Genomic DNA, 113,311 nt, shown 5'->3' with positions numbered 1-113,311 from the left:
TGGTCACCTTGACCACACCCCGGGACGAAACGGAAGTCCCGCCGGCACCCGACCCCCTGCCGCCCGCCGAAGACGACGAGGGCGGCGACGACCTGAACGTCCGCCTGACGGTGGGCAACCTGACACCGCTCGACGGCGTCGGGTCCGTCGGGCCCAGCAGTTCGCTCGAAGAAGCGATCACCACCATGCTCCTCAACGACTACTCGCAGCTCGCCGTGCTGAGCGGCCCGCGCAACCCCCGCGGCGCCGTGACGTGGCGCTCGATCGCCCAGGCGATGCACCGGAAACCCGGCGCGGCCGTCGCCGACGCGATCGTCCGCGCCGAAGTCGTCGCCTACGACCGCGACCTCTTCGACGTCCTGCCCACCCTCCAGCAGCGCGAGTTCGTCCTCGTCACGGACGAAAGCAAGGCCGTGAAGGGCATCGTCACGACCGCGGACGTCGCCCGGCGCTACGGCGAGATGGCCACCCCGTTCTTCCAGCTGGGCGAGCTGGACCAGACGCTCCGCTGGATCCTGCGGTGCTCGCTGGACATCCCGACCGTCCAGCCGCTGTGCGGCCGGGCGATCGCGGAGTTCGACCAGCTGGGCTTCGGCGACTACCAGCGGATCCTGGAGAACAAGGAGATCTGGGACCGGCTCGGCTGGCCGCTGGACCGGCAGAAGTTCGTCGACCGCCTCGACGAGATCCGGCGCATCCGCAACAGCGTGATGCACTTCCACCCGGATCCGGTCTCCGAAGACGCGGTCGAAAAGCTGCGGAACTTCACCATGCTGCTGCACCGGTACCGCGCCCCGGCGTAGCCGCTCAGCCGAGCCGCCGCCGGAGGGTGGCGAGGGCGGCGTCGAGCCCGGGCGAGGACTGCTCGAGCTCGAAGTCCGCGTCCAGCATCAGCAGGTTGAGCGCGAGCGCGCCCGGTGACTCGCCCGTCGCGTGCACGCGGCAGTGTTCGTCGTCCACCAGCTCGACGGGCACGGTCGGCGGCAGCCTGGCCGTGATCTGAGCGGCCGGTGCGTGAACCAGGACAACGGCGCGGTGGCGGCCGAAGACGGCGTCGATGCCGTGCACCACGTCGGCCACGGAAGGCGCCTCGCGCGGGACGAACCTCGCGCCTTCCGGGCGCTGGACTGTCATCCGGTCGAGCCGGAACTGCCGCCAGCCGTCGCGGGCCGGGTCGAAGGCGACGAGGTACCACCGCCGTCCCACCTGGACGACGCGGTGCGGCTCCACCTCGCGCCGGGACTCCGTGTCGTCCCGCGTCCGGTAGCCGAACCGGATCCGGCGGTGGTCGCGGCAGGCGCCGGCGAGGAAGATCAGCAGGTCGGGGTCGACGCCACCGGAAGCTCGCGCAGTCTCCGTGTACCGGCGCATGGCCGAGACCCGCCCCCGCAGCCGCCGCGGCAAGACCTGTTCGAGCTTCACCAGGGCGGTCCCCGCGGCTTCGCCCAGCGAAGCACTGCCGGTGGCCGTCCGCAGCGCGATGACGATGGCCACGGCTTCGTCGTCGTCGAGCTGCAGCGGCGGCATGGACGTCCCGGCACTCAGCCGGTAGCCGCCGGCGACCCCGGAAATCGCCTCGACGGGATAGCCGAGGTCACGCAGCTTCCGGATGTCGTAGCGCACGGTCCGGGGACTGACTTCGAGCAGCTCGACGAGTTCCGCGCCGGTCCACGACGGGCGGGTCTGCAGCAGGGTCAGCAACGCCAGCAGGCGAGCGGTCGGGTTCGGCATGGCTCCACACTGCGCCGGATCAAGGCAAGGATGTTGCCGCAATAGCCTGCACCATCGACAGCATGACCACCCACACCAAGACCGTCCTCGTCACCGGCGCCACCGGCACCGTCGGCCGCCACCTGGTCGGCGAACTGCTCGCCGGCGGGCACCACGTGCGAGCGCTGACCCGCTCCCCCGAAGCGGCCGGCCTGCCCTCGGAGGTCGAACTGGTCGCGGGTGACCTGGCCGCCGCGCCGCCGGAGGGCCTGTTCGACGGCGTCGACAGCGCCTTCGTCTTCCCGGCCCCGGGGGTGGCCGGCTTCATCAAGGCAGCCGATGTGCACCTGGTGCTGCTCTCCTCGCTGGCCGCCGCCCTCGAGCACGAGCGCGACCACGGGTCGGCCAGCCAGGTGCACCACAGCGCGATCGAGGACGCCGTCCGCGACAGCGGGGCGGACTGGACGATCCTGCGGCCCGGCACCTTCGCCGGCAACCTGCTGCCCTGGGCCCAGCCGATCCGGTTCACCGGTGGCGTTCGCGGGCCGTACCCGACGTCCGCGCAAGCCCCGATCCACGAGGCCGACATCGCCGCCGTCGCCGCGGTGGTGCTGACCGAGCCGGGCCACGCCGGCCGGCACTACCCGATGACCGGCCCGCAGGCGCTGACCAGGATCGAGCAGCTCGCCGCGATCGGCACGGCCATCGGCCGGGAGCTGCACTTCACCGAGACCACGCCGGACGAGTTCCGCACCGAAATGCGCTCCTACGGCGTCGGCGACGACATCATCTCGATGCTGCTGCGCCACTGGTCGGACACGGTCGAGACGCCCGACGTCGTGCGGCCGACCGTATCTCAGCTGACCGGCCGGCCCGCCCGCACGCTCGCGGAATGGGCGCGTGACCACGCGGCGGACTTCGCGTGATCACCGCATCCGCGGGTCCTGCGACGGATCGGCGTACATCGGCGGGCAGCCGTGTTCGACGGCTTCGGGCCGCAGTTCGTAGTGCCACGGTTCGTTGCGGTAGACCTGGCACAGCCCGTACCGGGCGCCGTGCTCGGCCAGCCACTTCCGGGCCGCCGGCGGGCCGACGTCGACCGCCTGTCCCCGCACGTGCGCCGACCGGTCCGGGGTCGTCACCCAGCGGGCCGCGGCCGCTTCCGAGCCGTGCTTCGCGATCCCCTGACGCCGGAGCTGCTCCTGGTACGCCCAGGAACGCCAGCCGCCGTTGACGACGAACGCCACGCCGTCGGCCGCGGCACCCGCCGCGGCCCGGCGCAGGGCGTCGAGCAGCTCGGGCTCGAGGTTGGCCACGGCCGGGGATTCGTCGTCGAAGACCGGCAGACCGGCCGGGACGGCGCCGTGTCCCCGGCCGAGGGACGTGCGTTGACTGGAGGTCATGGCCCTCAGTCAAGGCAGCGCGGTGTTGCCGGCACGTACGCGGTTTCCGATATGCGCCCGATAGGCGCCCGCTCGTAGCATCGGGAGGGTGCGTGTCTTGATCGTCGAGGACGAGCCCTACCTGGCCGACGCCATCCGCGATGGCCTCCGGCTGGAGGCCATCGCGGCGGACACCGCCGGCGACGGCGACACCGCACTGGAACTGCTGAGCGTCAACACCTACGACATCGCCGTCCTGGACCGCGACATCCCCGGCCCGTCCGGTGACGAGGTCGCCCGGCACATCGTCGCTTCCGGCAGCGGGATGCCGATCCTCATGCTCACCGCCGCCGACCGGCTCGACGACAAGGCCACCGGGTTCGGCCTCGGCGCCGACGACTACCTCACGAAGCCGTTCGAACTCCGGGAACTCGTGCTCCGGCTCCGGGCCCTCGACCGGCGGCGCGCGCACAACCGGCCGCCGGTGCACGAACTCGCCGGCCTGCGCCTGGATCCGTTCCGCCGCGAGGTCTACCGCGACGGCCGGTACGTGGCCCTGACGCGGAAGCAGTTCGCCGTGCTCGAAGTCCTCGTCGCGGCCGGAGGCGGGGTGATCAGCGCCGAAGAACTGCTGGAGCGGGCGTGGGACGAGAACGCGGACCCGTTCACCAACGCCGTGCGCATCACGGTTTCCGTGCTGCGCAAGCGGCTCGGCGAACCGGGGATCATCGCGACCGTCCCCGGCGTCGGCTACCGCATCGAAACCGGGGGCGAAGACCGTGCCTAGGGAACCGGGGTTGAGCGCCCGCCTCAAACTCACCCTCAGCTACGCCGGCTTCGTCATGCTCGCGGGCATCCTGCTGCTCGTGGCCGTGCTGGCCTTCTACCTGTACTTCCTGCCGAACGGCTGGATCACCACCGAGGGCAACTTCTGGATCAACCGCGCGGTCCTGGTCCGCGCCTTCGTCCCGTTCATGGCCGCCGTGATCGTCTTCCTGCTGGTGTTCGGGTTCCTGGGCGGGTGGGTCCTGGCCGGCCGGATGCTCGCCCCGCTGACCCGCATCACCGACGCCACCCGCGTCGCCGCGACCGGCTCGCTGTCCCACCGCATCCGGCTGCCCGGCCGCACCGACGAGTTCCGCGAACTCGCCGACGCCTTCGACACCATGCTCGCGCGGCTCGAGGCGCACGTCACCGAGCAGCGGCGGTTCGCCGCCAACGCGTCCCACGAACTGCGCACCCCGCTGGCGATCACGCAGAGCCTCCTCGACGTCGCCCGCAACGACCCCGAGCGCACCACCGGCGAACTCGACGAACGCCTCCGCGTCGTCAACACCCGGGCGATCGAACTCACCGAAGCCCTGCTCCTGCTCAGCCGCACCGAGCAGCGGGCCTTCAGCCGCGACCGCGTCGACCTGTCCCTGGTCGCGGAGGAAGCCGCCGAAACGCTCCTGCTCCTCGCCGAGAAGCGGGGAGTCACCGTCGAGACGTCCGGCGAGGCCGCGCCCACCTTCGGCTCGCCGGCGCTCCTGCTGCAGCTGACGACGAACCTGGTGCACAACGCGATCGTCCACAACCTGCCCGAGCAGGGCGCGGTGTGGGTGACGACCGGCATCGAACCCGGGACCGTGGTGCTCACCGTCGAGAACACCGGTGAACACCTCCCGCAGCCCCTGGTCGCCACCCTCGCCGAGCCCTTCCAGCGCGGTACCGAGCGCATCCGCACCGACCAGGCGGGGGTGGGCCTGGGCCTGGCCATCGTCAAGAGCATCACCCAGGCCCACGACGGGACGCTCAGCCTGACCCCGCGTCCGGCGGGCGGCCTCCGCGTCACCGTCCGGCTGCCCATCTCACTCGGCTACGCGACGGGGAAGTCGAAGTACGTGTCCGGGTAGGGCTCGTCCTTCAGGCCGTAGTGCCACCATTCGCGCTCGTACGCGGCGAACCCGCAATCCTCCATGATGGACCGGAGGTGGCGGCGGTTCCCCGCTTCGAGGGGCGAAATCCCCCGTGCGTCGTGGTGCGAGATCGCGTCCATCAGATCGTGGCCACCGCCCATGGCCGCCAGCTCACCGGTGACGAGGTGGTAGAGGGTCAGGTCGACGGTGCTGCCCCGGCTGTGCCCCGATTTGGCCGCCACGTACCCCTTGGCGAACATCGTGGCCCGGTCGATGTTCGGGTAGTGCCAGAGCTTCGTGCGGCCGTCCTCCGGCTCGTCCACCCAGCGCAGGAAGTGGTCGACAGCGCGTTGCGGGCGGTAGCCGTCCCACAGCAGCAGCCCGAAGCCGAGCGACGCGGCCTTCTCCTGCGCTTCCGCCAGGGCGGCGCACAAGGTCCTCGTGCCGACTATCCGGTTGGCGAGGTAGCCGTCCACCGGCTTGCCGGTGAAGTTGTCCCAGGTGGCGTACTTGGCGTCCCAGCGGATGCCGGGCACCAGCTCGTCCACGAAGGCGAAGTCGTCGTTCACCGGACTGTCCCGGCCACGATCCGGTCGATCAGGTCCGGCAGCGGCAAGCCGGCGGCCGCCATCATCCTCGGGTAGCGGCTGTACGACGTCAGCCCGGGCAAGGTGTTGACCTCGTTGAGGACCACCGTGCCGTCGTCGGTGAGGAACATGTCGACCCGGGCCAGTCCCCCGCAGCCCAGCGCGCGGTAGATGGCTTTCGCCGTGTCCTGGACGCGTGCGCGGGTCTCGGCCGGGATGTCGGCGGGCACGATGAACGTCGAGTTCTCGGAGCCGCTTTCGGGGGTTTCTTCCTGGTGGATCCGGAAGAAGCCGTGGGTGAGGGCGACCCGGTCGACCTCGCCGGCGAACAGCTCCGGGCCGCTGCCCAAGATCGCGCACCCGACCTCGCTCCCGGCGACGGCCTCTTCGATCAGCACCTTCGAGTCGTACCGCGCGGCGGTCTCGATCGCGGCGGCCAGCTCTTCTTGGCCGGACACCTTGCTGACGCCGAACGACGAGCCCGAACGAGCCGGCTTCACGAAGACGGGATAGGTGAGTCCCTCGACTTCCTGGCCCGCCCGCACGATCCGGAAGTTCGGCGTGGCGATGCCCGCGTTCGCGGCGACGACGTAAGCGAGCGATTTGTCGATGCACAGCGCGGAACTCGGGACGTCGCAGCCCGCGTAAGGAATCCCGGAAAGCTCCAGCAGACCCTGCACCACGCCGTCTTCGCCGAACTTGCCGTGCAGCACGGGCAGCACGACGTCCAAGCCGATCGTCTCGTACTTCCCGTCGTCGAGGACCAGCAGGCCGGGCACACTCCGGTCCGGCGACAGGACGACCGTCCTCCCGGTTTCCCAGCCCGTTTCCGGGCCGTCACAAAGTTTCCAGGCGCCGTCCTTCGTGATCCCGATCCAGAACGGTTCGTACTTGCCGGTGTCGAGGTGCCGCGCGACCTCTTGCGCGGACTTCACGGAGACGGGGTGTTCCTCGGAGACGCCCCCGAAGAGGATCCCGGCCTTGAGCCTATTCATGCCGCTTCCCGCTTTCGAAGTTCAGGCAGTTGACGATGGAGTTTTCGACGGTGTCGCCGAGCGCGTGGTCGGTGTAGTAGGCGGTGTGCGGAGTGATCAGCACAGTGGGCAGTTTTTGCAGCCGCACCAGCAGTTCGCTCCGGACGGGCCCACCCCGGCAGTCGGCGTAGAAGACGCCCTCTTCCCCTTCGAGGACATCGAGCGCGGCCCCGCCCAGCCTGCCGTTTTCCAGCGCCGCGACGAGCGCCTCGGTATCGAGAAGGGGCCCGCGCCCGGTGTTGACGACGAACGCCCCGGCCTTCATCAGCTCGAACCGCCGTCGATCCAGCAGGTGGTACGTGCCGGCGTCGAGTGGAGTGTGGAGCGTGACGATGTCGCTCGACCGCAGCAGTTCGTCAAGCTCGGCGTAGTCGATCCCGCCCCGAGGGCGGCTGTCGTAGGCGACCACGCGGGAACCGAAGCCCCGCAACCGATCGACGACCGCGGTCCCGATCCGCCCGGTCCCGATCACCCCGACGGTGAGGTCACGCAGCTCTTTCCCGCGCACGTCGTTCAACCGGTAGTCGTGCTCATCGGCCCGGCGGAGGACGGACTTGGCGTCCCGCACGAGCATCAACATCAGCATCAGCGTGTAGTCGGCCACGCTGTCCGGCGAATAGGCGACGTTCCCGACGGAAATGCCGACGCGCTCGGCGTATCCGACATCGATGTGGTCGTAGCCGACGCTCCGGGTGGAGACGTACGCAACGCCGACCTGGCTGAGCGCAAGAAGAGTCGCATTCGTGACCGGAGTCTTGTGACCGACGCTGACGCACCGGTTGCCGGACGCGAGTCCGGCGTTGACCTCGGACACGGGAGCGTCCGTGATGGTCGGCGTCACGCCGAAGCGCGGCGCCAGCTCCCGGAACAGCACGGCCTCGTCGGGTTCACACCCGTAGATCGTCATCCCGGGTGCCGGTTCGCTCATGCCGTTCAGTCAAGGGAACGCGGCGTTGCCGGCACGTATGCGCTTTTCGATACACCGAGAATAAGTTACTCACGGGTAACCCGCGTCTACCTCTTTTCGCGCTGCTCTTGTGCAGCCGCGAGAAGGGCGCCGAGAGCGCGCTGGGAGGCCCGGAGCTGCCCGATCGCCTCGTCGATCCGGGCGTGTTCTCGCTGGAGGTGCGTGACCATGTCCGGGCAAGGTTCGGGAACGAGCTGTCCGCCGTCGGTGTGCACGCAGGGCAGGATCTGCCCGATGACGGTGGTGGGCAGTCCCGCGGCGAGCAGAGCGCGGATGCGCACGACCGTGACGATGTCGGGCTCGCTGTACTCGCGGTAGCCGTTCGCCCGCCGCGCCGGCCGGAGCAGGCCCTGCTCCTCGTAGTAGCGCAGCAGCCGTTCGTTCACCCCGGTTCTCCGGGCCAAAGCGCCGATCCGCATGTTCCCCCTTGACCTTCTCACCGATGTGAGACTTTAGCCTTTTGTCATCGGTGACGGAGGAAGACGAAGGAGCCAGCGATGCCAGGCGTGGTGATCATCGGAGCGGGACCAGGCCTCGGCCTCTCGGTGGCCCGCAGATTCGCACGGGAAGGACTGCCCGTCGCCATGGTGGCCCGGTCCGGGGAGAAGCTGAAGACCCTGGCCGACGCCCTGACTCCGACCGGAGTCCCGGTGATCACGCTGACGGCGGACAGCACCGACGAGACAGCGCTGCGAACCGCACTAGACACGGCAACGGCAAAGTTCGGCCTACCGCAGGCCGTGGTGTACAACGCGGCAATCATCCAGCCGGACCGCCCCGGCGAGCTGTCCGTGGCGGCGCACCAGCAGGCCTGGGCGGTCAACGTGCTGGGAGCGATCACGGCCGCGGCACACATCGCCCCGGCAATGTCCCAGCGCGGCAGCGGTTCGTTCCTCATCACCGGCGGAATGCCCGACCCGAACCCCGAGTACGTGAGCCTCTCCCTGGGCAAGGCGGGAGTACGAGCCCTGGTGACATTGCTAGACAAGCAGTACGGACCAGCCGGCGTCCACATCGCATCGGTCACCGTGAATGGCCCGATCGCCCCAGGCACAGCGTTCGACCCCGAAGACATCGCGGAGCACTACTGGCACCTGCACGCCCAACAGCGCCACGAGTGGAGCCAGGAACTAGTGCACCCCTGACCGGGACCCACGCGGACGCAAAAAGGCCCGCACCCTCCGCGGGCACGGGCCACCAAAGCGTGGAGCTGAGGGGAATCGAACCCCTGACCTTCTCGATGCGAACGAGACGCGCTACCAACTGCGCTACAGCCCCTTGGTTGTGCTCGTAGAGCTTAGCAGTGCCCCACGAGCACCCCGTGCAGGGGGGTCACTCCCCGACGGCGCGGCGGTACGGGCCGGTTCCGGGCTCGTCGAGCTCCTCGAACGCCGGGTCCTCGTCGTCGAGGTCGACGACGACCGCGCTGCGGCGGACGCGGGATGTCGGGGATGGGCGGCGCTCGACGACCTGGCGGCGGGCCGGCTCGACGACGTCCACGTCCTCGGTTTCCGCGTGGTCTTCTTCCGCCGACGAAGCCGACGTCGAAGTCGAAGGAACCGCCGATGTCGAGGGACGCCGGGGCGCACGGGTGCTGTTGAAGCGGGCGAGCCGGCGCTGCCGGATCTCCTCCTCGATGCGCACCTGGCGGCGCAGGTACACGAGGTACCCGACGAGCACGACGTCGATCGCGCCGTGGCCCCACCAGGCCAGCGGGAAGACGACGCCGGCGACGACCCCGCTGATCACCGCGATCACGAGCAGGGCGACGACGATGCGCTGCCGGAAGCCGTACTTGGCGCGGGCCGCGATCTCGGCGGCCTCGGGGTCGAAGCCGCCGCGGCCGGGCCGGTAGCCGGACCGGTCGGACCGGTCACGCTCGGCCCGCGAGCCCCGGGCCGGCTGCGGGAGCGGCTCGGGTTCGGGGTCCGGTTCCTCGAAGTCGTCTTCGAGTTCGAGTTCGGCCTCCAGTTCCGCGAGGTCGTCCTCCACCGAAGGCCGGGACTTCCCGGGATCGGACATGGCGAATTCCTCCCGGTCTTCGTTGCGTCCACTGCGTACGACCCTGGCCGCGAGCGCCGAGTCGGCCGTTCTCGCGACCTGCTGCCGCCGACGCGCGACCATGGGCACGAGTACGACGAGCCATGCCGCGGCGAGCGCGACGATGATCACGGAGCTGGGCATCTCCCGTCACCTCCCCCGATCCTTCCACCACGAATCACGTTAGTCACAGGAGTAACAGATCGGACGGAGACTCGCCGGTTTGGATCTCGGAAAAGCCTCACCGGATTAGGTGAAACTCACAGCATGTGGTAACGCGGCTACTGACCCAGGTGGGTAATCACGTTCAGGCGTAGTCGGCGCGGCCCGTCGCGACCAGCCGCGACACCAGCCCCGGCCCGGTTTCCTCGCGCGTCACGGCGTAGCAATAGTGGTCCCGCCAGCCGCCCGCGACGTCGAGATAACGCTCGAACAGGCCCTCCCGCCGGTAGCCCGCCTTGGTGAGAACCCGCAGGCTGGCGGCGTTTTCCGGCCGCACGGTGGCCTCCAGCCGGTGCAGCCCGGCCGGCCCGAAGGCGTGGTCGGTGACGAGCGCGACGGCGGCCGTCGCCACTCCGCCGCGGACCACCTCGGACGACACCCAGTAGCCGATCCAGGCCGACCGCAGCGACGCCCGGATGACGTTACCCACAGTGATCTGCCCCGCCAGGCGACCGTCCAGGGTGATGGTGAACGGGAGGCACTGACCACGCCGAGCGAGCGAACGCAGCGCGGCCCACTGCGACGGCCACGACCAGAAGGCGTTGCGTTCCGGCCACGGGCCGACGCCGGTGGGCTCCCACATTTCGAGGTGCGCGCGGTCCCGGAGCCGGATCCGGCTCCACTCACCGGCGTCGCGCAGCCGGACCGGCCGGATCGCGACCTCGCCCGCGGGCACCCGCAGCGGGCCCAGCCGCGCCGGCCAGCCCGGGTGCCGGCTTTCGACCGGATAGGACACGCCCGACACGGAGTTCATCAGGCCCGTTGCGCCAGGAAGGTCACCTGCACCTGCTCGCCGGCGGGGACTTCGGTCGCCTCTTCCGGCACGTTGATCAGGCAGTTCGCCTCGGCCAGCGACGCGAGCAGGTGCGCCCCGGACTGGCCGAGCGGCTGGACCAGGTACTCGCCGTTGGCCTCGTCGCGCAGCAGCTGGCCGCGGAGGAACCCGCGCCGGCCGGCGGTCGAGGTGATCGGCGACAGCAGCCGCGCGCCGACGATCCGCCGGTGCGGGTTCCGGGTTCCGCGCGCCGCCCGGATCAGCGGCCGCACCAGCACCTCGAACACCACCAGCGCGCTCATCGGGTTGCCCGGGATGAGGAAGGTCGGCACCGAGTCGGGGCCGAGCCTGCCGAACCCCTGGACCGAGCCGGGGTGCATCGCCACCCGCGTCATGTCGATCCGGCCGAGGTCGGACAGCGCGGCGTGGACCTCGTCGCCGGTGGCGCCCCCGGCGCCGCCCGCGACCACGACGATCTCCGACATCAGCAGCCGGCCCTCGACGACCTCCCGCAGCCGCTTCGGCTCGCTCGGCACGATGCCGACCCGGCTGACCTCGGCACCCGCGTCCCGGGCGGCCGCGGACAGGGCGTAGGAGTTGACGTCGTAGACCTGCCCGACCGACGGCGTCCGGTCGACGTCGACCAGCTCGTCGCCGACGGACACGATCGACACCCGCGGCCGCGGGTAGACGAGGACCTTCGCCCGGCCGACCGCGGCCAGCAGGCCCACCTGGGCCGAGCCGATGGTGTCGCCACGGCGCACCGCGACGTCCCCGATCTGGACGTCCTCGCCGGCCCGCCGCACGTACCCCGCCGACGGCACCGAGCGGTGCACCGTGACCTTGGCCTGGTGCCCGTCGGTGTAGGCGAGCGGCACGACGGCGTCGGCCAGCGTCGGCAGCGGCGCGCCGGTGTCGACGCGGACGGCCTGGCCGGGCTGGAGCCGGCGCGGCTGGCGCGAGCCCGCCGCGATCTCCCCGACGACCGGCAGCTGCACCGGCTCCTGCCCGGCGTTGCGCACGTCGACGCTGCGCACCGCGTACCCGTCGATCGCGGCTTGGTCGAACCCGGGCAGCGCGTGCTCGGCGACCACTTCCTCGGCGCAGAGCAGCCCCTGGGCCTCGGAGATCGCCACGCGCACCGGCTGGGGCCGGACGGCGGCGTCCAAGGTCATCGAGATCTGCGCGTCGACCGAGCGCAGCTCGGCCTCGTCCCCGGCCGCCTCCGGCCGTGCCGCGTCGAGGGATTCCGTCATGGGCGCTCTGTCCCGATCCGTTCCGTCAGCCACGCCCGTAAAGATGGACCGTACTCGGGCGTTTCAAGCGCGAAATCGACCGCGGCGCGCAGGAAACCACCCGGATTCCCCAGGTCGTGGCGTCCGCCGCGGTGGACGACGACGTGCACCGGGTGTCCCTCGCTGATCAGCAGCGCGACCGCGTCGGTCAGCTGCAGCTCGCCGCCGCTGCCCGGGGTGATCCGCTTGAGCGCGTCGAAGATCGCCCGGTCGAGCAGGTACCGCCCGGCCGCGGCGTAGGTCGACGGCGCGTCCTCCGGCTTCGGCTTCTCGACCATCCCGTGCACCTGCTTGACGTCCGCGTCGTCGGTGTCGGTGACGTCGAAGACGCCGTACGGCGAGATCTCGGCCTTCGGGATGTCGAACGCGCAGAGCACGCTGCCGCCGTACTGGGCGCGGACCGCGCCCATCCGCTCGAGCACGCCGGTGGGCAGCACCAGGTCGTCCGGGAGCAGCACGGCGACGGCCTCGTCGTCCGGGCGCAGGTTCGGCTCGGCCTGCGCGACGGCGTGGCCGAGGCCGAGGGCCTGCTCCTGGATGGCGGTTTCGACGGCGAGGAGATCGGTGCCCCGGCGCACCTTGGCGAGCAGTTCGGTCTTGCCCTTGGCCTCGAGGTTCTGCTCGAGCTCGGGCTGTTTTTCGAAGTACCGGACAACGGCGTCCTTGCCCGGCGAGGTCACGATGACCAGGCGTTCCGCGCCGGCGGCGGCGGCCTCGGCCGCGACCAGCTCGATGCCCGGGGTGTCCACCACCGGCAGGAGCTCCTTGGGCACGGCCTTCGTCGCCGGGAGGAACCGTGTCCCCAGGCCGGCGGCAGGCACGATGGCGGTTCTGAACGTCTGGGTGGTTGCGGCGCCCGTCATGGGCGCAGAGCCTAACGTGAGGTCATGCACGCGCTGGGCAATGAGCACCTGAGCAAGGCGGAGTGGCGTGACCGGGTGACGCGCGCCCGGGCGGGACAGGCAGCCGATTCCCACGCCCGGGAGGCGTCGGCGCTGGTCAACGCGGTGGCGAAGGTCACAGCGAACACCGTCTGCGCGTACCTGCCGTTCGGTACCGAGCCGGGTACGACGGCGTTCGTCGACGCGCTGGTGACCGGCGGTGCGCGGGTGCTGCTGCCCGTCATCCTCTCGCGGACGGATCCGCTCGACTGGGCCGAGTACACGGGCGAGGCCCACCTGGTGCCCAGCCGGTTCCGCGGCATCCGCGAGCCGGGCGGGAAACGCCTGGGTACCGGGGCCGTCGGGGCCGCGGAGCTGGTGCTGGTCCCCGCGCTGGCCGTGGATCGCCGGGGCGTCCGGCTCGGGCGCGGGGCGGGCCACTACGACCGCTCGCTGGGGTTCGCCGCGCCCGGCGCTACGCTGCTGGCCGTCGTCCGGGACGAAGAGCTCGTCGAACGACTGCCCGGCGAGCCGCACGACGTGCGGATGACCGGGGCCTTGACGCCCGGTCGAGGCGTGGTCGAACTGCCGGTGTGAGCAACCTGGAATTGCTTTCGGGGAATGTTTTCCCGCACAATCGGGTTGGCACTCTGGTCGGATGAGTGCCAGCAAAGGAGCCGTCAGTGCCTACGTACCAGTACGCCTGCAAAGAATGCGACCACCGGTTCGAAGCCGTGCAGTCGTTCTCGGACCCCAGCCTGACCGTCTGCCCGCAGTGCTCCGGGGCGCTGCGCAAGGTCTTCAGCTCGGTCGGCGTCGTCTTCAAGGGGAGCGGGTTCTACCGCACGGACTCGCGTGACTCGAGCAAGTCGAGCACCTCGGCCACCCCGCCGAAGACCGAGACCAAGACGGAGACCAAGAAGGAGTCGAAGCCGGACACGAGCTCGGCATCCTCCTCCTCGACCACGACGAAGACGGCCGCCGCGGCCTCCTGACCGCGCTGGTTGTCCACAACACCCCGGTTGTCCACAGATGCCGGACGTGGCCCTTCCGGCGGCCCGTCCGGCTTCCCTAACGTCGATCTCGTGCAGCACACCGCCGCACCCGATCCGGCCGAGGGGGCCCCGTGGACATCCTGCCGAAGCTCCGCCCACTACATCTGACCCGGCCACAGAGCCGGCGGACGCGGCTCATCCGCCGCTGGCTCGCCATCGGCTTGTTCGTGGTGGGCGCGGTGTTGCTGATCCACCCCGGCTCCGCGCGAGGCGCACCGACCGTCCTCGCGGCACACGACCTTCCTTCCGGCGCGACCCTGCGGGCCGGCGATGTCCGGCTGGCCGATCTCTCCGACGAAGCACGTCCGATGGGCGTGTTGAGCACCCTCGACGCCGTCGACGGGCGCCTGCTGGCGGGCGCCGTCCGGGCCGGTGAACCGCTGACCGACGTCCGGCTGGCGTCGGCCCCCGCCCCGGGTGATCCCGGCACGGCGACCGTGCCGGTCCGGCTGGCCGACGTGGCCGTCGCCGCACTGCTCCGGCCCGGCCAGCGCGTCGACGTCGTCGCCGCGCCGGAGCCGGCCGCGCCCGCCTCCGTGCTGGCCGGTGGGGCGACGGTCGTGACGGTCGGGCACCAGGAGCCGGCCACGCCCAAGGGGCCGCTGGTCCTGCTCCGGCTGCCGGAAGCAGCCGCGACGAGGGTGGCGGCGATTTCACTGGAGCGTCCGGTAACGGTTACTCTCCGCTAGCCCACGCCCGCCGAGACGGGCGCGGGCGTCCCCGTTCCGGTTCGTGAGGAGAGCAAGGTGCTCAAAGGTTTCAAGGACTTCCTGATGCGCGGCAACGTCGTCGACCTCGCCGTGGCGGTGGTCATCGGCTCGGCGTTCACGGCGATCGTCACGGCGTTCACCAACGGCCTGATCAAGCCGCTGATCAGCACGATCGGCGGCACGGACGCCGCCAACGGTCTCGGGTACCAGATCTTCGACAACAACAAAGCCACGTTCCTGGACTTCGGCGGCGTGATCAACGCGGCGATCAACTTCGTGCTGGTCGCGGCGGTGGTCTACTTCGTGATCGTGATGCCGGTCAAGAAGGTGCAGGAGCGCCGCAAGCGCGGCCAGGAGCCGGGCCCGTCGGAGCCGACGGACGTGGAGCTGCTGATCGAGATCCGCGACCTGCTGCGCGCCCAGCAGACCCAGCGCGGCACCGACCGCGACTGACGAGGTCAGCGGTCGTGGTGCGGTGGCCGGTTCTCCCGGTACCAGTCGTCCGGGAGACCGGTGCGCCGCCCGGGATCGCGCTCGTCGGAGGTCGTCTCGGGCAGGACGTCCCCGAAGATCTCATCAACCCGGCGGCGCTGCTCGCTGCTGGTCTTGAGATCGCGTTCCTGGCCTGCCATACCCCCAGTGTCCCACGACGCGGTGTTTGACAACTCCAGAGCGAACCTCGACAGCGGCGGCGCGCTTCTCAGGCCCGGCGGTGCGCCCGCACTTCGTCCCGCCACGCGCGGATCTGCTCCTCGTCGTGCAGCAATCCGGCGCCGGGCCCGTGCGTGAGGTCGATGCCCCCGAGCAGCTCGAGCGCCCACAGCTGGTCTGGGGCGAGATCGACCTTGCCCGCGAGGTCGCCGCTGAGCCACCGCGCGGCCCAGCGATCGGCCGCGTCGCGGGTGACCCGTCCGGCCAGGACATCGTCGAACCAGCCCTCGATCTCGCCGAGGTCCGGACGCGCTCGCCCGCCACCGACGACAGCGCGATCACCGTGCCGTGGCCCTGGGCCTTGAGATTCTCCGACACCGCGACCCCGACCGACACCGCCGCGGTGTGTTCACCGTGGCCGACTCGACGGCCTTCGCGTGGTCCTGTCCGGCCCGGTCACACCTCTTCGAGGCCCGAAAGTTCGTCGATCACGTGCGGAACGAGCGAGGTCAGCGTCGCCATCCCGTCGCGGACCGCGGACCGCGACCCGGCCAGGTTGACCACGAGCGTGCTGCCCGACACCCCGGCGAGCCCGCGCGAGATCCCGGCGTCGACGGCGCCGGCGGCCAGCCCGGACGCGCGGATGGCCTCGCTGATGCCCGGGATGGGCCGGTCGAGCACGCCGGCGGTGGCGTCCGGAGTCCGGTCACGCGGCAGCACACCGGTGCCGCCGACGGTGATCACCAGGTCGGCGCCGCCGATCACGGCGGTGTTGAGCGCGTTGCGGATACCCGCGGTCTCGGCCTCCACGACCACGACACCGTCGACGATGAAGCCCGCTTCTTCGAGCAGCTCCGTGACCAGCGGGCCAGTGGTGTCCTCGTGCTCGCCGTGCGCCACGCGATCGTCCACGATGACCACGAGGGCCCGGCCCAGCCGTTGTGCACTCCGTTCCATGGCGCCCACCGTAGCCGGTTTCGGCGACCGGCCGCCGGGAGGTGCCGGGTGAGTTCTGACGATTCGGTGACGTGACGCCGCAGGCTCCGGCGAGCCCCGGCGAAGGCCCCTAGCGTGGCCGGGGTGCGCGTACTGGTCACCGGCGGAGCCGGGTTCATCGGGTCTCACATCGCCGACCTCCTGGCCGACGGCGGTGACGAGGTCGTGGTGCTGGACAACCTCCTCCCCACGGCCCACGGCTCCGGCTCCCCGCCGCCGTACACGGGCAGGCACCGGTTCCTGCGCGGCGACGTCACCGACACCGAAATCGTCGCGGAGCTGCTGGACGGCGTCGACGCGGTCTGCCACCAGGCGGCGGTGGTGGGCCACGGGATCGACCCGTCGGACGCACCGTCGTACGCCCTGCACAACGACTACGGCACGGCGGTGCTGCTGGCCGGAATGCACGCGGCCGGCATCCGGAAGCTGGTGTTGGCCTCGTCGATGGTCGTCTACGGCGAAGGCCGCTACGCCTGCCCGGACCACGGCGTGGTGGCGCCTTCGCCACGCCGCCGGTCCGATGTGGACGCCGGCCGGTTCGAGCCACGCTGCCCGTCGTGCGAAGCGGAGCTGAGCTGGCAGCTGGTGCCCGAGGACGCACCGCTGAACCCCCGCAGCACGTACGCGGCGACGAAGCTGGCCCAGGAACACCTGGCCGGCGCCTGGGCCCGCCAGACGGGCGGCACGGTGTGGGCGATGCGCTACCACAACGTGTACGGCCCCCGGATGCCCCAGAACACGCCATACGCGGGAGTCGCGTCCCTCTTCCGCTCGTCCTTGGCCCGCGGCGAGGCGCCCCGGGTGCTGGAGGACGGCGGCCAGCAGCGCGACTTCATCCACGTCCACGACGTGGCGAGGGCCAACGTCCTGGCCCTGCACACGGACGGCCCGGCAGCCGAAACAACTCCGCTCAACATCTGCTCCGGCACCCCGCACACGGTGGGCGACCTGGCCACGGAGCTGGCCCGCGCCAGCGGAGGCCCGGCCCCGGAGGTGATCGGCGGCGCCCGCCCGGCCGACGTCCGCCACGTCGTCGCGGACCCGGCCCGCGCCCGCGAGCTGCTGGGATTCACGGCGGAAATCGGCTTCACCAAGGGCATCGCGGACTTCGCGACGGCGGAGCTGCGTGACCCGGTCTGACTTCAGCCGGTGAACGCCTGCAAGACGGTCAGGCTGTCTTCGTAGACGTGATACCGGGTGATCACCCCGCGCTCGACGGTGAGATGGAGAGCAGAGCGGGCGGTGTAGGGCCGGCCGGTGGCCTGCACCGTCTGGCGGATGTCACCGAGCACCACGGCATCGCGGCCGTCGACCAGGATCCGCGGTGTCACTCCGCCCCGCTCCCCAAGGAAGGCGGCGAGCGTACGGAAGTGGTCGGCGATCCGGTCCGGATTCCCCTCGGCCAAGCGGCCGAGGAACTCGACCACGGCAGCACGGGTGCTCGCTTCCGCACCGGTGAACTGGTAATCGCGCCGGATCCGGCCGCGTACGCACCGGCGATCCGGTCCGTGAAGGCGTCGTGTCCCCGGTGCTCGGCGGCTTCGGTGTACTCCACACCGTCCTCGGCCCACAGCTCGGCGACGGCCCGGCGCCTCGCGGCGGGTCCGGTTCGTTCCACACCGCCGTACGATCTGCCGGGACGTGGACTCCCTCGGCGCCGCGGGCGTGCCGGTGTACGGCGAGAGGGGTCACGAGGGCGGCTACCGGCTCCTCGACGGCTACCGGACCCGGCTGACCGGGCTCACCGCGGACGAGGCCGAGGCTTCGTTCCTGACCGGCCGCTCCAAACCTGACGTCCATCGCCGAGGCCACCTGGAACCAGCACGCCCTGGAGATCCGCTACCTGCGCTGGGCGGAGCCGCACGAGATCAGCCGGGTCGTGCCGCCCCACGGCCTGGTCCTGAAGGCCGGCAACTGGTACCTCGTGGCGCGCGGCGACGGGCGGTTCCGCACCTACCGGATCTCCCGGATCGTCGACGTGGCCGTCCTGCTCTGTGCGTTTGATCGCGCCGAAGGATTCGACCTGGCCGGCCATTGGGAGAGCTACCTCGCGCACTTCGACCGGCGGCGGCACGACGGCCGGGCCGGACGAAGGCTGGACCGAGGTCGAAATCCCCATCGAATCGGTCGAAGCGGCCGTGCCCGAACTCCTGAAGCTCGGCGCGGCCATCGAAGTCCTCGGCCCCGAGGAACGCCGGACGGCGGTCGTCCGGACCCTGCGCGCGATGAACCACACCGACGGCGTCTAGGGCATCGCGAGCGGCAGGCGCACCTCGAACCGGCACCCCGGCCCGTGGTTGTGCACCCCGATCCGCCCGCGGTGCGCCTCGACCAGCCCCTTGGCGATGGCCAGGCCGAGGCCGCCCCCGCTGGTCGTCCCGCCGCGCTCGGGCGTCCGCGCCTGCGTCCCGCGGAAAGCCACGTCGAAGACCCGGGTGATCTCGTCGTCCGGGATGCCACCGCAGGAGTCGTCCACGGCGAGCAGGGCCTCGTCGCCGTCGACGCCGATCTGCACCGCCACCGTCCCGTCGGGCGGGGTGTGCCGGATCGCGTTGGACACCAGGTTCCGCACGATCCGGGCCAGTTCCGGGTCGCTGCCGGTCACCACCGGCCAGGTCGACGCCTTGGCGAGGACCCGGACCCGCTTCCGGTGGGCCACCGGCGCCTGGGCGGCCACGGCGTCGCTCACGACGTCCCGCAGCGGCACCGCGGACATCGTCAGCTCCAAGGCCCCTGCGGTGATCCGCGAAAGCTCGAACAGGTCGCCGACCATCGCGGACAGCCGCCGGGTTTCGCCGCTGATCCGCTGGGCGTAGTCGGCGACCTCGTCGCGTTCGGACACCACGCCGTCGGCCAGTGCCTCGGCCATCGCCTGGATCCCGGCCAGCGGGCTGCGCAGGTCGTGGCTGATCCAGGCCACCAGTTCGCGCCGCGACGCCTCGGCGGCGCGTTCGCGCTCGCGTGCCTCGCGTTCCCACACGCTGCGGCGTGCGATGGCCCGGCCGAGGATGATCGCGGCGGGCACGGTGACCAGCCCGACGAGCAGGCAGACCAGGAGCATCGTGGTCAGCGCCGGGGTGAACATGAACCCGCTGATCCCCAGGACGCCGACCAGCGTGGCGAGCACCGGGATCAGCACCAGCACCGTGAGCGTGGTGGCCAGCGAACCGCGGCGCAGGACGTACAGCGCCACGCCGCCCAGCGCCGCGACCGGCAGCGAGAACATCAACGCGAACGGCAGGATGTGCCAGAGGTGCGTCAGCATCTCCGGCAAGGGCTCGCCCGAACCGATCATGGCTGCTCCCGGTCGTAGCGGTAGCCGACACCCCACACGGTCGCCACCCGGGTCGGCTTGGCCGGGTCGCGCTCGATCTTCTCGCGCAACCGTCGCACGTGGACGGTCACAGTGGACTGATCGCCGAAGTCCCAGCTCCACACCTTTTCGAGCAGGTCCGCGCGCGAGTACGCGACGCCGGGGTGGGCGAGGAAGAACGCCAGCAGGTCGAACTCCCGGGTGGTCAGCGGCAGTTCACGGCCGCGGAGGGTCGCGGTGCGTGCGTTCATCTGCAGACGCAGGTCGCCGTCCACCAGCTCGGCGGCGGCCGGCTCCGGGCGCGGCATCCGGGCCCGGCGCAGCACCGAGGCCACGCGGAGGGCGAGTTCCTTGGGGCTGAACGGTTTCGTCACGTAATCGTCGGCGCCGAGCTGGAGGCCGGCGATGCGGTTCTCCTCCTCGCCGAGGGCGGTGAGCATGACGATCGGCACCTGGCTGACCTGGCGCAGCCGCTTGCACACCTCCAGGCCGTTGATCCCCGGCATCATGACGTCGAGCACGACCAGGTCGGGCTCGTGGGCGGCGAACTTCGCCAGCCCCTCGGCGCCGTTGCCGGCCATGTCGACGGTGAACCCGGCCACCTCGAGGTAGCGGCGGACGACGTCGCGGACCGTCTCGTCGTCGTCGACCACGAGCACGCGTCCGGCCTGATCGCTCATCACGTCTCCCTCACCAGCCCGTCAGCAGCAGGTGGTTGACCGCCAGTGCCGTCGCCGCCTGTGCGGCCAGCCACCACCGGCGGCCGGGTCGCGGCAGCAGCGCCGTCAACGGCAGCAACCACACCCCGAACGGTAGCCAGATCCGTTCGGTCTCGGCTTTCGACAGGCCCGAGACGTCGGCGAAGAGGACGGCGGCCAAGGCGGCGAGGCCGAGCAGCAGGACCGGATCGGTGAGCAAAGCCCGGCGCGAAGCCCCGAAACCTCGCCGGACGGCGGCCACCACGGCGGGGCCGAGCGCGACGGTCACCGCGGCGAGGTCGGCCCACACCCAGTACGAGTAGGGCCGGACCAGCGCCACCCCCTGGTAGTAGCGCTCGACGACCAGGTGATAGCCGTCGAGCCACCAGAACCCCGCCCAAGCGAACACGCCGACGACGGCAAGGGCCGCGACGATCGCCAGTGCCGCCGCCCGCCACTGCCGGCCGAGGACGGCGACGGCCAAGGCGAGCAGGCCGAGCAGCACCAGGCCGTACGACAGGAAGATCCCGAAGCCGAGCAGCACCCCGGCGGCCAGTCCGGCCGGAGCGGCGTACCGGCGGCCGTGGGTGAACCCCGTCGCGGACAGCGCGAGCAGCGCCAGCCCGGTGGCGGTCACCCCGGCGAAGAGGCCGTCCGCCGAGACGCCGATCCACACCGCGCCCGGGGTGAGGACGGCGAACGGCAGCACCGCGCGGGCCGCCTCGGGCCGGCCGAGCAGGGCGACCGTGGCCGGCACAGCCACCGCGACCAGGCTGCCCACAAGGACCACAGCCGTGGCCGCCCACGCGCCGCCGTGCAGGCCGAGCCGGTCCAGCCAGACGAAGACGAGCGTCGCGCCCGGCGGGTGGCCGGACACGTGCGTCGTCCAGGATTCGGGCCGGAAGTCGAGAATGCGGGAGGAGAACTCGCGCAGCATCCGCGGGATGTCGGTGATCCCCGGGACTTCGTGGAGGTACTCCTGGGGAATGGTCAGGTGCCCGGCGAACCCGCGCGACCAGCCGTCGACCATGGTCAGCGAGAAGATCCACGTGAGCGAGGCGAGGTAGCCGGCGGCGAGCGCGCGACGCCACGGGAGGCGGGCGGCCAGCGCCGGGCCGTGGAGCACCACCGCGACCGCGACGAGCACGGCGAACACCGAGCCCGGGCCGACGTGCGGCAGCCAGTCGGCGAACAGCGGCGGCGCGGACACGAAGATGATCACGCCGGAGTGCGGCCGGTTGTAGTAGAGGCCGACAGCGGTGGCCGCGCCGACGAGCACCACCGCCGCGGCGACGGCAAGGAGGTCGGCGCGGCGGCCGGAGACCGGGGCTTCGGGTTCGCGGGCAGGCGGCTCGGCGAGCCGGGCTGCCGAGGTCGGCTCACTCATCGTCGCCCACCCTAGGGTCACCGCGGGTGATCCGCGCCCGGGAAACCGGAGCCGTAACGACGCGGTAAGAACTCGTCCGATGTCATGATTCGGTAAGCCCCGCAAGGGTTCTGCGACGTTTCGGACGGCCTTACGGTCGGCGCCGTGACTGACTTGGAAGTGGACGTCGTCCTCCCTTGCCTCGACGAAGCGGGCGCCCTCCCCGCCGTACTGGCCGGCCTCCCACCGGGCTACCGCGCGATCGTGGTCGACAACGGCTCGGCCGACGGCTCGCCGGAAGTGGCGGCCTCGCTCGGCGCGAAGGTCATCCACGAGCCGCGCCGGGGCTACGGCGCGGCCGTGCACGCGGGGCTCGAAGCCGCCACCGCGGACATCGTGTGCTTCGCCGACGCCGACGGGTCCCTGGACCTCGCCGACCTGCCGCGCCTGGTGACCGCGATCGAACGCGGCGCGGACCTGGCCGTCGGACGCCGGGTGCCGACCGGTCCCGGGGTGTGGCCGTGGCACGCGAGGGTGGGCAACGTCGTGCTGGCGACGCTGTTGCGCAGCCGCGGGCTGCCGGTGCGGGACATCGCGCCCCTGCGTGCCGCGGACCGGCTCGCCCTGCTCCGGCTGGACGTCACCGACCGCGCGTTCGGCTATCCCCTGGAGCTGCTGATCAAGGCCCAGCGCGCCGGGTGGCGGGTCAGCGAGTTCGACGTCCGCTACGGGGAGCGTGCCAAAGGGACGAAGTCGAAGGTGTCCGGGTCGGTGCGAGGCACGTTGCGCGCGGTCCGCGACTTCGGGCGGGTGCTGGCGCGATGACCCGTCCGTTCATCCTGCTGGTGGTGGCCAAGGCGCCCGTCCCGGGGCTGGCCAAGACCCGGCTGTGCCCGCCGGCCACCCCGGCTCAGGCGGCCGAGATCGCCGCGGCCGCGTTGCTCGACACGCTCGACGCCGTCTGCGCGGTGCCCGGCGCCGAGCCCGTCGTCGCGATGACCGGTGACCTCGGCGCGGCCGCCCGGCCCATCGAAATCGGCATGGCGCTCCGCTACGTCACCACGATCCCGCAGCGTGGCCACGATTTCGGCGCCCGGCTGGCGAACGCCCACGCGGACGCCGCCCAGGTGCACGCCGGCCTGCCGGTGCTCCAGATCGGCATGGACACCCCGCAGGTCACGCCGGAGTCGCTCGCCGCGGCCGCCGCACCGGTCCTGCACGGCGGTCACGACTCGATGCTCGGGCCGGCCGCGGACGGCGGCTGGTGGGCGCTGGGCCTCGCCGAGCCGCGGCACGCGCAAGCCCTCAAGGACGTCCCGATGTCCCGCGAAGACACCGGGGAGCGCACCCTGCGCGCCCTCACCGCGTGCGGGCTGCGGCCGCGGCGCGGCGCCCTGCTGTCCGATGTGGACACGATGACGGACGCCCGGTCGGTGGCGGCGGCGTGCCCGGGCGGCCGGTTCGCCCGCGCCGTCGCGGCGGTCGGCGGACGGGCGGTGGCGTGATGACGGCCCCGGTGAGCACCGGCCACGAGTTCGACCATGGCCTGCTCGGCCACCAGTGCTGGCTCGAGCTGGCCAGCGGCGAGCGGATCGAGCTGGCGGTGGAACGCTGGGCGGAACCGTCCGAGGGCGACGACGTCCTGCTCGACGCGTGCTCCGGCCCCACGATCGACCTCGGGTGCGGGCCCGGCCGGCTCACCGCGGCGCTGGCCGGGCGCGGAGTCGTCGCGCTGGGCGTGGACAGCTCTCGCACGGCCGTCAGGCTGACCCGGCGCCGCGGTGGGAGTGCGTTGCAGCGCAACCTCTTCGACCGCCTGCCCGGCGAAGGGCGGTGGCGGCACGCCCTGCTCGCGGACGGCAACATCGGCATCGGCGGCGACCCGGCCGCGCTGCTGCGGCGCACGGCGCGGCTGGTCGCCCCGGGCGGCGACATCCTCGTCGAGCTGGAGCCACCCGGCCGAGGCCTGCGGCACGAGCGGGTCCGGCTCCGGCCCGGCCACGCCGACGTCGCCTGGTTCACCTGGGCCTGGGTCGGGGTCGATGCGATCGCCGAGGTCGCCGTGCGCGCCGGGTTGCGCGTCGACTGGACCACCCGGCACGGGCACCGCTGGTTCGCGCGATTGGAGCGGCCGTGAAGCTCCCGATTCCCGCAGAAGAGCAGTTCCAGGCGCCGGCGCACCACGAACGCGTGACGTCGAGAATCGGCCTGGCGCTCGCGATCACGTTCACGACGTGCTTCGTGACGGGACTGATCAGCCACCTGATCCAGCACCCGCCGGGATGGTTCTCCTGGCCCAGCCGCCCGATCGGGCTCTACCGCGTCACCCAGGGGCTGCACGTGATCTCCGGCGTGGCGTCGATCCCGTTGCTGCTGGCGAAACTGTGGAGTGTCTACCCGAAGCTGTTCGGCCGGCCGCTCGTCCGCTCGCTGCCGCACGCGCTGGAGCGGCTGTCGATCCTGGTGCTGTCCGGTGCGGCGTTCTTCGAGCTGACGACCGGGCTGCTGAACGTCGCGCAGAACTACCCGTGGGGCTTCTACTTCCCCCAGGTGCACTACGCGGTCGCGTGGCTGGCGATCGGCTCGATCCTGGTGCACGTCGCGGTGAAACTGCCGATCATCCGCCGCGCCCTGAGCCGGACCACCACCGCGGCAGAGGCTCCCGCCGAGGCGTCGGCCGAGGGGCTGTCCCGGCGGGGTTTCCTGGTGACCACCGGGCTGGCGACCGGGGTGGCGGTCGTGGCCACCGCGGGCGCGACGGTCCCGTTCCTGCGCGGCGTCTCCGCCCTGTCCTGGAGGTCCGGCAAGGGCACGCAGGACCTCCCGGTGAACCGCACGGCGGCGGCCGCCGGTGTCACGTGGTCGCCGACCTGGCGGCTCTCGGTGGTGACCGCGCGCGGCACGATGAAGTTCTCGCTCGACGAGCTGCGCGCCCTCCCGCAAACGACGGCGGAGCTCCCGATCGCGTGTGTGGAGGGCTGGAGCCAGTCGGCCACCTGGCGCGGGATCTCCCTGCCCACGCTCCTGAAAGCCGCCGGCGCGGCACCGGGCACGGCGGTCCGGGTGTCCTCTTCGGAGCGTGGCGGGCTGTACGGCGTCAGCGTGCTCCCGGGCGAGCACACGGCCGACGAGCTGACGTTGCTGGCCTTGGAGCTGAACGGCGAGGTCCTCGCCCCCGACCACGGCTTCCCCTGCCGGATCATCGCCCCGAACCGCCCCGGCGTGCTGCAGACGAAGTGGGTCACGAAGCTGGAGGCGCTGTGAAAACCGCCCGAGTGCTCCTCGCGTTGCCGGGCCTCGCGGCCCTGGCGTGGGGTGTCATGCTGTTCGCGGAGTACGCGCTGCCCCTGCGTCCGGACGTCTTCGGGACGGTCGGCTGGATCATCGGCGGCCCGATCCTCAACGACGCGGTCATCGCCCCGCTGACGGCCCTGTTCGGCATCGCCCTGTCCCGCGTCCTGCCGCACCCGTGGAAGACCCCGGTGGTGGCCGGCACGGTCATCACCGGGGTCTTGGCGATCCTGGCGTTCCCGCTGTTCTGGCGCCCGTACGGAACCGCACCAATGCCCGGCCTCCACGACACGAACCCGGCCCCCGCCCTGGCCCTAACACTGGCAACGGTCTGGCTGGCCGTGCTCCTGACCGCCCTCCGCCACCGTCTCGTCCCCCGCCCCACCCGTGTCGCCCCACCAATCACGCGTGATGCCTCCCCAATCACGCGAGATACCCCTCCAGGCACGCAAGACGCCCCTCCCGACACGCCAACCGACCCCCCAGGCACGCCAACCGACCCTCCAGGGACACCAGCCGACCCTCCAGGCACGCCGGCCGACCGTCCCGGTCCCTGACCAGTCAGGTCCAGGTCAGGGCACAAATGCGGCCACGCGCGACCGGCATCGAGTGCCTGGTCGCGCGTGGCCTTGTGGGTCCGGCCCCGAAGCCGGGGGTCGAGCCGAAGTTGGTCTCGGCCGCGCCAGGGCGGCCGAGCGTCTGAACCGGGTCAGTTGGGCTGGACGGGCTGCCCGCCGAACGTCACCTCGACCGTGCGGCCGTCGGCGAGCGTGAACGTCGCCTTCTCGTCCGGGGCCCGGGTGCGGACCGCCGCGACCAGCGTGTCGGCCGAGTCGATCGGCCGTTCGTCGATCTTGGTGACGACGTCGCCCGCCTTCAGGCCGGCCTTCTCCGCCGGGCTGCCGGGCTTGATGGCACCGAGCTCGGCGCCGCCCTGCGGGGCGTCCTTGACCTCCGCGCCGATGTAGGTCTGCACCGCCTGGCCGGTCTTGATGATCGTGTCCGCGGTGCGGCGGGCCTGGTCGATCGGGATGGCGAAGCCGATGCCGACGTTGCCACCCTCGGACGCGCCCTGGCCCTGGCCACCGGACGCCGACTGCGGGCTGTAGATCGCGGAGTTGATGCCGATGACCTGGCCGGACATGTTCGCCAGCGGCCCACCCGAGTTGCCCGGGTTGATCGCCGCGTCGGTCTGGACCGCGTCCATCACCGTGGTCTGGTCGCCGCTGCTGCCGCCCGCGCGCACCGGCCGGTGCAGCGAGCTGACGATGCCCGAGGTGACCGTGCCGGCCAGCTCGAACGGCGAGCCGATGGCCACCACCGACTGGCCGACCCGCAGGTCGTCGGAGCGGCCGAGCTCGACCGGGGTCAGGTTGCCGACGCCGGTGACCTTGACAACCGCGATGTCGGTCGTCGGGTCGCGGCCGACGACCTTGGCGGCGGCCTTCTTGCCGTCCTGGAACACCGCCTGGATCTGCCCGCCGTTCGCGGCGACCTCGACGACGTGGTTGTTCGTCAGGATGAAGCCGTCGGTGCTGATCACGAACCCGGAGCCTTCGCCGGCCCCCTGCTGGCCGCTGACCTGCAGCTCGACGACGCTCGGCGACAGCTTCTGCGCGACGGCCTCGACCGAGCCGGCGGGCGCGTTGCCCGTCTGCTGGGCCGGCTTCGGCGCGTTGAGCGCGTTGCCGGACGGGCCGGACGACCCGGCGGTGAAGTACCCGACCGTCCCGCCCGCGATGCCACCGACCAGCAGCGCGACCAGCGCGACGCCGGCGAGCAGCTTCCCGCCGGACCGCTTGGGCTGCGGCGCGGCCACGGGGTAGCCGGACGTGCCGGGCTGCCCGTACGGGTTCGGCGGCGGATAGACGCTCTGCTGGGTCGGGCCGGACGGCATCTGCGCACCCTGGGCGGACCACGGGTTCGAGGCCTGCCCGCCGTACGCCGGATCGGCCCCGGTCACCGCGTGGTAGGACGGCTCGGAGTACTGCGGCGCACCGCCGGACTCGGGCTGGGCCTGCTCACCGTACGGGTGCCCCGCCCAACCGCCCTGGGCCGGCTGCTGGCCGGTCTCGGGGTGCCGCGGGTTCGCGGGGTCGTGCGCGCTGGGGTCGTTCTCGGTCATGTCCTCACCTTGCGCGATGGTCCTGAGAGGTTCCTGAGCCGAACCTGTGCATCGGAGATGAGTATGCCCGGATCAGCCCGCCGCGCGGAGCCGTTCCGCGATCTGCTCCGGCGTCGCGTCGTTGATCCACACCGCCATGCCCGACTCGGACCCCGCCAGGTACTTCAGCTTGTCCTTCGCGCGCAGCACGGAGAACAGCTCCAGGTGCAGCCAGCCGAGCTCCCGGTCGCGGTGCACCGGCGCCTGGTGCCACGCCGCGATGTACGGCAGCGGCCGGTCGTACAGCGCGTCGCAGCGGCGCAGCACGTCGAGGTAGACGTTCGCGAAGTCGTCGCGCTCGGCATCGGTCAGCGCAGGGATGTCCGGGACCTGCCGGTGCGGCACGATCTGCACCTGGACCGGCCAGCGGGCCGCCGGCGGCACGAACGCCGTCCAGTGCTCGCCGGAGGTCACCACGCGCGCACCGGACTTGCGTTCGGCGGCGAGCACGTCCCCGAGCACCGGACGGCCGTGTTCGGCCTGGTAGGCGCGGGCGACGTCGAGCATCCGCTCGGTCTTCGGGGTGACGAACGGGTAGCCGTAGATCTGCCCGTGCGGGTGCGACAGCGTGACGCCGATTTCTTCGCCGCGGTTCTCGAACGGGAAGACCTGCTCGACGCCGGGCACCGCGGACAACCCGGTCGTGCGGTCCGCCCACGCGTCCACCACGGCCCGCACCTGCTCGGCACTCAGCTGCGCGAAGGATCCATCGTGGTTGCTCGTGAAGCAGACGACCTCGCAGCGGCCGCGGCCGGGCCGCACCGGCACCAGCCCGAAACCATCCACAGTGGACGGCTCGCCGACGACGTCCTCGGCGAAGGACGGGAACCGGTTCTCGAAGACGACCACGTCGTAGTCGCTTTCGGGGATCTCGCTCGGTTTGCCGGGCTTGCTCGGGCACAGCGGGCAGAGGTCCGCCGGCGGCTTGTAGGTCCGCGTCTGCCGGTGCGCCGCCATCGCGACCCACTCGCCGGTCAGCGGGTCCAGCCGGATCTCCGACGCGGCCGAAACCGGCGGCAGGTCACGGGTGTCCTCGGCGACGCGGTCGGGCGCGCCGGGCTGGTCGAAGTAGATGATCTCCCGGCCGTCGGCCAGGTGTCGTACGGTGCGCTTCACGCTTCTTGGGCCTCGTCCGTCTCCGCCGTCTCGGCGATCATGAGTTCTCCCGCCCGTTCGGCGAGAATTTCCTTGGCCTCGTCGGAAATTCCGTCATCGGTGACGACGACGTCGGCCTCGTCCAGGTCGGCGATCGTCGAGATCCCGACGGTGCCCCACTTCGTGTGGTCGGCGAGCACGACCAGCTTGCGCCCGGCCTCGACCAGCGCGCGGTCGGTCTCGCTCTCGGTGAGGTTCGGGGTCGTGAACCCCGGGCCGTCGAACATCCCGTGCACACCGAGGAAGACGGCGTCCAGGTGCAGCGACCGCAGGCTGTGCACGGCGACCGGCCCGACCAGCGCGTCCGACGGCGTCCGCACCCCGCCGGTGAGCACGACCGTGCGATCCGGCTGCGTCGACCCGCGGAGCACGTCGGCGACCTGGATCGAGTTGGTCACGATGGTGAGCCCGGGGATGTTGTCGAGCGCTCGCGCCAGCGTCCATGTGGTGGTGCCGGCGGAGATGCCGATCGCGGTGCCGGGCCGGATCAGCGTCGCGGCGAGTTCGGCGATGGCTTCCTTCTGCGCCCGCTGGCGCACGGACTTGGCCTCGAAGCCGGGTTCGTCGGTGCTCTTGCCGACGACCGAAGTGGCGCCGCCGTAAACTTTTTCGACGAGTCCGCGGCCGGCGAGGACGTCGAGGTCGCGACGCACCGTCATGTCGGACACGCCCAGCCTGGTAACGAGGTCGCTCACGCGGACCGCACCGGTCCGGCGGGCCTCTTCCAGGATCACCGCCTGTCGCTGACGCGCCAGCACCGTTTACTCCATCCCGTCCAGCCAATTACACAAAATCCTACACGACTAAACACAGGATTCGCAGACCCGGCGAGGGTGAACTTCGAAACACCAGGTCATGACGTGGGCACGAACGGACGTCCCGGGTACCAGCCGAACAACGCGTAGCGCGAACAGGCAACAGCAGACCGGCGCCGGTCTCAGCCGGGCGCCCCCGGCAGCCGGATCGTCATCAACGCGCCGCCTTCGGGCGCCTGCGAGGCGTACACCGCTCCACCGTGCCGCTCGGCCGCGTGCTTCACGATCGCCAGCCCCAGGCCCGAACCCGGCAGCGTCCGGGCCTCCGACGACCGGTAGAAGCGGTCGAACACCTTGGGCAGGTCCTCTTCGGCGATGCCCGGCCCGGCGTCCGCGACCTCGACCACGGCGGTGCCGTCGCCGAGCGGGTACAGCCGCACCCAGACCGTCGCATCGGGCGGCGAGAACTTGACCGCGTTGTCGAGCAGGTTCAGCACCGCGCGTTCGAGCGAGCTGTTGTCGCCGGTGAGCACCCACGGCTGCAGCGAGACGTCGAAGTTGATCTCGCCCGCGCGCCGCCGTGCCCGGTCGAGCGCCCGCTCGACGACCTCCAGCAGCTCGACGCGCTCGAAGCGCTCGCGCGGCTCGTCCTGGCGCGCGAGCTCGACCAGGTCGCCGATGAGCTGCGTCAGCTCGTCGAGCTGGCCGCTGATGTCCGCGATGATGTCGACGCGGTCCTCGTTCCGCAGCGGCGGCGCGCCCGGTTTGCTCGCGGCGAGCAGCAGCTCGAGGTTGGTGCGCAGCGACGTCAACGGCGTCCGGAGCTCGTGCCCCGCGTCCGCGACCAGCTGGCGCTGGCGTTCCTGCGAGTCCGCGACCGTGCCGAGCATGGTGTTGAAGGTCTGGGTGAGCCGCGCGAGCTCGTCGTCGCCGCTGACCGGGATGGGCCGCAGGTCGCCGGTCTTGGCGACGCGCTCGGCGGCCGACGTCAGCCGGTCGACCGGGCGCAGGCCGGTGCGCGCCACCGCGGTGCCCGCCGCGGCGGCGACCAGGATGCCGGCGCCGCCGATCAGGAACAGCACCAGCGCGAGCTCGTTCAGCGTGCGCTTGGTCGGGCCCATCGACTGGGCCAGCACGATGGCCTCGCCGTGCCCGGTCGGCAGGGCGACCACGCGGCTGTCGGAGCGGAAGTCCGTCCGCAGCGACTCCGCCGAGTCGCCGTTCGCGACGGCCAGCTCGTCCGGCCCGAACGGCGGCGGCGAGCTCGACAGCGGGTAGGTCATCACGGCGTGCTGGACGTCGGGCGCCGCGTTGAGCTGCCCGATCTGCAGGTCGGCGCTGGCCAGGAACGCGCCGGGCACCTGCCGCAGCTCGGTCTGCACCTGCGGCGAGTTGGCCGCCGCCTGCGCGCGCGCCAGCAAGCTGTCGTCGAGCTGCTGGTAGAGGTTGCTCCGCACGACCATGTAGGCGCCGATCGACACCAGCGCGACAGCGCCCGCGACGCAGGCGGCCGCGAGCAGCGTCACCCGGCCGCGCAGCGAGAACCGGCGGGCGCCCCAGCGCGTGCCGCGGGGATCGCCCGGTTCGGTCACGGCGGGGTTTCCCTCAGGACGTACCCCACTCCCCGCACCGTGTGGATCAGCCTCGGCTCCCCCTCGGCCTCCGTCTTGCGGCGCAAGTAGCCGACGTAGACCTCCAGCGCGTTGCCCGACGTCGGGAAGTCGTAACCCCATACTTCCTCCAGGATCCGGCCACGCGTGAGGACGTGCTTCGGGTAGGAAAGGAACAGTTCCAGCAGGGCGAATTCGGTCCGGGTCAGGCTGATCTCGCGGTCACCGCGGCGGACCTCCCGCGTGCCGGGGTCCAGCGTCAGGTCCGCGAAGGCCAGGGACTCCGAGGCCTGGCCGTTCTGGCCTTCCGGGACGGCGCGGCGCAGCAGCGCCCGCAGCCGGGCGAGCAGCTCCTCGAGCGCGAAGGGCTTCGGCAGGTAGTCGTCGGCGCCGGCGTCCAGGCCGGACACCCGGTCGGAGACGGTGTCGCGCGCGGTGAGCACCAGGATCGGCAGGTCGTCACCGGTGCTGCGCAGGCGGCGGGCGACCTCGAGGCCGTCGAGCCGGGGCATCATGACGTCCAGCACCATCGCGTCCGGCCGGTCGGCGATGATCGCCTCCAGGGCCTGCGCACCGTCACTGGCCAGCTGGACCTGGTAGCCGTTGAACTCCAGGGACCGCCGGAGCGACTCACGGACGGCGCGGTCGTCGTCCACCACAAGGATGCGCATGGCGCTAGTTTTACGCAGCGTGCTGAGACCCGCCTAAGAACACACGCAGAACTCACAAAGGATTTCTCACTCCGGACCGCGCGCGACCGGCGCGTTCCAGTGCCGCCAGAGCGCGACCATCCTGATGGAAACCACGACAGCGGCCGCGACGACGGTCACGAGCCCTTCCGGAAGTCGCAGAGAGTGACCGAAGGCGACGAGCGCCGAGCCGGCGAGCGCGGCCACGGCGTAGATCTCCTTCCGCAGGACGAGCGGGATTTCCCGGAGCAGCAGATCGCGCACGGCCCCGCCGCCGATGCCGGTCGTCATCCCGATCAGACACGCGGCGTAGACGGTGGCGCCGGCGTTGAGCGCGATGGTCGTCCCGGCGGTGGCGAAGACGCCGAGCCCGAGCGCGTCCGCCAGCAGAACGCCGCGCCGCAGCCGCGCGACCTGCGGGTGGAAGACGAAGACGACCAGGGCGGTCCCGGCGCAGACGGCGAGGTAGGGCCAGTTCCGCAGTGTCGTGGGCGGGTGGATGCCGAGCAGGACGTCCCGGATGACGCCGCCGCCGAGCGCGGTGGTGAGCCCGACCACGACGACGCCGAAGACATCGAGCCGCGCCCGCACCGCGGCGAGCGCCCCGGACGCGGCGAAGGCGACGAGCCCGACGAACTCCAGCGCCGTGAGCAGCATCTACTGGTCGAGCAGCCCGCCGCGGTAGGCCAGCAGCGCGGCCTGCACCCGGTTGGCCGCGCCGATCTTGGAGAGCACGGCGGAGACGTACCCCTTGACGGTGGCTTCGGAGAGGTGCAGCCGCCCGCCGATCTCGGCGTTGGACAGGCCCTGCCCGATCAGCGCGACGACTTCACGCTCCCGTTCGGACAGCGAGGCGAGCAGCTTCCGGGCGGGCTGAGCAGCGCGTTGTTCATCCCGGTGCGACTGAACCATCCGAGCGGCCACACCCGGATCCAGCACGGCCCCACCCCGGCTCAGATCCCGCACGGCCCGCAACAGCGCGGCGGGGTCGATGTCCTTGAGCAGGAAGCCGTTGGCCCCGAGCCGCAGCGCGAGGCTGACGTATTCGTCGATGTCGAAGGTGGTCAGCATGGCCACGGTGGGCGGATCGGGGAGGGCGAGGATGGCCCGGAGAGCGCGAATGCCGTCGTCAGGGGCCCGCATCTTGATGTCGAGCAGGGCCACATCGGGGTGATACCGCCGGGCAACTTCCACGGCGGATCTGCCGTCGCTCGCCTCGCCCACGATCTCGATGTCCTGGGCCCCGGACATCATCGCGCGCAACCCCGAGCGCACCAGTTCCTCGTCGTCGGCGAACATGAGCTTGATCAACGAAGCCCTCCGCAACAGCCAGTAGGAGGCGGCTCCCCGCGTCCCGTTAACGAAGGTTACCTACTGTTGTTCAGCAGTTCGAAACCAGACACGACCAGGTGAGGCACTGGTCCGTCCAGGTCAGGTGCGGTGGGCGGTGCGCCAGGGTGTATCTCCGGGTTCCCGAGAGCCGGAGAACCACTCACCTGGGTGACGACGTCCGTCGGGTTGCTCCATCCGTGCCCCTGCTGCTGCGGGTCCCTTCGGCAAGCTAAGCTGACCCGGTAGTAGCAGGCCCTCGTAGCTCAGGGGATAGAGCACCGCTCTCCTAAAGCGGGTGTCGCAGGTTCGAATCCTGCCGGGGGCACCTCTGACGATCAACGTGGACAGTGGCGGTCAGCTCGCTGAGACCTTTCCGACGGACATGGTCGACAGGAACCGGCTGGGTGCGCCGTGCCAGAAGATCACCAGCTCATCGCGGGCACGGGTCGCTGCGACGAACAGCAGTGCCCGATCCAGCTGGATCGGACGCCGGAACCGGATCGGATCCTCGGCACGCATCCGGTCGAGGCTCGATCGGGGAATCAGCCCGTCCGATGCTCCCGCGATGATGATTGGCTGGAACTCGAGCCCTTTGAACCGGTGCATGGTGCCGATCGAGAAACCGCCGGCGCCCTTCGGACCATCCGGAGTGAGTTCGACCGTCGGCAGCCCTGCCTCGGCGAGCATCCCGGGCACCCGGGCGACGAGGTCCTTCGTCGGGACACACACTGCAAGCCCTTTGGGGCCGCCCTGCTCGGCCCACTCGACCGCTTGGCCGACCACCGCCTCGAGCTCTGCAGTCTGGCTCGTGAAGCCTTGGAAGGTCGGCTTGGGCCCTCTCAGCACCGAGCGGTATCCCTCGAGCCCATCGACTCCGCCGTCGAGGTCGTCGTAGGTCCGACCGTGCATCACCGCCATCGCCGCCGCGAGAATTTGCCTGCTGGTCCGGTAGTTCAGCGTCAGCTTGGCCGACCGGCCGCGGATGTTTGATGCCGAGGCTTCCCAGACTCACCACATTGTCGTAGATCCTCTGGTGCGTGCCCCCGGCACAGAAAATGTCGTTGCGGTCGTCCGGGACCATCGCACGCAGCATTTCCAGTGCGCGCCATGGAGGTCCTGCGCCTCGTCGACGACGATGTGGCGGTAACGGAAACCCGAACCGGAATTTTCGCCGGCCCCGACCCGGGCCGCCCGCTCGGCTTCTCAACGCGCGGCATAGGCCGCCATTGCGTTGTGCGTGGTCCAGTTCCGGTCGTTAAGGCGCTTGCGGAACCGCTCGGTCAGCTGCCAGATTGTCCTGCGGTCGGCCCGGGTGAGCCTGCGGCCACGGCCGGCTCGTCTGGCTTGCGCGTACTTGGCGAAGGAAATGAGCGCCTGCCCCAAGATATCTATCCGTCGAGACCACGCAGACGCTTGAGCATCTCAGCCACGTCCGCGGCCAGTTCACTGTCGGTCCCCAAGGCGCTCAACACGTCGTGCTCCAACTCATGCAGGTCCGAGCGAACGCTCTTGAGGTGGCCGGCACCCATCCGCAGCCCGATGATCGTACGACGGATCTTGAGGACATCCTCGACGTATTCCGGTCCGAGCTTTCGATAGCCGGGCAGAATCAATTCCAGCTCGGTCAGCGCCCCCGCAGTAAGTCCCAGTGCAACCTGGCAGTACGCCGCCTGCAGACGGCATTGCAGAGACTGCTCGCCGTCCGGGCCGGTGGACCGGGCATACGCCGCTGCGAGAGCCGTAAAATCCACCAGCGCGCGACGGAGATCGCCACCCAGGAATAAGGCGACGGCCTTGGCTGTCCACAGTTCCAGAACGGCCGTGTTGTTCTTGCCGAGCGATGAAGCCGCAAGCGCCACCAAATCGCCTGCGATGTCTGCGGCCTGAGTGAAGCGCTCCGCATCGATGAGGTCGTATGCGCGTTCCTGCGCTGCATACACCTCCTCTACCGTGACGCCGGACCGCCCGGCTGAGACCTGTCCCGCCAGGCCGGGCACCTCGGTCGAGAGGGCTGGCCGCGGCCGCAAACCGACTGGACGTCGGTAAGGTCGGGTTGGATCCGGCATCGCCCCCGGCGCCGGATCCGGATCATCCACCTGCGATTCCAACGCCGGCATGAACGGCACCAACCGGTCGTAGACGGCCCAGGCGTCGGCTGGACGGTCTGATGGACGCTTCGCCAGCAGGTCGAGTACAAGTTGCTCAAGTTCGGCCGGAATGTCGGGTTTGATCTCGCGCAATGGGGTCGGCTGGTTCTCGAGATGCTGGTACATCAGCGCGATCTCGTCGTCCGCTTGGAAGACACGCTCGCCGGCGAGCAGTTCGTGCGCCAGGCAACCAAGTGCGTAGAGGTCGCTCAGCGGAGTGATCGGCGAGTTCTGGATCTGCTCCGGGGACATATAGGGCTTTGTGCCGATAATCCGGCCAGTGGACGTCAGCTTGGTGACGTCGTCACGCAGCAGTGCCGCGACTCCGAAGTCCAACACCTTCACGTGGCCGTCCCACGAAATCATCACGTTGCCCGGTTTGAGGTCCCGGTGAACCACTGGCACCGCGTGCGCGTAGGACAGGACCGCGCAGATCTGCGCGACGATCGACGTTGCCCACGACACCGGCAATGCCCCGCGTTCGGCGAGCACGTCAGTAAGAGAAACGCCGTGAATCAGCTGCATCACCAGGTACAGGCGTTCGACATTCTCGTCGAACGCGGCGTCGTATATCGCGGGCACCCCCGGGTGCTCGATCTTCGCGGTAACCCGAGCTTCGCGCCGGAACCTCGCGATCAGTTCGCCGCGATCGTCATCCGTGTCAGCAACGCCTGGCCTGATGAGCTTGACCGCGATGTCGCGGTCAAGGACGGTGTCGTAGCCACGCCAGACCTGGCCCATCCCGCCGGAGCTGATCGGCGCGGTCAGCTCGTAGCGCCCAGCGATGATCTGCGGTGCAGCGGCCACGTCCTCCCCCAGATCGGCACCCGACAGTGTGCGTCACTGTCGTGTCACTGTCCAGGGACACCGCCTGCCGCCCTATTCTCGTTCGTCGTCCCTCCGCAGCGCATTGGCCAGTTCGACGAGCGAGCCCTCGCGACCAAGATGCCAGCATTTCGGCCCTTGGACCGCCACCGGCGCTTCGTCCCACCCGGCCTCCTGCCAGATGTGCATTACCAGCCCGGATGGCGAGTATCGCTGGCCATCACCCGCCCAGAGCAGCGGCTTGCGACGGTCAGTCACCCACGTCGCAAGGCTGCGACGTGAGTCCTGCACCAGCCAGCCTCCGATTGCTGCCTGCTCACGTTCGGTGGACGGTACGAAATGCAGTGTTTCCCCTTGATCGATGCGATTCGCATCGATCAAAACGCTCACCGCGGTGCGCGCACGCCCCTTGGCCGGCCGCGGCGCCGGGTGGTACTCGGCACCGATCTCCGGTGCCGGTTCCCCGGAGTCGAGACGCGCATGCACCCGCTTCGCCAGCTCAAGAAAACGCTCGTGCTTGGCAAACGTGCTCGTGACGAACGAGGCGGCACCGTAGGCGCTGTCCACTTCGTGAATCAGCCATCGTATGGCCGCCACGACCAGTTCGTCCAGGTTCGCCGGAATCCTCCAGTCGGAGTCGGCATCCTCGATGCCCTCCGCGTCGATCGCCTGAAAGACCAGATGGGTGAGCATGAGGTCGCCGTGGTCGACAATCGTCGACGCGCGCCCCTCCAGCTTCTTTCCTTCTCGGCGGAGAACACTGTTGATCTCGCGGAAGAGCTGCACCGAGTGCCAGATCAAGCCCGCCGACGGCTGATTGCCGAACAGGCTCGGATACGCGCCGCCCCGGTCGACCTCCCAGAGGAGGTCCCGGTCTCGTTTGGCTCGAAAGACGAACTCCGGATTCCGGTGCGCGCACGCCAACGCGATCGCCGCGGTGACGACCGAACATCCCGCGTCCGGCGCGGGATCGATGTCCCCTCGTTTGAAGACATAGGTCTTGTCCAGCGACAGTGCGAAATCTTCCCGGATCGCCATCTGGACCTCGTCGAGCGCGATGAAGTCCCTGCGCTCCATGTGATTCTGGGTGTTGGTGCTCCGGGTTACGACTCCACCGAACACCGCATCGTCTGCCGGCACCTGGATGACCCGGACGCTCACGTCGGCGTCCTGCACGGCTTCTGGCGCTTTGCGGAAGGCCTCATGGATCGCGGTCACCGTTTGTGCCCCGTTGACCACGCTGACACCGCTCAAGTGGAGGTCCACCGGCAGGTTCGGACGCCGGCCGGACGGATAGCTGGTTTGGATCTCCGAGCAGAGCACCGTGATGCCGTTGTTCCGCGACCAGAAGCTCATGGGGTCGTTCACCAGGGTGTCGACCATGGCTTGGTTGACGGTGGTGAGTCCGAGCGACTTCCGTACGTTCTGCTCGAACAAGCGGTCACCGAACTCGGCGAACCACTGTGCCACTCCGTCCGCGGCGACGCTGCCTTGATAGGCATCCGCCGGAAGATCCCGGTGGATCCACTGCGACATGTTGATCTTGAGCGAGATAGGGATCTCCGATAGGTCGTCCCTGACCTGCTGGTGAAAGTCGGCGCTGCTCAGGACCTTGTAGTGAAGGTAGCGGCCGTGGCCGTTGAACTCCGTGCACGCGTCCTCGAAAACCTGCGTGACTTCGGGCGCGAGCCGACCATCACCCATGACCGCTTGCACCAAGGTGACCCTCAGGTGCGGTTCGGCCAGCACTGCTCGGAGCTTCTCTGCCATCGCCTGGAACCGCGCGTTGAAGCGTTCGAACCGGCGGTCCTCGATCTGCCGGAAGCCTGCCACCATCTTGTGGGCGGCGGCGGTGTCGATGCCCGCTGTACCTCGTTCACTCCACTTGGCCTGGACCAGGAATACTTCGGAAGTTCCATCAGCCAACGCGACGGCGTCGATGCCCTGGTCGTGGCGGCCGTCGATCACGGTCTCCGCGGCTACTTGGCTGCTACAGCCGGTCAGCTTACGAACGGCCAGTGCGGCCAGTGATCGGGACAGGAGCTGCTTCTCCACCTCGTCGGGTCGCGAGGTCTCGACGTTCGAGAGATCGATCAGCTCCGAGAATTCTCGCAGCAATGCCTGGCGAACCTGACGAACCTGGTTCGGCGACTGGGTTTTGGCCGGTTGGTTGTTCACTACGCTCCCCTGCGTCACGAGTGGCCGGGATCGGTCAGGCGGTCGTGTCGGACAAGCCGTGGCGACGGCGGATCATCCGATACGCCGCCTTGCGCGCCTCACGTGTGAGGCGACCCTGGAATTCTTTATCGGAGAAGTACTTCTCGGTGAACTTGGTGTCGGCCTCGGCGCGCTCGACCATGATGTCGTTGAACCGCTGGTTGAACGGCATCTCGAAGTCGCCTTCGTTGCGGCTGGCGACAGCAGCCTGCTCCAGGTCGGGATCGCCGGCAGCTGCAACGATCCGCTCCTCGTACATCAGCCGGTCGGCATCGCTGAGCCCCAGGCCGTAGCGGTCGTTGAACTCCTCGATGAGCTCCGACAGCAGAGCCTTTCGCGGATCCTTCGGCAGTGCGGCAGCACCATCGTCGAAGCCGGGCAACATCTGCTCGCCTTCGGGCTCGAGGCTCACGTCATGCTCGCCGGTCTTGCTGACGCGCAGATGGGTGAGGTCGACCGCACCGACGTCCATCGCCGGATCCGCCCGCGACATCAACTGGGACAGCAGGTGCTTGGCGAACAGGTACAGCATTTCGAGCTCGTCGTCGGTGTACTGCATGACCTGCGTAAGGAACCCGTACTTCCGGACGTAGTCAGCCAGGTCGGACCGGAACAGCTCGGCGGCGTCGCGATCTTCGTGGTGCAGTTTGGCAAATCGATCTCGGGCCGGATCGGTCAGCCGGACGAGCGCAGCGTGCTTTTTCTCCCAGCCTCGCAGGCGGCTCTGTCCATTCGCGGCCGGCTGCGCCTCGGCGTAGGCATCATAGAAGGACTGGATCTCCGACGGGACCAGAAGCTGATGATCCATCAGCACGCGCTGCTTCTCGTAGAGCAGGTTCGGGTCGGCCGGGGTCGTCACGGCTTCTTCGTAGTAGGGCTTGAATTCCCGCTGGATGTCCTCGGCCTCGTTGGCGAAGTCGAGGACGAACAGGTCTTCCTGGCTCTTGAGCGGATGCGTGCGATTCAGCCGCGAGAGCGTCTGGACCGCCGCGACTCCCGCCAAGGGCTTCTCCACGTACATCGTGGTGAGCAGGGGCTGGTCGAATCCAGTCTGGTATTTGTCAGCCACGACCAGGATGCGGTATTCCTTCCGCTCCGGCGCTCCACCAGGCTTACCGCGCGATGCGGCGTGTGGGTCGTCGGCGCGGGTGTAGGCGAATGCATCCGGCAACTGGCTTTCCGGGAACCCATTGATGTTGGCCTCGGTGACCTCGGCGCCGTTGTGGGCAAGGCTGCCGGAGAACGCCACGAGCAGCCCCGGATTGGGAAGGCTGAGGTCATCGAATGCCTTGTGCAGTGCGGTGAACATGCGCAGCGCGCTCTCCCTGGACCGGCTCACGACCATCGCCTTGGACCGGCCGCCGAGCTGCCTGCGTGTGCTCTTGTGGAAGTGACGAGCGATGATCTCCGCGTGTGCCTCCATCGTGGCGGGATTGAGGTACACCAACCGGGCGATTTCAGCCCCGGCTTTGTCCGGGTTGACTTCGATGTTCTCGGCACCCTCCTTGGCTACCTTCCAGTAGGTCTTGAAGGTGGTGTAGTTGCGCAGCACGTCGAGGATGAATTTCTCATCGATGGCCTGGCGCATCGAGTAGATGTGGAACGCACGCTTGTCACCGCTGACAGGATCGTCGATGCCGAACAACTGGAGCGTCTTGGTCTTCGGCGTGGCGGTGAAAGCGAAGTAGGACAGGTTGGGGTGCCGTCCTTCGACCATCGCAGAGGAGGTCAGCGGGTCGGTGTCGTCTCCGGCCTCCTCGGCGCCCAGGCCACGCAGCACTTTCTTCAGCTTGCTGACCGAATCACCGGACTGGCCGGAATGTGCCTCGTCTACGATGACCGCGATGCGCTTGCCAGAGAGCCCGGACACGCCTTCGAGGACATGCGGGAAGGTCTGCACCGTCACGATGATGATCTTCGAGGCGGTGTTGGCGAGGGCTTCGGCAACCTCGGCAGACTTCGAGCCGCTAGTACCGGTGATCCGCTGCACGACGCCGGGCGTGTGATCAAACTGGTAGATCGTGTCCTGGAGCTGCTTGTCCAGCACGGACCGATCGGTGACGACAACGATCTTGTGGAAGACCGCCTGGTTCGCCTCGATCCGGCCCGTCTGCACGGCGGCGCTGTCGAGCGCACCGGGTTCGGCCGAACCGTGCAGCGTGGACAGCCGGTGCGCGAGCCAGCCGATGGTGTTGGACTTGCCGGACCCCGCCGAGTGCATGATCAGGTAGTTGTGGCCGGAACCGTACCGAGCGGCGTGCTCGGTGAGGCTGCGCACAGCGTGCCACTGGTGATAGCGCGGGAAGATGAGCGGCCGGTCGTGCACGCTCGTGCGTCCCTTGGCGGCCTGAACATGCAGGAACCGCTTGAGGAGGTCGATCCAGTTGTCCTTCTGCCAGACCTGCTCCCACAGATAAGCCGTCCGGTAGCCGGACCCGTCGGCGGACGCGGGTGGGTTGCCCGCGCCACCCACATTGCCGGGACCACCGGTGCCCTGGTTGAACGGGAGGAAGAGGGTCTGCTCGCCACGGAGGCGCGTGGTGAGGAAGACCATATCGGTGTCGACGGCGAAATGAACGAGGGCTCGCTTCGCGAACAGCAGTTCCTTGGGGTCTCGCGTGGTGCGGTACTGAGTCATGGCGTCGTCGACGGTCGAGCCGGTGAGCGGGTTCTTCAGCTCAGCCGTGGCGACCGGGAGACCGTTGACGAACAGTACGAGGTCCAGTTCGTGCCTGCTTGTCGCTGAGTAGCGCAACTGCTGGGTAACGGAGAGCCGATTCCGGCGGTACTCGTCGAGCGCGCCTTCGGCAACAGTGTGGGCCGGGCGGAAGTAAGCGAGCTTGATACGGACGCCGCGATCCTTGACGCCCGCGCGCAGCACATCGAGAGTGCCGCGCTGGTCGATCTGCTTGGCGACGAGCCGAAGGAACTCCTTTTCGGCGACCGCAGGGTTGCCGCCGGCAAACTGTTCCAGCGTCTTCCAGGCGTCGGGCTGGGTGGCTTCGACGAACGGCACCAGCTGGCTCGGGTCGAGGCCGAGGTCGGGGAGGTAGGCGTCTTTGTCTCCGGGGCGCCAGCCTGAGGTGACCAGCGCTTCGACGATGGTGTCCTCGAACGGCTCCTCGGTGTGGGCGCGAGCCATCAGACATCCGCCCCTCTCGCGGTGGTGACGTCGAATTGACCCGTCACTGCGGCGGTGATCAAGGCTTGACGACGTTCAGCAAGAAGAGCCGAACGCTTCACGATTCGATCCCCCATCGATGTTGATGCTCGAAAAGTATCATCAAGCCTTCGAGTTATATCTACCTGCTCAGACGGCGACGGGACAGGAACCATGAAGTCAACCACGTGAGAAACATTAATTTGCTCTTGCGCTGCACCGTATCGAACAGAGTCGACATAAGCTTTTCCCAGCAGACTATTGAAATATGCAGCAAGATAAGACGGAAGTAGCGACTTTCCCTTCTTCAGGACAATAATTGAAGCACAGTTTGCTCCATCAAGATCACCAGTGATTACCGCAGCCCTGCCCGGGTAACCAGCCCGAACGACAACGACATCACCTTCCTCGAGGCGCGACCTCCACAGTTTCCTGCTATCAAGGTCGGAGATCCTTCGAACATCCCTCACGTCAATCTTTCCAGCAAGAATGTTCGCCCCATGCAGGAAAGGCACACCTTCCTCCGAAAAGTACGATGACGGGTCGACAACCACCCCCACTCCGACTCTTGGAACCAGGCGCCTTAGCTTCACCACCGGCCACCGACTCGGAAGACTTCCCAGCATCGGATGATCGACTCGGCAACCGGCTACGTCAGAGCCAGAAAGGGCCGCATAAAGCTCCGACTCTTGGCGTTCTTTGAGCAGCTTCGCATAGTTGTGATCCGCAGCAATTAGAGCGTCTATACGCTTTACTTCACGATCGATGAAGTCAACGATTCTTCGCTGCTCCACCAAAGGCGGGAGGGGAATTCGGATGGATTCGAGATCTGGCATGTATATGGTCAAGTGCGTGGAGCCATAGGCAAGCCTGGCCCACTCTTCCTTCATTGCACGCAAGACCATAAGGAGGTAACGAGAGTCCAGCTTCTCCCCCGACTTCCAGGTTACAAACGCCTGCGTTGTAGCCATCGGACGTCCGATTCGAACACTGTAACCAATGGATGCCGTACGCGAAAGCATTACCGTGTCTTCTGGATGCAACACGGCCGCACTTTTTGCCATCCCGAGCCGACTTATTTTCTGTTCAGTTTCCAGCAGTGGCGCAAACGAATCTGCCCGCTTGGTAACATCTGGAGTTGTCACCCAAGGAATTGTGCAGTCTTCCCAGTACTCCGCCTTATTTCTATCTGGCGTGTGACCGGTACCCATGTCAGCAACGTAGCGAAGAGGAACGACTTGCCAATGACTCGGAATAGCAGGCGCCCAGCCGAGACGGCTATCGCGGATTTCACTCACTTCACCACCTCGCTCAGAAGACCTCGAATTTCCATCTCAATTGCTTCTAGCTCGGCGTCGATCTCCACAAGCGAGCGGGGCGGCTTGTACACGTAGAAGTATCGGGTGAACGGGATCTCGTAACCCACCTTGGTCTTCGCGTGGTCAATCCAGGCGTCAGGCACGTGCGGTAAGACGTCGCGCTCCAAGTAGGCGTCGATATCCTCGTACAACGGAACGTTCTCGAAGCCACGCAGCTCCGAGTCAGGCTCCAGCTCACCCTTCTTGTACTGCACCTCACCCTCAGGATCACGTACCGACACCGCCGACCACACGGCCTTGTCTACAGCGGCCGGCAACTTGCCCACCCCAGCCAGCGCAGACCGCAGCACGGCGGCGAACTCCGCCTTCTTGAACGACGGCTCCTCACCAACCAGCGTCTTCAACGCGCCCAGCAGAGCATCGCGCCCCTCGTACTTCGCCGTCGTCTTGCCGCTCTTCAGGGCCTCTTCCAGCTCGACGAGAGCATCCTCAGTCACCTCGAAACGAAGCTTCAAGGGCCGTTCGACGGTGATGCGATGGTAGCCGAACTCCTCGTTGGCGAAGACCTTCACCTTTCCGTGCAACTCGTGCTCAGGGTCCGCAGCCACACTGAGTGCCTCGCCGTACAGGCGCTGGATCTCGTCGATCTGCTCTTCGGTAATTAGTTTCCGCTTGTCGCCCAGGGACTTTCGCATTTTGGCCCAGTAGTCCCGCGCGTCCAGCAGGACGACCTTGCCGCGGTGCTCGGGCGCCTTGCGGTTGGTCAGAATCCAGAAGTACGTCGAGATACCGGTGTTGTAGAACAACTGGTCCGGCAAGGCGACGATGCTTTCGAGCCAGTCGTTCTCCAGGATCCACTGCCGGATCTTCGACTCGCCCGACTCCGCCGCCCCAGTGAACAGCGGTGAGCCGTTGAAGACGATTGCGATACGGCTGCCGCCCTCGCTGACGGGGCGCATCTTCGCAATCATGTGCTGCAGGAACAGGAGCGAGCCGTCGTTGATCCTCGGCAGACCAGCACCGAAGCGTCCGCGCATCCCGAGGTCCTCGTGCTCGTCCTCGATCTGCTGCTTCGCCTTCTTCCACTCCACGCCGAACGGCGGATTCGACAACATGTAGTCGAATCGCTGGTATTCATGGTGGTCATAGGTGAACGAGTTGCCCAGCTTGATGTTGTCCGGCTCCTGATTCTTGATCATCAGGTCGGACCGGCAGATCGCCCAGGACTCCGGATTCAGCTCCTGACCGAAGGAGTACACCTTCGCGTCGGAGTTGTGCTTGAGGATGAAATCTTCGGCGGCGGTGAGCATGCCCCCTGTCCCGCAAGCCGGGTCGTACACCAGCCGTGCGGCGCCAGGAACCTTCAGATCTTCCAAATCCGGCGCGATGAGCAACCCGGTCATCAGTTCGATGACCTCACGAGGAGTGAAGTGCTCACCAGCTGTCTCGTTCGACGCCTCGGCGAACTTCCGGATCAGCTCCTCGAAGACGTAGCCCATCTCGTGGTTGCCCACCGTCTCGGGACGCAAGTCGAAATCCGCGAACTCAGAAACCACCAGATGCAGGAGCTTCGCCTCATGAAGGTAGGTCACCTGCTCGGCGAACTTGAACTTCTCGAACACCTCCTTGGCGTTGTCCGAGAAGCCGTTCACGTAGCTCATCAGGTTCTTCACCGCGTCGTCCGGTGCGGCGGCTACCGAGACAAGCCTGTGCTTGGTCATGTTGAAGAAGCGCCTCTCCGTCACCTTCGTCAAGAACGGCGAGGGATCGATGCCCTTGTCGACCCACTTCTTCTTCTCCTTGAGCACCGCATCGCGCGTCGGCTCCAGCACGCACTCCAGCCGGCGCAGCACTGTGAACGGCAAGATCACCTTGCCGTAATCAGCTCGCTTGTAGTCGCCGCGCAGCAGGTCGGCCACCTGCCAGATCAAGCCCGCCAGGTTCTTCGGCGTCGTGTCGGTCACCAGGATCCTCTCGAAGGTTCTGTCCAGTCAATCAAGTCGGCGATCGCCGCTGTTACGCGGCGTGGTCAAATCGGCATCGAACGCTCCCGCAGCCAGTCCGTCGCCGAGCCCTCGCGCCAACAGCCGACCGAGGTCGTTGACCCGGGCCAGGGACGTTTCAAAATCGGCGATCCGACGGAACGCCTCGCCGTAACGCCGCTGGACGTCGATCGGGGGTAAGGGCACTCGAAGGCGCTTCACGTCGATCCGCGTTTGTGCTGACGACGTCGTCGATTGCCGTACAACGATGTGCTCGTTCTCCCTCCGACTCAGCACACCCGCCAGGAACCATGGATCGAGCATGTCCGCATTCGGCCGTAGCGCCTGGACCGTCGTGTCCAACTGCGCACCCACCTGCTCAGCGGTCGCCACGCGGGCGAGAAGCTGCCCGGCGATCTGGGGGACGAGCACATCGCCCGCTCGTACCTCGCTGCCGTTGGTCGTGGTCACCCCACTCGGCGGCCTGCCCTTGGCGACATCGTGACTGGTCACAGCCTTCCGGTCGGCCGACGAACCACCGGCGGGTGGTGCCGTCCGATGCAGGGTCAGGTCGCCGTTCTGCATCAGCTGTTTCACCGGTACGAGGTGAGCGTCCCCGATCGGCGACGCACCCCCAACCACCAGCGGCGGGAGCTTGGCAAGCAGTCCCCCGAGTTCCGCATCCAGGGTCTCGTAGGCGGTCAGCAGGTCGGCGGAATCGCGGTACGGGACGTCAGGCAGCGGAAGATACCGCTGCGGTGTCAAGTCCGTCGCGTCGTCAAGCAGGTCGATCACCGATACCACGGCACGCACCCCCGGCTCGGCAGGTACAGACGCCGGATCCTCGCGAAACGCGTGCCAAGCGGCGACTGCGACCTCACGCATGGTGTCCGACTTCGGCGACGTGTCGACGAACAGCACACACTGCGCGCTACGCGCTCCATCGAGTGGCCGTCGAAGGACCCACAGATGCAACGCGATCGATGTGTGTGGAAGGAGCTTCGGCGGAAGAGCGACCACGGCTTGGAGCGCGCCCCGGCGAAGCAGCTCGGCGCGGATCCGGCGGCCGGCCGGACGCTGGGCAGCCGCGGGCGGCATTAGGAGGACCGCGTACCCGCCTGGCTTCAGGTGCGCGAGCGCGTGCTGCACCCACGCCAGCTCAGGCTCTGTCCTCGGTGGTACCCCGCCGAACTCCCAGCGCGAATCGTAAAGCAGGCGATCATGCCCCCAGTTCTGTAACCCGAACGGCGGGTTCGCCAGGACGACATCCACTCGCCTCCCAGGGAAGGCATCGGACAGCAGCGAGTCGCCAAGCCGCACCACAGACCGTCCGTCGACCCCGGGCGCAACCCGACGGGTGAACAGCTGCCTCAGCTGAGTGATCCTCACCGCTGCCGGATCGATGTCCTGCGCAAAGCAATCGACGCAGGTGCCGGCCGCAAGCGCTGACCCGAGCAAGGTCCCCATGCCGCAAGTGAAGTCGAGCACCGACGTGGCGGGGCCGGCCAGCTCGACCATGAGATCGGCGAGGCTCGGCGGCGTGGTGAAATTCGACGCCGCGCCTCGCGCAGCCACGTACTGAGTGAAGAGAAACTCGAACACTTCACGCGGTCCGTGCTCCTCCGCAAGTTCGGCGACGGCCGTCAGGACTTCGTGCTGTCGCGGCGACCATTCGTCGGGGAAGCCAGCACTCAGCAGTTCCGCTGCCGACTTGTCGATGCTGGCCAGAGCCTCGGCGAGTCCCGAGGGCGTGGGGAGCCGCTCGTTGCTGTTACCCGAAGCGATCAGGAGAGCGCCGGCTAGGCACAGCATTTCGGCCAGCTCGAGGCCGTCCGACGACGAATGGAGCCGGCGCCACACCAGCTCGCGAGGGGACAATTCGGCGAGCTTGCCCTGCACGCGGAGCCAGTCCTCGACCTCGGCAAGCCCGAAGAGCGGACTGGTGGCGCTCCCACCGACAGGTTGGGGAAAGTCGAGGTGCCGCCGACGCCAGTTGCTGACCGCGGCGCGACCCACTCCGGCAAGCTTGGCGATGCCGGTGGCGGACACGGTGCTCGTACCGTCCATGAACATCCCTTCGACCTCTGTGAACCATACATCGGCCTCTTCCGCCGTGTGCAAGGTTGCCGAAACTTTTTTTGTTGACTATGTTCACGCAATAGCTCGACGGGCGGATCCCACGGACTCACCGGCTCGAGAAAGCGCACGTCAGCGCCTTCGCTAGGAGATTTTGTGCCGAAGTAGCGGCCCAGCGGAGTAAGGACTTCCGCGGCTCTGCCCTGGCCTCGACGGGGAAGCCTCCCGCACCGTGCGCCGTCATTGCTGCCCTCGCGCCGTGCAGGACACCGACTCCGCGCTGCGCCGCATCGCTCGCCGGTTCGATCCTCCGGCCGAAGGTGAGGAGGCCAGTCGGGGCGTCACCGAACTGAATTCGGCGCCCGCCTCGTCGCCACGAGGCCGGCCACCCGCACGGCACCCTGTATATCGCCGGGATGCGCGATGGAGTCGAGCCGATCCCGGTGGACCAGTACCGCGGCACCGGATCGATCTGGAAGTACTGACATCCGCTGGGTTCAGCGGTAGCGCTTCTTGCATCGACCCGGCCGTCTCCAGCAGGACGAGGAACCGCTCGGTCATGCTGAGCCAAGGTTCCCGGTCATCGACTTCGCTGAGGTCCAGTTCATCGCTGCCGACCAGCACGCGCTCGCCGTAGCAGGGGTGATCAGATGCCTGCCTGGTCGAGGCGTTCGATGAGGCTGGGTTTGCGCGCGTGTGTTTGCCGCACTGCGTTGACGCGGGAGGCGAACATGTCGTCGCGGTCCTCGCGTTCGGCGAGCGCTTGGAGATCGGTGAGCAAAGTGACGGCGACGTCGTAGTCGGCCGGCTTGCGGGTGGCGATCAGCGCGTCGACACGCGACCACGCGGCGTCTCCTTCCTCGGCAAGCCTGTCGAGTCGTCGCTCGCGAGCCCGGGACCGGGCTTGTTCCCGGTGTGCCTCTTCGTCGGCACGCTGGAGGGCCAGGCGACGCTCGCGGTCGGCCCGCCGGCGCGCCGTGGCGTCGAGCAGGTCGGCCACGGTCCGGCGGGCCGGGCGGGGGCTGGCCGGAGCAGTGTCATCGCGGTAGCGGCGCAGCAGCTCCATCCGCACCCGCCCGGCCTCTCCCAGCACGTCCCGGGCCAGGAGCCGGTCCTTTTCGGCGGCAGGCAGACGGTTCACCCAGCCGGCGAGATCATCGGGATTTTCGGTGGTGTCCTCCAGCGGCGGAGACGCCTCGGCCACTGTGGCGAGGAGGTCGTCGTCGACGCGCAGGAAGTCCGCGAGCGCTCGCTGCGACGCAGTGAGAGTGCCCAACCCGGCCGGAACCGGCGGTTCGAGATCGTCGTCGGCGTCGCGGTCGAAAACGTCCTCGTCGCGCTCCCAAGCGCCGTAGGCCGCCAGCCAGGCGAGGTAGAGCGGCCGGAGGTCACCCGCGGCGAGTTCCGCGCGAACTCCGACGATCCCCGATAGCAAGCTCTCGGGGTCGTAGTCGAAGTCGAACTCACCGACGTCGTCCTCGCTCGTGAAGTCGAGCACGACGAACTCGCCCGTGACCCAGGCGCTCGCCGCGTGGCCGACGCAGTAGTCCTCGACGACGTCCGGGTCAAGCAGATCACGGGGCAGGCGGAACATCACGTGGTGGGTGCCCCAGTTCGCGACGTACAGATGCGCGTCGTAGTACCGCTCCATCAGACGGCGCGGGTCACCCTTGAAGTCACCCCAGTGGTACTCGTTCACGAAGCTGGTGGCGCTGATCCTCGCCCGAGTGGACAGGGACCTGACCTCGGCTTGCTCGCCGTCGTCCAGTGGCCGGTCGATCGCCAGGAACTCGTAGTACTGATATTCGCTCACGGCTCGTCCAGTTCGTCGGCGCCGGTGAACGGCTTCGCCCGGAAACTCGAATCGTCGCCCAAGTGGAAGAACAGATGTCCCTCGATCGTGTCATCGTCGACCAGCACCGCCCAGCCGCGGCCGCTCACCTGGTCGCCCTCGTCGACGCCTTGCCAGGAGAACTCGACACCGGGCAGGCCGCCCCGCTCGACCGTGCGGCAGTCCAGCCAGCCTTCGACAGCGATGAAGCCGAGCCGACCTGTACCGTCACGGGCGAATTCGATGAAACCCGGCTCGACCAGGTCGATCGCGTCACGATCCCAGCCGCTCATGCTGATGATGCGCCACCGGCCGAGCAGCCCGGCCGGGGGTTTCCGGACATTGCGTGCCACGAGGCGGCAGAGTAGCGACCGCGGCTAGCATCGCCGACGAGCCCCCACACGACCCGAGAGCCAATGGATTTCGACGACCTTGACTTCCTGCGCCGCAACGACCCGGCGTGGCGCTTGCTGCGCGCCGACAACGCGCCTCTGGTGCTCGGGTTCCTCCGCAAGGTCTTCGTCGACGACAACGTCCGGTCGATCTCAGCCACCGAGCTGGCCGGCCGTCTCGACGACGAGCTGTACGCGCTCAACGAGCGGCTCGGCGAAGGCACGTTCCCCAAGACGGCCAAGGCCTACCTGGACGACTGGGCCGCACCGGCGAACGGGTGGTTGCGCAAGTACTACCCGACCGGTTCCGACGAGGTGCACTTCGACGCGACTCCGGCCGTGGAGAAGGCGCTGACCTGGGTCGATTCGCTCCAAGCGCGCTCCTTCGTCGGTACCGAGTCACGCCTGAACACGATCTTCGAGCTGCTGCGCCAGATGGCCTTCGGGGCGGAGACCGATCCGGACGTCCGGCTGGCGGAGCTGCGTCGGCGGCGCGCCGAGGTCGATGCCGAAATCAACCGGGTGGCAGGCGGTGACTTCACCGTCCTCGACGGCTCGGCTCAACGGGACCGTTATCAGCAGTTCGCCGCGACCGCACGGGAACTGCTGGCCGACTTCCGCGAGGTCGAGGCCAACTTCCGCGGGCTCGACCGGGAGCTTCGGGCACGCATCGCCGGCTGGGAGGGCAGCAAGGGGCAACTGCTCGACGAAGTTGTCGGCAACCGGACCACCATCGCCGACTCGGACCAGGGGCGCAGTTTTCAGGCGTTCTACGACTTCCTCCTTTCGCACGAGCGGCAGACCGAGCTCACCGAACTGCTCGAGAAGGTGCAGTCGCTGGACGCCGTCGGCGAACCCGACCCGCGCATGCGGCACATCCACTACGACTGGCTCGACGCGGCGGAACGCACCCAGGCGACCGTGCGGCTGCTGTCGGAACAGCTTCGGCGGTTCCTCGACGACCAGGTGTGGCTGGAGAACCGCCGGGTGATGGACATCCTGCGCAGTATCGAGTCGTCCGCGCTCAAGCTCCGCGAGCACCCCGCGCCGGACCTCACCTGCGAACTCGACGGTACGGCCCCGGTCATCGCGTTGCCGATGGAACGTCCGCTCTACACCCCGAAGGAGAAGGTTCCGCTGGACAGCGCCGACATCGCCGCGGCCGACGAGGACCTCGACGCCTCCGCGCTCTTCGAACAGGTGTACGTCGACCGTGAGCGACTGTGCGGCATCGTGCGCGGGGAGCTGCGCGAACGAGCCCAGGTCGGGCTGGGTGACGTTCTGCGGAGGCGACCGCTCGAACAGGGGATGGCCGAGCTGGTCGGCTACCTCTCCCTGAGCGATCCGATCTTCCAGGTCGTCTTCGACGAGACGACCCGTGAACAGGTGCGCTGGACCGACGACACCGGGGTGGATCGGGTCGCGACCATACCGAGGGTGACGTACACCCGCACCTCGAGCAGCGACGGTTCTGTCGGTGGGCGCCTTTAGCATGGGCGGCGTGTCCACATCGTTGCGCCGGGACGAGCTCGACCTGCCACTGGTCATCACGCACCTCATGAAGGGGGTGGTCTACGCGGACAGCCACGAAAAAGCGTGGCGCCACCTGCTGCCGCTGCAAGCCCAGGTGCGTGACTACGTCGGTGTGATGGGCCTGACCGTCATCATCGACGAAGCGGAGGGCTACGCCTTCTTGCGCTCGAAGCCGGCCGACGAGGAGGAAGACGGGAAACTACCGCGACTGATCCCGCGGCGCGCGCTGTCCTTCCACGTGAGCCTCCTGCTGGCCCTGCTGAGGAAGAAACTCGCGGAGTTCGACGCGTCCGGCGCCGACACGCGACTGATCCTCACGCGGGAGCAGCTCGTCGAGATGGTGCGGATGTTCCTGCCCGAGAGCAGCAACGAGGCACGTCTGGTGGACCAGATCGACGCCCAGCTCACCAAGATCGTCGAGCTCGGTTTCCTGCGCCGGATCACCGGCCAGGAGGCCGCGTACGAGGTGCGGCGCATTCTCAAGGCGTTCGTGGACGGGCAGTGGCTGGCCGAGTTCGACCAGCGGCTCGCCGAGTACGCCGGGCAACTCGGCGGCAGAGGGGATCAAGACTGATGGGCGGCCTCTTCAGCGCGGCCGGACTCGACACCGAGGCGGCCGAGCTCGCCGGTTACCGGCTGGAGCGCCTCGAGGTCTACAACTGGGGCACGTTCGACCAACGGGTGTGGACGTTCCACCCCGCGGGACGCAACAGCCTGCTGACCGGCGACATCGGCTCGGGCAAGTCCACCATCGTCGACGCGATCACCACGTTGCTCCTGCCCGCCCATCGCATCTCCTACAACAAGGCGGCAGGGGCCGAGGCGAAGGAGCGGCACCTCCGCTCGTACGTCCTCGGCTACTACAAGTCCGAGCGCAACGAAGCGACCGGCGCCTCGCGACCGGTCGGACTGCGAGACCGCCGGTCGTTCTCAGTCATCCTCGGTTCGTTCACCAACCGCGGCTACGACTCGACGGTGACCTTGGCCCAGGTGTTCTGGTTTCGCGACGCGTCCGTCGGTCAGCCGGACCGGTTCTACGCCACCGCCGACCGGGACTTGACGATCGCGGGCGACTTCGCCGACTTCAGCGGGGACATCGCGGTGCTCAAGCGAAGGCTGCGCAAGCAAGAAGTCCGCGTCCACGACCACTTTCCCGCCTACAGCAAGGACTTCTGCCGACGGCTCGGCATCGACTCCGAGCAGGCGATGGAACTTTTCCACCAGACCGTTTCGATGAAGTCGGTCGGCAACCTGAACGATTTCGTCCGCTCCCACATGCTGGAGCCGTTCGACGCCGCCGGCTGGACCAATCGGCTGGTCGAACACTTCGAAGACCTGTCGAAGGCACACGAAGCGGTCCTCAAGGCACGTACCCAGCTCACCTTGCTGGAACCGCTGCTCGCCGAGTGTGACGCTTACGACGAGCTCGACGCGCGGATCACGGCCGGCAAGGCCGCGCGCGAAGCCCTGCGGTTCTACTGCGCGGATCGCAAGGCGGCCTTGCTCGGTGACCGGCTGACCGCGCTCGGCGGTCAGATCAGTGCACAGCAGAATGCTCTCGCGGGCGCGGAGATCGAACTGGACCGGCTGCGCCGGAAGGAGCGGGACCTCGAGATCCAGCGCGCCGGCCGCGGTGGCGACCGGATCAGCCAGCTCGAAGCCGAGATCGCCGCCGAGGAGAAGGAACGCGACCGGCGGAAGGAACAGGACAATCGCTATCGAACGCTCCTGACCGCAGCCGGCCTGCCCGCGGTCGCCGACCCTGCGCAGTTCACCGCTCGGCAGCGTGCCGTTGCCGAAATGCAGGGTTCTCTCGACCAGGAACAGGCCGATCTGCAGAACCAGCTCACGGACCTCACCGTCGAACGCCGCGATCTCGATGCGGAAGCCGCGGAGCTCAACACGGAGCTGCTGAGCTTGCGGGAGCGGCGCAGCAACATTCCCAAACGCAGCCTGGACGTGCGGGAGGCACTGTGCGCCGCACTGCGGGTCGACTCCGCCGAGCTGCCCTTCGCCGGCGAGCTCATCCAGGTGCGCGCGGACTGCGCCGCTTGGGAAGGCGCCGCCGAGCGCCTGCTGCACAGCTTCGGGTTGTCGATGCTGGTCTCGAGCGAGCACTACGACGCCGTTTCCGAGTGGATCAATGACCGGCACCTCGGTATCAAGCTCGTCTACTACCGGGTGCCCGAACGGCTGGGACAGATTCCGCCTCCGCAGTTGTCGGAGCGATCTTTGTTCGCCAAGCTGCAGATCAAGGACTCGCCGTTTTCGACGTGGCTGGATCGTGAGCTGACGCACCGCGCCGACTACGAGTGCGTGGACACCATGACCGACTTCCGGCGGGCGGCGAAGGCCGTTACCCGGGCCGGGCAGGTCAAGGGTGCTCGCGGCAGGCACGAGAAGGACGACGCCCGCCGGATCGACGACCGCCGTCACTACGTGCTGGGCTGGGACAACCAGGCCAAAATCGACGCGCTGCTCGACCAGGCGAACCGTCTTCAGCTTCAGCTGCGTGGCCTGGACGGCCGGACGCAGAAGGTCAAAACCGAGCTGAGCGCCAAAGGTAAACTCGCCACCACGCTGACCATGCTGGAGCAGTTCAACGGGTTCACCGAGATCGACTGGCAGGCGTCGGTGAACCGCATTGCCGAACTCGCCGGCGAAAAGACCCGCCTGGAACAGCAGTCGGACGAGCTGAAACGGCTGACCGCCGAACTGGAAGCCGCCGGCAGGCAGATCAAGGCGGCAGAAGAGGCCAAGGGGGCGGCCCAGACGGAGCTCGGAAATCTTGGTGGCCAGCGCAAAGCCGCGGAGAAGCAGCTACGCGACACGAGGACCACGTTGGACGAGCCGGCGGCCGCGACCGCGACCGCGTCGTTTCCCCTCGTCGCCCAACGCGTCGGTTCCAGAAGCCTGGTCACTCCGGAAGACTGCGATACGTGCCGCGTCGAGGTGAACGACGAGATCACCACGGAGATCGATCGGCTCACCGGCAGGCAGAACAAGGTCGCGGCCCGGGTCGTCGGAAAGATGAGCGACTTCCGCAAGGCGTACCCGCTGGAGACCGAGGAGTTCGACAACTCGATTCAGTCCGCGGGCGAATACCGCGCGCTGCACGACCGGATCGCGTCCGACGACCTGCCCCGGTTCGAGGCCGAGTTCAAGACCTACCTCAACACCAACACCATCCGCGACATCGCGGGATTCCATTCGCAGCTGACCAAGCAGGCCGAGCTGATCAAGCAGCGGATCGAGACCATCAACGACTCGCTTGTCGACATCGACTACAACCCCGGCCGGTTTATCCGGCTCGAGCCGCATCCCACGGTGAATGTCGAAATCCGTGACTTCCGGAAGGATCTTCGGGAGTGCACCAGCGGATCGCTCGGCGGCGACGACTCGAACCAGTACTCCGAGCAGAAGTTCCTCCAGGTGAAGTCGCTGATCGAACGGTTCCGTGGGCGCGAAGGGCAAACCGAACCGGACCGGCAATGGACCCGCCGGGTCACCGACGTGCGCAACTGGTTCACCTTCTCCGCATCCGAACGATGGCGTGCGGATGACACCGAGCACGAGAACTACACCGACTCGGGCGGTAAGTCCGGCGGTCAGAAAGAGAAACTCGCCTACACGATCCTCGCTGCCTCGCTGGCCTACCAGTTCAAGCTCGACTGGGGAGTAAGCAAGTCGAAGACGTTCCGGTTCGTCGTCATCGACGAGGCGTTCGGCCGCGGTTCCGACGAGTCGACCCGCTTCGCGCTCGGCCTGTTCCGGCGGCTCGGGCTGCAACTGCTGATCGTGACACCGTTGCAGAAGATCCACGTCATCGAACCGTTCGTCGCTGCGGTCGGGTTCGTGGACAACAAGACCGGCGACAGCTCGCGGTTGCAGACCCTGACCATCGAGGAATACCAGCAACGCCAGCTCGCGCACGCTCTCGGCACCGTATCCGATCAGGGCGTGTGATGCAGTGTCGACCGGCTGGACCACACCCGATGACGTGCGCGGCAAACTGCGGCGACGATGGGATCGCGGCGAGTTCCTGACCCAGCTCGCCACCGGAAACCGATGGGAACCGCTGGCGATCGGGTTGCGGGGTCCGAGCGCACAGGACACCGCTGTGCACCTCGACCGCGCACGCGCTTGGGCCGAGCAGTGGCAGCGGCTCCGGCATCTTCGTATCGAGACGAGAACGGTCGGCGGCCGGGTCGCCGGAACGAACGAGATCCCCGGCCGGGTCTGGGTCGACTCCTACGAACAGCTGTGGGCTTTTCTCGGAGTGCAGCCGGATGTGCGTACGTTCACCACCCTGCTGGAAGCGACGCGGTCGCGGGCGCCGGTCGTCGTCGACTGGATGTCCGCCAAACCCATGGAAGTACTCAAGCACCGGGATGAGTGGCCCCGGCTGGTCGACACCGCGTTGTGGATCGAGGCTTACGCGCGTCCTGACATGTACGTCCGGCAGATCGACGTGCCGGGCGTCGACACAAAGTTCATCGAGCGGTTCCGCACCATTCTGGCGGCGCTACTGGACTGTCTGCTCCCGGAACACCGCATCGACCGCACCTGCCCGCCATCGGATTTCGCCGGCCGGTACCTTTTCCGTAAGAAGCCCGCGTACGTCCGGTTCCGCCGCTTGTCCGCCGGTCACGGATTCAGCGAGCTGGCCGTGCGGGTGCCCGAACTGGCCGCGGCACCGCCCGCGGAACGCACGGTGTTCGTCGTGGAGAACGAAATCACCTACCTGGCGTTCCCACCCGTCGAGAACGCGATCGTGATCTTCGGCGAGGGATATGCGGCTTCCCGGCTTCAGCCGCTCGAGTGGCTGGCCGGCAAGAATCTCGTCTACTGGGGTGACATCGACACCCACGGGTTCGCGATCTTGAACCGGGTGCGTCGCTCGTTCGAAGGCACCCGGTCCATGCTCATGGATCGGGCCACACTCCTTGCCCATGAGGGACAATGGGTTGGCGAGGCCAGTCCCACCAGCGAACACCTCGAAGCGCTCGTGCCGAATGAGGCAAGTCTCTACACCGACCTCGTGGAAGATGTGCTGGGCAGATCCGTGCGGCTGGAGCAGGAACGCATCTCGTACGCAGCCGTCCAAGACGCCTCTCTTCGTTACACTGAGTAACTTGAAGCCAGAGATTCCCGGCCAGGTACCGGCAAGCTCCTCATCCGTGCATCGACGGCAGCATTTCAAGCAAGCTGTCGGACGGCAGCCCCATCCCGATAGTCACTCCATGCGATCAACGAGACACTGGAATCATACCGTGTTCGATGTTCTCGCTTGACCGAACACCGAACACCGTAGACAATCGGGACCATGCCCCTCGATCGGCGCCGGGCCGTCGATGCCGTGATCGCTGCGCTCACCGCAGTAGGCATTACGGCTGCGACGTCGGCGGAGGACCTTGCCGCCCCCCTCGCGGCCAAGGTCAATGGCGTGCGTTTGGACATCGACGTCGAAGTTGCCTCGACGGTGACGCCGGAGTCGCTGGTGAACCAGCTTCGTCGACATTCCTGCACGAGTCCTCAAGCGGCCCCGGTTCACCTGCTCGCCGCCGATCGGATCGTGGCGGCCGCCCGCGAAGTGCTTCGCGAGCAAGGCTGGAGCTGGCTTGATCTTCGAGGCCACCTGCATCTTTCCGGCCCAGGTATACTCGTCGATACCGCAGTCCCTGCAGCACCCGACTTCCCTCGCCCGGTCGACCTCTTCGCCGGCAGGGTCGTACTTGAAGTTGCCTGCGCCCTACTCCTCAACCCGGAACATCCAGGTTCCGTCCGCCAACTCGCGCGGGAGCTCCACCGGTCACCCAGTTCGGTCTCCGCTGCGCTGAGCTCTCTGCGAGAAGCTCAACTAGTCGATTCACAGGGGCTTCCGGTGACTCCGGAGCTGTTCTGGGAAACGGCGAGCGCCTGGCGACCAGCAAAGACGACGGTGGCGCGTGTGGCGCTCCTTGACGACCCCACGATTGCAGGTGCGTTGCACACTGGCTGGGATGAGCCGCCGACCGGCGTCGGCTGGGCCTTGACAGACACGATGGCGGCTGCCGCCTACGGAGCTCCCGCCGGCGTCAGGGCCGGTTATCCGCCGGACTTCTACGTCCCCGACGCGACGACGGCGCACCGGGCCGAGACCCTCCTGGGCGTGCCGACATCCGAGGCCGCCCGTGGTGCGACCATCCGGATCGCGCCGGTGCCCCAAGTGTGCTCCCTGAGATTGCCGGCACCGCCGGATGGGCCGCCGTGGCCGCTGGCACATCCACTGTTCGTGGCTCTCGATCTGGCCGCCGACCCCGGCCGCGGCCGGGAGATCCTCGAAGGCTGGGACCCACCGCAAGAGGTAACGCGTGTCTGGTGATCAACCCCGAGCAGTAGAGCTCTTCGGTCCGGTCACGGCGTCCCTCGTTCAGGCTCTCCCGGAGATCGAGCGGCGACTCGATCGCAGGATCACCGTGGTCGGCGGCCTCGCCGTCCTGTCACGTCTCGGTTCCGCCGCGCACCGGGTGACCAGTGACGTCGACACGGTCAACCGGCGTCTCGGCGGCGAACCGGGCCAGCTCGATGTCCTGCTCGCCACCGGGGCCACCGCGGTCGATGGAGCGGGCGCGATGGTGACCACGCCGACCGGCGATGTTCGGGTGGACGTGCTCGAAGTCAGCGAGGAGCAGCTCGACGATCTCCCTGAAGATCCGACCGACCGGCTCTACCTGCTCAGTCACGACTGGGCCTTGCGTTCGGCGACACCACTGCATATCCGTGCCGTTGGCGGGGGCACCACAAGCGAACACACGGTCCAGGTCGCCGAGCCGGGACCGCTCGTCGCGACAAAGTTGCAGGCGCTGCCGAACCGGGCCCGCGTCAAGGAAGCGACCGACCTGCTCGACATCGTCCGGCTTGCCCTTGACGAGGAGACCGGACCGGTCGTCCGCGCGCAGCTGGCAGCAGCCGATGTTGTGCTGAAACAGGACGCGGCTCTGCACGTCGAACGGTGGTTTGGGACGGCCTCCGAGCGGAGCTTGCGCCTCATCAGGACAACGCCCAGTGGCTCCGACACCACGTCGGACACGGTTGCCCTGGTCGGCGAACTTCTCCTCGCTTCGCTCGCGCACTGAGGACCTTCAGACGGCGCCGGCGTTGAGCTGGCTCGGCATGCCGCGCGACGTGCCGAGCCAGCTCGTCGTCCTACGCCGCGATGATGCCGAACGGCAGTTGCAGCTGACCAGCCGGCTCACCCGCAGCCAAGTTGGCCGCGGCCGTCAACGTCACGGCGAGGCGACGGGCTTCGTCCTCGGTCATGTGCCAGCCCTGATTGGTCACTCCCTTGCCGCACCAGATCCGCGGCGCGTCCTCGCGGACGCCCTGGTCAAGGCTCACTACCGCGTACTCAGGCTGCCACCCCAACCCAGGCCCCATCTCCTGGGCATCCTCCAAGGTCAAGGGCACCTGTTCCTCCCAGCTGGAGAAGTGACGACGGTCGGGGCCGGCATCGCGATCGTCGTGTAGACCGTTGCACCATCGCGGGCACGGTTTCGCCAGCCAGAACACCGGCCGCGAGCAGATTGCCGCATCCTCGCCGGAACAGGCGATCAGATCTGCCGCGCCGACCTGCCTCAAGTCAACTCGATGAAGCGGAACGCGTCCGCACCGGACGCAGGTATGCCCGCCACGCTGCGCCGCATCGAGCGCGCTCAGATCAACCCCTGGCACGTTGTCCAACAGAGCGTTGTTCTCCATACAGTTCTCCTTCAACGCAGAGGACGTAGACAAACGATCGAGCAATACGGCGGAGCGACACGCCATGCAGGTGTCGCACAATCGAGTGGTTCCTTTCATGATCACGCCGCAGATTCCGTATTAGGGGGTGTCGACCTCCCCCGACAAGGAAGGCAACGCAATGCCTGACCATCAGCGGTCGCTCACCTCGCTGGAGATCATCGAACGACGGTTCAACGAGCTGACCGCGCAGCCGACCTCGCTGTCGCTCGACGGACGCGTCATCGGCTTCGGCCTCCCCGACCGGCCGATCCCCCTGGACGAACTCCGGATCACGCTCCTCAAGCGCCAGACCAGCAACCAGGTGAAGAACGCCGTCTGGAGCGAGGTCGTACGACGCGCGCAGGAACAGGGCGACCCCTGGACCACCGCAGCACTCGGGTTGATGATGCCGGGCCTGAAGAAGGTCGCCGGCAGCATCGCCCGCAACTTCCGCGGCGATATCGCCGACTTCGACGCCGAGATCGTCGAAGGGTTTCTCCAGGCGCTGAACTCGCTGGATCCCGACAAGCCGATGCTCTACTCGTCCCTGCGGTTCATGGTCCATCGCTACGGGCTGGAGGCTCGCGGCAAGGAAGACCGGATCAACGGAACACGCTCCACCTACGACGAGAGCACGTTCGTCAGGTACCGAGCCAGGATGACCGGACATCCGGACCTTGTCCTGGCGCAAGCCGTGAAAGACGACACCCTGACCGAAGACGAAGCCAGCCTCATCGGACGAGTACGGCTCGACGGCGAGGGTGCCGCATCCGTCGCCCACGAACGCGGCGTCTCCTCCTACCAATTCCGGCAACAACTGTCACGAGCCGAGCGACGACTGACAGAGGCCCTCACTCGCCATTCCGCCGCTGCATGAACCCCTGGTGGTGTCGGTGGCCAAGTCTGGCCGCCGACACCACCAGCGACGAAGACCTCTCCGTTTCACTCCAGAAAGCCAATTCCATGGATCCTCAAATAGCTCGCGAACTCGACCGGCCACGGTTCTACCGCGTCGGCGAGGCGGCAGCGATGCTGAACCTGTCATCCATGACCCTCTACCGAGCAATTCAGGCAGGCGATTTCCCCGCCGTCAGAGTCCGGAACCGCATCATCGTCCCGGCGCGCGCAATCGACGACATCGAGCAGGCCGCCGTTACCAGCAACAGCGTCGTCGACACGGCCGACTTCACCACGATGACTCCACCTGCCGAGACCTGAGGCGTGATCCACGTCGCTGCCCGGGAGTAGACGACCGGGGAGCACGGCGCCCGCCGGCGTGGAACCTTGAAGACCGCGACACGCCCGGGCGCCAAGCCGGGATCTCGTGACCCATTTCATGACCCGAAACGCTGCTGCCTGGCGATGTTCAGGAGGACACCACAGAGAATCGTGTGGACAAAGTTGCAGGTAGAGGCCACCGTAACCGCTGTTGCCTGCTCTCCTAAAGCGGGTGTCGCAGGTTCGAATCCTGCCGGGGGCACCTTCACCGAGCGCACGTTCTCCGACAATGCGCTTCTCCCTCACACGCAACAAATCCGCGACTGGCCGATGTCCGGCTCGCGGTGATGACATGCTGGATCCGTGTTCGAACGGCACGACCTGTCGTTCCGCGAGTGCCGGGCCGCCGCACACGCGGCGCTGGGGTCCACACGCGGAAAGACCGTCCTCAACAGCGTGCGGCCGCGGGGGTTGTCGGGCGTGCTGCGCAGCCGGCCGCCGCTTGCCGTGCAGCTCTTCCTGGCGGCTCGGGCCGGGCGGCTGTGGTGGTCGGCGACCGACTGCTTCGCGCTGCTCGAACCGCCGAGCGAGCACCGGCCACCGAACCGCGCGGCCCGCCGGCTGCGTTTCCTCGACCACTATTGGGAACTCCTGGTGTGGTTCGCCCCGCTCGCGGTCCTGATGGTGGCCGCCGCCGGGCTGGCTCTGGTGCCCACGGCGTCCACCAGGATGGCCGGACTCCTGTTGGTCGTCCTCGACATGACCGTCGCCGTGGTGATGGTCGTCCTGGTGACGCTGGGCGGCTTGCGGTGGCTGTTCGGCGTCGTGGAACCCGCCAGGTGGAAGCACGACAACAGCGCGATCGACGCCTATCTCGACGAGCACTGGTCCGTGCCGTTGTGCCACATCCGCGACGCGACGGCGGCCGGCGACGGGATGCGAGCCCTGCACGGCTGGGGCGAGAGCGTGCTGGTCCAGGAATCCGGCGTCACCGGATCCGACACCCTGGCGGCCATCCGGGACGCCACCGCACCGCTCGGCTCCGAGAACTCGGGTGTGCTGGTGGTGCACCGCTCGGCCCGGCGACGGCTTCCGGTTCCGGACGCGCGACCGCTCGGCGGAGTCACCCTGCTGGCCGCCGTCACGGTCGGCCTCCCGTTCTTGATGGCCGGGATGATCGCCGGCTGGGAACAGGCGGTGTGCGGCGAACAGGACTGCACGGGACAGCCGTCGACCTACGGTCGCGCTCTCTACTGGCTGTTCTACCAGTACTTCTGGACCGATCCGCCGGGCCTGGCACCGGTGTCGACCCAGGCACGTTTCCTCGGCCCGGAACTCCGCGTGCTGATCCTTGTGGTCGTGGTGACGTTGGGCGTCACCGCCGTCCGGTACACGCGCTGGCGCAAAAAGGAGATCGAGAAAGTGAGCGCCGCAGCAGTGGCACACGCGACGACCACACTGGTGCTCGTCGCCAGTACGGTCGAGCGGGACGCGGTCATCGAAAGCGTCCGCAAGTCCAACGGGAACTCGACGCCGAGGCGGACGTTCTCGAAGCACCACACGATCTTCGACCTCGGCTCGGTCGCCGGATCGCACGTGCTCTTGGCGCAGAGTGAGCAGGGCATCGAGTCGCCGGGTGCGATGATGCTGACCGCCAACGACCTGATCACCGGCAGCTCTCCGGACTACGTCGTGCTCGCGGGCACCTGCTTCGGTCTCCGGGAGGGCGAGCAGCGGATCGGCGACCTTCTCGTCCCCACCCAGCTGCGCAACCTGAACTGGACCAAGGTCGTGCAAGCGGTCGACGGCGCGTCGGCCGAGTTCGTCCGGGGCGACCGCGTGTCACCCGGCGTCCTGCTGGATCGCTGCCGCGCGGCCACCGTGGACTGGCCCGGTGCCCGCGTGCATTTCGGGATCCTGCTGTCGGAAAACGTCGCGGTCGATTCGCCGGAATACGGGCGGCAGTTGCGCGAACGCGAGCCGGACGCGCTGGGTGCCGAAATGGAAGGCACCGGCGTTTACGCCGCGGCGGCTAGAAGCAAAGTGGATTGGATCATCATCAAGGGCATCGCCGGTTGGGGGCGGCAGGCCACCGACGAGTCCCAGGCCACGGCCGCCAAGTCGGCGGCCGGCTTCCTGGTGCACCTCCTGCAGATCGGTGCCCTCGGCGGCGAACCGGCTGCCGAACCACCGCGCGACTCGGCGGAGAGTCATGCTTCTCCCGCCATCCGGACATCGGTCACAGCCGACGGGGAAGTGCGGCCGGTCGACGGCACCCGGTCGGTTTTCCTCTGCTACGCCCACGAACACCCCGGTTCAAAGCCGACGCCAAGAGGCTGGCCGACATCTTGACGGCTGAGGGGCTCCGGGTCCACATGGACCAGCTCTACACCGGACCGAGGCAGAACTGGCAGCACTGGGCCCTGCACAATTTCCAGGAGTGCGACTTCGTCCTCGTGCTCGCATCACCGATGTGCCGCAGGGTCGGCGACGGTTCGGGGGACGGCGGTCGCCACCCGGGCCTGCGCAGTGAACTCACCGCGCTTCAGACGCTTTACCAACGCCACCCCGAGTGGGCGAAGTACGTGCTACCGGTGATCTTGCCGGGGCAGTCGCGCCTGGGCATCCCGATCTTCCTCGGCCCGGAAAGCGAGGACTACTACACCGTGCGCGATTTCACCCCGCAGGGTGTCGAGACCCTGTTGACCACGATTCGGGTGACCGAACGGCGGAGCTGGCAGTTCGATTGAGCCTCGCCGCTCAGATCGAGTCGAAGAATTCCGGGTGCACGGTGACCTGCTCGACCAGTTCGGTGGAAATGCCCAGCTTGTGCTCGCGCAACAGCTCCACGAGTTCCTCGCCGTCGATGAGGTCGAGCGGCGGGGCGCCGTCGCGGGTGGCTTCCGCGCGAGCCGCCGAGGTGAACGTGCCGGTGGTGATGAGCAAGCCCTTCTCGCCGCGGCCGATCATCGCTCCGCGGAAGTCGCGGACCTGCGAAGACCCGACCGAACCGACGTAGCGCTTGCATTGGAAGAAGACCGGGAAGGAGACCAGCGACATGCGGTAGGTTCCGACGCCGTCGATCCCGCCGTCGCCGGTGCGGCCGGTGACGGCGACGTTGATGAACCCGGCTTGGCGCAGGAGACGTTGGCACAGCCGCTCGAAAGCGTCCGGCGTCATCGCTTGGAGCGCGACCAGCGCCGTGGCCTGCCAGGCCTGTCCGGCATCGTCGTCGCCATCGAGAACGTCCACGACCTCGGCTTCGTCGCTCGCCTCAGAGGAGACCGACGTGCCCTCCGGCATGGCGCTTCTCCTGCGGTCGGACGCGTGCATCACGCGCCGGCGCTTGACCTCCTCCTGGTCGACCTCTTTGCCGTCCTTGGTGAGCGCCCACACGCCCCGGCTGACGATTTCGACCAGACCGCGTTTCTTCGCCATCGTGCGAGCCCAGCGCAGCCGGTACGGAAGCTCCAGCCCGTTGCGGCCGTCGAACTGCTGCTGCTCGTCGGTGAAGCCTTCGAGCTGGGCGACCTTGTCGTCGATCTCGTCGATCCGCCCCGAGCCACCCAGCTCCCGCAGCGCGCGCACGACCGGCCAGACCAGCGAGCGCGCCGACGGAATCTCCACGTCTGTACCTACGATGGTCACCGATCGGCTTCCCAGTCCTTCGATCCTCCAGTGCGGCGGTCCATCGTCGCATGAAGGCTCACGGCTGATCCGCCCACCGGGCCCCGTACACCAGCCCCGGCGTGAGGTGGCGGAACTGCAGGTGGACCTCCCCCGCCGCGTCCACCTGCTGCGCCCGCCCCCGGTAGCCCGGGTCCGCGATGTCCCTCTCGAATGCGCCATCCAGCGCGAGCACCTCCGGTGGGGACTCCTTGCCGAACCGCACCCGCAGGTCGAACACCTCACACCGGTGCCGCGGGACGTAGACCATCTGCAAAGCCGGCTCCACCTTGAACACCGCCGCGAATTCCCAGGACTCCCCGCGGTGAAGGAGTGATGGCAGTTCCACCGTGCCCTCCGAAAGCGTCCCTCCGTACAGCACCGAGCCCGAAGGCGAAGACAAAGCCAGCTCGAACGAACGAAGGCCGTCCTGATCGGCCACCACCCGGTGCTGCTCGAACACACACGACTCCTCGAGCACCAACGCCAGCGTCAACGACAAGGTGTGCCACTCGTCCGGCGACGAAGTGGCCGACGCAGCCAGCTCCGCCAGCAGCTCGATCGCCTCGTCCACGCGCCGCCGGACTGTGCGCGGGTCGCGGTCTACCCGAGCTGCCGCCCAGCGCATTCGCTCCTGGTACAGCGGCTGGCGGGCCTCCGGGGTGATCGCGAAGGCCGCCAGTGCCGCCAAGCGGAGGTCCTCGGGCAACTGCGCAGACAGCTCCGACAGCCGGGCCGTCACCTTCGCCCGGATCGTCACCATCCCGTCCGCGTCCGACACCTCGCACGCCGACCGCAGGGCCGGCCCCACTCGCTGCTCGACGCGGCCCGCCAAGGCTCGGCCCTTGCGCAGGGTCTTCAACTCCCGGACCAAGTCAGCGCGGTCCACCGGCTTCTCCCTCAGTGAGTCTCCATGGCCACCCCCTTTTGGACAGGGTGCGTTCGGCCGGTGGACTGCAAGTGGACAGAACGTGCATCACCGAGGCGATCAACGCCGTCCCCATGTGGATGCCGTCGCGGCTCAAGTACGTGCGGAACGTTCCGATTCGGCCGAGGGCATCCTGGTCCGCGTCGCCCAAGCCGAACGTCACCACGCGGGGCCAGCGCGGCCACGCCGGGTCGGTCAGCGAGGCGAACGCAGAAGGCCAGGTCACCGGGTCCGTCGGCTGGCCGTCGGACAGGAAGAACACCAGGGGGCGGTGGACCTGCAGGCGGTGGCGCTCCAGCGCGAGCACATCGCGGTCGATCTCCGAACGCAGGAACGTGAACAGCGGGCCGAAGTTCGTGCCCGCGCACCGGCGCGGTTCGGGCAGCTCCGCCAGGTCGTCCATCGGGAGGAGGGACTGGACCACCTGCGGCCGCTCGCCGAAGGCGATCACGCTGCAGAACACGCGGTCGGCCGCCGATGCGTCCGCGTGGACCGCTCCGCGGAACTCGCGCAACCCCGTTTTCAGCTCCTCGAGGTGGTCGGCCATCGACAGCGAGACGTCGCAGGCCACGTAACACGGCAACACGTCGGACCCCATACCCGTTTCTCCTTCACCCCTGATCGACCGGCGGAGTTTGCCAACCCCGCGTGCACCGAACGTGGAAGAAATGCGGATTTGCGAAACCCCGGCGGCCGATCGCGCGACATCCAACGACGACAGCAAGCCGACGCCGGGGAGGCCGCGTGGAGTTTCGGATGCTCGGCCCGCTCGAGGCGTGGCACGACGGCGTGCCCGTGCCGCTGGGCGACCAGCAGCAGCGGTTCGTCCTCGTCGTGCTGCTCCTGCACGCCAACAAGCCCGTGACGCCCGCCCGCCTCGCCGAAATCGTCTGGGCCGACCGCGAAGCCAAGCCCACGCTGGTGCGCAGCTACATCAAGCGGCTGCGGGACGTCGTCGGGGACGCGACCATCGAGACCACCCCCACCGGCTACCTGCTGCGGCTCGGCGAGGACCAGCTCGACACCGCTCGATTCAACCGGCTTCGCGCCGACGCCGCGGACGCCCGCGCCGACGACCCCCGCCGGGCGATCACCCTGCTGCGCGAAGCCGCCGGTCTCTGGCGCGGGAAGTTCCTCGAAGACATCGACATCGACCGCGTCGGCGGGGCCGAGGTCATCTCGCCGGACGAGAGCTACCCCGACGTCGTCGGCGACCTGGCCGAACTCGAGCTGGAGTCCGGTGACCACCGCTCGGCGCGCGACCGGCTGCGGCCGCTCGTCCAAGCGGATCCGGCCAGCCAGAAGCACGCCGAACTGCTCATGCGCGCGCTGATCGCCGGCGGCGACCGGGTCGCGGCCCTGCGCGTCTTCCACGGCACCCGCGACGCCCTCGCCGCCCTGCGGATGGCGCCCGGGCCGGTGCTGCGCAAGCTCGCCGCGCGGGCCGAGCAGGGTGATCCGCCCAGCTCGCTGCCGTCCCGGCCCGGTGGGTTCACCGGGCGCGCCGCGGAGATCGCCACGATCGAAGCGGCCGCCGCGGCCGGACGGCGGGCGGTCTGGATCAGCGGCGCTCCGGGGGCCGGCAAGTCCGGCTTGGCCATCGAGGCGGCCCACCGGCTGCGGGACCGCTTCCCCGACGGCCAGCTCCTCGCCCGCCTGAACGGGTTCACGCCCGGGGTCGACGCGGTCGAGGTCGGCGATGCCCTCAGCGAGCTGCTGATCGAACTCGGCGTGCCCGCCGAGCAGATCCCGGCCACCGTCGGCCGGAAAGTCACGCTCTACCAGGCGACGCTCTGGGGCACGCGCACACTGGTCGTGCTGGACAACGCCGCGTCGCCGGAGCAGATCCGGCCGCTGCTGCCCGAAGCCGACGGCTGCCTGGCCGTCGTCACCAGCCGGCGGATGGGGGACGCCGACACCGGCGAACACCTCCGGCTCTCGCCGCTGCCGCCCGAGGAAGCGGCCGAGCTGTTCCACGCCCTGGCCGGCCCGGCGCGGCTGCGCGGCCGCACCGCCGAGGTCGCCGCGGTGGTCCGGCGGTGCGGCTTCCTGCCGATGCCCATCCGCGTGGCCGCCGCACTGTTCCGGCGGCACGACGGCTGGCCGCTGGAGCACCTGCGGCGCCTGCTCGAAGAAAACGGGCCATGGGGCGAGGACGGCGGCGTCGCCGCGGTCCGGGTGTCCTACCGGCAGCTCGGCGAACCGCAGCGGGCCATGTTCCGGCTGCTGGGTGGCCTGCCCGGCCCGGACGTCGACGTCGCCGGCGGCGCGGCGCTGGCCGGCTGCGACGTCGCCGAAGCCCGGGAGCTGCTCGACGACCTCCACGAGGTCAGCCTGCTGGAGGAAGCCGCGCCCGAGCGCTACCAGCTGCTCGACCCGCTCAAGGAGTTCGCCGCCGGCGAGCCGGCGTCCGAACCCGCGCTCGTGCGGCTGCTCGACTACTACCTGGTCACGCTGGCGGCCGCGGTTCGCGCCGCCTACCCGTTCGACCGCGCGCAGCTGCCGTCGACGACGGACCGGTCCTGCGCGGTGACGCCGACGTTCGCCGACGCCGCGGCCGGGCTGCGGTGGATCGTCGGCGAACGCGACAACGTCGTGGCCGCCATCCGCTACGCCGCCGGGCACGCGCTGCCCGAGCACACCTGGCGGCTGGCGGTGCTGCTGTGGCGCTACTTCAACACGACGAACCAGTTCGAGGACTGGATCGGCACGCTCGAACTCGCCTGGAAGATCGTCTCCGCCGACCGGGGCAACGACTACGGGCAAGCGCACGTGCTGCTGCGGCTGGCCACCGCGCACGACCGGCGCGGGCAGCTCGCCGAGGCCCTCGAACTCGCCGCCGAGGCGCTGCCCAAGTGGCGCCGCCTCGGCGACCCGCGCGGCGAAGCGGCGACGCTGTGCGCGCTCGCCATCCCGACGATGGAACTGGGCCGGCACGAGCAGGCGATGGCCCACCTCGAGGCCGCGCTGGCCAAGTACGAGCAGACCGAAGACCGGCGGGGCGAAGCCCACGCGCTGAGCATGCTGGGCTACCTCGACGAACTGCACGGCAACCTCCGGATCGCGTTGCGCCGGCACGAATCCGCCGCGCGGATGCTGCGGGAGATCGGCCACGTCCAGGGCCTCGCGCACGCACTCAACAACCTCGGGTCCGTGCAGGAACGCCTCGGCCTGCTCACCGAAGCGCTGACCAGCTACACGGACGCGCACGGGCACGCCGCCGAAGTCGGCGACCACTGCGTCGAGGCCTACGCGCTCAACAACCTCGGGAACGTGCACCGGCAGCGCGGCCGGTTCGCCGAAGCCGTCCGCTACCACGACAAGGCCCGGGACGTGGCGGCGAACGTGCCGGACGCCGACCTGCGCACCCAGCTCTACCTCGACCGCGGCGCGACGGCGCTGGCCCGGGGTGCCCGGCAGGAGGCGCTCACCGCCGCCAAATCGGCGCTGGACCTGGCCGACGGCAGCGGGAACCGCGCCTACCGGGCCCGGGCCCACCGCGGTGTCGCCGAGACGCTGCACGCCATGGGCGACCACGAAGGCGCCGTCACGCACTGGGCCGCGGCCGAGGCCGAGTTCGCCGCGCTCGACCTGCCGGAAGCCGGTGAAGTGCGCGAAGAACGTTCGGCGCTGGGGTGCGCCTGCGGTGAGCCGTGAGTGACCGCCCGGATCGGCCACCCACGGCGAGCCGTCAACCGTGCCAGGGGTTGCCGTCGGTGGTGTCGGTCGGCGTCGGCGTGACGACGGGGGCGGCCGGCGCGCCGTTGTCGTCGTCCGCGTACGCGGTGGTGGAGCCGATCACCGGCAGCGCGGCGAGCGCGGCGACAGCGAGCACCGGACCACCGATTTTGGCCAGCTTCTTGAACATGGCGAACCCCTTCTCGGGAATGGTGATTTGTTCCGGGCGTTTCGGAGAATTCCGCGCCCACCACCGAGGATTCGCGTGACCGCATTCAGCGACAAGGGGTTTCCTGTTTCATAAACGAAGAGGAAACGGTCACCGCTCCGGCCAGGAGCACGCCCGCGGCCGCGACCAGCGCAATCGACGTCGTCGTCGCGGTCAGCACGGCGCCCAAGACGGCCACCCCGAGGGCGGCACCAGCCTGGCGAGAGGCGTTCAACGCGCCGCCGGCGACGCCGGTCAGGTCGGGCGGAACGGCGGTGACCACCAACGTCAGCAGTGCGGGGATGGCCAACGAGACCCCGAAGCCCAGCAGGGCCAGCGCGACCACCGACAGGGCCGCCGACGTCGTGGCCGCCTGGAGCAGCGTGCCGCCGGACATCAGCAGAAAGCCGGTCACCGCCGGAATGCGCGGCCCGACGCGAGCCACCAAACGGCCGGTGAAAATCGGGTTGAACGCCGTCGGGATCGTCAGGGGAAGAAACGCCAGCCCGGTCATCGACGGCGGATAACCGCGGGTTTCCTGGAAATACAGCGACAGCACGAACAGCACCCCGGACAACCCGAAGTTCACGATCGCGCCCGCCACGAGCCCCAGCGGGAACGCGCGAACCCGGAACAGGCGCGCGGGGAGCATCCGGCCCGCTCGCGCCGGGGTCGAGGGCGCCGAGCGTGACAACGCCCACGCGATCGCGGCCACCGGGACGTTGACCAGGAAGATCGCCCGCCAGCCGAACGCCTCGGTCAGGAGGCCGCCCAGGAGCGGGCCCGTCACCAGGCCGGTCCCGCTCACCGCGGCCCACACCCCCATCGCCTTCGCCCGCGCGGCGGGTACCGGGTAGGCCGCCGCGATCAGCGACAGCGATGACGGGACCAGCAGGGCGCCCGCCACGCCGAGCAGGGCGCGGAGGGCGATCAGGAACGGGGTCGAGAACGACAGCGCCGACAAACCGGACAGCGTCGCGAACGAGACCAGGCCGACCGAGAACACCCGGTGGGCGCCGAAGCGGTCCGACCACGCGCCCGCCGTCAGCAGGAACGCCGCGAACGTCAGCGTGTAGCCGTTCGAAATCCATTGCTGTGCCGGTAAGGACGGCGAGAGAGCCGGGAGCGCGACCGTCACGATCGTCGTGTCCAGCATGACCAGGAAGTAGCCCAGCGAAAGGCCGATGAGGAGTCTTGCCACGTCCAAAGCCTGGACGCTCGGTGATCCCGGTGGAAGCAGGCAGTTACGATGACGGGTATCGGGAACGCCGATGGGGGATGCCATGGAACTGCGCCACCTGCGCACCTTCCGCGCCGTCGCGCGGACGCTCAACTTCACCCATGCCGCCGCTGAGCTGCACTACGCGCAATCCAGCGTCACCGAACAGATCCAGGCCCTGGAAGCGGAACTCGGCTCGAAGCTGTTCGAACGCGGGCGGCGGCTGCGGCTCACCGGCGCCGGGGAACGGCTCGTCGGCTACGCGGACCAGGTGCTCGAACTCGTCGAAGAAGCCCGGGCGGCGGTCGACGAGGAGCGCGGTGAGCCCGAAGGCGAACTGACCATCGGCGCCCTGGAAACGCTGTGCGCGCAACGGATCCCGGCCCTCTTCGGCGAGTACCGGACGCGGTGGCCGCGCGTGCGCGTCAGCCTGGCGGAAGGCAGTCGCGGCGAGCTCTACCAAGCCGTGCAACGGTCCGAAATGGACGTTTGCTTCACCTTCGGCGAGCCGCCCGCCGACCCGGCGCTCGCCAGTGCGTCGCTGGGCACCGAACCGCTCGTCGTCATCGTCCCGCCCGGGCATCCCCTGGCGGAGCGGGAAGAAATCCGGCCCGGCGACCTCGACGGCGTCGGCTTCCTCGCGACGCCGAACGGCTGCGGCTTCCGGGAAATGCTGGACCGGATCGACGGACCCGTCGTCGAGGCGGAAGTCGGCAGCCTCGCCGCCCTCGCGCGGTGCGTGGCCGCCGGCCTGGGGTGCGGGATCGTGCCCGCGCTCGCCGAGCACGCGGGCGCGGTCGCCGTTCCGCTGGCCGGGGCGACCACGGAAATCACCATGACGTGGCGGCGGCGCGACGAGCACAAGCCGAGCGTCGCCGCGCTGCTCGCCACCGCCTACGCGTTGTCCAGCAAGGACAACAGCTCGTCCGGCAGCTCCAGCGTGAAGGCCGGCGCGATCGACTCGTAGTGCGCCCAGGTCCGCGGCCCGATCAGCGGGATGACGCCGTGGCGCAGCAGCCACGCCAGCGCCACCTGGTTGCCCGTGGCCCCGAGCTCGGCCGCCACCTTGGCCACCGCGGCCAGGCGCGCTTCGGCGTCCGGACCCGCGTAGGACCGCCACACCGGCGTGGACTCGCGGTAGGTGGCGTCGTCGTAGATCCCGCGCAGCAGCGAGGAATACGCGGCCAGCGAGACGTCCGGGTGTGCGGCCAGCCAGTCCAGCAGCTCGCCGCTCGCGATCGACGCCGCGTCGACGCCCGCCGCGGGGCGGAGGTAGGAGTGCTGGACCTGCACGGCCACCGGGGAAGCCCACCCGTTGGCCAGTGCCAGCGAGCGGATGCGCTCCAGGCGCCACGTGCGGACGTTGCTCCAGCCGATGTGCCGCACCTTGCCGGCGCGGACCAGTCCGTCCAAAGCGGACAGTGTCTCCTCGAGCGGGACGCGGCGGTCGTCCACGTGGACGTAGTAGAGGTCGATGTGGTCGGTGCCCAGCCGCCGCAGGCTCGCTTCGGCCTCGCGCTCGATCACCGCGGCACCCGCGCCCTCGAACGTGCGCTCCACCGCGTCCCAGTCCACCGTGCCGGCCGGATGACGAGCGGCGCGCGCCGCCGGGAGGTCGGTGATCCCCGCCGACACCTTGGTCGCCAGGAAGACCCGGTCGCGGCGGCCCCGCAAAAGGCGGCCGAGGAGTGCTTCGCTTTCGCCGCCCGTGGCGTCCGGCGCCCACCACGCGTAGCAGTTCGCCGTGTCCAGGAAGTCGCCGCCCGCGTCGAGGTACGCGTCCAGGATGCGGGCGGACGTCGGCTCGTCCGTCGACGTGCCCATCGTCATGCAGCCCAGCGACACCTGGCTCACGTACTGGCCGGTCCGGCCCAATTCCACCTTCTTCATGCCGACCACGCTAAGCCCGGATCGGTCCGGTACTACAGTCCAATACCGTGGCGGGATCACAGACCGATTGGGGCGTGCTGCTGGAACCGGCCGGACCGGGTCCGAAGCACGAACAGCTGGCCAGGGCCCTGCGCAAGGCGATCCGGGACGGCGTCCTGGACGGCACTGTCCCCCCGAGCCGCCGCCTGGCCGCGGACCTCGGGTGCTCACGGTGGGTCGTCACGCAGGCCTACGCCCAGCTCGTCGCCGAGGGGTACCTGGCCGGGCACACCGGGTCGGCCACCCGGGTCCGGCGGGTGGGTGACGCGGTGGTGGCGGCGGAGCCGGCGCGCGTCACGCCGCCGCGGTACGACCTCGCTCCGGGCCTGCCCGACCTGCGGAACTTCCCCCGCCGGCCGTGGGCCGAAGCGGTGCGCGGGGTCCTCACGACCACCCCGCACCCGGACTTCGGGCTGCCCGAGCCGGGCGGCCACCCCCGGCTGCGGCGGGTCCTGGGCGAGTACCTGCGGCGCGTCCGCGGCGCCGCGCCCGGCACCGTGCTGGTCTGCGGCGGCGTCACCGACGGCGTCACCGGCGTGTGCCGCGCGCTGGCCGAGCGCGGCTGCACGCGGCTGGCCGCCGAAGATCCCGGGTGGACGCGGTTGTGGCGGGCGGCCGAGAGCGCCGGGATGACCGTCGACCCGGTGCCGGTCGACGACGAGGGCATCGACGTCGGGCGCATTCCGGCGGGCGTCCGCGCCGTGCTCGTCACGCCCGCGCACCAGTTCCCCGCCGGCTCGGTCCTCTCACCGCGCCGGCGGGCCGAACTCCTCGGCTGGGCGCGGGACGTCGACGGGCTGATCCTCGAAGACGACTACGACGCCGAGTTCCGGTACGACCGGCGGCCGGTCGGCACCGTCCAAGGCACCGACCCGGCGCGAGTCGCGCTCTTCGGGTCGGTGAGCAAGACGCTCAGCCCCGCGCTCGGGCTGGGCTGGGCCGTCCTGCCTCCACAGTGGACAGTGCACGCGCACCCGCCACCCGTGGTGGACCAGCTCGCGCTCGCCGGCTTCGTCGAAAGCGGCGGCTACGACCGGTACCTGCGCGGCGCCCGGCTGCGCTACCGCGCCCGGCGCGACCGGCTCGTCGCCGCGCTCGGGCCCGCGCGGCTCTCCGGGGCCGCCGCCGGGCTGCACCTCCTGATCCACCTCGACCAGGACGCCGCGGCCGTCGTCCGGAAGGCGAAGGCGGCCGGCGTCAAGGTGGCCGATCTCGACGGCTACCGGTCGGCGCCCGGCGAGCCCGCGCTCGTCCTCGGCTACGGCAACCTCGCCGACTCCGGCGTCGAAGCCGCCGCGCGGCTGCTCCGGCGAGCGATGACAACGGCTTGACCTGCTTGCCGCCTTCTCAAATGCCCCCCGATGTGAAAAGCTGCTGGACAGTCCGCTTCTGACAACGTTGTCACCTGGGAGGTGCGCGCCCCATGGGGTCGCCAAGCAGACCACTGATCGCCGCCGCGGCCGCCGTGCTCGTGGTCGCCGCCACGACCCAGGCCACCGCGGCCGCCGCCACACCGGTCGATCCGGTGAGCCTGGTCAACCCGTTCGTCGGCACGCAGAACTTCGGGAACACGTTCCCCGGCGCCAGTGCGCCCTTCGGAATGGTGCAGGTCAGCCCGGACACCGGCGGGCAGGGCGGCTACGACTACCTGCAGAACGCGATCTACGGCTTCAGCCAGACGCACCTGTCCGGCGTCGGCTGCGGCGTGATGGGCGAGCTGCCGATCATGCCGACCACCGGCGCCGTGGACAACGTTGACAAGAACGCCTACCGGTCCGAATACAGCCACGACGACGAGCACGCCGAGCCCGGCTACTACCGCGTCGGCCTCAAGAAGTACGGCGTCAACGCGGAACTGACGGCGACCGCGCGCACGGGGTGGCAGCGCTACACCTTCCCGTCGACCGGCGCGGCGAACGTCCTGTTCAACACCGGCCAGGCCAACCAGTCCGTCAAGGACTCCGAGATCCACCTCGTCGGCGACCGCACGCTCGAAGGGCGGGTCAAAGCCGGCGGGTTCTGCGCCGGGCACGACGAACACACCGTCTACTTCACCGCCACCTTCGACCGCCCGTTCAGCTCGTTCGGCACCTGGCGCGACTCGACGCGCACGCCGGGCAGCCGCGACGCCGCGGGCACCGGCGGCAACGGCGCCTGGGCGAGCTTCGACGCAACCACCGACCACGACGTCGTGCTCAAGGTCGGCCTGTCCTACACCGGTCTCGACGGCGCCCGGAAGAACCTCGCGGCGGAGACGTCGAACTTCGACTTCGACGCCACCCGCGCCGCGCTGCACCAGCAGTGGGTGGACCGGCTCGGCGCGATCAAGATCGCCGGCGGCACGACCGAGCGGCAGACGGCGTTCTACACCGCGCTCTACCACGCTCAGCTGCACCCGAACCTGGCCGGCGACACCGACGGCGAGTACACCGGCTTCGACGGCAAGGTGCACACCGCGAGCGGCTACACGCCGTACCAGAACTTCTCGCTGTGGGACACCTACCGGCCGCAGAACCAGCTGCTGGAGATGCTGGAACCGCAGGTCGCCCGGGACGTCGCGCTGTCGGTCGTCGCCATCGGGCGCGACGGCGGGTGGCTGCCGCGGTGGGCGCTGGCCGAGAGCGAAACGAACATCATGACCGGCGACCCGGTGACGCCGTTCCTCGTCGAGGCGTGGTCGAAGGGCCTGCTCGCCGGGCACGAGGAAGAGGCGTACGCACTGCTCAAGAAGAACGCGACGAGCACGCCACCCGCCGATTCGCCGTACAACGGCCGCTCCGGCGTCGACTACTACAACGACCGCGGGTACATCCCGAGCGGGCTGGAGCTCGGCAAGGACTGCGCGGCCAAGGGCGGCGACAACGACTGCGAGCACCCGGCGTCGGCGACCATGGAGTACTCGGCGGCCGACGCGGCGCTGGCGTTGCTGGCCCGCGGGCTGGGCCACGGCGCCGACGCGAAGATGTTCGCCGACCGCGGCCAGTGGTACAAGAACCTGTGGGACTCCTCGACCCAGCAGTTCCGCCCGCGCACGACCGAGGGCACCTTCGTCACGCCGTACAACCCGGTCGACGCCGGCCACCAGTTCCACGAGGGTGGCGCCTACCAGTACCAGTGGCTCGTGCCGCAGGACCCGAGCGGGCTCGTCTCGCTGATGGGCGGCAAGAAGACGACCGAGAAGCGGCTTGACTCCTTCTTCGCGTACGACAAGCTGCTGACCGATCCCGCGGGCACCGCGCGGAAGGACTGGATCGCCAGCCCGTACGACTACTACGGCAAGGCGACGTACAACCCGAACAACGAGCCCGACCTGCTGGCGCCGTACATGTACAACTGGGTCGGCGCGCCGGCGAAGACGGCGACCGTCGTCCGCGCGGCGATGACGCTGTTCACCACCGGCCCCGACGGCATGACCGGCAACGACGACCTCGGCACCATGTCGGCCTGGTACGTCTTCTCGTCGCTCGGCCTGTACCCGACGATGAGCGGCGCGAACTTCCTCGCGCTGTCGAGCCCGCAGTTCGAGTCGGCGACCGTCCGGATCGGACAGTACGGCTCCGCGCAGGGCGGGACGCTCACGGTGTCGGCGCCGGGCGCGAGCGACGCGAACCGGTACATCCAGCGCGTGTCGCTCAACGGCCGCGACGTCCGGCAGACGTCTCTGGACTGGGCTTCCCTGGCGCACGGCGGAACGCTGGCGCACCAGCTCGGCTCCCGGCCGTCTTCGTGGGGAACTTCGCCGGCCGCGACACCGCCTTCGGTGAACAACGCACCGGGCGACTCGCGGCGGCACGTCGACGCTTCGCTGCGGCAGGCGTCCGTGGTGATCCCGTCCGGCACCGCCCAGGAGGTTCACCTCGATCTGGACGTGGTGGCCCAGAACCCGGTGTTGCAGCCGGTGACGGTCTCGGTCACGGCGCCGTGGAAGGCCCGGGTCCAGCCGTGGGAGTTGATCTGGTCGGGACGGCTGCCGGTGCAGCGGACGGTGCCGATCACGGTGACCGTGCCGGCGGGCGCGGATCTCGGGACGTACCCGGTGCAGGTGACGGTGTCGGGCTTGGGCGCGAACACGGTGACCCGCTCGGCGACGATCGAGGTCCGGACGCCGTCGGCGTGCGTGTCTCCGGGCCCGCAGTGCGCGGTGGACCTGGGCCGCGACCGCAACCACGACGGCACGGCCACGGTGGCGGCGTCCACGGAAGGCAACTTCGACGGCGGCGGCTGGAGCTACGACGCTTCGCTGCTCCCGGCGGCGGGCCCGGTGGTCTGGGACGGCGTCACGTACGCGGCGCCGGACGCTTCGGGGACTTCGCCCAACTTCGTGGAGGCCCGCGGGCAATCGCTGCTGCTCCCGGCGGGTCAGCACGCGGCGCTTCGCGTTGTCGGGGCGTCACACAATGGTCCGGTGTCGACGACAGTGACCGCGCACTACACCGACGGCACGAGCGCCGACCTGGCCGTGACCTTCGGCGACTGGGCGGGATCCGGGAGCCCGGTGGTGCTCGAGATGCCGCACCGGATCAAGGCCGGGAGCGGGGTGGACGGGCCGCCGGTCCGGCTGTTCGGGATTTCCGGCGGGCTGGACGGCGGGAAGACCGTGCAGTCGGTGAGCCTGCCGAACGACCCGCGGGTGGAGATCTACGCGCTCACCCTGGCGTGACGGTCCGGTTCGCCGGGGCACCGGCGAACCGTTCCGCCAGGTCAGGGCGAGGACCGCAGGTCCCCCGGTAAGGCCGTCAGGCGACGATCCGCGGTTCCGACGCCAGCCGCGACAGGACGTGCGTCAGCCGCCGGGCCGCCACTTCCCACTCCTCCAGTGCGCTCCCCCGGCCCAACGCCGCGGTACGCAACGAGCGGCGCAACTCCGGGTCCGCGTACCAGCGGTGCAGCGCGTCGGCCAAAGCGAACGGGTCGTCCGGCTCGACCAGCAGGCCCGGCATCTCGCCGTCGGCGTCGACGCCCAGTGCGTCGTACACCCCGCCGACCTCGGCGGCCAGTACCGGGATGCCCCGGGCCAGTGCCTGGGCCACGAACATGCCGGACGTCGCCGCGCGGGCCGGGATCACCAGCAGGTCCGCCGCGTTGTACGCCGCGCCGAGGTCGACCGCGTCGCCCGCCAGCGTGATGCGGTTGCCGAGGCCGAGGCGCTCGATCGACCAGCCGAGCTCGCTCACGTACGCCGGGTCCGCCTCCAGTGAGCCGGCGAAGACGCACGACAGGGCCAGGTGGTCGACCTCGCCGAGGGCCTGGACCAGCACGTCGTGGCCGTTGCGGCGGGTCACGTCCCCCACGCACAGCAGCCGGGACACGCCGTCCGCGCCCGCCGCGAGCGGGGCCGCGTCCGTGCCGGGCTTGGCGACGTAGACGCGGCCCGGGTCCAGGTCGTGGCGGTCGATCAGCAGCCGGGCGAGCCACGGGCTGGTCGCGACGACCATGCCGGCCATCCGCAGCGTCTCGCGCTCGCACGCGTCCAGCTCCGCGGCGTGCGACGGGGTGAGCCCCGGCTCGTCGGCCAGGGCCTGGTGCACCAGCACGGCCAAGCGCAGCCGCCGCGCGTGCGGGACGACGATCTCGGGCACGCCGGAGGCGATCATGCCGTCGAGCAGCACGACCGTCCGGTCCGGCAGCGCGGCGAGCGACCGCGCCAGTCTCCGTCTCGACGTCGCGTCCGGCTCCGGCCAGTCGCCGGCGATCGGCAGCTCCAGCACCGGCTGCCCGACGGCGGGCAGGTTCTGGCACATCCGCTTGTCGTAGGTGTCGGTGCCCGGCGGCGCGGCCGGGAGGATGAACACCATCGGGTCGGCGGGCCTCATCGCACACGCCGGAGCAGGTCGGGTTCGGAAACAGACACGGCTACCTCCAGCGTGGATCGACGGCGGTGACGGCTCATACGTCACACGCACCCCGAGCCGGGAAGGTTCAGCTCTGCGCGTCAATCTTCCAGACGCCGTTGTCCTGGACCATGGTGAAGGTGTCGTTCTCGGCGTTCCCGCCGTCGTAGGTGACGTGCGCCGAGACCCGGTTGGGTCCGACCTCCTTCGCCCCGCTCACCTGCACCGACTTGTACCGGCCCCAGAAGCTCTTGTACGTCTCGTATGTCTGGTTGCGCGAGGCCCGGAAATGCGGTGTGAGCAGGTCCCACGCCGCTGCCGGGTTGCTCGGCAGCAGCCCGTAGTAGGCGGTGAGGGCGTCGACCGGGGTCTTCGACGAGGCCACGGTCGAAACCGTCTGCGAGGTCGGCGCGGTCGAAGGCGCCGAGGTCGCCGAAGTCGGCGGCGAAGAGGGCGCAGGCGTCGACGGCTGCGTCGAGGGAGTCGCGGACGCCGAGGTGGACGACGCCGATGCCGGCGGCGGTGCGGCCACGTTGTTGTCCTGCGGCGCCCGCTGCCGCACGACCAGCAGGATCGCCACGACGACCGCCACGCACAGCAGCGCCGCGCCCGCCCCGACGGCGATCAGGCCCTTGCGCGCGCCCGGCGACACCGTGGTGACCTCGCCCGCGGGCACGGAGACGGCGGCCGGCACGGTCGGGACCGCGGGCGGCTCGGTTTCCGGCACGGTCGCCGCGAGCACCGAGTCGCCGGGTTCCGCGTCCGGCAGCAGCGCCAGCAGCTCCTGCTCGACCTCGTCCATCGACGGGCGCTCGGCCGGCTCGGAGGCGAGCATCCGCAGCAGCAGCGGGGTCAGCCGGCCCGCCTTCTCCGGCGGCACGATCTCGCCGCTGGAGGCCTTGTAGAGCAAGGCGATCGGGTTGTCGGCGGTGCCGTACGGCGACTGCCCCTCGACGGCGGCGTACAGCGTGGCGCCGAGCGAGAAGACGTCGGCGGCGAAGTCCGCGTCCTCGCCGCGGGCCACCTCGGGCGCCAGGTACGCGGGCGTTCCGGCGATCTCCCCGGTGGCCGTCAGCTTGACGTCACCGATCGCGCGCGAGATGCCGAAGTCGGTGATCTTCGCCGTGCCGTCCTCGGAGACCAGGATGTTGGCCGGCTTCACGTCGCGGTGCACGACCCCGGCGCGGTGCGCGCCGGCCAGCGCCGAGCTGATCTGGACGCCGACGCGGATGGCGTCGTCCACCGTGGCCGGCTCCTCGCCGAGCACCAGGGCCAAGCTCTTCGACGGCAGGTACTCCATCACCAGCCACGGCCGGTCCTCCTCCTCGAGGACGGCGAACACGGTGATCGCGTGGGAATGCTGGAGCCGGGCGGCGATCCGCGCCTCGCGCATCGCGCGGTTCTTCGCCTCCTGGGTGCGTTGCTCGTCGTGGTCGTGCGGCAGCAGGAGTTCCTTGATCGCCACGGTGCGGTCGAGCTTTTCGTCCTGGGCTCGCCACACCGTGCCCATCGCGCCGCCGCCGATCGGCTCGAGCAGCCGGTACCGATCGCGGATCCGGCGACTTTCCACGAGCATCCACCATTCTCCGATGTGGCCGACGAGATCCGGTCAGCATGCCAGCCTGCGCGGCCGACCGGTACCAACGTAACCGAAAACCTTGCGCGGACAGCGCAAAAGAGCGCTGTGGCGCCGCCCACGGTGTACCCAGGAATCCTAACGAACAACCCCGTACGCCCGATCAAGTGCGTCCACGATCTCCTTGCGCAGCCCGGCGCCGACGGCGATCGTCGCCGCCGAACCGACCGTGTGCTCGCTGCCGTCGCGGTCCACGACGGCGCCGCCGGCCTCCCGCACGAGCAGCACGCCGGCCATGGTGTCCCACGGGTTGTTGGACAGGATCAGTGCGGCGTCGAGCTTTCCGTCCGCCACCCAGGAGAGGTCGATGGCCGCGGTGCCGAGCATCCTGATCTTCTGCGCCCGCGCGCCGAGGTCCGACAGCAGCGTCAGCCGCGCGCGGTTCTTCTCCTCGGCGAGCTCGCCGATCGCGAAATCCCCGACGGCGATCATCGCGTCGGAGATTTCCGTCGCGGTGGAAGCGCCGACGCGCTTTCCGTTCGCGAAGGCGCCTTCGCCGCGAGCGGCGGTGTACGTGACGCCGAGGTACGGCAGCGTGATCGCGGCGACCGTGCTGTGCTCGCCGTCCACCAGCGCCAGGGAAATCCCGCAGAGCGGAATTCCGCGGGCGAAGTTCGCGGTCCCGTCGATGGGGTCGAGCGCCCACCAGCGGCCACCGCCGTCCCCGCTGCGGCCGCGCTCCTCGCCGAGGATCCCGATCTCCGGCGTCTCGGCGGTGAGGAACTCCCGCAGCGCGTCCTCGACCGCGGTGTCGACGTCGGTCACCAGGTCGCGATCGCCTTTCGCGGAAACGGAAAAACCCGGGCGCGACCGGACGATCTCGGTCGCCTTCGCCACGGCCTCGCGCGCGACGTCCAGTAGTGCGGCATGCTCGGTCATGCCACCAACATAGAGAAGGGCCGCGCGCATGACCGATCTGTTCCCGCTCGCCACCACCGCCGACGAGCAGGAGCGGCGGGCGTCGGTCGCGGTGCTGCCGGTCGGCAGCTTCGAGCAGCACGGCGCGCACCTCCCGCTGGCCACCGACACGGTGATCGCGGCCACCCTCGCCGGCGCGGTGGCCGAGGCGTACCCCGTCCTCCACCTGCCGCCGATCACGATCTCGTGCTCGCACGAGCACGCGGGCTGGGCGGGCACGGTGAGCATTTCGGCGCGCACCCTGCACGCCGTGGTCACCGACGTCGCCGCGTCCCTGAAAGCGTCCGGGGTGGACCGGCTCGTGCTGGTCAACGGGCACGGCGGCAACTACGTACTGTCCAATGTGGTCCAGGAGGCGGCGGGCGCGATGGCGCTGTTCCCGGGGGTCGCGGACTGGCAGGCGGCGCACACCGCGGCCGGCCTGCGGACGTCACTGGACGACGACATGCACGCGGGCGAGCTGGAGACGTCGATCCTGCTGCACGCCCACCCGCACCTGGTCCGCCCGGAGTACGAGGCGGCCGACCACGTCACCGACCGGGAGCACCTGCTGACGCTGGGCCTGCGGGCGTACACGGAGTCGGGGGTGGTCGGCCGTCCTTCGCTGGCGAGCGCGGCCAAGGGGCACGTCCTGCTGGACACGCTGGTCCAGCGCTTCGCCGGCGTCCTCGAGGTGCTCACCCCGTCGTGAGTGGTAATGCGGGTTCTAACCCTCATTACCACTCACGAGCCGGCGAAGGCCTGGCCCAGGTGCGGCAGCAGGTGGGCCATCCGCTCGGCCTTGGTCCGCAGGTATCGCAGGTTCTCCGGATTCGGCGGAACCAGCAGCGGAACCTGCTCACTGATCCGGATTCCGTAGCGCGTGAGCTGTTCGACCTTCGCCGGGTTGTTCGACAGCAGCCGCACCGAGCGGATGCCGAGGTCGGTCAGGATGCCCGCCGCCGCGTGGTAGTCGCGGGCGTCGACCGGGAGGCCCTGTGCCACGTTCGCGTCGACCGTGTCGAGCCCCTCGTCCTGCTGCAGCCGCATCGCCTCGAGCTTCGCCAGCAGGCCGATCCCGCGGCCCTCGTGGCCCTGGACGTAGACGAGCACGCCCGAGCCCTCCTCGACGATCCGGTCCAGCGCCACCGCCAGCTGGTCGCCGCACTCGCAGTGCGTCGAGCCGAAGACGTCGCCGGTCAGGCATTCGCTGTGCACCCGGACCAGCGCGCCCAGCGGGGCGACGTCGCCGTAGACCAGGGCGACCTGCTCGGTGCCGGTGCGGTCGAGGTACCCGAACGCGCGGAACGTCCCGTGCCGGGTCGGCAGCCGGGTCTCGACGACCCGCTCGACCACCGCCCGGCGCGGCAAACCCCCAGCAAGATCACTGACGTCACTTGCGGTCATGACTTCAACCCCACTTCCGATTCGAGCCCGGTGTCGGCCGCCGTGCGCGGAGCGGGCACGACACCGGTGTGCGGAGCGCGGGTCACGCGGAACCCGGCGACACTCCGGACGAACAGGACACCGGCGCCGGGCAGGCTCGCGACGAGCGTGAGCACGCCGTAGACCACGGCGACGGTGACACCTTGGGCGGCTCCCAGACCGGCCGCGCCGAAGAGCAGGGCGCAGACGCCCTCGCGCGGGCCGAAGCCGCCGACGTTGAGGGGGAGGCCCATCGCGAGCAGCGCGAGGACCATCAGGGGCACGAGCTGCCACACCGGCGCATCGACCCCGGCGACCCGGGCGGCGACGACGAACAGCGCCAAGTGCCCGGCCAGCGTCGCGACGGACAGGAAGCCCACGCTGGGCCACGTTTCGCGGGTCAGCAGGCCGAGCCGGACATCGGCGAGGGTGGCGGCGAAGCCGCGGCGCCACTTCGACGGGCTGTGGATCCAGCGGCCGCCCAGCAGGCGGCCGACGACCAGCGCGGCGACGGCGGCCAGCACGACGACCACCCCGGCCACCACGACGACCTCGCGGAACGCGCCGGGCACGACGTCCGGCGACGCGAGCACGACGGTGACCGCGGACGCGATCAGCACGACCTGGCCCGCGGTCCGTTCCAGGACGACGGCTCGCACGCCGCGCGGCACGTCCCCGCTGTCGCGGCCGTGCTGGACAGCGCGGTGGACGTCGCCGAGGACGCCCGCGGGCAGCACGCCGTTGAAGAACAGTGCGCGGTAGTAGTCGGCGACGGCGGTGCGCAGCGAAAGCCGCAGGCCGAGCCGGGTGGCGACGATCTGCCAGCGGCCCGCGCTGAACAGCGTCGTCGCGAAACCGATGACGAGGGCGGCCAGCACGCCGGGGACGCTGATCCGGCCGAGCCCGTCGAGGAAGGCGGCGCTGCCGAGCTGCCAGACGAGGACGGCGAGGATGCCGACCGCGCCGAGGATCCGCAGCCAGGCCAGTGCGCGCTTCACGCCGCCACCTCCCGGCTCGGCGGCAGGACCAGCAGGTCACCGTGGTGGATCACCGCGTGCAGCTCGCCGGATCGGGCCATCTCCAGCCGCCGCTGCAGGTAGACGTCGGCCACCGGGCGCAGCTCCGGCAGCTGCTCGACGGCGGCGCCGACCCAGCCTTCGAGCCACTGCCGCTGCAGTTCGGCCTGGTCCGGGCCGAGCCGCCAGGCGCTGTCCGCGCGGACGACCGTCGCGCCGAGCCTGCCGAACGCGGTCGCGGCGACGTCCACGGCGTTCGGGCCGAGCAGCCGGCGGCCGTCTTCGGTGACCCGGCGCTGGTGGGCGTTGAACGCCGTGGCCATCGCGGGGTCGAGCGGGTCGGCGGGCGAGAGCTCCACCTTGCCGGTGACCGAAAGCATCAGCAGCGCCGCGCAGCCCGCTTCGACGACCGCGGTGGCCAGGGCCGTGACTTCGTCCCTGGTCAGCAGGTCGAGCAGCGCGGACGCGGTGACCAGCGACGTCCCGGCGAGGTCGGCGGCCCGCAGCGCGGTGATGTCGCGCTGCTCGGCGACGGCGTCGACCGGGCTGCCGTCGAGCGCGGTGCCCGGGAGGCTCGCCTGGGCGTGGGCGAGCAGGTCGGTGTCGTGGTCGTGCAGGATCCAGTGCTGGCGGCCGGGCAGGCGGCCGGCCAGCCAGCGGCCGAGCGAGCCGGTGCCGCAGCCGAGGTCGCGGACGACGAGCTCCTCGCCGGCCGGGAGGAACGCGCGGAGCGGGTCGAGGAGCTCGGTGGCGCGGGCCGCGGCGTCGGCGGGTTCGCGCAGGTAGAGCCAGTCGGGGGCGAACGCGGTCATGCCGCCGCCTCCTGCCGGTGCAGGATCTCGGCGATCCGGCGGGCGGTGTGGTCCCAGCCGGTCAGGGTCTCGCGGCGCAGCTTCGCCGACGCGCGCAGCCGGGTCCGCAGCGCCGGCTCGGTGAGCCAACGGCGGAGGGCGGCGCCGAGCGCTTCGACGTCGTCGCCGGGGACGAGCATCCCGGGCACCGAGCCGTCCGGCGCGACGCCGACGGTGTCGGGCAGCGCGTCGACGTCGGTGGTCAGCACCGGCACGCCGCGGGCGAGGGCCTCGGTGACGACCATGCCGAAGGTCTCGGCGCGCGAGGGCAGCACGAGCAGGTCGGCGGTGTGGTAGGTGGCCTCGAGGGCCGCGCCGGTGCGCGGGCCGGTGAGCGTGAAGCGGGCGCCGAGCCGGTGCTCGCGCAGCCGCTCGACGTACTTGGTCTCGCGGCGGATCCCGCCGACGCATTCGCAGGTCCAGCGCAGGTCGGCGACGGTTTCGAGGGCCTGGGCGAGCACGCCCTGGCCCTTGCGCGGGGTCACGTTGGCCACGCAGACCAGGCGGGACACGCCGTCGGTGCCGACGGCGAGCGGCGCCGGGTCGACGCCCGGCGTCACCGAGTGCACGCGGTGCGGGGCCAGGCCGTGGTGGCCGATCAGGCGGCGCGCGGCCCACTCGCTGGTCGCGACGACCGAGCCGACGGCCCGCAGCGTCTCGCGCTCCAGCGCGTCGAGCTCGGCCGCGAGGGCGGGCGGCAGGCCCGTCTCGTCGGCCAGCGGCAGGTGCACCAGCACCGACACCGACAGCCGGCGCGCCTGCGGGACGACGACCTCGGGCACGCCGCAGGCGACCAGGCCGTCGAGCAGCACGGCCGAGCCGGTGGGCAGCGCGGAAAGCAGGTGGCCGAGGACCGCGCGGGCCTCGGTGTCCGGCCGCGGCCAGCTGCCCGAGACGGCGATCTCGCGCACGTCGAAACCGGCGGCGGCGAGCCGGTCGCACATCCGGCGGTCGTAGGTGTTGCCGCCACTGGGGACGGTCGAGTCGTCGACGTCCCCGGGGAGGATCACGTAAAGGGAATTCACAGGGCACGCTCGTAACTCGCCCAGGCGAGGTGCGATTCGTGCAGCGAGACGGTGATCCCGTCGAGGCCGCGCGCGCCTTCGCCGAGGCGTCCGGCGTGGACGGCGTCGGCCAGGCGGTCGGCGACGACCTTCGCGAGGTACTCGGTCGAGGTGTTGATGCCCTTGAACTCCGGCTCGTCGTCGAGGTTGCGGTAGTTCAGGTCGCTCAGCACCGCCCCGAGTTCCTCCGTGGCCTTGCCGATGTCGACGACGATGTTGTCCTCGTCGAGCTCGGCCCGGCGGAACGTCGCATCCACCACGAAAGTCGCCCCGTGCAGGCGTTGCGCGGGACCGAAGACTTCCCCGCGGAAACTGTGGGCGATCATCACGTGGTCACGGACGGTGATGCTGAACACCAAGACCTCCGATGCGTTCGGGTGGACGTGGTCACTGCGGCTGATACATGACACGGAGGCACAGGGCGGAAAGTTCATTCGCGACCAGCCGGGGTAGCACCGACGGAAGATCGTTAAACATGCACTCGCCGCTGACCAGCGCTTCGAAGGCCGGATCGGCCAGCAGATCCAGGGCGACGCCGAGGCGCTGGGCGTAGCTGCGATCGGGTCGCGCGACCGTCCCGACCTGGCTGCTGCGGATCACCAGGCGTCGCGAGTGGAAGTTCTCGCCGAGCGGAACGCTGACCCGGCGGTCGCCGTACCAGGACAGCTCGACGACCTCCCCTTCCGGCGCGAGCAGTTCCAGGGCCTTGGTGAGGCCGGCCTCGGACGCGCTGGCGTGCACGACGAGGTCGCAGTCGCCGAGCGCCTCGTCCGGCGTCGAGAAGTCGACCCCGAGCGCGGCGGCGATCTCCGCCTTGGCCGGGTCGACGTCGATCAGCTGCACCCGCACGGCCGGGAAGCCGGTGAGGAGCTTCGCGACGCTGCAGCCGACCATCCCGGCGCCGATGACGGCGATCCGGTCGCCGAGCCGCGGGCGCGCGTCCCACACGGCGTTCACCGCCGTCTCGACCGTGCCGGCGAGGATCGCGCGGCCGGGTGGGACGGCGTCCGGCACCGGCGTCACCGCGTTCGCCGGGACGACGTACGCGGTCTGGTGCGGGTAGAGGCAGAAGACCGTCTTGCCCGCGAGGTGCGCCGGGCCCTGTTCGACGACGCCGACGTTGAGGTAGCCGTACTTGACCGGGCCGGGGAACTCGCCCTCCTGGAAGGGCGCGCGCATGACGTCGTGCTGGCTCGTCGGGACACCACCGCGGAAGACCAGGGTTTCGGTGCCGCGGCTCACCCCGGAGCACAGCGTGCGGACGAGCACGTCGTCCGGTCCGGGCGTGGGCAGCCGCTCCTCGCGCAGCTGTCCCGAGCCGGGACTTTGAACCCAGAAAGCCTGTTCCACGTGTTTCTCCTCAGCGGGCGACCGGAGGCTGGTGTCGCCACCCTATGAGCAATTCGCGGAGTCGACGATGATCAAACAGGACCTTCTCCTGCGCGCGGCGGTGCCGGCGCCGGTGTTCGCCGCGGGGGTCGTCACGGCCGGTTTCACCCCGCTCGCCTGGGCGACCGGCGTCGTCTACGTGCTCGCGCTGGTGCTGCTCACCGAGTGGGGGCTGCGCCGCACCGGCCGCGGCGCCTTCGGACCGGCGGACTGGATCACCTTCGCCCGCGCGATCTTGGTCGGCTGCGCCGCGGCGCTCGTCGCCGAAGGTGATTTTTCCCTCTGGTGGCTGGTCGGGCTGGTCGGCGTGGCGCTGCTCCTGGACGGCCTCGACGGCCAGGTGGCCCGCCGCACCGGCACGTCATCGGAGTTCGGCGCGCGCTTCGACATGGAGGTCGACGCGTTCCTGATCTTGCTGCTGTGCATCCAGGTGTCCCGCACGCTCGGGCTGTGGGTGCTGGCGATCGGCCTGATGCGGTACGTGTTCGTCGCCGCTTCGTGGACCATGCCCTGGCTGACCGCGCCGCTGTACCCGAGCATGGCGCGCAAGACGGTCGCGGCCGTGCAGGGGGTCGTCCTGGTGGTCGCGGTCTCGGAGCTGCTGCCGTCGTCGGTGACGTGGGTGTTGGTCGCGGTCGCCTTGGCCTCGCTGGCGTGGTCGTTCGGCCGGGACGTCGTCTGGCTGGCCCGCCACCGCGTCGCCGACCAGCCGGCCCGGATCGTCGCGATCACCCGCGCGTCCCTGCGCCGACCGCTGGGCTACGGCCACAACCAGGCCGCCTGACCCCCCAGGCACGCCAGCCGACCGTCCAGGTACGCCAGCCGACCCTCCCGGCACGCCAGCCGACCGTCCAGGTACGCCAGCCGACCCTCTAGGAACGCCAGCCGACCGTCCAGGTACGCCAGCCGACCGGGTGGGCACGACCTCGCCACGGAAGCCTGGACCTTCACCGCCAGTTCAGGGCTCCGGCCGAGGTTGAGCCGACCGGGGCGCTACGCGGATTCGCTCGATTCGCGGGCCGCGCGGGCGCGGCGCTTGCCCTCGTGCATCGCGACCACCCGGGCGATCGGGATCGTGTGGCCCTCCTCGACCAGGTCCGCGGGCAGCCTGAACGGCTCGGGCATCTCTTCGGTCCACGGGTCGCCGTCGTCCAGCAGGTCCGGGATCGTGTGCACGGTGAAGTCGGCCGGCTTGACGTCGTCGAGGCCGGCCCAGCGGACCGGGAACGACACCGGCGCGCCCGGGCGGTGGCGGGGGCTGTAGACCGAGACGACCGTCGCGCCGCCCGCTCGCGTCGAATCGAGGAACACCTTGCCTTCGCGGCGCTCGACCACGAACTCCGTCGTGCCCAGCGCCGGGTCGATCCGCTCGGCGCGGGCCGCCACCGCCCGGGTCGCCGCCGCGATGTCCTCGGTCGGCTGGCCCGGTGCGAGCGGCACGAAGACGTGGACGCCCTTGGAACCGCTGGTCTTCACCGCGCCGTCGAGGCCGTCGTCGCGCAATGCCTGCCGCACCAGTTTCGCAGCGCCGACGGCCAGGGAGAACGGGGCGTCCGGGGGCGGGTCGAGGTCAAGGATCAGGTGCGTCGGCCCGCTCGCAGGCTCGCCGCGGAACAGGGACGTGTGGTACTCGATCGCGCGCTGGTTGCCGAACCACAGCAGCGTGCGCAGGTCGTTGCAGAGCGCGTAGGTGACTTCGCGCCGCGAGCGATCGGCCCACAGCGCCCGGCGCTCCACCCACTCCGGCGTGTACTTCGGCAGGTTCTTCTGCATGAACGGCCCTTGGCCGCGCAGCACCCGCACCACGCTCAGCAGCCGGTCGTGCAGCTCCGGCAGCATCCGGCCGGACACCGCTTCGAGGTAGTCGAGCAGCTCGCGCTTGGTCACCCCCGCGTCGGGGAAGACCTCCTGGTCGAGACTGCTCAGCTTGACGCCGTGCCGCTCTTCATCGCCGCTCATCGGCCCACCTTCGCGTCCCCGCGCGAGGCGGTCAACTCCCCACGAGCGGCCGCCCGGTGCGCAACCGCCACCGGAGATCGGCGAGGCAGAGGTTGAACGGGAACCGCCGCAGCGGGCCGGGCAGGACGCGGACGACCAGGCCGAGCGCGGCCAGCAGCGCCTCGAAGCGGCGCTGGTCGGCGGCCGTCCAGGGCAGCCGCATTTCGTCGCGGAAGCGCTGCGGGAGGAACCCGGTGGTGACGAACCGGTGGAACCCCCGGCCGGGCACGGCGAAGACCGGCGGCAGGAACTCCAGGTCGACGATCCGGGTGAGGTAGCGGCGGACGGTGTCGTCGATGTCCACCTCGGCCAGCCCGCCGGCCCAGTACTCCTCGAAGGCGGCCCGGTCGCCGGGCCACCGCTCGGGAGGCACCTGCAGCGTGGTGCCGAGAGCGGCGGCGTCGGCGTAGAACCGCTCCGGCTCACCACCGGCGAAGGCGAGGAGGACGTCTTCGATGCCCTTGTACAGGCAGGCCGCGACCCACAGCTGGAGGTCGGTGTCGAAGGCGTCGTAGGCGACCGGGCTCGACGCGGTCGAGTGCACTTGGGCGTGGGCCCGGTCGACGCCCCTCCGGAAGGCCGCGCGCTCGGCGTCGGTGCCCATCGTCGCGACCGCGAGGTAGGTCAGCGTGGTCCGGGTCCGCTTCACCGGGTGGCGGAAGAGGTTGCCGCTGTCGACCCGGCTCTCCAGGACGCCGTGCCCGACGGGCGCGCGGGACAGCTGCATGATCACGTTCGCGCTGCCGGCCAGCAGCCCGGCGCCGATGACGGCGTCGCGAAGGGCGGTCTCGGGCATCGGCGCACCTCCTGGCCCACCAGGGAACGCCGTTGTTGACGAGCTGTCAAGAGCGGTAGGCCGCCCGGGCGAACGCGATCAACGCCCGCGCCGCCGGGCTCAACGGCCCTTCCGTCCGCCACGCCAGCGCCAGCATCCCCCGCAGCCCCGGCCCGCGGAGCCCGGCGACGGCCAGCTCCGCCTGGTGGTACCGGGCCAGCGACTCCGGCACGATCGCGACGCCGAGCCCCCGCATCGCCAGCTGCACCAGGACGTTCGGATCGGCCGCCTCGAACGCGATCCGCGGGGTCAGCCCCACCCGCGCGAAGGCCGCGTCCAACGCCGTGCGCAGGCCCGTCCCCTTCGGCAGGGCCATCAGCGGCAGGCCGTCGAGGTCGGGGATCTCGACCTCGTCCCGCCCGGCCAGCAGCCCGGACGGCGCGGTGACGGCCCGGAACGACTCCTCGAGCAGCACCTGCGTCGCGATGCCGGGCGGCGGGGCCGTCGAGATGCCGACGACGGCGAGGTCGAGCCGTCCCTCGCGCAGCGCGGCGAGCATGGTGTCGGAGTCGGCCTCCGAGAGCGTGATTTCGACCGCCGGGTACCGGTCGTGGAAGCCCGCCAGCAGGTCGGGCAGCCCGACCGGGCCCACCGAGGTCACCATGCCGATCGCCACCTGCCCGCGGACCAGCCCGGCCAGCTCGTCGACGGCTTCGCGCACGCCCTGCACCGCCGCGAGCGCGGCCCGGGCGTGGGGCAGGGCCGCGGCGCCGACGTCGGTGAGCCGGACCGTCCGGCCGGAGCGGTCCAGCAACTCCTGCCCGAGTTCCCGCTCCAGGCGTTTGACCTGCGCACTCACCCCCGGCTGGGCCACGTGCAGCCGCTCCGCCGCGCGCGTGAAGTTCCCTTCCTCCGCGACGGCGACGAAGTAGGCGAGTTGATGCAGTTCCATAAGCACTGATTCTAGTCAGCAGACAAACCAGATCTTGGACTTCTGATCGAGATCGTCCGAAGCTGGAGGCAGCGAACGAAAGGACCTGAAATGAACCTCCTCCACCCCGGTCAAGACGGCTACCCCGAAGAAATCACCGGATTCCAGACGTCGGTGCCCACCTCACCCGCGGCCGTCGTCGCCGCCGAAAGCGCCGCGGACGTCGCCGCCGCCGTGCGGTACGCGGCCGAGCACCGGCTGCCCGTCGCCGTCCAGGCGACCGGGCACGGCCAGACGGCGGGAACCGACGGCGTCTTGATCAGCACCCGGCGGATGACCGGCGTGGCGATCGACGTCGCCGCCCGCACCGCCCGCGTCGAAGCCGGTGTCCGGTGGGAGGCGGTGGTCGAAGCCGCCGGCCGGCACGGCCTGGCGCCGCTCAGCGGCTCGTCCCCGGACGTCGGCGTCGTCGGCTACACGCTCAGCGGCGGCTTCGGGGTGATGGCCCGCCGGTACGGCCGCGCCGCCGACCACGTCCGCGCCCTCGACGTCGTGACCGCCGACGGCGAACTCCGGCGGGCCGAGCCCGGCTCGGACCTGTTCTGGGCGCTGCGCGGCGGCCGCGACGGCTTCGGCGTCGTCACGGCGATGGAGTTCGGCCTCCTGCCGGTCAGTGACCTCTACGGCGGCAGCCTCACCTTCGACAGCGCCGACGTGCCGGCCGTGCTGCGGGCGTGGCGGACGTGGTCGGCGGCCGCGCCGGACACGCTGACGACGTCATTGGCCGTGATCCAGTACCCCGACCTGCCGATGGTGCCCGAGCCCGTGCGCGGCCGGCACATCGCCCAGGTCCGGATCGCCTACCTCGGCGAGGACGGCGACGACCTCGTCGCGCCGCTGCGCGCGGTCGCCCCCGCGCTGGCGGACACGCTGCGGCCGATGCCGTACACCGAGTCGGGGTCGATCGCGGCCGAGCCGCGGCAGCCGCACGGCTACCACGGCACCAACGCGACCGTCTCCCAGCTGAACGACGCCATGCTCGACGCGATCGTCGAGCACGCCGGCCCGGGCGCCGCCGCGCCGCCGGTGCTCATCATCGACCGGCTGGGTGGCGCGCTCGCCCGGACGCCGGAGACGCCGGGCGTGGGCTGGGATCGCTCGGCCGAGTTCGTCGTCCGGGCGCTGTCGATGGTCGGCGACGACGGTGTCGCGGCCGTCCGGAGCGCCCACGCGAAGCTGTTCGACGCGCTGGCGCCGTGGACGACCGGCCGGCTGCTGCCGTTCGTCTACGGCGAGCACGCACCGGCGGAGATCGCGGAGAGCGTTTTTCCGGCCGCCGACCTGCGGCGGCTCCGGGAGCTGAGGTCCCGGTACGACGCCGGGAACGTCTTCAAGGCCTGGTGATACGCGAACCGGCCGGGGAAAAGGACCGCAAATCGTAGCCATATACTCGGCCGGCCACCGCATCGATAGGGGACGTCTTGCGCACCATGAGCCACGAGGACTACCTCGGCATGCGGCGGTTCCCGGGGCTCGACGGCCTGCGCGCGCTCGCCGCGACGATGGTCATCTTCTTCCACTTCGGCGGCCCGAACTGGACCTGGCTGTCGGGCTGGGTCGGTGTCTATCTCTTCTTCGTGCTGTCCGGGTTCCTGATCACGACGCTGCTGCTGCGCGAGCAGGACCGCACCGGCCGGATTTCGCTGTCGAACTTCTACATCCGGCGCGTCTTCCGGATCCTGCCGCCGTACCTGGTGATCCTCGGCGGGATCGTCGCGTTCGTCGTCCTGCGCGGCGAGTTCTACTCACGCGACTTCCCGCAGGCGCTGAAGTACTACCTGACGTTCCTCAACGAATTCCTGCCGGCGGCCACCCACGGGGCGGACAACTTCTTCAGCGGCTCGTGGACGCTCGGGATCGAGGAGAAGTTCTACCTCGTCTGGCCGTTCCTGCTGGTCGCGATCGGGATCGGCGCGGCGAAGCGCAAGTTCCTGCTGGTCGGCGCGGCGATGGTCGCGCTGCTGGCGCTGGTCCCGCTGACCACCGGCGGCTGGGTCCTCGAGTACTCGCAGACGGCGATCTACCGCTCGACGATCCACTACTTCATCCTGGCGGGCGGCTGCCTGCTGGCAATCCTGCTGCACTACCGCCGCGGGTACGCGCTGCTGAAGCCGCTGACGCACCCGCTGGCGGCGATCCCGATCGTCGTGGCGTTCGCGCTGCTGCACACGAACTTCGACGACCTCTGGCACGAGACCCGCAACAACCTGTGGCTGCTGGTCGCGTACGCGGCGCTGACGATGCTGCTGCTGATCGTGCTGGTGAGCCCGGGCCCCCTGCGGTGGCTGCTCGGCACGGCCCCGATGCGGTTCGTGGGCGAGCGGTCGTACTCGCTGTACCTGCTCCAGGGACCGGTGCACTTCGTCGTCGTGCAGGCGGTACCCGGGCTGGGGCAGCACCGGACGGTCTCGGCGCTGACGGTGTTCCTGGTCGGCCTGGCGATCGCGGACCTGATCCACCGCTGGGTCGAGAAGCCGCTGATCGACGTCGGCAAGCAGCTGATCACCCGCAAGGAAGCCCGGCGCGCGGAACGGCGGGAAGCGGAACGTCCCGCCGAGACGCGCGCCGAGCCCGCGCCGGTGGCTTCTTAGCGCTCCAGCACCACGATCGGGATGACGCGGTCGGTCTTCGTCTCGTACTCCGCGAAGCCCTCGGCGTGCGCCACCATGCCCGCGTACAGGCGGTCGCGCTCGGCGCGGTCGGCGATCACCGTGGCCGTGGCCTCGAACTTCTCGGTGCCGACCTCGACCGTGACCTTCGGGTTGGCGACCAGGTTGTGGTACCAGGCCGGGTTCTTCGGCGCGCCGCCCATGGACGCGGCGATGACGTAGCGATCGCCGTCCGTGGTGTAGACGAGCGGGGACAGGCGCTCCGCGCCGCTCTTCGCGCCGATCGTGGTGAGCAGGAGCACGTTCTTGTCCGCGAACATGCCGCCGACCTTGCCCTCGTTGGCCCGGAATTCGGCGGCGACCTGCTTGTTGAACTCGTTCATGTCGGCTGGCGCGGTCATGGGATCCCCTTGTTTCTGGCCGGTAGGCTCGAGCAGGCGCGAGGTACGCTCGAGCTAAGTGTTTGCTTTGCAAACAAAGCTACCGACGGGAGGTGAGTCGTGTCAACGGAGGCCGGACCGAGCGTCGAGGACGGCGTGCGACAGCTCCTGCTGCTCATGCCACGGCTGGTCGGCCGGGCGAAGCGCACCCCGGTGCCGGCGGAGCTCGACGGCTGCGCGCTCGCGCCGAGGCACCTCTCGCTGCTGTCGTACCTGCTCTTCGACGGCCCGATGACGGTCACCGAGCTGGCCACCCGCCTGCAGGTGGCGCCGACGACGGCGAGCCTGATGGTCGGCGACCTCAGCCGCCAGGGCGTGCTGAACCGCGACGAGGACCCCGCCGACCGCCGCCGCACGATCGTCAGCATCACCCCGGACAAGCGCCCGGCCGTCGACGCCTGGCTGGCCCGCGGCGCGAAGGCCTGGAGCGACGCCCTGACGCCGTTGACCCCCGCCGAGCGGCAGCTGGTGATCGCGACGCTGGAAGCCTACGAACGCGGCACCTGCGACGGCCCCGCCTGCTGATCGCGGGTTATTCGTCGCCGCGCTTTTCGCGGGCCAGCTTGCGCTGGGCTTCCGCGCGTTCCCGGCACTTGCGGAGGAATTCCTCGTCGTCCTCCGGGCTCGTCGCCGCGAACCGGCCCGGCCGGTCGTACTCCGGGAACGCCGGCGCGTGCCGCTCGTACCGGCCGCGCGCCCGCGCCACGTGCTCCGGACGGCCCGCGACCAGCCAGATGATCGAGCCGACCAGCGGCACCACCAGCACGAGCAGCAGCCACAGTCCCTTGGGCAGGTTGCGGCAGGACGATTCGTCCGTCGTGATCACGTCGACCAAGCAGAAGATCCACAACCCGAACGTGACGATGCCGAGCAGGCCGTCGAAGTACAGCAATTCCCCGCCTTCCCCCAAGGATGAACGCGGTAAGTCTTAGCAGAGGGCCTTGACCGGTCAGCCGCGGGTCACCCGGAGCACCGACGGCATCCGGAGATTCGGCGACGAAACCCAGCTCGATTCCCCTTCTGTCAGGCGAAAACCGCGCAACGCCTGGAGAACGCCGGCCGAGAGCGCGAGGGCGTGCCGCGACCCCGGGCACGCGCGCGGCCCGGCCCCGAACGGCGTCCCGGCGAGGGACACCGTGATGTCCTCACCGCCGATCCGGCGGCGTGTGGCGAGCACCGGCTGCTCGGCGGGTTTTCCGGTCAGCGACGCGAAAAGCCCGTTGCCGATGAGGCCGGCCGTGGCGTCGCAGGCCTGGACGAGCAGGCCGATCCGGGCGGCCGCGAGTTCGACCGGCCCGCCGCAAGCGACGACCAGCCGCGTCAACGCCGCTTCGGCGGCCTCGCCCGGCTCCACGTGCGGGTGGTACGCCGCCGCGACTCCGGCGACGTCGGCCGAGACGTCCGGCAGGCCCAGCGCCTCGGCGAGCACCCCGACCGGCACCGGCCGCGCGATCTCGGCCATCACGTCGACGACGCCGAGGCCGGAGATGATCCCCTGAGTGCGGAGAAAAGCCTTCTCCCGCAGGGAATCCGCGTCGACCGAAGCCAGCGCGTCCACGGCCAGCGCGCGCCGCCGGACGTGGTCGGCGCCGTTGCTGAAGCGGGCCACGGACGCGCGCAACCAGGCGATGCTCCCCGGCGGAACGTCGAGGGGAACAGGCGGGACCGGAGCGGAAAGCGAAGTCATGCGGCGAAGTTAGCCGCGGAAAGCGTCGGCGACGGCCGAAGTCTGTGTCATCCGGGGCTCCGCCACCCGGAACCCCGAAAGAAGTCAGAGCACGGACGACACCGGGAACCACGTGGCTTGGGGCCCACCGCAGCGCGTCGGGCGCGGGACGTCGTGCTGGAACCACCACGCCTCGGTGATCCGGCCGTCCGGCAGCCGGTACGTCGGCGGGCCGGCCACCCGGGCGAGCCCGGCGGCCTGCAGCGACCGCGCGCTGGCGATGTTGCCGACTTCCGCGCCGGCCCGCACCCGCGCCAGGCCGAGGTGCTCGTGCGCCAGCGTCAGCCCGGCCGCGAAGAGCACCCGTCCGTGGCCGCGGCCGCGGTAGCCCGGGGCGAGGTAGCCGCCGGTCTCCGGGCCGCCGTCCTCGCCGGTGTGCACGCTCACCAGGCCGATGCAGCGGTTGGCCTCGACGTCGATCATCACCAGGTCGACGGACTGCGGATCGGGTGACGTCCAGTCCGGGCCGGTGCCGGGCACGACCCGCAGCGCGTCCGCGCGCAGCGGTTCGGCCACGATCGAGTCGCGCTGCCAGCCGAGCCACCGCTGCGCGCCCGGATCACTGCCCCCGGCCACGGCGGCGGCGTACTCCCACGCGGTCGGGGTGCGGAAGAGGAAGCGCCCGCTGCGCAGCACGTGGCCCTGCCGGTCGCAGGTCCGCTTGGACATCAGGCGGCCGCGGCGGGTGAGCCGGTCGAAGATCCCCTTGGTGGCTGGCAGCATCGCGGCGAAATCGTAGCGGAGCGATCGGGGTGGGAGTTGCTATCGTGGCGCGATGACGGCCGTACCCGAGGCAACCGAACTGGACGGCTCCGGCCGGTCCGCCCAGCCTCGCCAGCTCATCGTGACGGTGTACGGCCTCTATTCGCGCACCGAAGGCGGGTGGCTCTCGGTCGCCTCGCTGATCGATCTGCTCGCCGCCGTCGGCGTCGACGAGCCCGCGGTGCGCTCGTCGATCTCCCGGCTGAAGCGCCGCGGAATCCTCGAAGCGGTCCGCCGCGACGCGACGGCGGGGTACGAGCTGTCCGACGAAGCCCGGGAGATCCTGCGCGAGGGCGACGAGCGGATCTTCCGCCGCGGCCGCGCGACCGCGGCCGACGGCTGGCTGCTCGCGGTGTTTTCGGTGCCCGAGACCGAGCGCCACAAACGCCACCTCCTGCGCACCCAGCTCGCCCGGATGGGCTTCGGCACCGCGGCGTCCGGCGTCTGGATCGCCCCGGCCCACCTCCACGCGGCCACCGAGGAAGCGCTCACCCGCCTCGGCCTGGCCGGGTACGCCGACCTGTTCCGCGCGGAGCACCTGGCCTTCGGCGACGTCGCGGCGAAGGTCCGCGACTGGTGGGACCTCGACCGCCTGGACGAGCTGTACACGACTTTCCTCGACGAGCACGGCCCGGCGCTGCGCCGCTGGCAGCGCCGCACCCCGGCAGCAAGCGAAGAGGCATTCGGCGACTACGTCCGCGTGCTGACCGGCTGGCGGCGGATGCCCTACCTCGACCCCGGCCTGCCCGCGGAGTTCCTGCCCGCCGGGTGGTCCGGGATCCGGGCGGCCGAGCTGTTCTTCGAGCTGCACGCGAAGCTGGAGACGCCGGCCCGGGCGTTCGTCGCGAAGGCAATCAACTTCGGCTGAGCGGTCTGCCGCGGCCCTCGTGAGTGGTAATGCGGGTTAGAACCCTACTTACCACTCACGACCGCGAACCCCTGGACCTCGACCAGCGCCTCCTCGTCCCACAGCCGGGACACGCCGATGCCCGCCATCGCCGGGTACTCCGTGCCCGCGAGCCGGCGCCAGACCGCGCCGATCTCGCGCGCGTGGGCCCGGTAATCCACCATGTCGACGATGTAGATCGTCACGCTGCAGAGGTCCGCCGGGGAGCCGCCCGCCGCGCGCAGGGACGCCAGCAGGTTGCCGAGCGCGCGTTCGAACTGCGCGACGACGCCGTCGCCGACGATCTTGTTCGACGCGTCCAGTGCGGTCTGGCCGGCCAGGAAGACGACGCGCCCCTCGGCCACCACCGCGTGCGAGAACCCGGACGGCTTGCCCAGCTCCGGCGGGTTGATGCGTTCCATGCGGGACACCGTACGCCATCTTTCGCGTTATTGACGGTCGTAGTCGTCACGACATACCCTGGACGGCGTGCGAATCGCGGTCATCGGTGGCGGCCCGGCGGGTCTGTACTTCGCCGCGCTCGCGAAACAGCTCGGTCCCGGCCACGAAATCACCGTCTGGGAGCGCAACGCGCCGGACGACACCTTCGGCTTCGGTGTCGTGTTCTCCGACGAGACGCTCGGCGGCATCGAGCACGCCGACGCAGGCGTCCACGAGGCGATGACGGCCGAATTCGCCCGCTGGGACGACATCGACGTGCACTACCGCGGCACGGTCACCACCTCGGGCGGCCACGGTTTCGCCGCGATGAGCCGCAAGCGCCTGCTCGGCATCCTCCAGAGCCGCTGCGGCGAACTCGGCGTCGGGCTGCACTTCCGGGAGGAGGCGCCGGCCGACCTGTCGGGCTACGACCTGGTCATCGCGGCCGACGGCGTCAACTCGGCGATACGCGCCCGGTACGCCGAGTCCTTCCGGCCGAGCGTCGAGACCCGCCGGTGCCGGTACATCTGGCTGGGCACGGACCTGGTGTTCGACGCCTTCAAGTTCTACGTCCTCGAGACGCCGGCCGGGATCATGCAGATCCACGGCTACCCGTACGGCCGCGACGGCAGCACGTTCATCCTCGAGGTTCAGGAGGACGTCTGGCAGCGGACGTTCGGGCCGATCGCGGCGACGTCGCTGAAGCCCGGCGAGAGCGACGAGAAGTCGATCGCGCTGATCCGCGAGCTGTGCGCCGACGTCCTCGACGGCCACCAGGTGATGGCGAACAACTCGAAGTGGGTCTCGTTCGGGACGGTCCGCTGCGAGACCTGGGTGCACGAGAACGTCGTCCTCCTCGGCGACGCCGCGCACACCGCGCACTTCTCGATCGGCTCCGGCACGAAGCTGGCGATGGAGGACGCACTCGCGCTGGCCGCTTGCCTGCACGAAAACGACGGCGTCGCGGAGGCGCTCAAGGCGTACGAGCTGGAACGGCGGCCGGTCGTCACCTCGACGCAGCGCGCCGCGCAGGCCAGCCTGGAGTGGTTCGAGAACATCGCGCAGTACGCCCACCAGGAACCGCCGCAGTTCGCGTTCAACATCCTCACCCGCAGCCGCCGCGTCACCTACGACAACCTCCGCCTGCGCGACCCCGAGTTCGCGGCCGAGCTCGACCACTGGTTCGCGCGCTCGCTCGGGACGACGTCGCGGCCGCCGATGTTCCAGCCGTTCTCTTTGGGTGGTCTGGAACTGCCGAACCGGATCATCGTGTCCCCGATGGACATGTACTCGGCGGAAGACGGCGTGCCGGGCGACTTCCACCTGGTACACCTGGGCAGCAAGGCCCTGGGTGGAGCCGGGCTGGTGATGACCGAGATGGTCTGCGTCTCCCCCGAAGGCCGGATCACGCCCGGCTGCGGCGGGCTGTACGCGCCGGAACAGGAAGCGGCGTGGAAGCGGATCGTCGACTTCGTACACGAGGAGACACCGGCCCGGATCGGCATCCAGTTGGGACACTCCGGGCGCAAGGGTTCGACGAAGCTCATGTGGGACGGCATCGACGAGCCGCTCCCGGCCGGCAACTGGGAAGTCTGCGCCCCTTCGCCATTGCCGTACTCCGAACGCAACCAGGTCCCGCGTGAACTGTCCACAGCGGACCTGGCAGAGATCCGGTCGCAGTTCGTCGCCTGCGCGGAAGCCGCCGCCCGCGCCGGGTTCGACGTCCTGGAACTGCACTGCGCGCACGGCTATCTGCTGTCGTCGTTCCTCTCGCCGCTGACCAACCAGCGCACGGATGCCTACGGTGGCTCGCTCGAGAACCGGCTGCGCTTCCCGCTGGAAGTCTTCGACGCCGTCCGCGCCGCGTGGCCCGCGGAGCGGCCGATGACCGTCCGGATCTCGGCGACCGACTGGTGCGAGGGCGGCATCGACGCCGACGACGCCGTCGAGATCGCGCGCGCGTTCGCCGCCCGCGGCGCCGCGGGCATCGACGTCTCGACCGGGCAGGTCGTCAGCGAGGAACGCCCGCAGTACGGCCGCAGCTACCAGACCCCCTACGCCGACCGGATCCGCAACGAAATCGGCGAGGAGTACGGGATCGCGGTGATCGCCGTCGGGGCCATTTCGTCCTACGACGACGTCAATTCGCTGATCCTGGCCGGGCGCGCGGACCTCTGCGCACTGGGCCGGACCCACCTCTATGATCCACAGTGGACGCTGCACGCGGCGGCCGACCAGGGTTATCCGATGCCGTGGCCGAAGCCGTTCGCCGCGGGCAGCCGCAAGCCGCAGACGGGCCGCTCCGACGGGCCCGAGCCGCGGCTCGACCTCGTCCGGTCCGGTCCGGCCGGCACCGCCCACGCCCGCTGGCGACCGGGAGCTTCCTCATGACCTTCGCCCTGAACCCCGCCCAGCAGGCGTTCGCCGCCGAGGTGCGGCAGCTGGCCGAGGAGCAGCTGCGGCCGATCGCCGAGTCCGGTGTGGAGGGTGCGGTCAACCGGCCGCTGCTCAAGGCCATGGGCGCGCTCGGCCTGCTCGCGCGGCTCTTCCCCGGCGTCGCGTCGGGCACGCCGTCGAGGCAGGCGGCCGCGACGGACCTGTGCATCCTGCGCGAGAACCTCGCCACGGTCAGCACGGAAGCCGAGACGTCGCTCGCGTTGCAGGGCTTGGGAAGTTACCCGATCCTCCAGTCCGGAAAGGACGAACAGGTCGCGAAGTGGCTGCCCGCGGTGGCGGCCGGCGATGCGGTGGCGGCGTTCGCGCTGACCGAACCGGACGCCGGCTCGGACGCGGCGGCGCTGTCCCTCGCGGCGGAGGCCGACGGAGACGGCTGGCGCCTCACCGGCGAGAAGATGTGGATCTCCAACGCGCCGGAAGCCGACTTCTACACGGTGTTCGCCCGGACGACGCCGGACGCGAGCTCGCGCGGGGTGAGCGCGTTCGTCGTCCCCGCCGACCGCCCGGGCCTGGGCGGCGAGCACCTGGACCTGGTCAGCCCGCACCCGATCGGCACGGTGACGTTCGACGGCGTCGAGGTCCGGCGCGACGAACTGCTCGGCGAGGAGAACCGCGGGTTCGCCGTGGCGATGCGGACGCTGGACCTGTTCCGCCCGAGCGTCGGCGCGTTCGCCGTCGGCATGGCCCAGGCGGCGCTGGACGCCACGGTGTCCCACACGAGCTCGCGCGAAGCCTTCGGCGGGCCGTTGATCAAGCAGCAGGCGGTGGCGCACGCCCTCGCCGAGATGGCCACCCGCACGGAAGCGGCCCGGCTGCTGGTCTACGCGGCGGCGGGCGCGTACGACGCGGGCGAGCCGAACCTCGGCGGCCGCGCGGCGATGGCGAAGCTGTTCGCCACCGAGGCGGCGCAGTTCGTCGTCGACTCGGCGGTCCAGCTCCACGGCGCCCGCGCGTTGCGGCGCGGGCACCTGCTGGAGCACCTGTACCGGGAGGTCCGGGCGCCCCGCATCTACGAAGGCGCGTCGGAGATCCAGCGGACGATCATCGCGCGCTGGCTGGCTTCTTCGGCTTCCGGTCGAGCCACCACTGGCTGAGCAGCAGCAACGACAGGATGCTCAGCACGGCGGAGAGCGTCCCCGCGGTCAGGATCAGCTCGCTCTTGTCGTCGACCCGCGGCATGACGAGCAGGAACGCGATCGGCGAGAGGGCGCGGCTCGTCAAGGTGCTCATGGTCATCGCGAAGCTGCGGATCATCCACTTCCGGTGGTCGGCGTACCGGCGCTGACGGATCGCCCGCCACCCGGCGATCGTGAAGCCGAGCCACAGCAGCGCGGCGACGACGTCGAGCGTCCCGACAACCGGGCCGAACGGGCTCACGGCACCGATCACCGCGGCCATCACCGCGGCCGGCAGCGCACCACCGAAGACGTAGACCCGCCCGATCCGCCGGTGCGCGATCGGGTGTTTTCGGCGCAGCCACGGCCAAATCTGCAGGATGACGCCGACGATGGCGATGGTCCCGAAGGTGATGTGCGCGAGGAGGAGCCAGTAGTGCGCGGCGAACCCGGGCGGCGCGGGAACGCGTGACTGCGCGGGATCGAGGGTGAGGTAGGGCGGCACCGAGTAGGCGAGGAAACCGGCGACGACCAGGGCGAGCGGCGCCACCCAGGGTCGTCGCCACCACCGCGGTGCCACCTCGGCGGGTACGGGTCTGTTCTCCGCTCGGACGGTCATGGCTCCCCCAGTCGCCGGTCGGGACTTCGCCCGGCCGACGCTAGGGAACTGCCCGGAGCCGAGCCATGGGGTACACCACCGCCACCCTGGTGGGGCTCGCCTCACCGCCGTTCACAGCAATGCCAAGACGGTGGTTTCGTCGATCCGGCCGACGGGGCCGGCACTCCCGCGATGGTCTTCCAGTTCACACCGCACTGCCTGCACCACCAAGTCCACGACATCGAACCCGGAACCGCCGCGGACGCCGATCAGAAAGCCTCCTCCGGCGATGTCCGCCAAACCCCGCGCGAGAATGCGAGCCACCTCGGGCAGCCTCGCGAAATCGTCGGGAAAGCGATGGAGCACGAGGCACCCGTACGGGCAGCCACCACCGACGACGAGAGGCCGGGGAAACGCGATCCGTCCGGCGTCGAGTTCCCGGCCGAGCCGCTGCGCGAAGGCGGTGGCACCGCAGGGATCGAAACGTGCGTCCGCTGCCGCGAACAGGGCCATGGCCAGCGAGCGTTCCATCCGCCTCTCCTTTCGTGCGCACGGTTGCACCGAACCGCGGCAGAGGCGTTGGGCCCATCGGCCGTACCGATCACGCACGTTGTGTGCGAATCCTGCAAAATCGCTCGTCAACGGCCCGGTCGAGCTACCGTGACAGCATCGACCCCGCTCAGGGGAGGTCACGATGAGTCGCGACGGCACAGCCGGCCACCTCTCCGGCCATCCTCGCCGCCCCGGCGACGTCGTCCGGGTCGCCCGGTCCGCCGCGGGCTGGACGCAGACCGCGCTGGGACGCCGATGCGGGTGCTCGGCCAGCCGGATTTCCCGCTGGGAAACCGGCCGGTCGCCGCTTCGCGACGTCGGGGTTCTCCGCGTTCTGGCTACCGCGTTGGACTTGCCGATCGAGGTCTTCGGGCTCATTCCGGATAACCCACACGGTGTGTCCGGCAGGACGCCGTCACGGCGTTGGCCTACTGTTGGCCCGGTTCCGGTGCCCGAACCCGAGGAGGACGACCCGATGCGGCGTCGCACTTTGCTCGCCGGGGCGGGCGGGTTGACCGCCGGCGCGCTGGTCGGGGCCGGCCCGGCGTACGGCGCCGCCGATCCGATCAGGTCGCTCGGGATCGCATTGCTGAACCCGCCCATCGCGAACGCGGAGCCGGTGTCGCTCAAGGAGCTCCAGCAGGCCGTTGCCGTCGTCCGGTCGAGCTTCCACCAGGCGAAGTACGGTGAGGTCGCCACGCTGATGCCCAAGGTACTGGCCCGGGCGATGGCCACCCGCGCGCAACTGGACAGCACCGGCGGTGTCGCCGCGGCCAACCGGTACCTGGCCGAGCTCTACACCTTGACGACGGAACTCATGATCAAGGTGAGCAACGATCGGCTCGCTTGGACGGCAGCCGACCGGGCCCTGCAGGCCGCGGACGCCTCCGGCGACATCCTCACCCAAGCGACGACCCGGCGCAGCTGGGGAATCGTGTTGCGCCGCTCGGGCCAGGCCGACACCGCACGCCAGCTGGTCCTCGACACCGCGGCCGCCCTGCAACCCACCCTGCACCGCGGTCCCGAGCACCTCTCCGTCTACGGGACGCTCCTGGAAACCGGTGCGTACACCGCGGCCGTCGACGGCGACCGGGACACGGCCAGGTCGCTGATCACCGAAGCGGCGGACGCCGCCGCCAGGGTCGCGACGGGCCCGCACGCCACCGCGTTCAACCCCACCGCGGTCGGCCTCTACCAGGTCAGCATCGCCCGGGTCCTCGGCGACTCCGGCACCGCGATCGAACACGCCCGCCGCATCGATCCGGCTTCGATCCCGGTCGTCGAACGACGTGCCCGCTACTACTCCGACGTGGCACGGGCCTTCCACCAATGGGGCAAGCCGGAGCAGTGCTACCGCGCTCTGCTGGCGGCCGAGCACGCCTCGCCCGACGAAGTCCGTTATCGCCGGACGATCCACCGGATCACCGAGAGCCTGATCCGGCACCCGAACGCTCGCCACCTTCCCGGGTTGACCGCGTTCGCGCGCCGGACCGGCGTCCCGGTGTGACTCAGCTGCCGCGCACCCGCCGGACGGTGTCGCGGTAGAAGTAGCCGCTCTGCTTGATCGTTCGCGCTTGCGTCTCGTAGTCCACCCGGATGAGCCCGAACCGCTTCGCGTACCCGTACGCCCACTCGAAGTTGTCCAAAAGGGACCACGCGAAGTACCCCCGGACGTCGGCACCCGCGTTCCGGGCCGCCGCCACCGCGGCGATGTGCGAGGCCAGGTAAGCCGTACGGCTGTCGTCACGCACGAAACCGGAAGAGTCCGGGTCGTCGTCGAAGGCCGAGCCGTTCTCCGTGATGTACATCGGGAGCCCCGGGTAATCACGGCCCAGGCGCGTCAGCAGCTCCGTGAACTTGCCCGGCAGGATCTCCCAGCCCATCGCCGTCGTGGGCTCGCCGAACGGGATCACGCGGGACGCCGGGACGCCGTCGTCGTCGACCGGGCGACCGGAATCGTCCACGCCCGAGAACTGCTGGCCGAAGTAGTAGTTCACGCCCAGGAAGTCCAGCGGCGTCGAAATCACGTCGAGGTCGCCGTCCTGGATCGGCAGCTTCACGCCGCGCGAAGCCAGGTCATCGACCACGTCCTCCGGGTAGCGGCCGTGGACCAGCGGGTCCAGGTAGATCCGGACGCCGAGGCCGTCCGCCTGGCGGGCCGCGCGGACGTCCTCCGGGGAGTCCGTCGCCGGGTCGGCCGTGCACATGTTGAGCGTGATGCCGAACTGCGTGTCCGCCGGTGCCGCCTCGCGCATGCGCTGCACCGCCAGCCCGTGGCCGAGCAGGAGGTGGTGCACCGCGTGCATCCCGGCCGCGTAGTCACGCCGGCCCGGCGCCATCACGCCGTGCACGTACCCGTGCATCGCCGAGCACCACGGCTCGTTCAAGGTCGTCCAATGCCGGACCCGATCGGAAAGCCGGTCGAACACCAGCATCGCGTAGTCCGCGAACCGGTACGCCGTGTCACGCGCCGGCCAGCCGCCCGCGTCCTCCAGCTCCTGCGGGAGGTCCCAGTGGTACAGCGTCAGCCACGGCGTGATCCCGCGGCTCAGCGTCTCGTCGACGAGCCGGTCGTAGAACCCGATGCCCGCCTCGTTGACGCCGCCGCGGCCGTGCGGCTGGACCCGGGGCCACGCCACGGAAAACCGGTACGTGTCCGCGCCCAGCTCGCCGACCAGCTCGATGTCCGAGGGCATCCGGTGGTAGTGGTCGCACGCCACGTCACCGTTGTCATTGTTGTCGATGGCCCACGGCACCCGGCAGAAGGTGTCCCAAATGGACGGTGTGCGCCCGTCTTCGGCGACCGCCCCTTCGATCTGGTACGCGGCGGTGGCCACGCCCCAGCGGAAGTCCGGTGGCAGCGTGTCGATCAGCGCCTGCTGTTCGGCGGTCGCGGCGGTGGTCTCGGTCAAGGCAGCACTCCTCCAGTGGTACCGGACAGGATGGACGGCGTTCAGGGCGCGGCGACGGGGTGCAGCCAGCACGCCACCTCGCGCGCCGGGTCGCCGGGCGTTCCCAGCAGCGGCACGCGGTCGGGGCACGGTTCGAAGGCCTTGGGACACCGCGGGTGGAACGCGCAGCCGGCCGGCATCCCGCGCGTGTCCGGCGGCGATCCGGGGATCCCGGCCAGCTCGCGCCGCGGCCCCCGCAGCGCGGGGAACGAGTTCAGCAGGCCGTGGCTGTACGGGTGCAGCGCGTCCCGGTAGAGGTCGGCCGCCGGTGCCTGCTCGACGATCCGGCCGCCGTACATGATCGCGATCCGGTCCGAGAACTCCACCAGCAGCGAAAGGTCGTGCGTGATGAACAGGACCGAGAAGCCCAGCCGTTCCCGCAGTTCCACGAGTTGGCCGAGGATCTGCCGCTGCATCACGACGTCGAGCGCGGTGGTCGGCTCGTCCATGATGACGACCCGCGGTTCGAGCGCGAGCGCCATCGCGATCATCACGCGCTGCCGCATCCCGCCGGACAGCTGGTGCGGGTACGCCTCGAGCCGGTCGGCCGAAATTCCCACCAGCTTCAGCAGGTCGCGAGCTCGCGCGACCCGGCCCGCTTTCGTCGACCGCGGCTCGTGGGCCTTGATGACGTCGACCAGCTGCGTGACCACCTTGTGCACCGGGTTCAGCGAGTTCATCGCGCCCTGGAACACGATGGACGTCTCCGCCCAGCGGAAGTCCCGCAGTTGCTTGTCCGTCAGCTTCAGGACGTCGTAGGGCTCGCCGCCGGTGGGGTGGTAGATCACCTCGCCGCCGCGGATCACGCCCGGTGGCGCCAGCAGCCGGGTCAGTCCGTAGGCCAAAGTGGACTTCCCGCTGCCGCTTTCCCCAGCCAGGCCGAGGACTTCGCCGCGGTGCAGCGTCAGGTGCACGTCCCGGACCGCGCGGACGGCCTCGTCGCCGACGCCGTAGTCGACGTCCAGGCCCTTGATCTCCAGCACCGGGTCCATCATGGCCGTTCCTCCCGCCCGAGCACGGGCGTGAAGCCCACGCGCATCCGATGCACCCGTCCGTCCGCGCCGCGCACGCGCGCCTTGCCGCTGCCGCGCAGCCGCGGGCTGACGAACTCGTCGATGCCGAAGTTGAGCAGGGACAACGCCGTGCCGAGGATCGCGATCGCCAGCCCGGCCGGCACGAACCACCACCACGCGCCCTGGGCGAGGGCCTGCTGGCTCTGCGCCCAGAACAGGATCGTGCCCCAGTTCCAGTTGGACAGTCCCGAGACGCCGACGAACGCGAGCGTGATCTCCGACATCACGGCGAAGATCACCGTGCCGACGAAGCTGGAGGCGATCACCGCCGTCAGGTTCGGCAGGATTTCGAAGAAGATGATCCGCCAGGTCGACTCGCCGGTCGCCCGGGCGGCTTCGACGTACTCACGTCCTCGCAGTGAAAGCGTCTGCGCTCTGAGGACTCGCGCGCCCCACGCCCACGACGTGAAGCCGATGATCACCGCCACCAGGATGTCGCCGCCGGTGGGCACCGCGCTGCCGATGATGATGATCAGCGGCAGCGCCGGGATCACCAGGAACACATTGGACAGTGCCGACAGGCCTTCCCCCGGCGTGCCGCCGAGGTACCCGGACGTCACGCCGACGATCACCGCGAGGATCGTCGCCACGATCCCGGCGGCCAGCCCGACGAGCATGACGCTGCGCGTGCCGACCAGGACCTGGCTGAAGATGTCCTGGCCGAGGTGGGTGGTGCCGAACCAGTGCCGGCCCGACGGCGATTCCAGCAGGTCGCTGCTGCGCGCCGACGGGTCGTACGGCGCGATCCACTCGCCGATGACCGCGATCACCAGGAAGAAGACGATGACGGCGAGGCCGGTGGCCGTCTTGCCGCTGGTGAGGAACCGGAAGCGCCGCCGTTTCGCGCGGCCGGCGAGCACGTCGACGGGGAGGGCTTGGGCGGCCTTGACGTCCGCCGCGGGTACGGCCATGTCAGCCCTCCTTCCGGGTGCGCGGGTCGAGCGCCAGGTAGGCGACGTCGGCGAACAGGTTGGCCACCAGCACCGACAGCGTGATGATCAGGAAGATGCCCTGCATCAGCGGGTAGTCCTGCGAGCCGACGGCCTGGAACAGCTGGTAGCCGACGCCGGGGTAGGAGAAGACGATCTCCACCAGCAGCGTGCCGCCGACGATGAAGCCCAGGGCGAGCGCGAAGCCGGACACGCTCGGCAGCAGCGCGTTGCGCGCGGCGTAGCCGACCATCACCCGGCGTTCCGGCAGGCCCTTGGCGTGCGCGACGGTCACGTAGTCCTCCGACGCGACGGTGACCATCATGTTGCGCATGCCCAGGATCCAGCTGCCCATCGAGCTGATCAGGATGGTGAGCGCGGGCAGCAGGCTGTGCTGGACCGCGCTGCCGATGAAGCCGGGGTCCCAGCCCGGGATGGTGCCCGGGTCGTAGCCGCCGGACGACGGGAAGAAGCTGCCCGGGCCGGCCAGCAGCGTCAGCGCGATCAGGCCGAGCCAGAAGTACGGGATCGACGAGAGGAACGTCGTCACCGGCAGCAGGCCGTCCACCCACGAGCCGCGCTTCCAGCCGGCGACCACGCCGAGCCCGGTGCCGATCGCGAAGCCGACGATCGTGGTGATGCCGACCAGGATGATCGTCCACGGCAGACTGTCGGTGAGCAGGTCGGACACCGGCGTCGGGAAGAACGTGAACGAGATCCCGAGGTCGCCGCGGAAGAGCTGGCCCCAGTAGTCGAAGTACTGGGAGATCAGGCTTTCGTTCTTGTCGAGTCCGAACAGGACGTACAGCGACTGCATCGCCTCGGCGCTGATCATGCCCTGGTTCTTGGCGATCAGCGACTGCACCGGGTCGCCCGGGATCAGCCTCGGGATGAAGAAGTTGATGGTGACGGCGGCCCACGCGGTGAAGACGTAGAAGACGAACCGTTGCAGCAGGAACCTCATCGGGCGGCTCCGTCGTAGAGCCAGCACGCGGCCCAGTGCCCGGGTGCGTCGCCGACGTCGAACCGCGGCGGCAGGTCGGTTTTGCACCGCTCCATCGCGACCGGGCAGCGCGGGTGGAACCGGCAGCCCGGCGGCGGGTCGATCAGGCTCGGCGGTTCACCGGACCCGCGTTCGGCCGGCACCTCCCCCGGGCCACCGCCGCCCGCGATCCGATCCGGGTCCGGAGCGGATTCGATGAGCAGCCGGGTGTAGGGGTGCGCCGGCCGCTGCGTGATGGTTTCGCTGTCGCCGCCTTCGACCATCCGGCCCGCGTACATCACCATCGTCTCGTCGGCGAAGTAGCGCGCCGACGCGATGTCGTGCGTGATGTACAGGATGGCCAGGTGCAGGCGTTCCTTGAGGTCGCGCAGCAGGTTCAGCACCCCGAGCCGGATCGAGACGTCCAACATGGACACCGGCTCGTCGGCCAGCAGCGCCTCCGGGTCGGCGCCGAGCGCCCGCGCGATCGCGACGCGCTGGCGCTGGCCGCCGGACAGCTCGTGCGGGAACTTGTCGATGTACCGCTCGGGCGGCGTCATCTGGACGCGGGTGAGCAGCTCGTGCAGCGCCTTCTCGAGGTCTTCGCCCGCCCGGCCGTGGATCTTCAGCGCCCGCGTCAGGTGGTAGCGCACGGTGTGCACCGGGTTCAGCGACGCGAACGGGTCCTGGAAGATCATCTGCACCCGGCGGGCGTAGGCGCGGAACGCCTTGCCGTGCTTGACGTTCACCGTCTCGCCGTGCAGCCGGATGTCGCCGCCGGTGCGCGGGTAGAGGCCCGCGAGCAGGCGGGCGACCGTCGACTTGCCCGAGCCGGACTCGCCGACCAGCGCGGTGACGCGGCCACGCCGGAGCGTCAGGCTCACTTCGTCGACGGCCTGGATGGCGCGGCGCGGGCCGGTCAGCGCGGCCCGGCCCGTGCGGCGAACGGGGAAGTGTTTCGTGAGTCCCGCGGCTTCGAGAACCACGGGGAGGTCCCCCTCCGACCCGACGGCGACGGGGTCGGAGGGGGCCGGGGAGGCCGCGTCGCCGCGGCCGTCCCCGTGTTCGGTGATCAATGAGTCGGCCATCGTCAGGCCGCGGGCTTGAGGTGCAGGACGATGTCGAGCGCGTTGCGCAGCGTCGGCTGGGCCGGCGCGTACGGGTTGGCGTCGTCGGGCCAGCCGACCCAGTTCTTCGTGCTGTACTCGCCGCCGGAGTTGGCCGCCGACGTGGGGATCATCGGCTGCTGCTCGATCATGATCTTCTGCAGCGTCGCCATGGCGGCGGTGCGGGCGGCGTCGTCCTCGGCGTTGGCGTAGGTCTCGAGCGCCTTGGTCGCCTCGTCGTTCTTGTAGCGGCCGTAGTTGCCGTTGATGCCACCCTGGCCGGTCGGCTTGTAGCGGTTGCCGTCCATGACGTCGCGGTACATGTCGTACGGCGTCTGCCCGTCGTTGGTCCAGTGCATCAGGCCCTCGAAGTCACCGGTGTCGACCGACTTCATCCACGCGTCCTGGTTCATCTTGTCGACCGTGGCGGTGATGCCGATCTGCGCCAGGTTGTCCTTGATGATCTCCAGGTCGGTGATGTAGTCCGACCAGCCCGACGGGACGGTGAGCTTGATGGTGACCGGCTTGCCGCTCGGGTCGGCCAGCTTGTCGCCGGTGAACTGGTAGCCCGCACCGGTCAGCAGCGCCTTCGCGCCCGGGACGTCGACCTTGACGCTCTGCCCCTTGTACTGCGGCGCGATGAACGGGTCGCCCGCCGGCGTCGGGATGCCGGTGACCTGGTCGTTCTTCGGGTAGAAGTAGCCGGCCTCACCCTGGTTGAAGATGTCGTCGCGGTTGATCACCTTGTTGATGGCCTGGCGCAGCTTCGGGTCGTTCCACGGCGCCTTTTCGGTGTTGAACCACAGGCCGTGGACGGCCAGCTGCGCGGGGAACCACAGCTTGTAGTGCTGCGGGTCCTTGTTGGTGTAGACGGCCTTGTAGTTCGGGATGAACACGAAGCTCCACTCGGCCGCACCGTTGACCAGGGCGCTGACCTGCGCGTTGTTGTCGGTGTAGGAGGTGTAGCGGATCTCCTTGACCTTCGGCGCTTCCTGCCAGTAGCCGCTTTCGCGCCGCGTGACGATCATCGTCTGCGGGGTGGCCGACTTCAGCGTGTACGGCCCGGTGCCGATCGGGTTCTTCACGAGGTCGAGCGCCGGGTCCTTGACGCCCTGCCAGGCGTGCTTCGGCACGACCAGGGTCTGCAGGATCTTGACCTGGTTGACGAACTGCGAGCCGTCGAAGCCCAGGGTGACCTGGTTGCCGGCCGCGGTGATGTCCTTGTACGGCACGGCGTCGACGTTCAGCGCCTTGTTGTCGCGCAGCAGCTGGAAGGTGTAGGCGACGTCCTCGGCGGTCATCGGCTGGCCGTCGGAGAACTTGACGCCGTCACGGACGGTCAGGACCAGCTTCTTGTAGTTGTCCGACCAGTCCCACTTCGTCGCCAGCCACGGCTTGCCCGGCTCCTGCGGCTTGACGCGGTTGAGCATGACGAGGGGCTCGTAGATCATCCACCGGTACCCCATGTTCGACAGGGCGGAGGTCTCCAGGAACGGGTTGTTGTTCTCCGCCTGCGGGCCGTCCGGCTTGCCGACGCTGAGCACGGCGTCCGGGTTGCTCTGGGCGGCATTGGAGCTGCCGCCCGAGCACGCCGTGAGCCCGCTCAAGGCCGTCATGGCTACTAGCGCTGCGACGATGGAGCGCTTGACTCGCATCGGTTCCTCCTGGTCATCGACGACTTGCTTGCTGTCGACTGGTAGCGAGCCCCGACCGCCGGCGACCGAACGACGTCCCGAAGTCAACCCGGGTGACTCGGGTCACGTCAATAACACGGCGGTAACGTTTTGTACCTAAGTTTAAGTACTGAAAGAACTGGCGGTCTGGACCTGTTTCCGGGATTGCTCCTTGCGTCGCAAGGGTTTCAGCCGGTCCGGCCACCGTTCGCCAGCAGTTCGGCGATCGGCAGGGTCGCCGCGCCGAGCGCGACCGCCTCCGGCCCGAGCCGGCCGAGGACGACTTCGGTGCGCTCGACGAGGTAGTCGAGCGCGTGCCGGCTCACGGCGCCACGCACCGCGGGCAGGATGGCCGGTCCCATGATCGCCCCGGCCGAGCCGGAAAGCACCACCCGATCGGGGCTGAGCAGGTTGATCAGGTTCGCGATGCCGATGCCCAGGTACTCGCCGGTTTCGGCGAGCACGTCGGCGGCCGGGCCACCACCCTGGGCTTCGGCCACGATCCGCGCCAGCTCGACGTCGCTTTCGTCCCCGATGACCGGTTCCTTGGCGGCGAGGGCCGCGTAGCGGCGGACGACCGCCTCGACGCCGACGTAGGCCTCCAGGCAGCCGTGGGAGCCGCACCGGCAGGCCGCCCCGGCCGCCTTGACGACGGTGTGGCCCCACTCGCTGGTGGTGATGCCGGGGTGCGAGCGCCCGGCCGTCGCGACGGCGGCCCCGACCCCCACGCCGAGGAGGGCGACGATGGCGCGTTCGGCGCCCCGGCCGGCGCCGCGCCAGGCCTCGACCTGGCCGAGGGTGCGGGCGCGGTTGTCCAGGTGGAGGGGCGCCTGGATGTGCGGGTGGATCAGGTCGGCGAAGTTCACCCCGCTCCAGCCCAGCGTGGGCGCGTGCACGATCCCGCCGTCGCGGACGGCGCCCGGCACGCCGATGCCGACGCCGAACACCGCGTCCGGATCGCCCCCTTCGAGCACTTCGGCGATGCCCGTGCGCACCAGCCCGGCCACTTCGTCCGGGTCGAGGCGGGTGCCGACCAGCGGGTGGCGCACCGTGCCGAGGGTGCCGAGCGCCCAGTCGAACAGGCCGACTTCGACGTGCGTCTCGCTGACGTCCACGCCCACGACCTGCCCGAACCCGGGCCGGACGGCCAGCAGCGTCCGCGGCCGCCCGCCGTCCGATTCGACCGATCCGGCCTCGGCCACGACGCCGTCCGCGATGAGCTCGGAAACGACGTTGGTAACGGTGGCGGCCGATAGTCCCGATTCAGCTACCAGTTCCAGTCTGCTGACGGGGCCGCGGAGGTAGAGCGAGGAGAGCAGTGCCGCGCGGTTGTGCCGCCTGAGGTCACGGGTCGTCTGGCGCACCACCTGGGTCACCGGGAGGATTCTGCCAGACGGCGGCCCCGCGACCATGGGTTCGGGACTTAGTTCACCACTTAATACATAGCCACAACTTACGGTGATCGGGCATCCTGTCAGTGAGCCGGTAAGAAGTTCAGATGGGTTGCCCATGGCGAGCAAGCGCACCACCGTCCGCGATCTGCGGCGGCACAACCGATCCCTGCTGCTGTCGAAACTGTACTTCGACGGCCCGCTGTCGAGGCACGAGCTCAGCCAGCTGACCGGATTGAGTGCCGCCACGGTGAGCAACGTGACCGCCGAACTGGGCGAAGAACGCCTGATCACCGAAGCCGGCCAGGTCGAATCGGACGGCGGCCGGCCCCGGGTGCTGCTGCGCGTGGACCCGGCGTACGGGCACGTCGCGGGCGTCGACATCGGCGAAACGGGCGTCAAGGTCGAGCTGTTCGACCTGGCGATGAACCGCCTGGCGACGGTCGAGCACCCGCTCCCGAAGGCCCCCGACGCGGCGACCGCGGTCGAGCAGGTGACGTCCGGGCTCCGGGAGGTGTTCGCGAGCGCGGGCATCGACGAATCGGGCGTGCTGGGCGTCGGCATCGGCGTGCCGGGCACGGTCGAGCAGGGCGCCCGGGTGCTGGTGCACGCCCCGACGGTCGGCTGGGACGCGGTGCCGTTCGAGGCGATGCTGCGGGAGGCGGGCGTCGGCTTGCCGCTGTTCGTCGACAACGGCGCAAAGACGCAGGGCCAGGCGGAGATGTGGTTCGGCGCGGGCCGCGGAGCCCGCCACGCGGTGATAGCGCTGATCGGCTCGGGCGTGGGCGCGGCGGTGGTGACGGACGGAACGACGTACCGCGGCTCGACGAGCAGCGCGGGCGAGTGGGGCCACACAACGATCGCGTACGGCGGCCAGGAGTGCCGCTGCGGCGCACGAGGGTGCCTGGAGGCGTACATCGGCGCGGGCGCGGTGCTGGCCCGGTACCGCCGGGCACGCGGCAAGGACATCACGGGCGAGGACGAGCAGGCCCAGTTTTCGGCCCTCCTTTCGGCCGCCTCGAGGTCCAAGACGGCTTCGCGAGTGCTCGACGAAACGGCCGGCTACCTCGGAGCGGGCATCGCGAACTTGATCAACCTGTTCAACCCGGAGCGCATCGTGATCGGCGGCTGGGCAGGCCTGGCCCTGGGAGACCAACTCCTGCCAAAGATCCGAGAGGCGGCGGGCGAGCACGCCCTACGCCACCCGTTCAGCCAGACATCGATCCAGCTGGGCTCCCTGGGCCTGGACGCGGTGGCAACAGGAGCGGCCACGCTCCCGGTGGCGGACCTCCTGGAGCAGGGGGCAACATCAAGACTGGCCAAGCCAGGAGCCCCGAACTCAGACGCGGCATAACACCGAAAACCGGACACACGGCGGTGCAAGCCGCCCACCAACAACGCAACGTGCAGCGGACCCGAAAACCGGCACCGACGAGGACCCAGACTCCCCGCACCCCGATCCGAAGCCAAAACACGGCCGGCGGCACCGGGTCAAGGCACGCTTTCCCGCCTTGACGCGGTGCCGCCGGCCGTAGTCACAATGACGGCTTCGGGGTGCCGGAAGGAAGCAGCCAGAACCGCCACCCGGGTCCGGCAGCCCACCCGCCCGGTCCGGAAGACCACCCGACGCGGGCCAAAGCCACCGCGCGCTCCGCAAGACCACCCGAAGCGAGCCGAAGCTCGCCGGAGCCACCATGCCCCGCTGACCGGGAACCGCCCCCACCAGCACCGCAGCCGACAGCCCAGCTCCCACACACCCTTAATTCGGGTTGAAAAAAAATGACCGGCCGACGGTTGCCCGGCTTGTCTGGACCATGCATACTTTGTTGCCAGACACAACAAAGTCAGGCCAATACCTCCGCCCGCGGCCTCGCGGGCACGCACGGTCACACCTGCCGCCGCCCCGGCAGGCGCGGCCACCCCCCTCCCCGCGTTCCGTGCTGCGCGCGGAACGCCGTCCCCCACGGTGAGAGAGGCGACAACGATGTCCACCTCCACGAAGAAGCGCTGGGCGGCACTCCTCGCCGCCTGTTCACTGCTCGTCCTCGGGCAGCAAGCCATCACGACGGCCCCGGCAGAAGCAGCGGCCACCTTCACCGATGACTTCAACGGCGCCGCCGGTGCCGGGGTCGACGGGTCGAAGTGGCAGCTCGAAACCGGCGACAACGTCAACAACCACGAGCGGCAGTACTACACCTCCGGCACCAACAACGCCCAGCTCGACGGCCAGGGCCACCTCGTCATCACCGCCAAGAAGGAAAACCCCGGCAACTACAACTGCTGGTACGGCCGCTGCGAGTACACGTCCGCGCGGATGAACACCGCCGGCAAGTTCAGCCAGGCCTACGGCCACTTCGAGACGCGCATGAAACTCCCGCGCGGGCAGGGCATGTGGCCGGCGTTCTGGATGCTCGGCGGCGGGAACTGGCCCACCGACGGCGAAATCGACATCATGGAAAACGTCGGGTTCGAACCGAACACCGTGCACGGCACCATCCACGGCCCCGGCTACTCCGGCTCCGGCGGCATCGGCGCCGCCTACAACGGACCGAACTTCTCCGACGACTTCCACACCTACGCGGTCGACTGGGCGCCCAACCAGATCAAGTGGTACGTCGACGGCAACCTCTACCAGACGCGCACGCCGTCGGACCTCAACGGCAACCGCTGGGTGTACGACCACAACTTCTTCATCATCCTCAACCTCGCCGTCGGCGGGTACTGGCCCGGCGATCCCAACAGCAGCACGCAGTTCCCGCAGCAGCTGGTCGTCGACTACGTGCACGTCACCAACACCTCGAGCAGCGGCGGCGGCCGGACCGGCACGATCACCGGCATCGGCGGCAAGTGCGTCGACGTCGCCGGCGCCAGCACCGCCAACAGCACGCCGATCCAGATCACCGACTGCAACGGCAACGCCGCGCAGAACTGGACCGTCGGCACCGACGGCACGATCCGCGCCCTCGGCAAGTGCATGGACGTCTCCGGTGCCGGCACCGCGGACGGGACAGCGGTGCAGCTCTACGACTGCAACGGAACCGCCGCCCAGCAATGGGTGGTGACCGGCGCGAAGGACATCGTG

The 113,311-nt window shown here is 69.8% G+C and carries 107 protein-coding genes, 2 tRNA genes and 4 pseudogenes (2 of these 113 only partly in view); 45 read left to right on the top strand and 68 right to left on the bottom strand.

The genetic code is table 11. From position 1 onward, the window contains the following. Positions 1-803, top strand: the 3' portion of a protein-coding gene (locus tag C2L58_RS07810) for a CBS domain-containing protein (RefSeq protein ID WP_103336853.1). 550 nt of this gene lie to the left of the window's left edge; the window shows 803 of its 1,353 coding nt (coding positions 551-1,353); the start codon falls outside the window, past its left edge; the stop codon is at positions 801-803. Between the two features lie 4 nt (positions 804-807). Here C2L58_RS07810 and C2L58_RS07805 read toward each other — a convergent pair whose 3' ends face one another. Then, a complete protein-coding gene (locus C2L58_RS07805) occupies positions 808-1,731 on the bottom strand; it encodes a helix-turn-helix transcriptional regulator (protein ID WP_103336852.1) in 924 nt (307 codons plus the stop codon). A 62-nt stretch (positions 1,732-1,793) separates the two neighbouring features. On the opposite strand from C2L58_RS07805, the gene C2L58_RS07800 reads away from it, so the two are divergent. Beyond that, the gene (locus C2L58_RS07800; RefSeq protein ID WP_103336851.1) at positions 1,794-2,636 is read left to right on the top strand and encodes an NAD(P)H-binding protein; all 843 of its coding nucleotides are present in this window, start codon (positions 1,794-1,796) and stop codon (positions 2,634-2,636) included. Here the strand turns inward: C2L58_RS07800 and C2L58_RS07795 are convergent, their stop codons facing one another. Then, positions 2,637-3,113, bottom strand: a complete 477-nt coding sequence (locus C2L58_RS07795) for a D-alanyl-D-alanine carboxypeptidase family protein (RefSeq protein ID WP_103336850.1) — start codon at positions 3,111-3,113, stop codon at positions 2,637-2,639. It lies immediately after the preceding gene. 88 nt (positions 3,114-3,201) lie between these two features. Between C2L58_RS07795 and C2L58_RS07790 the strand changes: the two genes are divergently transcribed. Next, entirely contained in the window at positions 3,202-3,879 is a 678-nt protein-coding gene (locus C2L58_RS07790) for a response regulator transcription factor (RefSeq protein WP_199191152.1), read from the top strand. A gap of 10 nt (positions 3,880-3,889) precedes the next feature. Beyond that, a complete protein-coding gene (locus C2L58_RS07785) occupies positions 3,890-4,987 on the top strand; it encodes a sensor histidine kinase (RefSeq protein WP_103336848.1) in 1,098 nt (365 codons plus the stop codon). Here the strand turns inward: C2L58_RS07785 and vanX are convergent. The 4 genes from vanX to C2L58_RS07765 form a co-directional block, all read right to left on the bottom strand. After that, positions 4,951-5,559: a D-Ala-D-Ala dipeptidase VanX gene (gene vanX / locus C2L58_RS07780; protein WP_103336847.1), complete on the bottom strand. Its 609-nt coding sequence runs from the start codon at positions 5,557-5,559 to the stop codon at positions 4,951-4,953. The genes C2L58_RS07785 and vanX overlap by 37 nt on opposite strands. After that, positions 5,556-6,572, bottom strand: coding sequence for a D-alanine--(R)-lactate ligase (gene vanA / locus C2L58_RS07775; RefSeq protein ID WP_103336846.1), 1,017 nt, complete (start codon positions 6,570-6,572; stop codon positions 5,556-5,558). The genes vanX and vanA overlap by 4 nt, the downstream gene beginning before the upstream one ends. Further along, positions 6,565-7,539, bottom strand: a complete 975-nt coding sequence (locus C2L58_RS07770) for a D-isomer specific 2-hydroxyacid dehydrogenase family protein (protein ID WP_233225608.1) — start codon at positions 7,537-7,539, stop codon at positions 6,565-6,567. The genes vanA and C2L58_RS07770 overlap by 8 nt, the downstream gene beginning before the upstream one ends. A gap of 86 nt (positions 7,540-7,625) precedes the next feature. Next, the gene (locus C2L58_RS07765) at positions 7,626-7,964 is read right to left on the bottom strand and encodes a MerR family transcriptional regulator (protein WP_369904169.1); all 339 of its coding nucleotides are present in this window, start codon (positions 7,962-7,964) and stop codon (positions 7,626-7,628) included. A gap of 111 nt (positions 7,965-8,075) precedes the next feature. Between C2L58_RS07765 and C2L58_RS07760 the strand changes: the two genes are divergently transcribed. Continuing rightward, positions 8,076-8,723, top strand: coding sequence for an SDR family NAD(P)-dependent oxidoreductase (locus C2L58_RS07760; RefSeq protein ID WP_199191150.1), 648 nt, complete (start codon positions 8,076-8,078; stop codon positions 8,721-8,723). Positions 8,724-8,783: 60 nt separating this feature from the next. Here C2L58_RS07760 and C2L58_RS07755 read toward each other — a convergent pair. The 5 genes from C2L58_RS07755 to C2L58_RS07735 all read right to left on the bottom strand — a co-directional run bounded on the left by C2L58_RS07755 (position 8,784) and on the right by C2L58_RS07735 (position 12,773). Further along, positions 8,784-8,856, bottom strand: a tRNA-Ala gene (locus tag C2L58_RS07755). A gap of 54 nt (positions 8,857-8,910) precedes the next feature. Then, positions 8,911-9,762 carry a divisome protein SepX/GlpR gene (sepX, locus tag C2L58_RS07750; RefSeq protein ID WP_103336844.1) on the bottom strand — a complete coding sequence of 284 codons (852 nt, stop codon included), beginning with the start codon at positions 9,760-9,762 and terminating at the stop codon, positions 8,911-8,913. Positions 9,763-9,925: 163 nt separating this feature from the next. Then, positions 9,926-10,594: a GNAT family N-acetyltransferase gene (locus tag C2L58_RS07745; RefSeq protein ID WP_103336843.1), complete on the bottom strand. Its 669-nt coding sequence runs from the start codon at positions 10,592-10,594 to the stop codon at positions 9,926-9,928. After that, positions 10,594-11,871, bottom strand: coding sequence for a molybdotransferase-like divisome protein Glp (gene glp / locus C2L58_RS07740; RefSeq protein ID WP_103336842.1), 1,278 nt, complete (start codon positions 11,869-11,871; stop codon positions 10,594-10,596). Before glp ends, C2L58_RS07745 begins: the two co-directional genes overlap by 1 nt. Next, positions 11,868-12,773: a UTP--glucose-1-phosphate uridylyltransferase gene (locus tag C2L58_RS07735; protein ID WP_103336841.1), complete on the bottom strand. Its 906-nt coding sequence runs from the start codon at positions 12,771-12,773 to the stop codon at positions 11,868-11,870. Before C2L58_RS07735 ends, glp begins: the two co-directional genes overlap by 4 nt. Before the next feature lie 24 nt (positions 12,774-12,797). Here C2L58_RS07735 and C2L58_RS07730 point away from each other — a divergent pair, with 24 nt between their 5' ends. The 4 genes from C2L58_RS07730 to mscL all read left to right on the top strand — a co-directional run bounded on the left by C2L58_RS07730 (position 12,798) and on the right by mscL (position 15,009). Continuing rightward, positions 12,798-13,388 carry a 5-formyltetrahydrofolate cyclo-ligase gene (locus C2L58_RS07730; RefSeq protein ID WP_103336840.1) on the top strand — a complete coding sequence of 197 codons (591 nt, stop codon included), beginning with the start codon at positions 12,798-12,800 and terminating at the stop codon, positions 13,386-13,388. A gap of 86 nt (positions 13,389-13,474) precedes the next feature. Next, complete coding sequence (locus tag C2L58_RS07725) at positions 13,475-13,786, top strand: FmdB family zinc ribbon protein (RefSeq protein ID WP_103336839.1); 312 nt, start codon at positions 13,475-13,477, stop codon at positions 13,784-13,786. A 131-nt stretch (positions 13,787-13,917) separates the two neighbouring features. Further along, entirely contained in the window at positions 13,918-14,535 is a 618-nt protein-coding gene (locus C2L58_RS07720; protein ID WP_103336838.1) for an SAF domain-containing protein, read from the top strand. 57 nt (positions 14,536-14,592) lie between these two features. After that, positions 14,593-15,009 carry a large-conductance mechanosensitive channel protein MscL gene (gene mscL / locus C2L58_RS07715; protein ID WP_103336837.1) on the top strand — a complete coding sequence of 139 codons (417 nt, stop codon included), beginning with the start codon at positions 14,593-14,595 and terminating at the stop codon, positions 15,007-15,009. A gap of 5 nt (positions 15,010-15,014) precedes the next feature. Here mscL and C2L58_RS07710 read toward each other — a convergent pair whose 3' ends face one another. The 3 genes and pseudogenes from C2L58_RS07710 to C2L58_RS07695 all read right to left on the bottom strand — a co-directional run bounded on the left by C2L58_RS07710 (position 15,015) and on the right by C2L58_RS07695 (position 16,164). Continuing rightward, a complete protein-coding gene (locus C2L58_RS07710; RefSeq protein WP_103336836.1) occupies positions 15,015-15,188 on the bottom strand; it encodes a hypothetical protein in 174 nt (57 codons plus the stop codon). 316 nt (positions 15,189-15,504) lie between these two features. Next, a pseudogene (locus tag C2L58_RS50260) lies at positions 15,505-15,653 on the bottom strand (decaprenylphospho-beta-D-erythro-pentofuranosid-2-ulose 2-reductase); the annotation flags it as partial. 10 nt (positions 15,654-15,663) lie between these two features. Continuing rightward, positions 15,664-16,164, bottom strand: a complete 501-nt coding sequence (locus tag C2L58_RS07695; RefSeq protein WP_013230045.1) for a MogA/MoaB family molybdenum cofactor biosynthesis protein — start codon at positions 16,162-16,164, stop codon at positions 15,664-15,666. A gap of 123 nt (positions 16,165-16,287) precedes the next feature. Here C2L58_RS07695 and C2L58_RS07690 point away from each other — a divergent pair, with 123 nt between their 5' ends. Next, positions 16,288-17,343, top strand: coding sequence for an NAD-dependent epimerase/dehydratase family protein (locus C2L58_RS07690; protein ID WP_199191149.1), 1,056 nt, complete (start codon positions 16,288-16,290; stop codon positions 17,341-17,343). Between the two features lie 2 nt (positions 17,344-17,345). Here the strand turns inward: C2L58_RS07690 and C2L58_RS07685 are convergent, their stop codons facing one another. Continuing rightward, a complete protein-coding gene (locus tag C2L58_RS07685) occupies positions 17,346-17,630 on the bottom strand; it encodes a nuclear transport factor 2 family protein (protein ID WP_233225607.1) in 285 nt (94 codons plus the stop codon). Positions 17,631-17,992: 362 nt separating this feature from the next. On the opposite strand from C2L58_RS07685, the pseudogene C2L58_RS51690 reads away from it, so the two are divergent. Together C2L58_RS51690 and C2L58_RS51460 are read left to right on the top strand one after the other, a co-directional pair. Beyond that, positions 17,993-18,127 (top strand): annotated as a pseudogene (locus C2L58_RS51690) (WYL domain-containing protein); the annotation flags it as partial. A gap of 76 nt (positions 18,128-18,203) precedes the next feature. Further along, positions 18,204-18,452 (top strand): hypothetical protein, encoded by a 249-nt coding sequence (locus C2L58_RS51460; protein ID WP_441296293.1) that lies wholly within the window; start codon positions 18,204-18,206, stop codon positions 18,450-18,452. Here C2L58_RS51460 and C2L58_RS07675 read toward each other — a convergent pair. From C2L58_RS07675 to C2L58_RS07665, 3 genes are read right to left on the bottom strand one after another with little or no spacing between them, the layout of a single operon-like run. Continuing rightward, entirely contained in the window at positions 18,449-19,498 is a 1,050-nt protein-coding gene (locus C2L58_RS07675) for a sensor histidine kinase (RefSeq protein ID WP_103336834.1), read from the bottom strand. The two genes, C2L58_RS51460 and C2L58_RS07675, sit on opposite strands and share 4 nt — an antisense overlap. Then, on the bottom strand, positions 19,495-20,196 hold the full coding sequence (locus C2L58_RS07670; RefSeq protein ID WP_103336833.1) for a response regulator transcription factor: 702 nt from the start codon (positions 20,194-20,196) through the stop codon (positions 19,495-19,497). The genes C2L58_RS07675 and C2L58_RS07670 overlap by 4 nt, the downstream gene beginning before the upstream one ends. Positions 20,197-20,206: 10 nt before the next feature. After that, a complete protein-coding gene (locus C2L58_RS07665) occupies positions 20,207-21,601 on the bottom strand; it encodes a hypothetical protein (protein WP_103336832.1) in 1,395 nt (464 codons plus the stop codon). A 159-nt stretch (positions 21,602-21,760) separates the two neighbouring features. Between C2L58_RS07665 and C2L58_RS07660 the strand changes: the two genes are divergently transcribed. From C2L58_RS07660 to C2L58_RS07640, 5 genes are read left to right on the top strand one after another with little or no spacing between them, the layout of a single operon-like run. Further along, positions 21,761-22,405 carry a glycosyltransferase family 2 protein gene (locus C2L58_RS07660; protein WP_103336831.1) on the top strand — a complete coding sequence of 215 codons (645 nt, stop codon included), beginning with the start codon at positions 21,761-21,763 and terminating at the stop codon, positions 22,403-22,405. Next, positions 22,402-23,085, top strand: coding sequence for a TIGR04282 family arsenosugar biosynthesis glycosyltransferase (locus C2L58_RS07655; protein WP_103336830.1), 684 nt, complete (start codon positions 22,402-22,404; stop codon positions 23,083-23,085). The genes C2L58_RS07660 and C2L58_RS07655 overlap by 4 nt, the downstream gene beginning before the upstream one ends. Continuing rightward, on the top strand, positions 23,085-23,717 hold the full coding sequence (locus C2L58_RS07650) for a class I SAM-dependent methyltransferase (protein WP_103336829.1): 633 nt from the start codon (positions 23,085-23,087) through the stop codon (positions 23,715-23,717). The genes C2L58_RS07655 and C2L58_RS07650 overlap by 1 nt, the downstream gene beginning before the upstream one ends. After that, positions 23,714-24,844: a molybdopterin-dependent oxidoreductase gene (locus C2L58_RS07645; RefSeq protein ID WP_103336828.1), complete on the top strand. Its 1,131-nt coding sequence runs from the start codon at positions 23,714-23,716 to the stop codon at positions 24,842-24,844. Before C2L58_RS07650 ends, C2L58_RS07645 begins: the two co-directional genes overlap by 4 nt. Next, positions 24,841-25,428, top strand: coding sequence for a hypothetical protein (locus C2L58_RS07640; protein ID WP_103336827.1), 588 nt, complete (start codon positions 24,841-24,843; stop codon positions 25,426-25,428). Before C2L58_RS07645 ends, C2L58_RS07640 begins: the two co-directional genes overlap by 4 nt. A 152-nt stretch (positions 25,429-25,580) precedes the next feature. On the opposite strand, the gene C2L58_RS07635 is transcribed toward C2L58_RS07640, so the two are convergent. The 7 genes from C2L58_RS07635 to C2L58_RS07605 all read right to left on the bottom strand — a co-directional run bounded on the left by C2L58_RS07635 (position 25,581) and on the right by C2L58_RS07605 (position 32,555). After that, positions 25,581-26,996: a S1C family serine protease gene (locus C2L58_RS07635; protein ID WP_103336826.1), complete on the bottom strand. Its 1,416-nt coding sequence runs from the start codon at positions 26,994-26,996 to the stop codon at positions 25,581-25,583. A gap of 72 nt (positions 26,997-27,068) precedes the next feature. Continuing rightward, positions 27,069-28,151 (bottom strand): galactose-1-phosphate uridylyltransferase, encoded by a 1,083-nt coding sequence (gene galT, locus C2L58_RS07630; RefSeq protein ID WP_103336825.1) that lies wholly within the window; start codon positions 28,149-28,151, stop codon positions 27,069-27,071. Then, positions 28,148-28,948 carry a DeoR/GlpR family DNA-binding transcription regulator gene (locus C2L58_RS07625; protein WP_103336824.1) on the bottom strand — a complete coding sequence of 267 codons (801 nt, stop codon included), beginning with the start codon at positions 28,946-28,948 and terminating at the stop codon, positions 28,148-28,150. Before C2L58_RS07625 ends, galT begins: the two co-directional genes overlap by 4 nt. A gap of 179 nt (positions 28,949-29,127) precedes the next feature. After that, a complete protein-coding gene (locus C2L58_RS07620) occupies positions 29,128-30,537 on the bottom strand; it encodes a sensor histidine kinase (protein ID WP_103336823.1) in 1,410 nt (469 codons plus the stop codon). Beyond that, positions 30,534-31,226: a response regulator transcription factor gene (locus C2L58_RS07615; protein ID WP_103336822.1), complete on the bottom strand. Its 693-nt coding sequence runs from the start codon at positions 31,224-31,226 to the stop codon at positions 30,534-30,536. The genes C2L58_RS07620 and C2L58_RS07615 overlap by 4 nt, the downstream gene beginning before the upstream one ends. A 66-nt stretch (positions 31,227-31,292) precedes the next feature. Then, positions 31,293-31,901 carry a trimeric intracellular cation channel family protein gene (locus C2L58_RS07610; protein WP_103336821.1) on the bottom strand — a complete coding sequence of 203 codons (609 nt, stop codon included), beginning with the start codon at positions 31,899-31,901 and terminating at the stop codon, positions 31,293-31,295. Continuing rightward, positions 31,902-32,555: a response regulator gene (locus C2L58_RS07605; protein ID WP_013230063.1), complete on the bottom strand. Its 654-nt coding sequence runs from the start codon at positions 32,553-32,555 to the stop codon at positions 31,902-31,904. A gap of 273 nt (positions 32,556-32,828) precedes the next feature. Between C2L58_RS07605 and C2L58_RS07600 the strand changes: the two genes are divergently transcribed. Next, positions 32,829-32,901, top strand: a tRNA-Arg gene (locus C2L58_RS07600). A gap of 29 nt (positions 32,902-32,930) precedes the next feature. On the opposite strand, the gene C2L58_RS07595 is transcribed toward C2L58_RS07600, so the two are convergent. The 10 genes from C2L58_RS07595 to C2L58_RS07550 form a co-directional block, all read right to left on the bottom strand. Beyond that, entirely contained in the window at positions 32,931-33,494 is a 564-nt protein-coding gene (locus C2L58_RS07595) for a 3'-5' exonuclease (RefSeq protein WP_103336820.1), read from the bottom strand. A 285-nt stretch (positions 33,495-33,779) separates the two neighbouring features. Continuing rightward, complete coding sequence (locus C2L58_RS48510; protein WP_146073544.1) at positions 33,780-33,959, bottom strand: hypothetical protein; 180 nt, start codon at positions 33,957-33,959, stop codon at positions 33,780-33,782. 5 nt (positions 33,960-33,964) lie between these two features. Then, on the bottom strand, positions 33,965-35,530 hold the full coding sequence (locus C2L58_RS07590; RefSeq protein WP_233225606.1) for a serine/threonine-protein kinase: 1,566 nt from the start codon (positions 35,528-35,530) through the stop codon (positions 33,965-33,967). A gap of 72 nt (positions 35,531-35,602) precedes the next feature. Next, positions 35,603-37,726 (bottom strand): AIPR family protein, encoded by a 2,124-nt coding sequence (locus C2L58_RS07585; protein ID WP_146073543.1) that lies wholly within the window; start codon positions 37,724-37,726, stop codon positions 35,603-35,605. A 34-nt stretch (positions 37,727-37,760) separates the two neighbouring features. Further along, positions 37,761-40,907, bottom strand: coding sequence for a type I restriction endonuclease subunit R (locus C2L58_RS07580; RefSeq protein WP_103336818.1), 3,147 nt, complete (start codon positions 40,905-40,907; stop codon positions 37,761-37,763). Beyond that, entirely contained in the window at positions 40,907-42,223 is a 1,317-nt protein-coding gene (locus tag C2L58_RS07575) for a restriction endonuclease subunit S (protein ID WP_146073542.1), read from the bottom strand. Before C2L58_RS07575 ends, C2L58_RS07580 begins: the two co-directional genes overlap by 1 nt. Next, entirely contained in the window at positions 42,220-44,208 is a 1,989-nt protein-coding gene (locus C2L58_RS07570) for a type I restriction-modification system subunit M (protein WP_233225605.1), read from the bottom strand. Before C2L58_RS07570 ends, C2L58_RS07575 begins: the two co-directional genes overlap by 4 nt. 27 nt (positions 44,209-44,235) lie before the next feature. Beyond that, complete coding sequence (locus C2L58_RS07565; RefSeq protein ID WP_103336816.1) at positions 44,236-46,299, bottom strand: N-6 DNA methylase; 2,064 nt, start codon at positions 46,297-46,299, stop codon at positions 44,236-44,238. Between the two features lie 649 nt (positions 46,300-46,948). Then, the gene (locus C2L58_RS07555; RefSeq protein ID WP_103336814.1) at positions 46,949-48,115 is read right to left on the bottom strand and encodes a hypothetical protein; all 1,167 of its coding nucleotides are present in this window, start codon (positions 48,113-48,115) and stop codon (positions 46,949-46,951) included. Continuing rightward, on the bottom strand, positions 48,112-48,486 hold the full coding sequence (locus C2L58_RS07550) for a hypothetical protein (protein ID WP_233225604.1): 375 nt from the start codon (positions 48,484-48,486) through the stop codon (positions 48,112-48,114). Before C2L58_RS07550 ends, C2L58_RS07555 begins: the two co-directional genes overlap by 4 nt. Positions 48,487-48,549: 63 nt before the next feature. Between C2L58_RS07550 and C2L58_RS07545 the strand changes: the two genes are divergently transcribed. The 7 genes and pseudogenes from C2L58_RS07545 (at position 48,550) to C2L58_RS07520 (ending at position 57,176) form a co-directional block, all read left to right on the top strand. After that, positions 48,550-50,016: a DUF3375 domain-containing protein gene (locus C2L58_RS07545; protein ID WP_103336813.1), complete on the top strand. Its 1,467-nt coding sequence runs from the start codon at positions 48,550-48,552 to the stop codon at positions 50,014-50,016. A 10-nt stretch (positions 50,017-50,026) separates the two neighbouring features. After that, positions 50,027-50,632, top strand: a complete 606-nt coding sequence (locus C2L58_RS07540; protein ID WP_199191148.1) for a DUF4194 domain-containing protein — start codon at positions 50,027-50,029, stop codon at positions 50,630-50,632. Next, positions 50,632-50,865: pseudogene (locus C2L58_RS51455) on the top strand (ATP-binding protein); the annotation flags it as partial. The gene C2L58_RS07540 and the pseudogene C2L58_RS51455, both read left to right, overlap by 1 nt. A 168-nt stretch (positions 50,866-51,033) precedes the next feature. Further along, positions 51,034-54,024, top strand: coding sequence for an ATP-binding protein (locus C2L58_RS07535; RefSeq protein WP_233225603.1), 2,991 nt, complete (start codon positions 51,034-51,036; stop codon positions 54,022-54,024). A gap of 34 nt (positions 54,025-54,058) precedes the next feature. Beyond that, positions 54,059-55,192, top strand: coding sequence for a Wadjet anti-phage system protein JetD domain-containing protein (locus C2L58_RS07530; protein WP_199191147.1), 1,134 nt, complete (start codon positions 54,059-54,061; stop codon positions 55,190-55,192). A gap of 192 nt (positions 55,193-55,384) precedes the next feature. Then, positions 55,385-56,422: a transcriptional regulator gene (locus C2L58_RS48505; protein ID WP_146073540.1), complete on the top strand. Its 1,038-nt coding sequence runs from the start codon at positions 55,385-55,387 to the stop codon at positions 56,420-56,422. Positions 56,423-56,516: 94 nt separating this feature from the next. Then, the gene (locus C2L58_RS07520) at positions 56,517-57,176 is read left to right on the top strand and encodes a prevent-host-death protein (protein ID WP_146073539.1); all 660 of its coding nucleotides are present in this window, start codon (positions 56,517-56,519) and stop codon (positions 57,174-57,176) included. Between the two features lie 70 nt (positions 57,177-57,246). Here the strand turns inward: C2L58_RS07520 and C2L58_RS48500 are convergent, their stop codons facing one another. Further along, complete coding sequence (locus C2L58_RS48500) at positions 57,247-57,798, bottom strand: DUF6907 domain-containing protein (RefSeq protein ID WP_146073538.1); 552 nt, start codon at positions 57,796-57,798, stop codon at positions 57,247-57,249. A 127-nt stretch (positions 57,799-57,925) separates the two neighbouring features. Here C2L58_RS48500 and C2L58_RS07510 point away from each other — a divergent pair, with 127 nt between their 5' ends. The 4 genes from C2L58_RS07510 (at position 57,926) to C2L58_RS49145 (ending at position 61,787) form a co-directional block, all read left to right on the top strand. Next, positions 57,926-58,696, top strand: coding sequence for a hypothetical protein (locus C2L58_RS07510; RefSeq protein ID WP_158264091.1), 771 nt, complete (start codon positions 57,926-57,928; stop codon positions 58,694-58,696). Continuing rightward, complete coding sequence (locus C2L58_RS07505; protein ID WP_233225602.1) at positions 58,693-59,037, top strand: helix-turn-helix domain-containing protein; 345 nt, start codon at positions 58,693-58,695, stop codon at positions 59,035-59,037. Before C2L58_RS07510 ends, C2L58_RS07505 begins: the two co-directional genes overlap by 4 nt. Before the next feature lie 363 nt (positions 59,038-59,400). After that, on the top strand, positions 59,401-61,389 hold the full coding sequence (locus C2L58_RS07495; RefSeq protein WP_103336805.1) for a 5'-methylthioadenosine/S-adenosylhomocysteine nucleosidase family protein: 1,989 nt from the start codon (positions 59,401-59,403) through the stop codon (positions 61,387-61,389). 23 nt (positions 61,390-61,412) lie between these two features. Continuing rightward, positions 61,413-61,787, top strand: coding sequence for a hypothetical protein (locus C2L58_RS49145; RefSeq protein ID WP_158264090.1), 375 nt, complete (start codon positions 61,413-61,415; stop codon positions 61,785-61,787). 10 nt (positions 61,788-61,797) lie between these two features. Here C2L58_RS49145 and C2L58_RS07485 read toward each other — a convergent pair whose 3' ends face one another. From C2L58_RS07485 to C2L58_RS07480, 3 genes are all read right to left on the bottom strand, one after another. Next, a complete protein-coding gene (locus tag C2L58_RS07485) occupies positions 61,798-62,664 on the bottom strand; it encodes a restriction endonuclease (RefSeq protein WP_199191146.1) in 867 nt (288 codons plus the stop codon). A gap of 79 nt (positions 62,665-62,743) precedes the next feature. Continuing rightward, complete coding sequence (locus C2L58_RS49745; RefSeq protein WP_199191145.1) at positions 62,744-63,592, bottom strand: hypothetical protein; 849 nt, start codon at positions 63,590-63,592, stop codon at positions 62,744-62,746. Then, positions 63,579-64,229 (bottom strand): vWA domain-containing protein, encoded by a 651-nt coding sequence (locus tag C2L58_RS07480; RefSeq protein ID WP_103336802.1) that lies wholly within the window; start codon positions 64,227-64,229, stop codon positions 63,579-63,581. Before C2L58_RS07480 ends, C2L58_RS49745 begins: the two co-directional genes overlap by 14 nt. Positions 64,230-64,375: 146 nt before the next feature. On the opposite strand from C2L58_RS07480, the gene C2L58_RS07475 reads away from it, so the two are divergent. Then, positions 64,376-67,288, top strand: coding sequence for an AfsR/SARP family transcriptional regulator (locus tag C2L58_RS07475; RefSeq protein WP_233225601.1), 2,913 nt, complete (start codon positions 64,376-64,378; stop codon positions 67,286-67,288). A gap of 34 nt (positions 67,289-67,322) precedes the next feature. Here the strand turns inward: C2L58_RS07475 and C2L58_RS49140 are convergent, their stop codons facing one another. Together C2L58_RS49140 and C2L58_RS07470 are read right to left on the bottom strand one after the other, a co-directional pair. Then, positions 67,323-67,499: a hypothetical protein gene (locus C2L58_RS49140; RefSeq protein ID WP_158264089.1), complete on the bottom strand. Its 177-nt coding sequence runs from the start codon at positions 67,497-67,499 to the stop codon at positions 67,323-67,325. An 85-nt stretch (positions 67,500-67,584) separates the two neighbouring features. After that, a complete protein-coding gene (locus C2L58_RS07470; protein WP_103337103.1) occupies positions 67,585-68,718 on the bottom strand; it encodes an MFS transporter in 1,134 nt (377 codons plus the stop codon). An 82-nt stretch (positions 68,719-68,800) separates the two neighbouring features. Between C2L58_RS07470 and C2L58_RS07465 the strand changes: the two genes are divergently transcribed. After that, complete coding sequence (locus tag C2L58_RS07465) at positions 68,801-69,703, top strand: LysR family transcriptional regulator (RefSeq protein ID WP_103336800.1); 903 nt, start codon at positions 68,801-68,803, stop codon at positions 69,701-69,703. Here C2L58_RS07465 and C2L58_RS07460 read toward each other — a convergent pair. Beyond that, positions 69,631-70,626, bottom strand: a complete 996-nt coding sequence (locus tag C2L58_RS07460) for an aldo/keto reductase (RefSeq protein WP_233225600.1) — start codon at positions 70,624-70,626, stop codon at positions 69,631-69,633. The genes C2L58_RS07465 and C2L58_RS07460 overlap by 73 nt on opposite strands. Positions 70,627-70,673: 47 nt before the next feature. Here C2L58_RS07460 and C2L58_RS07455 point away from each other — a divergent pair, with 47 nt between their 5' ends. Together C2L58_RS07455 and C2L58_RS07450 are read left to right on the top strand one after the other, a co-directional pair. Next, a complete protein-coding gene (locus tag C2L58_RS07455; RefSeq protein ID WP_233225599.1) occupies positions 70,674-71,996 on the top strand; it encodes an aminotransferase-like domain-containing protein in 1,323 nt (440 codons plus the stop codon). Positions 71,997-72,088: 92 nt separating this feature from the next. Further along, the gene (locus C2L58_RS07450; RefSeq protein WP_103336797.1) at positions 72,089-75,325 is read left to right on the top strand and encodes a GH92 family glycosyl hydrolase; all 3,237 of its coding nucleotides are present in this window, start codon (positions 72,089-72,091) and stop codon (positions 75,323-75,325) included. A gap of 76 nt (positions 75,326-75,401) precedes the next feature. Here the strand turns inward: C2L58_RS07450 and C2L58_RS07445 are convergent, their stop codons facing one another. The 3 genes from C2L58_RS07445 to C2L58_RS07435 all read right to left on the bottom strand — a co-directional run bounded on the left by C2L58_RS07445 (position 75,402) and on the right by C2L58_RS07435 (position 79,011). Further along, complete coding sequence (locus tag C2L58_RS07445) at positions 75,402-76,460, bottom strand: glycosyltransferase (protein ID WP_103336796.1); 1,059 nt, start codon at positions 76,458-76,460, stop codon at positions 75,402-75,404. Positions 76,461-76,584: 124 nt separating this feature from the next. Further along, positions 76,585-78,072 (bottom strand): serine/threonine-protein kinase, encoded by a 1,488-nt coding sequence (locus tag C2L58_RS07440; RefSeq protein ID WP_103336795.1) that lies wholly within the window; start codon positions 78,070-78,072, stop codon positions 76,585-76,587. Positions 78,073-78,210: 138 nt separating this feature from the next. Beyond that, positions 78,211-79,011, bottom strand: a complete 801-nt coding sequence (locus C2L58_RS07435) for an inositol monophosphatase family protein (protein ID WP_103336794.1) — start codon at positions 79,009-79,011, stop codon at positions 78,211-78,213. A gap of 28 nt (positions 79,012-79,039) precedes the next feature. Between C2L58_RS07435 and C2L58_RS07430 the strand changes: the two genes are divergently transcribed. Continuing rightward, positions 79,040-79,741, top strand: a complete 702-nt coding sequence (locus C2L58_RS07430; protein ID WP_103336793.1) for a creatininase family protein — start codon at positions 79,040-79,042, stop codon at positions 79,739-79,741. A gap of 32 nt (positions 79,742-79,773) precedes the next feature. On the opposite strand, the gene ribA is transcribed toward C2L58_RS07430, so the two are convergent. Genes ribA through C2L58_RS07400 form a run of 6 tightly spaced genes read right to left on the bottom strand, consistent with a single transcriptional unit; the run spans position 79,774 to position 84,735 of the window. Then, the gene (gene ribA, locus C2L58_RS07425) at positions 79,774-80,436 is read right to left on the bottom strand and encodes a GTP cyclohydrolase II (protein WP_199191144.1); all 663 of its coding nucleotides are present in this window, start codon (positions 80,434-80,436) and stop codon (positions 79,774-79,776) included. Further along, a complete protein-coding gene (locus tag C2L58_RS07420) occupies positions 80,433-81,452 on the bottom strand; it encodes a lysylphosphatidylglycerol synthase transmembrane domain-containing protein (protein ID WP_103336791.1) in 1,020 nt (339 codons plus the stop codon). Before C2L58_RS07420 ends, ribA begins: the two co-directional genes overlap by 4 nt. Next, a complete protein-coding gene (locus C2L58_RS07415) occupies positions 81,449-82,282 on the bottom strand; it encodes a class I SAM-dependent methyltransferase (RefSeq protein WP_103336790.1) in 834 nt (277 codons plus the stop codon). Before C2L58_RS07415 ends, C2L58_RS07420 begins: the two co-directional genes overlap by 4 nt. After that, positions 82,279-83,346: a glycosyltransferase family 4 protein gene (locus tag C2L58_RS07410; protein WP_103336789.1), complete on the bottom strand. Its 1,068-nt coding sequence runs from the start codon at positions 83,344-83,346 to the stop codon at positions 82,279-82,281. The genes C2L58_RS07415 and C2L58_RS07410 overlap by 4 nt, the downstream gene beginning before the upstream one ends. After that, on the bottom strand, positions 83,343-83,741 hold the full coding sequence (locus C2L58_RS07405; RefSeq protein ID WP_103337102.1) for a 6-pyruvoyl trahydropterin synthase family protein: 399 nt from the start codon (positions 83,739-83,741) through the stop codon (positions 83,343-83,345). Before C2L58_RS07405 ends, C2L58_RS07410 begins: the two co-directional genes overlap by 4 nt. A 31-nt stretch (positions 83,742-83,772) precedes the next feature. Further along, positions 83,773-84,735 carry a zinc-dependent alcohol dehydrogenase gene (locus C2L58_RS07400; RefSeq protein ID WP_103336788.1) on the bottom strand — a complete coding sequence of 321 codons (963 nt, stop codon included), beginning with the start codon at positions 84,733-84,735 and terminating at the stop codon, positions 83,773-83,775. Positions 84,736-84,802: 67 nt separating this feature from the next. Here C2L58_RS07400 and C2L58_RS07395 point away from each other — a divergent pair, with 67 nt between their 5' ends. Beyond that, entirely contained in the window at positions 84,803-85,558 is a 756-nt protein-coding gene (locus C2L58_RS07395) for a CDP-alcohol phosphatidyltransferase family protein (RefSeq protein ID WP_103336787.1), read from the top strand. A 209-nt stretch (positions 85,559-85,767) separates the two neighbouring features. Here C2L58_RS07395 and C2L58_RS07385 read toward each other — a convergent pair whose 3' ends face one another. Genes C2L58_RS07385 through C2L58_RS07375 form a run of 3 tightly spaced genes read right to left on the bottom strand, consistent with a single transcriptional unit; the run spans position 85,768 to position 88,499 of the window. Continuing rightward, positions 85,768-86,733, bottom strand: coding sequence for a DNA polymerase domain-containing protein (locus tag C2L58_RS07385; protein ID WP_103336785.1), 966 nt, complete (start codon positions 86,731-86,733; stop codon positions 85,768-85,770). A gap of 31 nt (positions 86,734-86,764) precedes the next feature. Then, positions 86,765-87,568, bottom strand: a complete 804-nt coding sequence (locus C2L58_RS07380; RefSeq protein WP_103336784.1) for an oxygenase MpaB family protein — start codon at positions 87,566-87,568, stop codon at positions 86,765-86,767. A 46-nt stretch (positions 87,569-87,614) separates the two neighbouring features. Continuing rightward, positions 87,615-88,499 carry a LysR family transcriptional regulator gene (locus C2L58_RS07375; protein WP_103336783.1) on the bottom strand — a complete coding sequence of 295 codons (885 nt, stop codon included), beginning with the start codon at positions 88,497-88,499 and terminating at the stop codon, positions 87,615-87,617. A gap of 90 nt (positions 88,500-88,589) precedes the next feature. On the opposite strand from C2L58_RS07375, the gene C2L58_RS07370 reads away from it, so the two are divergent. Both C2L58_RS07370 and C2L58_RS07365 read left to right on the top strand, forming a co-directional pair. Beyond that, a complete protein-coding gene (locus C2L58_RS07370; RefSeq protein ID WP_103336782.1) occupies positions 88,590-89,882 on the top strand; it encodes an FAD-binding oxidoreductase in 1,293 nt (430 codons plus the stop codon). A gap of 86 nt (positions 89,883-89,968) precedes the next feature. Then, the gene (locus C2L58_RS07365; RefSeq protein ID WP_199191179.1) at positions 89,969-91,129 is read left to right on the top strand and encodes an acyltransferase family protein; all 1,161 of its coding nucleotides are present in this window, start codon (positions 89,969-89,971) and stop codon (positions 91,127-91,129) included. Here the strand turns inward: C2L58_RS07365 and C2L58_RS07360 are convergent. Then, positions 91,126-91,548, bottom strand: coding sequence for a nitroreductase family deazaflavin-dependent oxidoreductase (locus C2L58_RS07360; protein WP_103336780.1), 423 nt, complete (start codon positions 91,546-91,548; stop codon positions 91,126-91,128). The two genes, C2L58_RS07365 and C2L58_RS07360, sit on opposite strands and share 4 nt — an antisense overlap. 99 nt (positions 91,549-91,647) lie before the next feature. Between C2L58_RS07360 and C2L58_RS07355 the strand changes: the two genes are divergently transcribed. Then, complete coding sequence (locus C2L58_RS07355; protein WP_103336779.1) at positions 91,648-92,112, top strand: MarR family winged helix-turn-helix transcriptional regulator; 465 nt, start codon at positions 91,648-91,650, stop codon at positions 92,110-92,112. 7 nt (positions 92,113-92,119) lie between these two features. Here the strand turns inward: C2L58_RS07355 and C2L58_RS07350 are convergent, their stop codons facing one another. The 3 genes from C2L58_RS07350 to C2L58_RS07340 all read right to left on the bottom strand — a co-directional run bounded on the left by C2L58_RS07350 (position 92,120) and on the right by C2L58_RS07340 (position 94,036). Further along, entirely contained in the window at positions 92,120-92,479 is a 360-nt protein-coding gene (locus C2L58_RS07350) for a PLDc N-terminal domain-containing protein (RefSeq protein ID WP_103336778.1), read from the bottom strand. A gap of 57 nt (positions 92,480-92,536) precedes the next feature. Continuing rightward, positions 92,537-93,196: a hypothetical protein gene (locus tag C2L58_RS07345; protein WP_103337101.1), complete on the bottom strand. Its 660-nt coding sequence runs from the start codon at positions 93,194-93,196 to the stop codon at positions 92,537-92,539. 162 nt (positions 93,197-93,358) lie between these two features. Beyond that, positions 93,359-94,036: a GNAT family N-acetyltransferase gene (locus tag C2L58_RS07340; protein WP_103336777.1), complete on the bottom strand. Its 678-nt coding sequence runs from the start codon at positions 94,034-94,036 to the stop codon at positions 93,359-93,361. 52 nt (positions 94,037-94,088) lie between these two features. Between C2L58_RS07340 and C2L58_RS07335 the strand changes: the two genes are divergently transcribed. Then, entirely contained in the window at positions 94,089-94,943 is an 855-nt protein-coding gene (locus C2L58_RS07335) for a PaaX family transcriptional regulator (protein ID WP_103336776.1), read from the top strand. Between the two features lie 44 nt (positions 94,944-94,987). Here the strand turns inward: C2L58_RS07335 and C2L58_RS07330 are convergent, their stop codons facing one another. Then, positions 94,988-95,383, bottom strand: coding sequence for a RidA family protein (locus tag C2L58_RS07330; protein ID WP_103336775.1), 396 nt, complete (start codon positions 95,381-95,383; stop codon positions 94,988-94,990). Between the two features lie 67 nt (positions 95,384-95,450). Between C2L58_RS07330 and C2L58_RS07325 the strand changes: the two genes are divergently transcribed. Beyond that, complete coding sequence (locus tag C2L58_RS07325) at positions 95,451-97,793, top strand: bifunctional salicylyl-CoA 5-hydroxylase/oxidoreductase (RefSeq protein WP_103336774.1); 2,343 nt, start codon at positions 95,451-95,453, stop codon at positions 97,791-97,793. Further along, positions 97,790-98,953, top strand: coding sequence for an acyl-CoA dehydrogenase family protein (locus C2L58_RS07320; RefSeq protein WP_103336773.1), 1,164 nt, complete (start codon positions 97,790-97,792; stop codon positions 98,951-98,953). Before C2L58_RS07325 ends, C2L58_RS07320 begins: the two co-directional genes overlap by 4 nt. On the opposite strand, the gene C2L58_RS07315 is transcribed toward C2L58_RS07320, so the two are convergent. Continuing rightward, a complete protein-coding gene (locus C2L58_RS07315) occupies positions 98,901-99,524 on the bottom strand; it encodes a DUF2306 domain-containing protein (RefSeq protein ID WP_103336772.1) in 624 nt (207 codons plus the stop codon). The genes C2L58_RS07320 and C2L58_RS07315 overlap by 53 nt on opposite strands. Before the next feature lie 180 nt (positions 99,525-99,704). After that, the gene (locus C2L58_RS07310; RefSeq protein WP_103336771.1) at positions 99,705-100,103 is read right to left on the bottom strand and encodes a hypothetical protein; all 399 of its coding nucleotides are present in this window, start codon (positions 100,101-100,103) and stop codon (positions 99,705-99,707) included. Positions 100,104-100,266: 163 nt separating this feature from the next. On the opposite strand from C2L58_RS07310, the pseudogene C2L58_RS51450 reads away from it, so the two are divergent. Together C2L58_RS51450 and C2L58_RS07305 are read left to right on the top strand one after the other, a co-directional pair. Further along, positions 100,267-100,476: pseudogene (locus C2L58_RS51450) on the top strand (helix-turn-helix domain-containing protein); the annotation flags it as partial. 96 nt (positions 100,477-100,572) lie between these two features. Beyond that, on the top strand, positions 100,573-101,631 hold the full coding sequence (locus C2L58_RS07305) for a hypothetical protein (protein ID WP_233225598.1): 1,059 nt from the start codon (positions 100,573-100,575) through the stop codon (positions 101,629-101,631). A gap of 1 nt (position 101,632) precedes the next feature. Here the strand turns inward: C2L58_RS07305 and C2L58_RS07300 are convergent, their stop codons facing one another. From C2L58_RS07300 to C2L58_RS07270, 7 genes are all read right to left on the bottom strand, one after another. Then, positions 101,633-103,036, bottom strand: a complete 1,404-nt coding sequence (locus C2L58_RS07300) for a GH1 family beta-glucosidase (protein ID WP_103336769.1) — start codon at positions 103,034-103,036, stop codon at positions 101,633-101,635. A gap of 41 nt (positions 103,037-103,077) precedes the next feature. Further along, positions 103,078-104,070, bottom strand: coding sequence for an ABC transporter ATP-binding protein (locus tag C2L58_RS07295; RefSeq protein ID WP_233225597.1), 993 nt, complete (start codon positions 104,068-104,070; stop codon positions 103,078-103,080). Further along, positions 104,067-105,059 (bottom strand): ABC transporter permease, encoded by a 993-nt coding sequence (locus C2L58_RS07290; protein WP_103336767.1) that lies wholly within the window; start codon positions 105,057-105,059, stop codon positions 104,067-104,069. The genes C2L58_RS07295 and C2L58_RS07290 overlap by 4 nt, the downstream gene beginning before the upstream one ends. Position 105,060: 1 nt before the next feature. Beyond that, the gene (locus C2L58_RS07285; protein WP_103336766.1) at positions 105,061-106,041 is read right to left on the bottom strand and encodes an ABC transporter permease; all 981 of its coding nucleotides are present in this window, start codon (positions 106,039-106,041) and stop codon (positions 105,061-105,063) included. Beyond that, positions 106,038-107,045, bottom strand: coding sequence for an ABC transporter ATP-binding protein (locus C2L58_RS07280; protein ID WP_233225596.1), 1,008 nt, complete (start codon positions 107,043-107,045; stop codon positions 106,038-106,040). The genes C2L58_RS07285 and C2L58_RS07280 overlap by 4 nt, the downstream gene beginning before the upstream one ends. 104 nt (positions 107,046-107,149) lie before the next feature. Further along, a complete protein-coding gene (locus C2L58_RS07275) occupies positions 107,150-108,820 on the bottom strand; it encodes an ABC transporter substrate-binding protein (RefSeq protein WP_233225595.1) in 1,671 nt (556 codons plus the stop codon). 206 nt (positions 108,821-109,026) lie between these two features. Next, the gene (locus C2L58_RS07270) at positions 109,027-110,214 is read right to left on the bottom strand and encodes an ROK family transcriptional regulator (RefSeq protein WP_103336764.1); all 1,188 of its coding nucleotides are present in this window, start codon (positions 110,212-110,214) and stop codon (positions 109,027-109,029) included. 133 nt (positions 110,215-110,347) lie between these two features. Here C2L58_RS07270 and C2L58_RS07265 point away from each other — a divergent pair, with 133 nt between their 5' ends. Together C2L58_RS07265 and C2L58_RS07260 are read left to right on the top strand one after the other, a co-directional pair. Continuing rightward, positions 110,348-111,583 carry an ROK family transcriptional regulator gene (locus C2L58_RS07265; protein ID WP_103336763.1) on the top strand — a complete coding sequence of 412 codons (1,236 nt, stop codon included), beginning with the start codon at positions 110,348-110,350 and terminating at the stop codon, positions 111,581-111,583. 630 nt (positions 111,584-112,213) lie between these two features. After that, positions 112,214-113,311, top strand: the 5' portion of a protein-coding gene (locus C2L58_RS07260) for a glycoside hydrolase family 16 protein (RefSeq protein WP_103336762.1). The gene runs 114 nt beyond the window's last position; only the first 1,098 of its 1,212 coding nucleotides appear in the window; its start codon is at positions 112,214-112,216; the stop codon falls past the right edge of the window.

The sequence above is a fragment of the Amycolatopsis sp. CA-126428 genome (assembly GCF_002904335.1).
In the GTDB taxonomy this organism is placed as follows: Bacteria; Actinomycetota; Actinomycetes; order Mycobacteriales; family Pseudonocardiaceae; genus Amycolatopsis.
This window is presented reverse-complemented; position numbering and strand designations above follow the sequence as displayed.

Excerpts from the sequence above, each read along its gene's own strand:
- C2L58_RS07805 (WP_103336852.1), bottom strand. The coding sequence starts at position 1,731 with ATGCCGAACCCGACCGCTCGCCTGCTGGCGTTGCTGACCCTGCTGCAG.
- C2L58_RS07800 (WP_103336851.1), top strand. The coding sequence starts at position 1,794 with ATGACCACCCACACCAAGACCGTCCTCGTCACCGGCGCCACCGGCACC.
- C2L58_RS07795 (WP_103336850.1), bottom strand. The coding sequence starts at position 3,113 with ATGACCTCCAGTCAACGCACGTCCCTCGGCCGGGGACACGGCGCCGTC.
- vanA (WP_103336846.1), bottom strand. The coding sequence starts at position 6,572 with ATGAATAGGCTCAAGGCCGGGATCCTCTTCGGGGGCGTCTCCGAGGAA.
- C2L58_RS07770 (WP_233225608.1), bottom strand. The coding sequence starts at position 7,539 with ATGAGCGAACCGGCACCCGGGATGACGATCTACGGGTGTGAACCCGAC.
- C2L58_RS07760 (WP_199191150.1), top strand. The coding sequence starts at position 8,076 with ATGCCAGGCGTGGTGATCATCGGAGCGGGACCAGGCCTCGGCCTCTCG.
- sepX (WP_103336844.1), bottom strand. The coding sequence starts at position 9,762 with ATGCCCAGCTCCGTGATCATCGTCGCGCTCGCCGCGGCATGGCTCGTC.
- C2L58_RS07745 (WP_103336843.1), bottom strand. The coding sequence starts at position 10,594 with ATGAACTCCGTGTCGGGCGTGTCCTATCCGGTCGAAAGCCGGCACCCG.
- glp (WP_103336842.1), bottom strand. The coding sequence starts at position 11,871 with ATGACGGAATCCCTCGACGCGGCACGGCCGGAGGCGGCCGGGGACGAG.
- C2L58_RS07735 (WP_103336841.1), bottom strand. The coding sequence starts at position 12,773 with ATGACGGGCGCCGCAACCACCCAGACGTTCAGAACCGCCATCGTGCCT.
- C2L58_RS07730 (WP_103336840.1), top strand. The coding sequence starts at position 12,798 with ATGCACGCGCTGGGCAATGAGCACCTGAGCAAGGCGGAGTGGCGTGAC.
- C2L58_RS07710 (WP_103336836.1), bottom strand. The coding sequence starts at position 15,188 with ATGGCAGGCCAGGAACGCGATCTCAAGACCAGCAGCGAGCAGCGCCGC.
- C2L58_RS07695 (WP_013230045.1), bottom strand. The coding sequence starts at position 16,164 with ATGGAACGGAGTGCACAACGGCTGGGCCGGGCCCTCGTGGTCATCGTG.
- C2L58_RS07675 (WP_103336834.1), bottom strand. The coding sequence starts at position 19,498 with ATGATCGGTTCGGGCGAGCCCTTGCCGGAGATGCTGACGCACCTCTGG.
- C2L58_RS07670 (WP_103336833.1), bottom strand. The coding sequence starts at position 20,196 with ATGAGCGATCAGGCCGGACGCGTGCTCGTGGTCGACGACGACGAGACG.
- C2L58_RS07665 (WP_103336832.1), bottom strand. The coding sequence starts at position 21,601 with ATGAGTGAGCCGACCTCGGCAGCCCGGCTCGCCGAGCCGCCTGCCCGC.
- C2L58_RS07655 (WP_103336830.1), top strand. The coding sequence starts at position 22,402 with ATGACCCGTCCGTTCATCCTGCTGGTGGTGGCCAAGGCGCCCGTCCCG.
- C2L58_RS07650 (WP_103336829.1), top strand. The coding sequence starts at position 23,085 with ATGACGGCCCCGGTGAGCACCGGCCACGAGTTCGACCATGGCCTGCTC.
- C2L58_RS07635 (WP_103336826.1), bottom strand. The coding sequence starts at position 26,996 with ATGACCGAGAACGACCCCAGCGCGCACGACCCCGCGAACCCGCGGCAC.
- C2L58_RS07615 (WP_103336822.1), bottom strand. The coding sequence starts at position 31,226 with ATGCGCATCCTTGTGGTGGACGACGACCGCGCCGTCCGTGAGTCGCTC.
- C2L58_RS07610 (WP_103336821.1), bottom strand. The coding sequence starts at position 31,901 with ATGCTGCTCACGGCGCTGGAGTTCGTCGGGCTCGTCGCCTTCGCCGCG.
- C2L58_RS07595 (WP_103336820.1), bottom strand. The coding sequence starts at position 33,494 with ATGGCGGTGATGCACGGTCGGACCTACGACGACCTCGACGGCGGAGTC.
- C2L58_RS07580 (WP_103336818.1), bottom strand. The coding sequence starts at position 40,907 with ATGGCTCGCGCCCACACCGAGGAGCCGTTCGAGGACACCATCGTCGAA.
- C2L58_RS07565 (WP_103336816.1), bottom strand. The coding sequence starts at position 46,299 with ATGTTCATGGACGGTACGAGCACCGTGTCCGCCACCGGCATCGCCAAG.
- C2L58_RS07545 (WP_103336813.1), top strand. The coding sequence starts at position 48,550 with ATGGATTTCGACGACCTTGACTTCCTGCGCCGCAACGACCCGGCGTGG.
- C2L58_RS48505 (WP_146073540.1), top strand. The coding sequence starts at position 55,385 with ATGCCCCTCGATCGGCGCCGGGCCGTCGATGCCGTGATCGCTGCGCTC.
- C2L58_RS48500 (WP_146073538.1), bottom strand. The coding sequence starts at position 57,798 with ATGGAGAACAACGCTCTGTTGGACAACGTGCCAGGGGTTGATCTGAGC.
- C2L58_RS07505 (WP_233225602.1), top strand. The coding sequence starts at position 58,693 with ATGAACCCCTGGTGGTGTCGGTGGCCAAGTCTGGCCGCCGACACCACC.
- C2L58_RS49145 (WP_158264090.1), top strand. The coding sequence starts at position 61,413 with ATGGACCAGCTCTACACCGGACCGAGGCAGAACTGGCAGCACTGGGCC.
- C2L58_RS07480 (WP_103336802.1), bottom strand. The coding sequence starts at position 64,229 with ATGGGGTCCGACGTGTTGCCGTGTTACGTGGCCTGCGACGTCTCGCTG.
- C2L58_RS49140 (WP_158264089.1), bottom strand. The coding sequence starts at position 67,499 with ATGTTCAAGAAGCTGGCCAAAATCGGTGGTCCGGTGCTCGCTGTCGCC.
- C2L58_RS07465 (WP_103336800.1), top strand. The coding sequence starts at position 68,801 with ATGGAACTGCGCCACCTGCGCACCTTCCGCGCCGTCGCGCGGACGCTC.
- C2L58_RS07460 (WP_233225600.1), bottom strand. The coding sequence starts at position 70,626 with ATGAAGAAGGTGGAATTGGGCCGGACCGGCCAGTACGTGAGCCAGGTG.
- C2L58_RS07450 (WP_103336797.1), top strand. The coding sequence starts at position 72,089 with ATGGGGTCGCCAAGCAGACCACTGATCGCCGCCGCGGCCGCCGTGCTC.
- C2L58_RS07445 (WP_103336796.1), bottom strand. The coding sequence starts at position 76,460 with ATGGTGTTCATCCTCCCGGCCGCGCCGCCGGGCACCGACACCTACGAC.
- C2L58_RS07440 (WP_103336795.1), bottom strand. The coding sequence starts at position 78,072 with ATGCTCGTGGAAAGTCGCCGGATCCGCGATCGGTACCGGCTGCTCGAG.
- C2L58_RS07435 (WP_103336794.1), bottom strand. The coding sequence starts at position 79,011 with ATGACCGAGCATGCCGCACTACTGGACGTCGCGCGCGAGGCCGTGGCG.
- C2L58_RS07430 (WP_103336793.1), top strand. The coding sequence starts at position 79,040 with ATGACCGATCTGTTCCCGCTCGCCACCACCGCCGACGAGCAGGAGCGG.
- ribA (WP_199191144.1), bottom strand. The coding sequence starts at position 80,436 with ATGACCGCAAGTGACGTCAGTGATCTTGCTGGGGGTTTGCCGCGCCGG.
- C2L58_RS07415 (WP_103336790.1), bottom strand. The coding sequence starts at position 82,282 with ATGACCGCGTTCGCCCCCGACTGGCTCTACCTGCGCGAACCCGCCGAC.
- C2L58_RS07395 (WP_103336787.1), top strand. The coding sequence starts at position 84,803 with ATGATCAAACAGGACCTTCTCCTGCGCGCGGCGGTGCCGGCGCCGGTG.
- C2L58_RS07385 (WP_103336785.1), bottom strand. The coding sequence starts at position 86,733 with ATGAGCGGCGATGAAGAGCGGCACGGCGTCAAGCTGAGCAGTCTCGAC.
- C2L58_RS07380 (WP_103336784.1), bottom strand. The coding sequence starts at position 87,568 with ATGCCCGAGACCGCCCTTCGCGACGCCGTCATCGGCGCCGGGCTGCTG.
- C2L58_RS07375 (WP_103336783.1), bottom strand. The coding sequence starts at position 88,499 with ATGGAACTGCATCAACTCGCCTACTTCGTCGCCGTCGCGGAGGAAGGG.
- C2L58_RS07370 (WP_103336782.1), top strand. The coding sequence starts at position 88,590 with ATGAACCTCCTCCACCCCGGTCAAGACGGCTACCCCGAAGAAATCACC.
- C2L58_RS07365 (WP_199191179.1), top strand. The coding sequence starts at position 89,969 with ATGAGCCACGAGGACTACCTCGGCATGCGGCGGTTCCCGGGGCTCGAC.
- C2L58_RS07360 (WP_103336780.1), bottom strand. The coding sequence starts at position 91,548 with ATGACCGCGCCAGCCGACATGAACGAGTTCAACAAGCAGGTCGCCGCC.
- C2L58_RS07340 (WP_103336777.1), bottom strand. The coding sequence starts at position 94,036 with ATGCTGCCAGCCACCAAGGGGATCTTCGACCGGCTCACCCGCCGCGGC.
- C2L58_RS07335 (WP_103336776.1), top strand. The coding sequence starts at position 94,089 with ATGACGGCCGTACCCGAGGCAACCGAACTGGACGGCTCCGGCCGGTCC.
- C2L58_RS07330 (WP_103336775.1), bottom strand. The coding sequence starts at position 95,383 with ATGGAACGCATCAACCCGCCGGAGCTGGGCAAGCCGTCCGGGTTCTCG.
- C2L58_RS07320 (WP_103336773.1), top strand. The coding sequence starts at position 97,790 with ATGACCTTCGCCCTGAACCCCGCCCAGCAGGCGTTCGCCGCCGAGGTG.
- C2L58_RS07310 (WP_103336771.1), bottom strand. The coding sequence starts at position 100,103 with ATGGAACGCTCGCTGGCCATGGCCCTGTTCGCGGCAGCGGACGCACGT.
- C2L58_RS07295 (WP_233225597.1), bottom strand. The coding sequence starts at position 104,070 with ATGATGGACCCGGTGCTGGAGATCAAGGGCCTGGACGTCGACTACGGC.
- C2L58_RS07290 (WP_103336767.1), bottom strand. The coding sequence starts at position 105,059 with ATGGCCGTACCCGCGGCGGACGTCAAGGCCGCCCAAGCCCTCCCCGTC.
- C2L58_RS07285 (WP_103336766.1), bottom strand. The coding sequence starts at position 106,041 with ATGAGGTTCCTGCTGCAACGGTTCGTCTTCTACGTCTTCACCGCGTGG.
- C2L58_RS07275 (WP_233225595.1), bottom strand. The coding sequence starts at position 108,820 with ATGCGAGTCAAGCGCTCCATCGTCGCAGCGCTAGTAGCCATGACGGCC.
- C2L58_RS07265 (WP_103336763.1), top strand. The coding sequence starts at position 110,348 with ATGGCGAGCAAGCGCACCACCGTCCGCGATCTGCGGCGGCACAACCGA.